The sequence below is a fragment of the Citrobacter sp. RHBSTW-00859 genome (assembly GCF_013729795.1).
GTDB lineage: Bacteria > Pseudomonadota > Gammaproteobacteria > Enterobacterales > Enterobacteriaceae > Citrobacter > Citrobacter braakii.
The window spans coordinates 1,722,482-1,837,824 of record NZ_CP056284.1 but is presented as its reverse complement, the minus strand read 5'-3'; the positions used below and the strand labels follow the sequence as shown (position 1 = coordinate 1,837,824).

At 50.8% G+C, this 115,343-nt stretch carries 106 protein-coding genes, 1 pseudogene and 2 riboswitches (1 of these 109 cut by a window edge); of the genes and pseudogenes, 50 read left to right on the top strand and 57 right to left on the bottom strand.

Translation table 11 applies throughout. The features are described from left to right. Nucleotides 1-201 precede the first annotated feature (201 nt). From HV302_RS09050 to artJ, 6 genes are all read left to right on the top strand, one after another. Nucleotides 202-717: a lipoprotein gene (locus tag HV302_RS09050; protein ID WP_016153666.1), complete on the top strand. Its 516-nt coding sequence runs from the start codon at nucleotides 202-204 to the stop codon at nucleotides 715-717. Between the two features lie 225 nt (nucleotides 718-942). Next, nucleotides 943-1,671, top strand: a complete 729-nt coding sequence (artP, locus tag HV302_RS09045; protein WP_016156950.1) for an arginine ABC transporter ATP-binding protein ArtP — start codon at nucleotides 943-945, stop codon at nucleotides 1,669-1,671. Nucleotides 1,672-1,687: 16 nt separating this feature from the next. Further along, complete coding sequence (artI, locus tag HV302_RS09040; protein WP_016156951.1) at nucleotides 1,688-2,419, top strand: arginine ABC transporter substrate-binding protein ArtI; 732 nt, start codon at nucleotides 1,688-1,690, stop codon at nucleotides 2,417-2,419. A gap of 6 nt (nucleotides 2,420-2,425) precedes the next feature. After that, the gene (artQ, locus tag HV302_RS09035) at nucleotides 2,426-3,142 is read left to right on the top strand and encodes an arginine ABC transporter permease ArtQ (protein WP_016153668.1); all 717 of its coding nucleotides are present in this window, start codon (nucleotides 2,426-2,428) and stop codon (nucleotides 3,140-3,142) included. After that, nucleotides 3,142-3,810 carry an arginine ABC transporter permease ArtM gene (artM, locus tag HV302_RS09030; RefSeq protein ID WP_016153669.1) on the top strand — a complete coding sequence of 223 codons (669 nt, stop codon included), beginning with the start codon at nucleotides 3,142-3,144 and terminating at the stop codon, nucleotides 3,808-3,810. The genes artQ and artM overlap by 1 nt, the downstream gene beginning before the upstream one ends. A 246-nt stretch (nucleotides 3,811-4,056) precedes the next feature. Beyond that, the gene (gene artJ, locus HV302_RS09025; protein ID WP_016153670.1) at nucleotides 4,057-4,788 is read left to right on the top strand and encodes an arginine ABC transporter substrate-binding protein ArtJ; all 732 of its coding nucleotides are present in this window, start codon (nucleotides 4,057-4,059) and stop codon (nucleotides 4,786-4,788) included. 356 nt (nucleotides 4,789-5,144) lie between these two features. Here the strand turns inward: artJ and HV302_RS09020 are convergent, their stop codons facing one another. Then, nucleotides 5,145-5,444 carry a hypothetical protein gene (locus tag HV302_RS09020; protein ID WP_191212344.1) on the bottom strand — a complete coding sequence of 100 codons (300 nt, stop codon included), beginning with the start codon at nucleotides 5,442-5,444 and terminating at the stop codon, nucleotides 5,145-5,147. Between the two features lie 205 nt (nucleotides 5,445-5,649). Between HV302_RS09020 and yegS the strand changes: the two genes are divergently transcribed. After that, on the top strand, nucleotides 5,650-6,549 hold the full coding sequence (yegS, locus tag HV302_RS09015) for a lipid kinase YegS (protein ID WP_016156953.1): 900 nt from the start codon (nucleotides 5,650-5,652) through the stop codon (nucleotides 6,547-6,549). Between the two features lie 22 nt (nucleotides 6,550-6,571). On the opposite strand, the gene fbaB is transcribed toward yegS, so the two are convergent. Further along, nucleotides 6,572-7,624, bottom strand: coding sequence for a class I fructose-bisphosphate aldolase (gene fbaB, locus HV302_RS09010; RefSeq protein ID WP_016153672.1), 1,053 nt, complete (start codon nucleotides 7,622-7,624; stop codon nucleotides 6,572-6,574). 252 nt (nucleotides 7,625-7,876) lie between these two features. Here fbaB and HV302_RS09005 point away from each other — a divergent pair, with 252 nt between their 5' ends. Genes HV302_RS09005 through HV302_RS08995 form a run of 3 tightly spaced genes read left to right on the top strand, consistent with a single transcriptional unit; the run spans nucleotide 7,877 to nucleotide 11,117 of the window. Next, a complete protein-coding gene (locus tag HV302_RS09005; protein WP_049269027.1) occupies nucleotides 7,877-9,154 on the top strand; it encodes a nucleoside permease in 1,278 nt (425 codons plus the stop codon). Continuing rightward, nucleotides 9,151-10,155 (top strand): ADP-ribosylglycohydrolase family protein, encoded by a 1,005-nt coding sequence (locus HV302_RS09000; RefSeq protein WP_019077202.1) that lies wholly within the window; start codon nucleotides 9,151-9,153, stop codon nucleotides 10,153-10,155. Before HV302_RS09005 ends, HV302_RS09000 begins: the two co-directional genes overlap by 4 nt. Continuing rightward, the gene (locus HV302_RS08995; protein ID WP_181627227.1) at nucleotides 10,152-11,117 is read left to right on the top strand and encodes a PfkB family carbohydrate kinase; all 966 of its coding nucleotides are present in this window, start codon (nucleotides 10,152-10,154) and stop codon (nucleotides 11,115-11,117) included. The genes HV302_RS09000 and HV302_RS08995 overlap by 4 nt, the downstream gene beginning before the upstream one ends. Here HV302_RS08995 and HV302_RS08990 read toward each other — a convergent pair. The 6 genes from HV302_RS08990 to HV302_RS08965 form a co-directional block, all read right to left on the bottom strand. Next, nucleotides 11,091-11,837 carry a GntR family transcriptional regulator gene (locus tag HV302_RS08990; RefSeq protein ID WP_101700055.1) on the bottom strand — a complete coding sequence of 249 codons (747 nt, stop codon included), beginning with the start codon at nucleotides 11,835-11,837 and terminating at the stop codon, nucleotides 11,091-11,093. The two genes, HV302_RS08995 and HV302_RS08990, sit on opposite strands and share 27 nt — an antisense overlap. A 41-nt stretch (nucleotides 11,838-11,878) precedes the next feature. Then, nucleotides 11,879-12,679: a bifunctional hydroxymethylpyrimidine kinase/phosphomethylpyrimidine kinase gene (thiD, locus tag HV302_RS08985; RefSeq protein ID WP_181627226.1), complete on the bottom strand. Its 801-nt coding sequence runs from the start codon at nucleotides 12,677-12,679 to the stop codon at nucleotides 11,879-11,881. Beyond that, a complete protein-coding gene (thiM, locus tag HV302_RS08980; RefSeq protein WP_181627225.1) occupies nucleotides 12,676-13,464 on the bottom strand; it encodes a hydroxyethylthiazole kinase in 789 nt (262 codons plus the stop codon). Before thiM ends, thiD begins: the two co-directional genes overlap by 4 nt. Nucleotides 13,465-13,495: 31 nt before the next feature. Continuing rightward, nucleotides 13,496-13,592, bottom strand: a riboswitch (TPP riboswitch). Between the two features lie 277 nt (nucleotides 13,593-13,869). Then, nucleotides 13,870-15,330, bottom strand: coding sequence for a DEAD/DEAH box helicase family protein (locus HV302_RS28220; protein WP_048221071.1), 1,461 nt, complete (start codon nucleotides 15,328-15,330; stop codon nucleotides 13,870-13,872). A gap of 81 nt (nucleotides 15,331-15,411) precedes the next feature. Next, nucleotides 15,412-16,580, bottom strand: a protein-coding gene (locus HV302_RS08970) for an IS3-like element IS911 family transposase (RefSeq protein ID WP_094461488.1) whose coding sequence is annotated in 2 segments (ribosomal slippage) — nucleotides 15,412-16,331 and nucleotides 16,331-16,580 — 1,170 coding nt in all. Because the reading frame shifts where the segments join, the coding sequence is not laid out codon by codon here. A 103-nt stretch (nucleotides 16,581-16,683) separates the two neighbouring features. Continuing rightward, nucleotides 16,684-16,890, bottom strand: coding sequence for a hypothetical protein (locus HV302_RS08965; RefSeq protein ID WP_008324553.1), 207 nt, complete (start codon nucleotides 16,888-16,890; stop codon nucleotides 16,684-16,686). 259 nt (nucleotides 16,891-17,149) lie between these two features. On the opposite strand from HV302_RS08965, the gene HV302_RS08960 reads away from it, so the two are divergent. Then, the gene (locus HV302_RS08960; RefSeq protein ID WP_008324552.1) at nucleotides 17,150-17,653 is read left to right on the top strand and encodes a hypothetical protein; all 504 of its coding nucleotides are present in this window, start codon (nucleotides 17,150-17,152) and stop codon (nucleotides 17,651-17,653) included. 764 nt (nucleotides 17,654-18,417) lie between these two features. Here HV302_RS08960 and HV302_RS08955 read toward each other — a convergent pair. Then, nucleotides 18,418-18,642: a hypothetical protein gene (locus HV302_RS08955; RefSeq protein WP_046275908.1), complete on the bottom strand. Its 225-nt coding sequence runs from the start codon at nucleotides 18,640-18,642 to the stop codon at nucleotides 18,418-18,420. 171 nt (nucleotides 18,643-18,813) lie between these two features. On the opposite strand from HV302_RS08955, the gene HV302_RS08950 reads away from it, so the two are divergent. The 3 genes from HV302_RS08950 to HV302_RS08940 all read left to right on the top strand — a co-directional run bounded on the left by HV302_RS08950 (nucleotide 18,814) and on the right by HV302_RS08940 (nucleotide 20,258). Then, a complete protein-coding gene (locus tag HV302_RS08950; RefSeq protein WP_088731940.1) occupies nucleotides 18,814-19,161 on the top strand; it encodes a hypothetical protein in 348 nt (115 codons plus the stop codon). Nucleotides 19,162-19,170: 9 nt separating this feature from the next. Then, nucleotides 19,171-19,485 carry a hypothetical protein gene (locus HV302_RS08945; protein WP_046275909.1) on the top strand — a complete coding sequence of 105 codons (315 nt, stop codon included), beginning with the start codon at nucleotides 19,171-19,173 and terminating at the stop codon, nucleotides 19,483-19,485. A gap of 215 nt (nucleotides 19,486-19,700) precedes the next feature. After that, the gene (locus HV302_RS08940; RefSeq protein ID WP_071701056.1) at nucleotides 19,701-20,258 is read left to right on the top strand and encodes a recombinase family protein; all 558 of its coding nucleotides are present in this window, start codon (nucleotides 19,701-19,703) and stop codon (nucleotides 20,256-20,258) included. Between the two features lie 513 nt (nucleotides 20,259-20,771). On the opposite strand, the gene HV302_RS08935 is transcribed toward HV302_RS08940, so the two are convergent. The 3 genes from HV302_RS08935 to HV302_RS08925 all read right to left on the bottom strand — a co-directional run bounded on the left by HV302_RS08935 (nucleotide 20,772) and on the right by HV302_RS08925 (nucleotide 25,600). Further along, complete coding sequence (locus HV302_RS08935) at nucleotides 20,772-23,381, bottom strand: TIR domain-containing protein (protein WP_071701057.1); 2,610 nt, start codon at nucleotides 23,379-23,381, stop codon at nucleotides 20,772-20,774. A 7-nt stretch (nucleotides 23,382-23,388) separates the two neighbouring features. After that, the gene (locus tag HV302_RS08930; protein WP_071701058.1) at nucleotides 23,389-23,964 is read right to left on the bottom strand and encodes a hypothetical protein; all 576 of its coding nucleotides are present in this window, start codon (nucleotides 23,962-23,964) and stop codon (nucleotides 23,389-23,391) included. Between the two features lie 331 nt (nucleotides 23,965-24,295). Then, nucleotides 24,296-25,600 carry a tyrosine-type recombinase/integrase gene (locus HV302_RS08925; protein WP_125112578.1) on the bottom strand — a complete coding sequence of 435 codons (1,305 nt, stop codon included), beginning with the start codon at nucleotides 25,598-25,600 and terminating at the stop codon, nucleotides 24,296-24,298. Nucleotides 25,601-25,667: 67 nt separating this feature from the next. Continuing rightward, nucleotides 25,668-25,763: riboswitch (TPP riboswitch) on the bottom strand. A 221-nt stretch (nucleotides 25,764-25,984) separates the two neighbouring features. Here HV302_RS08925 and HV302_RS08920 point away from each other — a divergent pair. After that, on the top strand, nucleotides 25,985-26,317 hold the full coding sequence (locus HV302_RS08920) for an RcnB family protein (protein ID WP_019077205.1): 333 nt from the start codon (nucleotides 25,985-25,987) through the stop codon (nucleotides 26,315-26,317). Between the two features lie 53 nt (nucleotides 26,318-26,370). Here the strand turns inward: HV302_RS08920 and HV302_RS08915 are convergent, their stop codons facing one another. The 6 genes from HV302_RS08915 to apbC all read right to left on the bottom strand — a co-directional run bounded on the left by HV302_RS08915 (nucleotide 26,371) and on the right by apbC (nucleotide 33,076). After that, nucleotides 26,371-27,354, bottom strand: a complete 984-nt coding sequence (locus HV302_RS08915; protein WP_181627224.1) for a fimbrial protein — start codon at nucleotides 27,352-27,354, stop codon at nucleotides 26,371-26,373. A gap of 11 nt (nucleotides 27,355-27,365) precedes the next feature. Beyond that, nucleotides 27,366-29,852 (bottom strand): fimbrial biogenesis outer membrane usher protein, encoded by a 2,487-nt coding sequence (locus HV302_RS08910; protein ID WP_181627223.1) that lies wholly within the window; start codon nucleotides 29,850-29,852, stop codon nucleotides 27,366-27,368. Nucleotides 29,853-29,865: 13 nt separating this feature from the next. Next, nucleotides 29,866-30,546, bottom strand: a complete 681-nt coding sequence (locus tag HV302_RS08905) for a fimbrial assembly chaperone (protein ID WP_181627222.1) — start codon at nucleotides 30,544-30,546, stop codon at nucleotides 29,866-29,868. A 63-nt stretch (nucleotides 30,547-30,609) separates the two neighbouring features. Continuing rightward, nucleotides 30,610-31,149, bottom strand: a complete 540-nt coding sequence (gene yehD / locus HV302_RS08900) for a fimbrial protein YehD (protein WP_181627221.1) — start codon at nucleotides 31,147-31,149, stop codon at nucleotides 30,610-30,612. A 272-nt stretch (nucleotides 31,150-31,421) separates the two neighbouring features. Continuing rightward, nucleotides 31,422-31,703 (bottom strand): DUF2574 family protein, encoded by a 282-nt coding sequence (locus tag HV302_RS08895; protein WP_016156962.1) that lies wholly within the window; start codon nucleotides 31,701-31,703, stop codon nucleotides 31,422-31,424. Nucleotides 31,704-31,966: 263 nt separating this feature from the next. After that, nucleotides 31,967-33,076, bottom strand: a complete 1,110-nt coding sequence (gene apbC, locus HV302_RS08890; RefSeq protein ID WP_016153686.1) for an iron-sulfur cluster carrier protein ApbC — start codon at nucleotides 33,074-33,076, stop codon at nucleotides 31,967-31,969. Nucleotides 33,077-33,240: 164 nt separating this feature from the next. Between apbC and metG the strand changes: the two genes are divergently transcribed. Continuing rightward, nucleotides 33,241-35,274: a methionine--tRNA ligase gene (gene metG / locus HV302_RS08885; RefSeq protein ID WP_181627220.1), complete on the top strand. Its 2,034-nt coding sequence runs from the start codon at nucleotides 33,241-33,243 to the stop codon at nucleotides 35,272-35,274. 207 nt (nucleotides 35,275-35,481) lie between these two features. After that, the gene (locus tag HV302_RS08880) at nucleotides 35,482-35,940 is read left to right on the top strand and encodes a YehR family lipoprotein (RefSeq protein WP_047416218.1); all 459 of its coding nucleotides are present in this window, start codon (nucleotides 35,482-35,484) and stop codon (nucleotides 35,938-35,940) included. A 42-nt stretch (nucleotides 35,941-35,982) separates the two neighbouring features. Here HV302_RS08880 and HV302_RS08875 read toward each other — a convergent pair whose 3' ends face one another. From HV302_RS08875 to HV302_RS08865, 3 genes are read right to left on the bottom strand one after another with little or no spacing between them, the layout of a single operon-like run. Then, nucleotides 35,983-36,453: a DUF1456 family protein gene (locus HV302_RS08875; protein ID WP_181627219.1), complete on the bottom strand. Its 471-nt coding sequence runs from the start codon at nucleotides 36,451-36,453 to the stop codon at nucleotides 35,983-35,985. A gap of 46 nt (nucleotides 36,454-36,499) precedes the next feature. Further along, on the bottom strand, nucleotides 36,500-37,219 hold the full coding sequence (btsR, locus tag HV302_RS08870) for a two-component system response regulator BtsR (protein ID WP_181627218.1): 720 nt from the start codon (nucleotides 37,217-37,219) through the stop codon (nucleotides 36,500-36,502). Then, nucleotides 37,216-38,901 carry a sensor histidine kinase gene (locus HV302_RS08865; RefSeq protein WP_181627217.1) on the bottom strand — a complete coding sequence of 562 codons (1,686 nt, stop codon included), beginning with the start codon at nucleotides 38,899-38,901 and terminating at the stop codon, nucleotides 37,216-37,218. Before HV302_RS08865 ends, btsR begins: the two co-directional genes overlap by 4 nt. A 225-nt stretch (nucleotides 38,902-39,126) precedes the next feature. Between HV302_RS08865 and mlrA the strand changes: the two genes are divergently transcribed. Continuing rightward, the gene (gene mlrA / locus HV302_RS08860; protein ID WP_016153692.1) at nucleotides 39,127-39,858 is read left to right on the top strand and encodes an HTH-type transcriptional regulator MlrA; all 732 of its coding nucleotides are present in this window, start codon (nucleotides 39,127-39,129) and stop codon (nucleotides 39,856-39,858) included. A 74-nt stretch (nucleotides 39,859-39,932) separates the two neighbouring features. After that, nucleotides 39,933-40,040: a protein YohO gene (locus tag HV302_RS08855; protein ID WP_181627216.1), complete on the top strand. Its 108-nt coding sequence runs from the start codon at nucleotides 39,933-39,935 to the stop codon at nucleotides 40,038-40,040. On the opposite strand, the gene HV302_RS08850 is transcribed toward HV302_RS08855, so the two are convergent. The 5 genes from HV302_RS08850 to bglX all read right to left on the bottom strand — a co-directional run bounded on the left by HV302_RS08850 (nucleotide 40,021) and on the right by bglX (nucleotide 46,291). After that, the gene (locus HV302_RS08850; RefSeq protein WP_016156966.1) at nucleotides 40,021-40,752 is read right to left on the bottom strand and encodes an ABC transporter permease; all 732 of its coding nucleotides are present in this window, start codon (nucleotides 40,750-40,752) and stop codon (nucleotides 40,021-40,023) included. The two genes, HV302_RS08855 and HV302_RS08850, sit on opposite strands and share 20 nt — an antisense overlap. Further along, nucleotides 40,736-41,683, bottom strand: coding sequence for an ABC transporter ATP-binding protein (locus HV302_RS08845; RefSeq protein WP_016153694.1), 948 nt, complete (start codon nucleotides 41,681-41,683; stop codon nucleotides 40,736-40,738). Before HV302_RS08845 ends, HV302_RS08850 begins: the two co-directional genes overlap by 17 nt. After that, nucleotides 41,676-42,842 (bottom strand): ABC transporter permease, encoded by a 1,167-nt coding sequence (locus tag HV302_RS08840; protein WP_326928771.1) that lies wholly within the window; start codon nucleotides 42,840-42,842, stop codon nucleotides 41,676-41,678. The genes HV302_RS08845 and HV302_RS08840 overlap by 8 nt, the downstream gene beginning before the upstream one ends. Nucleotides 42,843-42,857: 15 nt before the next feature. Beyond that, a complete protein-coding gene (gene osmF / locus HV302_RS08835) occupies nucleotides 42,858-43,775 on the bottom strand; it encodes a glycine betaine ABC transporter substrate-binding protein OsmF (RefSeq protein WP_065554087.1) in 918 nt (305 codons plus the stop codon). A gap of 218 nt (nucleotides 43,776-43,993) precedes the next feature. Next, complete coding sequence (gene bglX, locus HV302_RS08830; protein ID WP_049269040.1) at nucleotides 43,994-46,291, bottom strand: beta-glucosidase BglX; 2,298 nt, start codon at nucleotides 46,289-46,291, stop codon at nucleotides 43,994-43,996. 232 nt (nucleotides 46,292-46,523) lie between these two features. On the opposite strand from bglX, the gene dld reads away from it, so the two are divergent. Further along, the gene (gene dld / locus HV302_RS08825; RefSeq protein ID WP_016153698.1) at nucleotides 46,524-48,233 is read left to right on the top strand and encodes a D-lactate dehydrogenase; all 1,710 of its coding nucleotides are present in this window, start codon (nucleotides 46,524-46,526) and stop codon (nucleotides 48,231-48,233) included. Between the two features lie 100 nt (nucleotides 48,234-48,333). Here dld and pbpG read toward each other — a convergent pair whose 3' ends face one another. Continuing rightward, nucleotides 48,334-49,281 carry a D-alanyl-D-alanine endopeptidase gene (pbpG, locus tag HV302_RS08820; protein ID WP_016153699.1) on the bottom strand — a complete coding sequence of 316 codons (948 nt, stop codon included), beginning with the start codon at nucleotides 49,279-49,281 and terminating at the stop codon, nucleotides 48,334-48,336. A 180-nt stretch (nucleotides 49,282-49,461) separates the two neighbouring features. Next, nucleotides 49,462-50,049, bottom strand: coding sequence for a Yip1 family protein (locus tag HV302_RS08815; protein WP_016153700.1), 588 nt, complete (start codon nucleotides 50,047-50,049; stop codon nucleotides 49,462-49,464). A 164-nt stretch (nucleotides 50,050-50,213) separates the two neighbouring features. On the opposite strand from HV302_RS08815, the gene HV302_RS08810 reads away from it, so the two are divergent. Next, a complete protein-coding gene (locus HV302_RS08810) occupies nucleotides 50,214-50,786 on the top strand; it encodes a DedA family protein (protein ID WP_181627214.1) in 573 nt (190 codons plus the stop codon). A 24-nt stretch (nucleotides 50,787-50,810) separates the two neighbouring features. On the opposite strand, the gene mdtQ is transcribed toward HV302_RS08810, so the two are convergent. Next, a complete protein-coding gene (mdtQ, locus tag HV302_RS08805) occupies nucleotides 50,811-52,250 on the bottom strand; it encodes a multidrug resistance outer membrane protein MdtQ (protein ID WP_065554085.1) in 1,440 nt (479 codons plus the stop codon). A 169-nt stretch (nucleotides 52,251-52,419) separates the two neighbouring features. On the opposite strand from mdtQ, the gene HV302_RS08800 reads away from it, so the two are divergent. Continuing rightward, nucleotides 52,420-53,154, top strand: a complete 735-nt coding sequence (locus HV302_RS08800) for a class I SAM-dependent methyltransferase (protein WP_016153703.1) — start codon at nucleotides 52,420-52,422, stop codon at nucleotides 53,152-53,154. A gap of 68 nt (nucleotides 53,155-53,222) precedes the next feature. Continuing rightward, a complete protein-coding gene (locus HV302_RS28545; RefSeq protein WP_019077217.1) occupies nucleotides 53,223-53,306 on the top strand; it encodes a membrane protein in 84 nt (27 codons plus the stop codon). 32 nt (nucleotides 53,307-53,338) lie between these two features. On the opposite strand, the gene dusC is transcribed toward HV302_RS28545, so the two are convergent. The 6 genes and pseudogenes from dusC to mhbT all read right to left on the bottom strand — a co-directional run bounded on the left by dusC (nucleotide 53,339) and on the right by mhbT (nucleotide 59,336). Then, entirely contained in the window at nucleotides 53,339-54,289 is a 951-nt protein-coding gene (dusC, locus tag HV302_RS08795) for a tRNA dihydrouridine(16) synthase DusC (RefSeq protein ID WP_016153704.1), read from the bottom strand. A gap of 61 nt (nucleotides 54,290-54,350) precedes the next feature. Continuing rightward, a complete protein-coding gene (locus HV302_RS08790) occupies nucleotides 54,351-55,544 on the bottom strand; it encodes a 3-hydroxybenzoate 6-monooxygenase (RefSeq protein ID WP_181627213.1) in 1,194 nt (397 codons plus the stop codon). A gap of 14 nt (nucleotides 55,545-55,558) precedes the next feature. Further along, nucleotides 55,559-56,203: a maleylacetoacetate isomerase gene (gene maiA / locus HV302_RS08785; protein WP_019077220.1), complete on the bottom strand. Its 645-nt coding sequence runs from the start codon at nucleotides 56,201-56,203 to the stop codon at nucleotides 55,559-55,561. A gap of 8 nt (nucleotides 56,204-56,211) precedes the next feature. Next, entirely contained in the window at nucleotides 56,212-56,913 is a 702-nt protein-coding gene (locus tag HV302_RS08780) for a fumarylacetoacetate hydrolase family protein (protein ID WP_181627212.1), read from the bottom strand. A gap of 15 nt (nucleotides 56,914-56,928) precedes the next feature. Further along, nucleotides 56,929-57,966 (bottom strand): annotated as a pseudogene (gene gtdA, locus HV302_RS08775) (gentisate 1,2-dioxygenase). An 11-nt stretch (nucleotides 57,967-57,977) separates the two neighbouring features. After that, the gene (mhbT, locus tag HV302_RS08770; protein ID WP_080858904.1) at nucleotides 57,978-59,336 is read right to left on the bottom strand and encodes a 3-hydroxybenzoate transporter MhbT; all 1,359 of its coding nucleotides are present in this window, start codon (nucleotides 59,334-59,336) and stop codon (nucleotides 57,978-57,980) included. A 126-nt stretch (nucleotides 59,337-59,462) separates the two neighbouring features. On the opposite strand from mhbT, the gene HV302_RS08765 reads away from it, so the two are divergent. From HV302_RS08765 to cdd, 4 genes are all read left to right on the top strand, one after another. Next, complete coding sequence (locus HV302_RS08765) at nucleotides 59,463-60,371, top strand: LysR substrate-binding domain-containing protein (RefSeq protein ID WP_016153710.1); 909 nt, start codon at nucleotides 59,463-59,465, stop codon at nucleotides 60,369-60,371. A 131-nt stretch (nucleotides 60,372-60,502) separates the two neighbouring features. After that, nucleotides 60,503-60,901 carry a CidA/LrgA family protein gene (locus HV302_RS08760; protein WP_016153711.1) on the top strand — a complete coding sequence of 133 codons (399 nt, stop codon included), beginning with the start codon at nucleotides 60,503-60,505 and terminating at the stop codon, nucleotides 60,899-60,901. Further along, the gene (locus HV302_RS08755) at nucleotides 60,898-61,593 is read left to right on the top strand and encodes a CidB/LrgB family autolysis modulator (protein WP_016156974.1); all 696 of its coding nucleotides are present in this window, start codon (nucleotides 60,898-60,900) and stop codon (nucleotides 61,591-61,593) included. The genes HV302_RS08760 and HV302_RS08755 overlap by 4 nt, the downstream gene beginning before the upstream one ends. Before the next feature lie 148 nt (nucleotides 61,594-61,741). Continuing rightward, complete coding sequence (cdd, locus tag HV302_RS08750; protein ID WP_016153713.1) at nucleotides 61,742-62,626, top strand: cytidine deaminase; 885 nt, start codon at nucleotides 61,742-61,744, stop codon at nucleotides 62,624-62,626. Here the strand turns inward: cdd and HV302_RS08745 are convergent. Next, complete coding sequence (locus HV302_RS08745; RefSeq protein ID WP_181627211.1) at nucleotides 62,623-62,787, bottom strand: hypothetical protein; 165 nt, start codon at nucleotides 62,785-62,787, stop codon at nucleotides 62,623-62,625. The two genes, cdd and HV302_RS08745, sit on opposite strands and share 4 nt — an antisense overlap. A gap of 20 nt (nucleotides 62,788-62,807) precedes the next feature. Here HV302_RS08745 and sanA point away from each other — a divergent pair, with 20 nt between their 5' ends. From sanA to preA, 4 genes are all read left to right on the top strand, one after another. Then, the gene (sanA, locus tag HV302_RS08740; protein ID WP_016153714.1) at nucleotides 62,808-63,527 is read left to right on the top strand and encodes an outer membrane permeability protein SanA; all 720 of its coding nucleotides are present in this window, start codon (nucleotides 62,808-62,810) and stop codon (nucleotides 63,525-63,527) included. 2 nt (nucleotides 63,528-63,529) lie between these two features. Then, on the top strand, nucleotides 63,530-63,769 hold the full coding sequence (locus tag HV302_RS08735; RefSeq protein ID WP_016153715.1) for a DUF2542 family protein: 240 nt from the start codon (nucleotides 63,530-63,532) through the stop codon (nucleotides 63,767-63,769). Nucleotides 63,770-64,001: 232 nt separating this feature from the next. Continuing rightward, nucleotides 64,002-65,243 carry an NAD(P)-dependent oxidoreductase gene (locus tag HV302_RS08730; protein WP_181627210.1) on the top strand — a complete coding sequence of 414 codons (1,242 nt, stop codon included), beginning with the start codon at nucleotides 64,002-64,004 and terminating at the stop codon, nucleotides 65,241-65,243. After that, nucleotides 65,237-66,472, top strand: a complete 1,236-nt coding sequence (preA, locus tag HV302_RS08725) for an NAD-dependent dihydropyrimidine dehydrogenase subunit PreA (RefSeq protein ID WP_181627209.1) — start codon at nucleotides 65,237-65,239, stop codon at nucleotides 66,470-66,472. Before HV302_RS08730 ends, preA begins: the two co-directional genes overlap by 7 nt. Before the next feature lie 57 nt (nucleotides 66,473-66,529). Here preA and mglC read toward each other — a convergent pair whose 3' ends face one another. From mglC to folE, 6 genes are all read right to left on the bottom strand, one after another. After that, entirely contained in the window at nucleotides 66,530-67,540 is a 1,011-nt protein-coding gene (gene mglC, locus HV302_RS08720) for a galactose/methyl galactoside ABC transporter permease MglC (protein ID WP_003027393.1), read from the bottom strand. Between the two features lie 15 nt (nucleotides 67,541-67,555). Further along, complete coding sequence (gene mglA / locus HV302_RS08715; RefSeq protein WP_181627208.1) at nucleotides 67,556-69,076, bottom strand: galactose/methyl galactoside ABC transporter ATP-binding protein MglA; 1,521 nt, start codon at nucleotides 69,074-69,076, stop codon at nucleotides 67,556-67,558. A gap of 71 nt (nucleotides 69,077-69,147) precedes the next feature. Continuing rightward, nucleotides 69,148-70,146, bottom strand: coding sequence for a galactose/glucose ABC transporter substrate-binding protein MglB (gene mglB / locus HV302_RS08710; protein ID WP_016153719.1), 999 nt, complete (start codon nucleotides 70,144-70,146; stop codon nucleotides 69,148-69,150). 293 nt (nucleotides 70,147-70,439) lie between these two features. After that, nucleotides 70,440-71,465, bottom strand: coding sequence for an HTH-type transcriptional regulator GalS (galS, locus tag HV302_RS08705; protein WP_047359172.1), 1,026 nt, complete (start codon nucleotides 71,463-71,465; stop codon nucleotides 70,440-70,442). A 144-nt stretch (nucleotides 71,466-71,609) separates the two neighbouring features. Beyond that, nucleotides 71,610-72,767, bottom strand: coding sequence for a DUF418 domain-containing protein YeiB (gene yeiB / locus HV302_RS08700; protein WP_047500983.1), 1,158 nt, complete (start codon nucleotides 72,765-72,767; stop codon nucleotides 71,610-71,612). A 14-nt stretch (nucleotides 72,768-72,781) separates the two neighbouring features. Next, nucleotides 72,782-73,450, bottom strand: coding sequence for a GTP cyclohydrolase I FolE (gene folE, locus HV302_RS08695; RefSeq protein ID WP_003027410.1), 669 nt, complete (start codon nucleotides 73,448-73,450; stop codon nucleotides 72,782-72,784). 321 nt (nucleotides 73,451-73,771) lie between these two features. Here folE and fghA point away from each other — a divergent pair, with 321 nt between their 5' ends. Both fghA and HV302_RS08685 read left to right on the top strand, forming a co-directional pair. After that, nucleotides 73,772-74,608, top strand: coding sequence for an S-formylglutathione hydrolase (gene fghA / locus HV302_RS08690; protein ID WP_016153722.1), 837 nt, complete (start codon nucleotides 73,772-73,774; stop codon nucleotides 74,606-74,608). Between the two features lie 348 nt (nucleotides 74,609-74,956). Then, nucleotides 74,957-76,942: a ligand-gated channel protein gene (locus HV302_RS08685; RefSeq protein WP_016156980.1), complete on the top strand. Its 1,986-nt coding sequence runs from the start codon at nucleotides 74,957-74,959 to the stop codon at nucleotides 76,940-76,942. A gap of 65 nt (nucleotides 76,943-77,007) precedes the next feature. Here HV302_RS08685 and lysP read toward each other — a convergent pair whose 3' ends face one another. After that, nucleotides 77,008-78,477 (bottom strand): lysine-specific permease, encoded by a 1,470-nt coding sequence (gene lysP, locus HV302_RS08680; RefSeq protein WP_016153724.1) that lies wholly within the window; start codon nucleotides 78,475-78,477, stop codon nucleotides 77,008-77,010. Nucleotides 78,478-78,680: 203 nt separating this feature from the next. Next, entirely contained in the window at nucleotides 78,681-79,553 is an 873-nt protein-coding gene (yieE, locus tag HV302_RS08675; RefSeq protein WP_016153725.1) for a DNA-binding transcriptional regulator YeiE, read from the bottom strand. A gap of 244 nt (nucleotides 79,554-79,797) precedes the next feature. Between yieE and HV302_RS08670 the strand changes: the two genes are divergently transcribed. From HV302_RS08670 to HV302_RS08660, 3 genes are all read left to right on the top strand, one after another. Then, the gene (locus tag HV302_RS08670; protein WP_016153726.1) at nucleotides 79,798-80,847 is read left to right on the top strand and encodes a YeiH family protein; all 1,050 of its coding nucleotides are present in this window, start codon (nucleotides 79,798-79,800) and stop codon (nucleotides 80,845-80,847) included. 71 nt (nucleotides 80,848-80,918) lie between these two features. Beyond that, nucleotides 80,919-81,776, top strand: a complete 858-nt coding sequence (gene nfo, locus HV302_RS08665) for a deoxyribonuclease IV (RefSeq protein WP_046275457.1) — start codon at nucleotides 80,919-80,921, stop codon at nucleotides 81,774-81,776. Nucleotides 81,777-81,778: 2 nt separating this feature from the next. Further along, nucleotides 81,779-82,867 (top strand): sugar kinase, encoded by a 1,089-nt coding sequence (locus tag HV302_RS08660; protein WP_047359177.1) that lies wholly within the window; start codon nucleotides 81,779-81,781, stop codon nucleotides 82,865-82,867. Between the two features lie 43 nt (nucleotides 82,868-82,910). Here HV302_RS08660 and HV302_RS08655 read toward each other — a convergent pair whose 3' ends face one another. The 4 genes from HV302_RS08655 to hypT all read right to left on the bottom strand — a co-directional run bounded on the left by HV302_RS08655 (nucleotide 82,911) and on the right by hypT (nucleotide 87,337). After that, nucleotides 82,911-84,161, bottom strand: a complete 1,251-nt coding sequence (locus tag HV302_RS08655) for a NupC/NupG family nucleoside CNT transporter (protein WP_047359178.1) — start codon at nucleotides 84,159-84,161, stop codon at nucleotides 82,911-82,913. A 96-nt stretch (nucleotides 84,162-84,257) separates the two neighbouring features. After that, the gene (locus HV302_RS08650; RefSeq protein WP_053388822.1) at nucleotides 84,258-85,193 is read right to left on the bottom strand and encodes a pseudouridine-5'-phosphate glycosidase; all 936 of its coding nucleotides are present in this window, start codon (nucleotides 85,191-85,193) and stop codon (nucleotides 84,258-84,260) included. Continuing rightward, entirely contained in the window at nucleotides 85,181-86,122 is a 942-nt protein-coding gene (locus HV302_RS08645; RefSeq protein ID WP_016153731.1) for a pseudouridine kinase, read from the bottom strand. Before HV302_RS08645 ends, HV302_RS08650 begins: the two co-directional genes overlap by 13 nt. A 303-nt stretch (nucleotides 86,123-86,425) precedes the next feature. Continuing rightward, nucleotides 86,426-87,337 carry a hypochlorite stress DNA-binding transcriptional regulator HypT gene (gene hypT, locus HV302_RS08640; protein ID WP_019077233.1) on the bottom strand — a complete coding sequence of 304 codons (912 nt, stop codon included), beginning with the start codon at nucleotides 87,335-87,337 and terminating at the stop codon, nucleotides 86,426-86,428. A gap of 353 nt (nucleotides 87,338-87,690) precedes the next feature. On the opposite strand from hypT, the gene HV302_RS08635 reads away from it, so the two are divergent. Then, nucleotides 87,691-88,410, top strand: coding sequence for an aspartate/glutamate racemase family protein (locus tag HV302_RS08635; protein ID WP_016153734.1), 720 nt, complete (start codon nucleotides 87,691-87,693; stop codon nucleotides 88,408-88,410). Between the two features lie 76 nt (nucleotides 88,411-88,486). Then, nucleotides 88,487-89,785, top strand: coding sequence for an anaerobic C4-dicarboxylate transporter (locus HV302_RS08630; RefSeq protein WP_047500971.1), 1,299 nt, complete (start codon nucleotides 88,487-88,489; stop codon nucleotides 89,783-89,785). 78 nt (nucleotides 89,786-89,863) lie between these two features. Here the strand turns inward: HV302_RS08630 and fruA are convergent, their stop codons facing one another. From fruA to fruB, 3 genes are read right to left on the bottom strand one after another with little or no spacing between them, the layout of a single operon-like run. Beyond that, nucleotides 89,864-91,552 carry a PTS fructose transporter subunit IIBC gene (gene fruA / locus HV302_RS08625; RefSeq protein ID WP_181627207.1) on the bottom strand — a complete coding sequence of 563 codons (1,689 nt, stop codon included), beginning with the start codon at nucleotides 91,550-91,552 and terminating at the stop codon, nucleotides 89,864-89,866. A gap of 16 nt (nucleotides 91,553-91,568) precedes the next feature. Next, entirely contained in the window at nucleotides 91,569-92,507 is a 939-nt protein-coding gene (gene fruK / locus HV302_RS08620) for a 1-phosphofructokinase (protein ID WP_003834544.1), read from the bottom strand. Next, on the bottom strand, nucleotides 92,507-93,637 hold the full coding sequence (fruB, locus tag HV302_RS08615; protein ID WP_016156988.1) for a fused PTS fructose transporter subunit IIA/HPr protein: 1,131 nt from the start codon (nucleotides 93,635-93,637) through the stop codon (nucleotides 92,507-92,509). Before fruB ends, fruK begins: the two co-directional genes overlap by 1 nt. A gap of 368 nt (nucleotides 93,638-94,005) precedes the next feature. Between fruB and setB the strand changes: the two genes are divergently transcribed. Continuing rightward, a complete protein-coding gene (gene setB, locus HV302_RS08610) occupies nucleotides 94,006-95,187 on the top strand; it encodes a sugar efflux transporter SetB (RefSeq protein ID WP_181627206.1) in 1,182 nt (393 codons plus the stop codon). On the opposite strand, the gene HV302_RS08605 is transcribed toward setB, so the two are convergent. Further along, complete coding sequence (locus HV302_RS08605; protein ID WP_181627205.1) at nucleotides 95,184-95,438, bottom strand: YkgJ family cysteine cluster protein; 255 nt, start codon at nucleotides 95,436-95,438, stop codon at nucleotides 95,184-95,186. The genes setB and HV302_RS08605 overlap by 4 nt on opposite strands. A gap of 157 nt (nucleotides 95,439-95,595) precedes the next feature. On the opposite strand from HV302_RS08605, the gene yeiP reads away from it, so the two are divergent. After that, on the top strand, nucleotides 95,596-96,168 hold the full coding sequence (yeiP, locus tag HV302_RS08600; RefSeq protein ID WP_016153740.1) for an elongation factor P-like protein YeiP: 573 nt from the start codon (nucleotides 95,596-95,598) through the stop codon (nucleotides 96,166-96,168). 56 nt (nucleotides 96,169-96,224) lie between these two features. Here the strand turns inward: yeiP and torD are convergent, their stop codons facing one another. Genes torD through torC form a run of 3 tightly spaced genes read right to left on the bottom strand, consistent with a single transcriptional unit; the run spans nucleotide 96,225 to nucleotide 100,488 of the window. Then, a complete protein-coding gene (torD, locus tag HV302_RS08595) occupies nucleotides 96,225-96,857 on the bottom strand; it encodes a molecular chaperone TorD (protein WP_181627204.1) in 633 nt (210 codons plus the stop codon). Next, on the bottom strand, nucleotides 96,847-99,345 hold the full coding sequence (gene torA / locus HV302_RS08590; protein ID WP_181627203.1) for a trimethylamine-N-oxide reductase TorA: 2,499 nt from the start codon (nucleotides 99,343-99,345) through the stop codon (nucleotides 96,847-96,849). Before torA ends, torD begins: the two co-directional genes overlap by 11 nt. 3 nt (nucleotides 99,346-99,348) lie before the next feature. Further along, nucleotides 99,349-100,488 (bottom strand): pentaheme c-type cytochrome TorC, encoded by a 1,140-nt coding sequence (gene torC / locus HV302_RS08585; RefSeq protein ID WP_181627202.1) that lies wholly within the window; start codon nucleotides 100,486-100,488, stop codon nucleotides 99,349-99,351. A gap of 165 nt (nucleotides 100,489-100,653) precedes the next feature. Between torC and pdxR the strand changes: the two genes are divergently transcribed. Continuing rightward, nucleotides 100,654-102,126, top strand: a complete 1,473-nt coding sequence (pdxR, locus tag HV302_RS08580) for a MocR-like pyridoxine biosynthesis transcription factor PdxR (RefSeq protein ID WP_181627201.1) — start codon at nucleotides 100,654-100,656, stop codon at nucleotides 102,124-102,126. Nucleotides 102,127-102,171: 45 nt separating this feature from the next. Here the strand turns inward: pdxR and uxuA are convergent, their stop codons facing one another. Beyond that, nucleotides 102,172-103,362 carry a mannonate dehydratase gene (gene uxuA, locus HV302_RS08575; protein ID WP_181627200.1) on the bottom strand — a complete coding sequence of 397 codons (1,191 nt, stop codon included), beginning with the start codon at nucleotides 103,360-103,362 and terminating at the stop codon, nucleotides 102,172-102,174. A gap of 202 nt (nucleotides 103,363-103,564) precedes the next feature. On the opposite strand from uxuA, the gene HV302_RS08570 reads away from it, so the two are divergent. From HV302_RS08570 to yejF, 9 genes are all read left to right on the top strand, one after another. Next, entirely contained in the window at nucleotides 103,565-105,031 is a 1,467-nt protein-coding gene (locus tag HV302_RS08570) for a mannitol dehydrogenase family protein (RefSeq protein ID WP_181627199.1), read from the top strand. 119 nt (nucleotides 105,032-105,150) lie between these two features. Beyond that, on the top strand, nucleotides 105,151-106,137 hold the full coding sequence (locus tag HV302_RS08565; protein WP_181627198.1) for a CobW family GTP-binding protein: 987 nt from the start codon (nucleotides 105,151-105,153) through the stop codon (nucleotides 106,135-106,137). 35 nt (nucleotides 106,138-106,172) lie between these two features. Beyond that, the gene (locus tag HV302_RS08560) at nucleotides 106,173-106,886 is read left to right on the top strand and encodes a phosphatase PAP2 family protein (protein ID WP_181627451.1); all 714 of its coding nucleotides are present in this window, start codon (nucleotides 106,173-106,175) and stop codon (nucleotides 106,884-106,886) included. 413 nt (nucleotides 106,887-107,299) lie between these two features. After that, nucleotides 107,300-107,869, top strand: coding sequence for a bifunctional murein DD-endopeptidase/murein LD-carboxypeptidase (mepS, locus tag HV302_RS08555; RefSeq protein ID WP_003027474.1), 570 nt, complete (start codon nucleotides 107,300-107,302; stop codon nucleotides 107,867-107,869). A 172-nt stretch (nucleotides 107,870-108,041) separates the two neighbouring features. Next, entirely contained in the window at nucleotides 108,042-109,601 is a 1,560-nt protein-coding gene (locus HV302_RS08550) for a cyclic di-GMP phosphodiesterase (RefSeq protein WP_181627197.1), read from the top strand. Between the two features lie 99 nt (nucleotides 109,602-109,700). Continuing rightward, the gene (locus tag HV302_RS08545; RefSeq protein ID WP_181627196.1) at nucleotides 109,701-111,515 is read left to right on the top strand and encodes an extracellular solute-binding protein; all 1,815 of its coding nucleotides are present in this window, start codon (nucleotides 109,701-109,703) and stop codon (nucleotides 111,513-111,515) included. Then, nucleotides 111,516-112,610 (top strand): microcin C ABC transporter permease YejB, encoded by a 1,095-nt coding sequence (locus HV302_RS08540; RefSeq protein ID WP_016153751.1) that lies wholly within the window; start codon nucleotides 111,516-111,518, stop codon nucleotides 112,608-112,610. It begins immediately after the preceding gene. Continuing rightward, a complete protein-coding gene (locus HV302_RS08535; RefSeq protein WP_047359188.1) occupies nucleotides 112,610-113,635 on the top strand; it encodes an ABC transporter permease in 1,026 nt (341 codons plus the stop codon). Before HV302_RS08540 ends, HV302_RS08535 begins: the two co-directional genes overlap by 1 nt. A 1-nt stretch (nucleotide 113,636) precedes the next feature. Next, the gene (gene yejF / locus HV302_RS08530; protein ID WP_047500955.1) at nucleotides 113,637-115,226 is read left to right on the top strand and encodes a microcin C ABC transporter ATP-binding protein YejF; all 1,590 of its coding nucleotides are present in this window, start codon (nucleotides 113,637-113,639) and stop codon (nucleotides 115,224-115,226) included. 3 nt (nucleotides 115,227-115,229) lie between these two features. On the opposite strand, the gene HV302_RS08525 is transcribed toward yejF, so the two are convergent. After that, nucleotides 115,230-115,343, bottom strand: partial view of a YejG family protein gene (locus tag HV302_RS08525; protein ID WP_029139605.1) — the 3' end only. It continues 231 nt past the right edge of the window; the window shows 114 of its 345 coding nt (coding positions 232-345); the start codon falls outside the window, past its right edge — the gene reads right to left on this strand; it ends in the stop codon at nucleotides 115,230-115,232.

Genomic DNA, 115,343 nt, shown 5'->3' with positions numbered 1-115,343 from the left:
CCGATCCACTATCATTGAAAGGATATATTCTTTACACAAAATAATTCGAGTTGCAGGAAGGCGGCAAGAGTGTGAATCCCCAGGAGCATAGATAACTATGTGACTGGGGTGAACGCACGTAGCCAACGCACAAGCAACTTGAAGTATGACATGTAAATCAACGTAGAACACTAATAGTAGAAAGCTAATAAGGAAATCATTATGCGCTACTCGAAACTCTCTCTGCTGGTTCCATGTGCACTACTTCTCAGCGCCTGTACTACCGTAACGCCGGCCTACAAAGATAACGGCACGCGTAGCGGCTCATGCGTAGAAGGCGGGCCAGACAGCGTGGCTCAACAATTCTATGATTACCGTATTCAGCACCGAAACAATGACATTACCCCCCTTCGTCCGTACCTCAGCGACAACCTGGCGAAACTGCTGAACGATGCCAGCCGTGATAACGCGCATCGCGATCTGTTTAACAGCGATCCGTTCTCTAGTCGCGCTACGTTACCGGACAGTGCCAGCGTCGCCAGCGCATCGACCATTCCGAATAGTGATGCACGCAACATTCCGCTGCGCGTAGAGCTTAAACAGGGTGACCAAAGCTGGCGTGATGAAGTGCTGATGATCCGCGAAGGCCAGTGCTGGGTAGTTGACGATGTCCGCTATCTGGGCGGCAGCGTACACGCGCCAGCCGGGACGCTGCGCCAGTCTGTCGAAAACCGCTAACCGCCCCATTCACCCGCCGGAATCATAACCCCCATAAATTGTCTGGCATTCTGCATAGAATGCCGACAATTATTCTTGCCCGCTGGTGGCCCCGCTATTTTGTGCTATGTTTAGATAAGAATGCGGTTTGCATTTAACTTTTAACGCATAAATATTGCATAACTATTCTGTCAAAGGTAGTATCTGCGGCTTCAATAGCTATCAGACTGCCAGTATCGAGTGTCAATGAGTATTCAATTAAACGGCATTAACTGCTTCTACGGCGCACATCAGGCGCTGTTCGATATCACGCTGGATTGCCCTCAGGGTGAAACACTGGTGTTACTTGGCCCAAGTGGAGCCGGGAAAAGCTCGCTGCTGCGCGTACTCAACCTGCTTGAGATGCCGCGCTCGGGCACACTCTCTATTGCGGGTAACCGTTTCGACTTCACGAAGACCCCGTCAGACAAAGCCATTCGGGAGCTGCGTCAGAACGTGGGTATGGTCTTCCAGCAATACAACCTTTGGCCGCATCTCACGGTTGTGCAGAATCTGATTGAAGCGCCCTGCCGCGTACTGGGTCTGACAAAAGATCAAGCGCTGGCGCGTGCCGAAAAATTGCTGGAACGTCTGCGCCTGAAGCCGTACAGCGATCGCTACCCACTGCATCTCTCCGGCGGCCAGCAACAGCGTGTGGCCATTGCCCGCGCGTTGATGATGGAGCCGCAGGTGCTGCTGTTTGATGAACCTACCGCAGCGCTTGATCCGGAAATTACTGCCCAAATCGTCAGCATCATTCGTGAACTGGCGGAAACCAACATTACTCAGGTGATCGTCACCCACGAAGTGGAAGTTGCACGTAAAACGGCCAGCCGTGTGGTGTATATGGAAAACGGTCATATCGTCGAGTTTGGGGATGCGAGCTGCTTTGCCAACCCGCAAACCGAAGCGTTTAAAAACTATCTCTCTCACTAAGATTCGGGACAATACAATGAAAAAAGTTCTGATTGCCGCGCTAATCGCAGGTTTTAGCCTTTCCGCTACCGCAGCCCAAACCATTCGTTTCGCCACCGAAGCGTCTTATCCTCCGTTTGAATCTATTGATGCGAATAACAAAATCGTAGGGTTTGACGTTGATCTGGCGAATGCGCTGTGTAAAGAGATTGACGCGACCTGTACCTTCACCAATCAGGCCTTCGACAGCCTGATCCCGAGCCTGAAATTCCGTCGTTTTGACGCGGTGATGGCCGGTATGGACATCACGCCAGAGCGTGAAAAACAGGTTCTGTTCACCACCCCGTATTACGACAACTCTGCCCTGTTTGTTGGCCAACAGGGTAAATACACCGGCATTGACCAGTTGAAAGGCAAAAAAGTCGGTGTACAAAACGGTACTACGCACCAGAAATTCATCATGGATAAACATCCGGAAGTGACCACCGTACCGTATGACAGCTACCAGAATGCCAAACTCGATCTGCAAAATGGTCGTATTGACGGCGTATTTGGTGATACCGCAGTGGTGACCGAATGGCTGAAAGATAATCCAAAGCTGGCCGCAGTTGGCGATAAAGTGACGGATAAAGATTACTTCGGTACGGGTCTGGGCATCGCTGTGCGCCAGGGCAATACCGAACTGCAGCAGAAATTTAACGCTGCGCTGGAAAAAGTGAAGAAAGATGGGACTTACGAGACCATCTACAACAAATGGTTCCAGAAGTAATACTTGATGAATGAATTTTTTCCTTTAGCAAGCGCCGCCGGGATGACCGTCGGCCTTGCCGTTTGTGCGCTGATTATTGGCCTCGCGCTCGCCATGTTTTTTGCCGTCTGGGAGTCAGTAAAATGGCGTCCAGTGGCATGGACGGGTTCAGCTCTGGTCACCATCCTGCGTGGTCTGCCGGAAATTCTGGTGGTTCTGTTCATCTATTTCGGCTCTTCACAGCTGCTGCTGACGCTGGCCGATGGCTTTACGATCAATCTCGGGTTTGTACAAATCCCGGTTCAGATGCAGATCGAAAACTTTGACGTCAGCCCGTTCCTGTGCGGTGTGATTGCGCTGTCATTGCTGTATGCGGCTTACGCGTCGCAAACGCTGCGTGGCGCGCTGAAGGCCGTACCACTCGGACAATGGGAATCAGGTCAGGCGTTGGGTTTGTCTAAAGCCGCGATCTTCTTCCGCCTGGTGATGCCGCAGATGTGGCGCCACGCTCTGCCGGGACTGGGTAACCAGTGGCTGGTATTGCTGAAAGATACCGCGCTGGTCAGCCTTATCAGCGTGAACGATCTGATGCTGCAAACCAAGAGTATTGCCACCCGTACCCAGGAGCCGTTTACCTGGTACATTGTGGCGGCGGCTATTTACCTGGTGATTACGCTGGTGAGTCAGTACATTCTCAAACGCATTGACCTGCGCGCGACACGATTTGAGCGGAGACCAGGCTAATGCTTGAGTATTTACCTGAATTGTTAAAAGGGCTGCATACCAGCCTGACGCTGACGGTCGCCTCCATCGTGGTTGCTCTGGTGCTGGCGCTGGTTTTCACCGTCATCCTGACGCTAAAAACGCCGATTGTGGTCTGGTTGGTTCGCGCTTATATCACGTTGTTTACCGGTACTCCGCTGCTGGTGCAAATCTTCCTGATCTACTACGGGCCAGGGCAGTTCCCGACGCTACAGGAGTATCCGGTACTGTGGCACCTGCTCTCTGAACCGTGGCTGTGCGCCTTAATTGCGCTATCGTTAAACAGTGCGGCTTATACCACTCAACTGTTCTACGGTGCTATCCGCGCAATCCCGGAAGGCCAGTGGCAGTCCTGTGGAGCGTTGGGGATGAGTAAGAAGGATACGCTGGCGATTCTGTTGCCGTACGCCTTTAAACGCGCCCTCTCCTCGTATTCCAACGAAGTGGTGCTGGTGTTTAAAAGTACCTCACTGGCATACACCATCACGCTGATGGAAGTCATGGGCTATAGTCAGCTGCTATACGGTCGCACTTATGACGTCATGGTTTTCGGCGCGGCGGGTGTGATTTACCTGATCGTCAACGGTTTGCTGACGCTGATGATGCGCTTGATCGAACGTAAAGCTCTGGCGTTTGAACACCGGAATTAAATCGGTTTTTATGTCTGATGGCGCTACGCTTATCAGGCTACGATTCATCTTCCGTTGTACACTCTCCAGTGAATATGCATAAAGCCAAAATAAAAAAGACGGACAACAACCTAAATTGTCCGTCTTTTTTTATATCCATAAAAATAGTTAATCATTTTTATTGCATATAAATTCATTAAATGGCATTGTTAATTCACGCCGCAGACACGGTAAATAATCATAAGATTGACAGACGGGAGTTCCACCATGAAAAAGTTAGTACTGGCCGCATTACTTGCTACTTTCGCCGCAGGCGCCTCAGCTGCTGATAAAATTAGTTTCGGTGTATCAGCGACTTATCCGCCATTTGAGTCACTGGATGCAAGCAATAAAATTGTCGGTTTTGACATCGACCTGGCAACGGCACTGTGCAAACAAATGCAGGCTGACTGTACTTTCACCAATCATGCTTTTGATAGCTTGATTCCCGCGCTGAAATTCAAAAAATATGATGCGGTGATTTCCGGAATGGACATCACGCCTGAGCGTAGCAAGCAGGTGGCATTTACTCAGCCTTACTATGCAAACTCCGCGCTGGTGATTGCGAAAAAAGACACCTATAAAACCTTTGCCGACCTGAAAGGGAAACGCATTGGCATGGAAAACGGCACCACGCACCAGAAATACCTGCAGGACAAACACCCTGAAGTGAAAACCGTGGCCTACGACAGCTATCAGAATGCGATTATCGACCTGAAAAATGGTCGTATTGATGGCGTATTTGGCGATACCGCCGTGGTTAACGAGTGGCTGAAAACCAACCCGCAGTTAGGTGTAGCCACTGACAAAGTGACCGACCCACAATACTTCGGTACTGGTCTTGGCATTGCGGTTCGCCCGGATAACAAAGCCCTGCTGGAAAAACTGAATAGCGCGCTGGCCGCAATCAAAGCTGACGGCACGTACCAAAAAATCAGCGATCAGTGGTTCCCACAGTAACGTCCACCCAATCTGAAAAGCCGCATTCTGCGTAATGCGGTTCAGTTAACGCCTCAGTTTCAGAAAGCATCACCTGTGTTGGTAGAAGTTATGGATATGCTATCTCACGGTAAGGGTTCCGTTCACCTCATGTGCATCGTTTCTCTGAAACACCGATTCCTGTGAACGTGTAAAGGGCGTTCTCCGCCACGCCCTTTACAATCCCGGCTCCCGGCGGGAAAATTGCCACTTCGTGGTCCCCTCCGTTTATTCCTCCAGGCTACCGGGCCGGACGCGAGGCAGCGTCCCTGCAAAACGCGCCCTGAACCCGCATCCCTGCGGGTTCTCCCGGCCTTACGGAAACACGTCGGCAATTTTCAGCCGGACCAGCCCACACCTGACCCCCTGCGTTTTTTATCTGAACAGCAAAACAGATTTAACTGGAAGTCAGTGCGTTGCAGCGATGACCCCGGTCCGGCTGAAAATCGATGAGGCGTTGACGGCTGACCGGGTCTGCCCGCAGGGATGCGGGCAGAGGGGACGGCCTGCAGGAACGCAGGCCCGGCCCCGACCCGACAGGCAGACGGCATAAGACGAATGAATCGCGTAGCGACGATTTTCCCGCCGGGAGCCTGGGTTGCAAGGGAGGCGGCGGTGAGCCTCCCTTGCACGTTCACGGGTATCTGCGCTTCAGAGAATTGCTACCGCCGAGGTGAACGGAACCCTGAGCAAGAATCACATGTTCTCCATAATGCTTAACTGAACAGTATTGCGCATCCTGCGGCTTTTTTTATATCTTCGCCTTCGCTTTCAGTCAGTTCTTACGCCATAAACCCATTCCTGGCGTACACTTGTTAAAACGAAAAAAAGTGAGGCAAACGGATGATAGCGTTCCCTGCCAGTTTACTGATCCTCAACGGAAAAAGTGCTGATAATCTCCCCCTGCGTGATGTCATTGCAGAGCTACGCGATGAAGGCGTGGAAATCCATGTTCGCGTTACCTGGGAAAAAGGCGACGCCCAACGCTACGTTGATGAAGCTCGCCAGTTAGGCGTTGCAACGGTGATTGCCGGCGGCGGCGACGGCACAATTAACGAAGTCTCGACGGCGCTGATCCAGTCGCAGGGCGGCAATATCCCGGCGCTCGGTATTTTACCGTTGGGAACGGCGAATGATTTTGCAACCAGCGTAGGCATACCCGACGCCCTTGATAAGGCGTTAAAACTGGCTATCGCCGGAAATGCGACTGATATCGATATGGTTCAGGTCAATGATAAAACCTGTTTTATCAATATGGCGACCGGCGGCTTCGGCACACGCATCACCACCGAGACGCCAGAAAAACTCAAGGCCGCATTAGGTGGCGTATCGTACTTTATTCACGGATTAATGCGCATGGATACGCTCAAACCCGACATCTGCGACATTCGTGGGGAAGATTTTCACTGGCAGGGTAAGGCGCTGGTCATTGGTATCGGTAATGGTCGTCAGGCCGGTGGTGGGCAACAGCTTTGCCCGACAGCGCTGATCAACGATGGTCTGCTGCAACTGCGTATTTTTACCGGCGAAGAGCTGCTGCCAGGGCTACTTTCGGCGTTAACGCAATCCGAAGACAACCCTAACATCATCGAAGGCGCATCATCGTGGTTTGATATCCGCGCCCCGCATGAAATTACGTTTAATCTCGATGGCGAACCGCTTAGCGGACAAGAATTTCATATTGAAATCCTGCCCGCAGCGCTACGTTGCAGACTGCCGCCGGGTTGTCCGCTACTGCGTTAACACGACGACACCCCAACTGGAATCAGGCAATGGTGACTTTGCTGTCCAGATAAACATCCTGCACGGCGTTAATCAGCTTAACGCCGTCAGCCATGGTTTTCTTGAATGCTTTTCGTCCAAGAATCAGCCCCATGCCGCCAGCACGTTTGTTAATCACTGCCGTACGTACCGCATCGCTCAGATCGGTTTCGCCGCCAGCCGCACCGCCAGAGTTAATTAATCCGGCGCGCCCCATATAGCAGTTCGCCAGCTGATAACGCACCAGATCGATTGGGTTGTCGCTGGTCAGCTTGCTGTAAACGCGATCGTCGGTGTAGCCAAAGTTGACTGCTTTATACCCGCCGTTATTTTCCGCCATTTTCTGCTTAACGATATCCGCCCCGATAGTGGCTGCCAGATGGTTAGCCTGCCCGGTGAGATCGGCGGAAACATGGTAATCCACGCCATCTTTTTTAAACGCGGAGTTACGCAGATACGCCCACAGCACGGTGACCATCCCCAGTTCATGAGCACGCTCGAACGCCGCAGAAATCTCTTCAATCTGGCGACGGGACTCCTCTGAACCGAAATAAATGGTTGCCCCTACCGCAACCGCACCCATATTGAATGCCTGTTCTACGCTGGCATACAGCGTCTGATCAAACGTATTGGGGTAGCTCAGCGTTTCGTTGTGGTTAATTTTTACAAGAAACGGAATGCGGTGCGCGTAGCGACGGGAGACGGAAGCCAGCACGCCATAGGTCGATGCCACGCAGTTACACCCTGCTTCGATAGCCAGTTCCACAATATTCTTCGGATCAAAGTACAGCGGGTTAGCCGCGAACGATGCCCCCGCGGAGTGTTCCACGCCCTGATCCACCGGTAGAATCGACAGATAACCTGTCCCGGCCAGTCGGCCCGTGTTATACAGCGTTTGCATATTACGCAGCACCGCTGGCGGACGGTTGTTATCCACCATCACGCGATCGACGTAATCATGTCCAGGCAGGTAAAGTTGGTCAGAAGGAATGGTCATACAACGATGCTGTAAAAGGTTGTCGGCATCTTTGCCAAGCAACTGCGCAATATCAGTCATAGCTATGCTCCCGTAAGTTCCGATTTGAAACCGGAATGTGGATTGTCCTGACCCGCTTTGTTGCGGGCAGCAATAAGCCTGGTACCGACTGCGTTTTTTTTCCATCTTTAGCGCACTTTTCAGCAACTTCTGCTGGCTCGATTCAGGAAGAAATAATGTTAAGGCGGTCAAATTTAGACCTCAAAGGTATTTTAAAGGTATTATCGAATGGTACTATCAGTGCGTACCTTACCTGTCATGAAGGATTTAAAGATGAAAACTACAGTTAAGCTGTCGTTCATGATGTTTATAGAGTGGTTTATCTGGGGCGCCTGGTTTGTACCGCTGTGGCTGTGGCTGAGTAAAAGTGGCTTTAGCGCCGGGGAGATCGGCTGGTCCTACGCCTGTACCGCAATTGCCGCGATCCTGTCGCCCATCCTGGTCGGTTCTGTCACTGACCGTTTTTTCTCCGCGCAAAAAGTGCTGGCGGTGCTGATGTTCGTCGGCGCTATTTTAATGTACTTCGCCGCCCAGCAAACCACCTTCAGCGGATTTTTCCCGCTGTTACTGGCCTATTCGTTGACCTATATGCCGACGATTGCGCTGACCAACAGTATCGCTTTTGCCAACGTCAGTGACGTTGAGCGTGATTTCCCGCGCATCCGTGTGATGGGGACCATTGGCTGGATCGCCTCTGGTTTGGCCTGCGGTTTCTTACCGCAAATGCTTGGCTATAGTGACATCTCCCCTACCAATATTCCTCTGCTAATCACTGCCGGAAGCTCGGCTCTGTTGGGCGTCTTTGCGTTCTTTTTACCGGATACACCGCCGAAAAGTACCGGCAAAATGGATTTCAAGGTCATGCTGGGTCTGGATGCGCTGATCCTGCTGCGGGATAAGAACTTCCTCGTCTTTTTCTTTTGCTCTTTTCTGTTCGCGATGCCGCTGGCGTTCTATTACATCTTCGCCAACGGTTATCTGACAGAAGTCGGGATGAAAAACGCCACCGGCTGGATGACGCTGGGCCAGTTCTCTGAAATCTTCTTTATGCTAGCGCTACCGTTTTTCACCAAACGCTTTGGCATTAAAAAGGTATTGCTGCTTGGTCTTATTACTGCAGCTATCCGCTACGGATTTTTCGTTTACGGCGGCGCGGAAGAATATTTCACTTACGCTCTGCTGTTTCTCGGCATTCTGCTGCACGGCGTCAGTTACGACTTCTACTACGTCACAGCCTACATTTATGTCGATAAAAAAGCGCCCGTACATATGCGCACCGCGGCGCAAGGGCTTATCACCCTCTGCTGTCAGGGATTCGGTAGCCTGCTCGGTTATCGTCTGGGCGGCGTGATGATGGAAAAAATGTTTGCTTATCAGGAACCGGTGAATGGCCTTACCTTTAACTGGGCTGGCATGTGGGGATTTGGCGCGGTCATGATCGCCGTCATTGCCGTAATGTTTATGATTTTCTTTCGCGAGTCAGATAAAGAAATCACCGCCATTAAGGTGGACGATCGCGATGTAGCGTTGAAACAAGGGGAAGTAAAATGAAAGCAGAACGTATTCTCGGTGCTCTTTATGGGCAGGCGTTAGGGGATGCGATGGGTATGCCGTCGGAACTGTGGCCAAGAACCCGGGTTAAAGCCCATTTCGGTTGGATCGACCGTTTTTTACCCGGCCCTGCGGAGAATAATGCCGCCTGCTATTTTAACCAGGCGGAGTTCACTGATGACACCTCCATGGCGCTGTGTCTGGCTGATGCCCTGCTTGAGTGCGACGGAGAGATTGTACCCGACGTTATTGGCCGCAATATTCTGGCCTGGGCCGAACGTTTTGATGCTTTTAATAAAAACGTGCTCGGCCCGACCTCAAAAATTGCCCTAAAAGCCATTCGCGACGGCAAACCTGTCGCCGAACTGGAAAATAACGGCGTTACCAACGGAGCGGCAATGCGCGTTTCACCGCTGGGATGTCTGCTCCCCGCGCGCGATCTCGATGCCTTTATCGATGATGTGGCATTAGCCTCCAGCCCGACGCATAAATCGGATTTGGCTATCGCTGGCGCAGTGGTGGTCGCATGGGCGGTATCACGCGCTATCGACGGCGGAAAATGGTCAGAGATTGTCGACGCGCTGCCAGCCATTGCCCGGCATGCGCAGCAAAAAAGGATCACTACCTTTAGCGCATCGCTCTCTGCACGCCTTGAACTGGCGCTGAAAATTGTCCGTAACGCTGACGGCATTGAGTCTGCCTGCGAGCAGTTGTATCAGGTTGTAGGGGCCGGAACCAGTACCATTGAATCCGTGCCTTGCGCCATCGCTATGGTTGAGCTGGCGCAGACCGATCCTAACCGCTGCGCCATTCTGTGCGCGAACCTCGGGGGCGATACCGACACCATCGGGGCGATGGCAACTGCCATTTGTGGCGCGCTCCACGGCGTAAGTGCGATTAATCCGGCATTGAAACATGAGCTCGATGCGGTAAATCAGTTGGACTTTATCCGCTACGCCAGTGGATTGATGCGACTGCGCGAGCAGCGGGAGGCACTATGAGCACCACGCGTCTGCAACAACTTCTCCCGCAGTTACGCACACAGCGACCCGTTACGGTGGTGGGTGCGGCGGTGATTGATGTCATTGCCGATGCGTATGCCCTTCCCTGGCGCGGATGTGACATTGAACTCAAACAGCAAGGGGTAAACGTTGGCGGCTGTGCGCTCAATATTGCCGTAGCACTCAAGCGGTTAGGTATCGACGCCAGTAATGCTTTACCGCTGGGTCAGGGGGTGTGGGCCGATATTATCCGCAACCGGATGGCAAAAGAGGGACTGCACAGCCTGATCGATAACGCCGCAGGCGATAACGGCTGGTGTCTGGCTCTGGTCGAGCCGGATGGCGAACGTACCTTTATGTCCTTTAGTGGCGTCGAAAATCAGTGGAACGCTGACTGGCTGGCACAGCTGGAGATCCCACGTCACAGCCTGGTTTATCTCTCGGGCTATCAGTTAGCCTCTCCGTGTGGTGAGTTGCTGGTGCATTGGCTGGAAGGGCTGGAGGAAGTGACGCCGTTTATCGATTTTGGCCCACGCATCGGCGACATTCCCGAGCCCTTACTGGCAAGAATTATGGCCTGCCGTCCACTGGTATCGCTCAATCGGCAGGAGGCGGAAATTGCCGCCGAGCGGTTTGCATTAAGCCAGGATATAGAAGGTTTTGGCGCACAATGGGTGCAACGTTTTGCCACACCGGTGGTGATACGCCACGATAAAGACGGTGCGTGGTATTTCAGCACGCAAACTTCCGGTTGCATACCGGCATTTGCAACAGCAGTCGTTGATACCATTGGCGCTGGTGACAGCCACGCTGGCGGCATGCTGGCGGGACTGGCGTCTGGCTGGTCGCTGGCTGACGCTGTACTGCTTGGAAACGCCGTGGCGTCCTGGGTGGTAGGGCATCGCGGCGGCGATTGCGCCCCTACGCGCGAGGCGTTACTCCTCGCACACAAACACGTATAGATCGCTTCGACAATAGCTGATGCTGTATTCAATGGGCCGTTGCTGCTGGTCAAGCGCTACCTGCTTGATCACCAGCACCGGCACTTTGCTGTCCATTTGAATGTGCGCCTGGAACTCTGCGTCAGGCATTCGGGCACTGACACGTGAGCGGGTGCGCTGCGGGAAAATATGCTGGCTGCGAAAATAGTCATACAGTGAAACGCCGATGGCATCCACGTCATGAATTAGATGGGCAGGAACCCATGACTCTTCAATAGAAACCGCATCTTCATCTACGTAGCGAATGCGCTTGAGCAAGAAGACGTCACTCCCCATAGCAACAGCCAGCTGCTGCGCTACCTCTTCCGGGCAAGGCACAATCCGCTTGTTAACCCACAGCGTATCTGGTTTTTTACCGCGCAACACCACCTGCTGTGAAAAACCACGCGCTTCTTTTAGCGAATACTCGAAGATGTTGTTGATCTGCGTCCCGTAACCACGGGCGCGCGTCACGACGCCTTCTTCTTCCAAAGCCTGCATCGCCTTACGAACCGTAATTCGCGAAACGCCGGTCAACTGGCTGAGATCGCGCTCGCCGGGCAGGATGTTTCCATGCTCCAGAATCCCGCTGCGCACAGCGTTTTTCACCGTTTGCGCAAATTTCATATACAGCGGCGTGTTATCTGCCGCGGAAATACGTTCATTCAGTTGCGCGATAAGCTGGGTATGCGCTTGTTCCATTTATCTTTTTCCTGCAGCCGTTTCTGCAGCCAGTATACTCATTACCACCACGCGTGGAAATGATGCACCGGACCAATTCCCTCACCGACTTCCAGGGTGTCGGCCTGCGCCAATGCCGCTGAAAGCCACAACTTAGCTTCCTGCACTGTCTGTGCCCAGTTGTCATGGCGCGGACGCAGCGCCGCCAGCGCCGCCGATAGCGTACAGCCAGTACCGTGGGTATTTTTGGTCATCACCCTTGGCGCGGTAAAACGCTTTTCGCCATCACGGGTAAAGAGCCAGTCGGGGCTTTGCGCATCCTCCAGATGACCGCCTTTCATCAACACCGCCTCGCAACCCAGCGCCCGCAGCGCCCTTCCCTGCTCTAACATCTCCTGCTCAGTCTGCGCATGGGGAGCCCCGAGCAGCGCCGCAGCTTCGGGTAAATTTGGGGTGATAATCGAAACCTGCGGCAGCAAATGGGTACGCAGCGTTTCAACCGCCGAGGGAGACAGCAACGGATCGCCGCTTTTCGCCAGCATCACGGTATCCAGCACGACATTTTGCACCCGATGGCGACGCAAACGTTCGGCGACCGCTTCAACAATATCCGCTTCCGCCAGCATACCGATTTTAGTGGTGTCGATACGCACATCACTGAACACCGAATCCAACTGTGCGGCGACAAAGTCAGGTTCAATGCGATACACCGACTGCACCCCGCGCGTATTTTGCGCCACCAACGCCGTGATAACCGAGCAGCCGTAAGCGCCAAGCGCCGAGAACGTTTTTAAATCGGCCTGAATACCCGCACCACCGCTTGGATCGGTTCCGGCAATCGTTAATGCGTTAATCCGTTTCATAGTTGCTCCTGCGCGTTCAGGTTATAGAGGGCGTCGATAAATGCCGGGACAAAACTGCCCGGTCCGGTTGATTGTTGAGTGGCTATTTGTCCGGCCTGTTTCATCCAGCTACAGGCGGAGGCGACGTTATCAAGCCGGTCACCGTGCAGGGCGCAACTGGCCGCAACGACCGCCGACAGCGCGCATCCGGTGCCCACCACGCGCGTCATCAACGGGTCACCCCCGTTCACGCAGACGGTACGCTGACCATCGGTGACATAGTCAATTTCGCCGGTAACCACGACAATGGTCCCAACCTGACGAGCCAGTGCCTGCGCTGCGGGAAGCGCAGCGGCTGCCGTATCGGTCGTATCCACGCCGCGTCCCCCGCCGTTCATACCCGCCAGAGCCAGTATTTCCGAAGCGTTGCCGCGGATAGCTGCAGGCTGTAGCGCCAACAAATCCAGACAGAAGCGACGACGAAACTCCAGCGCCCCCACGGCAACGGGATCGAGCGACCACGGGGTTTTAGCAAGTTGTGCCCGCTCAACTGCGGCGCGCATCGCCGTAGCCCGTTCCCGGGTTAAGGTGCCGACGTTAATCAGTAATGCACTGGCAATAGACGCGAACTGACTGGCTTCCTCGGGCTCGATTACCATTGCAGGTGATGCGCCCAGCGCCAGCAGCGTATTGGCCGTAAAGCTTTGCACGACCTCGTTGGTCATGCAGTGTGTGAGAGGGGAAAGCGTTCTAAATTGGTGTAAGGTGTGAGCCGCGAGTGTGCGGCTGTGCAGGTCAGGCTGCATGGTTCAGCTCCTGCCCGCGCGAAGAAGGGACACGAGCAGTGTCAGACTTCCCTACGCTGGCATTATCCAGATCAGGTGGTACGGGTATTTCTCAGCCCATCAGCGATGGGGCACCCCGAGTCATGAAAATTGAATCTCTATACTTTTTGCCAGCTTAGGGGAAGTTGCTTGCTGAAGCAAGCCCGCCCTTCCGGTTAACGCTTCTTCACGCTGTACCCCAGCTTGTACCTCAGTTTGTACCCCACCACAGAAACAAAAAAAGGAGCCGTTAAGCTCCTTTGTGACATAACCCAAGATCTCATGGATTCCGAGATTCAGTTTTGCGTTCTGTTTTTCTACGTCGTTCAAAGGTGCGGATTACACCCCAGATAAACAGGAACAGCACATACCAGTAAAGCGCGGTGATCATACGCGAGTGTCCTGGTTCCAGTAGGTTGCTACCGTCCTCAGAGACACCGCCATTTCTTCCGCAGCCTTTTTCTGAGTTAGTCCTTGCGCCTTGTATTCCAGAACCTTCAAACGCGTTTCATGCTGCTTTCCAGCTTTCTTGATTCCAAGGCATTCGATGGTTGAGCCAGGGAAGTAATGGTTTTTGAGGTATTCCGCTGCCGCCATGTCGGGAACGACAAACACGAGAGGGTGATCGGTATCAGTGTTGCGAATGGATGTTCGGCTAAGAAACTGGTAGCACCGTTCAAAATACATTGCCTGCCGCTTCTTCTCCATCACCGTTTCAAAATCCCAACCGATACGTTCGCAATAGTCTGCCCATCGCTTACGGTCTTTATCGCCCAGATTTGCACATCCGAGGAACACGGCACAATGAATGCTCTGATAGCTGTTTATCCCGTAGCTGGACATTGAAACGTCAACACCACCCATGCGATCACCAAGTTCAGTGAGTCCAATGGTCTTAAAATCGCAGATAGCTTTGTCGTTGTTGGTTGCAAAGATAAAATCCTTTCCGACGATTTGGCGTATTTCCCTCAAGTGGTTGTTAAAGATATTAGCGAGTTCTGACTGCCCCGCTCTTTTGATATCTTCTGAGAGGACAGCAACGATTTTGATAGGCACGTTTTTATGTTTGCGTCTCTCGGGATCAGGCTGAAGGTGTTCACCCGCTTCCTGAACCGCCATCTGAGCGACGTTCTCTGCCATCCAGACAAACCCACTGCGATTCACGCCAGCGCCGAGCACAGTGAAGCTCTTCGCCCATGTTGCGGCCTTCAGTATCGGATTATAGGTGTAGGCAAAGAAGCTGTATGACGAATCACATTCGGTGTGCATCACACCACAACCGTCGAGCGCCACGTAAAGAACCTTCTTCAAGTTATCACTGTTAGCGTGCTTCTCGTGGTAATACTTGTACAGATTGTCGTAGTGCTCTTCGCGCAGGTACAGAAGCCCGTTTCGTTCTTCCAGCCATTCCAGGAATGGGAAGTTTTCTGCCGTCCTGTCAGCATGACGGATCGTTGCTTCTGCTCCAAACCAGCCATCAGGGATCTCGTCAATCACCACATTGTGTTCTGCCAGTAGAGAACGCATCTCAAGATTGAACGTAGCGAGGTGGCAGTAGTTGGTGAAACATTCATGGGTTGTTATCACAACATTTATCTGGAAGCTATCAGCCAAAGTACTTTTCAGGTTGAGAGTCGCCCCTTCAACGAAAATGTGATGGTTTGAGATTCTAAAATGATTCAGATCTTGCTTGAACTGATCGGCTAAAGCGTGGGTTGGTACTACGATTAAGAACTTTTCTGGGACAGCTTCGTTCTTGAAGCTCAGGATGTACTCTTTCAGACGGTGGCTCTTTCCTGAGCCGCAAATCGCATTAACGAAGTTTACTACTGGTTTCTTTTCGGTCATTCGGTTCCTCTCGGTTTAGGACTGCTGTTATTAATTCACTCACCAGCGCAGCGGCTGACTTGTCTTCACGGTTTGAAGTGGTCAACAAAAACTGGCCACCGAGTTAGAGTTTTTCCAGTATCGATTTTCCGATTCGTTTGGGGGTAACCCACCGTTATATTCGTGCGGTCTTAGTGCGCTGTAATATCCAACGATATAATCCGTTATGGCGTGAGCTGCCTCGCTGAAGCTTACGTAACCCACCACCGGTATCCATTCGTTCTTCAGACTTCTGAAGAAGCGTTCCATTGGGCTGTTATCCCAGCAATTTCCGCGCCGGCTCATACTCTGCCTGATCTGGTATCGCCACAATAACTGCCGGAACTGCCTGCTCGTATAATGACTGCCCTGATCGCTGTGGAACATCACCCCGCCGGGCTTACCACGGGTTTCCCATGCCATTTCCAGCGCTTTCATGGTGAGCCTGCTGTCCGGCGAGAACGACATGGCCCAGCCCACTGGTTTTCTTGCGAACAGGTCGAGAACAACGGCGAGGTACGCCCAGCGCTTACCCGTCCAGATATAGGTCACATCACCGCACCACACCTGATTTGGCTCGGTCACGGCGAACTGCCGTTCAAGGTAGTTAGGGATAGCAACATGTTCATGACCACCACGTTTATACCGGTGAGTCGGCTGCTGACAGCTGACCAGCCCCAGCTCTTTCATGAGCCTGCCAGCAAGCCAGCGTCCCATCTGGTAGCCTCTCCGGGTTGCCATTGTGGCGATGCTTCTTGCTCCGGCCGAACCGTGGCTGATGCCATGTAGCTCAAGTACCTGACTGCGTAATACAGCCCGTCTGCCGTCTGGTTTTTCAGGACGGTTTTTCCAGTATCTGTAGCTGCTGCGATGAACCCCGAACACATGGCAGAGTGTGACCACAGGATAATGCGCTCTGAGTTTCCCGATTATCGAGAACTGTTCAGGGAGTCTGACATCAAGAGCGCGGTAGCCTTTTTTAATATTTCATTCTCCATTTCAATGCGTTGTAGCTTTTTCCTCAGCTCACGTATTTCGATTTGTTCTGGTGTTATCGGAGAGGCTTTTGGTGTTTTGCCCTGACGCTCATCACGCAGTTGTTTGACCCATCTTGTCATTGTGGAAAGGCCAACATCCATAGCTTTGGCGGCATCTGCCACCGTGTAGTTCTGGTCAACAACCAGTTGAGCGGATTCGCGTTTAAACTCTGCGCTGAAATTTCTTTTTTTCATTGGAGCACCTGTGTTGTTCTGAGGTGAGCATATCACCTCTGTTCAGGTGGCCAAATTCAGTGTGCCACTTCAGTTGGCACGTTCAACAAGCGCCTTGTGGGTTTCATCGGTGAATCGGATGTTCATTCGGTTGTTCCTCGTTACGTAAACTCTCTTGAAGCTGCTCAATGCGGTAGCTGATCAAGGCCACCCTGAACATCTTGCGTCGTTCGTCGGAGAGATTTTTGTTGTGGGAGTATTGCTGGCAAATCTTGGGAAGGAGCTTTCCGCTACGCAGAGCTTCGAGCACATCAGTTTTCGTTTGGTACATGTACCTCCTTATTATTACGATTGTTAACTACCTACTATTCATTGTACATCAAATCGGTTGCAAAGTCAACTATTTTATGATCATTTTCAACACGTTAATAAAACAAGCACGATTTGAGATTGCATTTAACATAAATAAATGTTAGTTTCGCCAACCTTTATTTGAACGCTTCTTTTTAAAAAAACAAGCAAATAAAAAATGAACGTTAACAACTCAACTATGAGGATTTATTGACTACAAAACATACAGGAGGATTAATATGACAGATAACCAGGGACTTTCCCCAACCGAAGTTGAAGCACTCTTCACAGAGACATTTACCACCCACTCCAGCACTACCCCAACGCAAGTAACGAACACCATCGAACAGATGTTTGATAGTCTCGTGCCGTATTTCACCGAAGTAACGCATCCACAGAAACGCAGCAGACACCCCAAGGTGCTGACTTTCACCACCGATCATAAACAGATGTGGGCATACCTCAGAAGCCAACAGAGCGAGATAGCCGGATGTGTGATGTTCGACCTAAGTTGTGCGGCCCGTGACCTCGGTATGACGCAAAAACGAGTGATTACCGTCATTGGCGATCTGGAAAATGCGGGCTGGATAATCTGTCGGGACATTGGCAACCCCGGCACTGGAACCTATCAGATCACCATCCAGGACATTGAAACCATCGTTTCATTATGTAGCTCCATTACTTACGCCCAGCCGACTACCCTAACGATGGATGCGTTAAGAGGCGCTCGCCTGCTCCATTAAGTCGCTAACGCGGCGGCAGCTCCGATAATGTTAGCAATGAGATTTCCGGCTTATTATGCAAGTAAGCCGATCTTATGGCTATGCCATTTGCACAAGTAACCTGATACAGAGGGTGCAGAAAAGTCTAAAGTCTCTTTAGAGTTATTTGCATCTTCGGTAAAAGTGAAGGCTTACAATGGAACACTATCGGTGTGGAGTGGTTGCATAAACTCATTTTTTTAAGCGTATCTTGCACAGTTAACGCATGGGCGAGTTGTACGAGCACATAAAATGGAATCAATAACTGTTTATTATTTAAACAGTAGTTAGCGGTTTTGTTGGTTTTAATGTTCATTATGTGAGCAATGCGAGCATAGCAGATTACTTTTACAGGAGAATCACTCCTTAAAATCGCTTCTGGTGCAAAGGTTGCTCTCCTGTAATTGATATCTTTCATGCTCCGCATTACATGCTACTCATGCAGCATACTTTTCATGGTCGCAGTGCTCACCATGAAACAACTCTCCATAGAGCCGGAAAAGTTGACTAAATTACAAGCGATAATCAACTAATAAATGATGATTATTAATAGGTTTAATCTATGCTAATTCTACTCATATTAACCAGTCTATAACACTCTTACAGCGCTTTAACCTATTGATGAAAATCCCTCCTCCCCTTATTCTATAAGGGTTTCAGCACAATCGAAGAAAAAAACATGATTCTTTTGCTAAGCAACTCCACCTAACTTGGAAATTTAAACAAACCTATATTTTAAGCCCCCTTCACTCTGAATCTACAGTATCAAACGTCTTCGCATACGGGCATTTTCCTTTGGTAACGTAGGTGAACAGATAGATGCTGTTTTCGTAGGTGCAAAGCGTCTTACCATTCTCGGTCGTATCCTGCTGGGGATCGGTCATTGTGATCTGTCCTGCTGCTGCCATCTGTGAAACCAGTAACCCAAATATCACTATCAGTGCTCTTCTCACTGCATTTCTCCTGTGCATGCTCTTTCGTCTATCAAGACTCATCCATAGCGAAGAACTGTGCAAGACATTATAGTTTCAACATTGATCAATTTTATCGATCGATAAATGATAAACCGATCGTTTTTATCAATTGATGGTTTTATACTGATTCCCGATGAATGTCTAACACCAATCGAAAAAAGGAACGCTATGAAGGGGATAACTCTTGCTGCACTCTTACTGCTGCCTCTGTCAACTTATGCAAGCTCCTATCAATGTGAAGCTCTTCAGCAAGGGCAACTGGGTAGCAATGGGAAGACAGTCACAGCACAATCCAGCATTGAAATTGATGGTTCTCAGATGCACTTCAGTTTAAATAACGCAAGCTGGGATCTCTCGTACATCGGGGAGAAGCAAATTGCCAAGCTCTATAGCACCGACAACGGCAATGTCGCCGTGTCTTTCATTGACGGCAACCCGCTCATTTTTGTTCTGCATCTGGTTAATGATGACGGTAGAAAAGGCACTTACAACCTCAGCGAATGCTCCGAGCTATAAGGGGCGGTAATGAAAAAACTATTCGCAGCCGCCATATTTTTGTCAGTGATACCGAACGCTTATGCATTGAGTCATGGAGATACCGCCACCCTAAAAGAAGGAACATTTAACTGTAAGAAGCTGACCGACTTTTACGAGATGATCAGTTACATCCAGGACAAAGACCAACAGGGTATGATGGGCCTCATCACTTCCGGTAAATGCCGTCTCCTAAAAGAATCGATGACAGTTGAGATTCAGAACGTAGACGATAAGGGGTTTGTTTTCTTCATTACCCCAGGTGGTCATGGTGGATGGTCAGCCACACAGTTCTTCAAAGAATAATCATCTCATGCAACGACTGGCGTGTGTGATCACGCCATTTTCATCTTCGCTCGTCAAAACGAATTCAACTCCTCGTTTCAAGTCTCAAAACCATCTCCTTTTAAGACCACATCGACGCAATCACAAAATGCGGTTTCGCCTTGTCTCAAAAGATTGATCTTTTATTTTGAGACAGCTATTATTTTGATACCACCTTTTGAGACTTAGAGAACATCATGACTACTGTGATCGGATACGTGCGAGTTTCCACCAGCGACCAGAACGTTGAAAACCAGAAGCAGCAGATAACCGATGCTGGTTATAGCGTTACTCGCTGGTTCAGCGATGAAGCGGTGAGTGGTGCAATCAAGGCAGGAGAGCGTCCAGGGTTTGCTGAACTACTCAATTATGTGCGAGAAGGCGATACGCTGATCGTGATTGCTATAGACCGCTTGGGACGTAACACTATCGATGTACTATCTACTGTTGAAATGTTGCAAATGAAGGGTGTGAAGGTTGTCAGCTTGCGAGAGGGGTTTGATCTTTCAACACCAGTGGGTAAAGCCATGCTCACTATGATGGCAGGACTTGCCAGCCTGGAAAAAGACCTAATCGCAGAGCGTAGAGCCGCAGGTATCAAGCGTGCTCAGTCTGAAGGTAAGCATTGCGGCAGACCTATCAAAGCAACCGTTGAACAGGTACGAGAGCTGTTAGCACAGGGTTTACCACCAGCAGAGGTACAGGATAGATTAGCGATCAGCAAAGCAACCTTCTACCGCCTAAAAACTGATTAATCATCTGCCTTGCTGATATTTGAGAATTCTGATGCTCGAAGATGAGAAGCCGGAAAAATTGCACTAAGCAATTCACATACCACCGATGTAGGCTGCTAAATGAAATATTTTTTATGATATTCTATTTATTTTTATGAGTCTTCTTAAAAGAAATCCAACAATATTCTATTAAGGTTTTAAGTAAACCTATCCTTCTATAACATCAATGATGTAATAATGACTGATTGGCTATGCTGTTATCAAGGGTATATCTCTGCCAATCATATACCCCCCTCAAAAATCACTCCTCATTCGAGGAACCATCAGTAATATAACTTGTTAGATATAATTACAATGACATATATCAATTTCTAATTGAACCATTCGGATTATTATCACATAATATAAAAATACTTTAAAAGTAAAAATAGAATCACAACTTTCCCGATGGAAATTTAGACTCATAATTGATAAAACCTCGAAATTAATTTAACTTTAAAAAACAGGCACCCATATCGGGTGCCTTTAATTTTATTATAAGTCTTTTTTATCAATTTTCAATTGTGGTGTTTTTAATGCATTACGTTTTTGCATCGAAACCTGATCCTTTATAGGGATACTTAGCTTTTGTGCTATCCAAGCTTTATCCTCATGATTGGTATAATGCATATGTAGGTGCGTTATGATAATTTCTTGAAGCAATCTACGAGTCATCATATTATCTTTGACTAACAACCAAATTGACTCAATATCATTTCTATTAATTTTCTTAGTAAATTCTAACTGGATAGTTATCTCTACTAACTTACTTATCTCTGAACCAAAGTAACCTGATAGGCTTGTGTAATATGCTGTAAGATCTTTATGCCCAACCGAATACGCAATTTTCTTTATGACATTCAATGACATAACATAGCTATATGTCCAATAAAATAAACTTGCTTCTTTGGCGATTTTATCAGTAGTCCAATTTTTTTTCTCTGAAATAAGCCGGTGAACCTCGGCTATAATTTCATCTTTAAGTTCCTTAGTTATAGAATAATAAAATCCTAAAAAACGAAAACCTATAGCATAGGTTTCTCGACCCAACTTCTCAAGCTGTGGAATAGGAATAGAACCTTTTCTGTTTCTTATAATTTGGCCTAATACCTCAACAGCTTTGTATGACCGATTAACATCAAGAAGATCCTTATTAATTGACTCGACATCCTCTTCTTCATCTTCCAAATGCGCATCATAGATATCACGCTCCGAACTTTCTCTTTCTTTTAAGGCAGCAAGCCTTTCCTGTTCAACATCCTTTGTTTTATCGATAACAATTTGGGGTATTTCACACGCCATTTTATTTAAGAAATCGACATCATTTTGACCAAGGGTGGCCTTCTCATGTTCCTTAAATATATTACTTAGATTAAGAGTTATTCGTTCTATGATATTCTTATCTTTCGTGTGATGCGTTATAAATATAAGAATATTAGCATTTTTTTCGGTGTGAATCTTATCACATAACCGATCAATAATTATTACTGACTCATCACTTGCTAACTCTGTTATTTTTTTTGCTGTAAAAAAGTAATAAATATACTTGTATTGAAATTTAACTGTATCAGCCCACATATATATTATTTTTGAGCGCTTCAGTTTATCCAATATTTCCTCATGTGACATCAAATAATAGTTACTTGAATAATATTCTTTAAATTCTTCCAACTCAGAATAATTGATAGCATGATTACCCTTACCATATATAAAATATGATAACTCACTTAAATAATTAAAATAGTCATTCAACTCATCTGCTTTAACATTCGCTTTATTGAAAGCTTGTATAATTAAAGAATGATAACAATGACCATAAGATGTCAGTGAAAAATTGCTTTGTGTATTTGACTCTAAAATTTGCAAAATCATTAATATAAATATCGGCTTACTTGGCACGATGTTTTTCATAAGAATTGAATCTATATTACGCTTTAGATTATCATTTAAACTTTGAATATCTTCAATATCAGATGTTTCATCCAAGCCAATTTGATTCCATTTCTCAACAAGCTCAGTTTTTTGGATATGGCTAAATTCAGCAATCTCATAAGTTGTAAAACAATCGAAATCCTTAAGAAGTTGATCACTAAATCTAATTTTAGAGTCAGCAATAATAATAATACTTTTATACGTTTCCACGAGGTTATTCAGCAACGCCCTTTGGAATTTTTCATTCATAGGTGATTCTGTTATATCATCAACTATGACAATCAACTCATTGTAATTTATAATTCCTACATTATCGTATTGTTCATTTAGAAAATCATTAACTACATTTTCAATATCGGCTACTTTCTTGAAAGAATCGCCTTTAATAAGAACCGGTATTGAACCGTTCGAATGATACTGACGGAAAAGGGTTTTAGCTAAAGTTGACTTTCCTGACTGCTCACTACCAATAATTAGTGTTTTATTACCACTAATTTTTTCATGGCTTAAAACATTTTTTGAATTCACAAAGACATCATAATCATCGAATTCATATTTTGTTCTTTTTAAATCTGGATAAATAAACAAATCATCAAGATAAAGGATCTCCTTCCTTCTATGCTGAATAGTAAATCCAAGATCAAGTAAATGCAGCTTAAAATTAGTTCTCAGTGCATTTTTTTCAACTACCGTCTCTTCAGTTATCTCATATGAAGATTGCGTCTTTTTTTCCTTAAGATATTTAACCACATCTTCAATGGCTTCCGAAACTTCTAAATATGCTTGTTTTTGATTTTGATAGGAAGAAATAGGTTTTGCATCGCTCGGTGTTGCATTGTAGAGCGACAAACGAGAACGTTTGAATGTACAATAGTCAAGTACTACAGGGATAATACGAAGCTCATCGTCAGAAGCTTTTCTTTCTAATGCTTTACTTAACTCAATTTCATTACAGTATTTCGAAGTCAGAAAGTCTTGTGTTATGAGAAATACAAATACATCACTTTCTTCGATTTTAGCAGATATAACCTCATCAAACTCATCACCAGCGAGCATTTCTTTATCGTACCAAACTTCAATGTCTTCATTAGGTTGAAGATATTTTAATATTTGTTCTTTATGATGTTTATCTTCATGACAATAACTAATGAACAGTTTTAATTTATTATCCATGCCAAACTCACCTTTTGAAAAGATAAATAAACACATATATCAAGTAGGTAATAAAAACAACCCCATTGAGATAAAAATAAATATCAAAATGGGTTTTCCCATCTAATTCATACATCATTTTCACAATCAAGAAAAAAATCAAAATAACCGAAAAAGCTCGCTTATAGAAAAATGAAACAGCCTTTCTGTAAAAGCTGTTGCTATTTTTGTAAAATAGCCCTTCAAAAGTAAACAACTGTGTATCTGGAAATAACGAATTTAATTCTGATTCAATTGTGTGTAGATATTTATATTGCATATCTATAAAGAAACATGCTTGGGTATAGCGTATGAATAAAACAAATGAAGCCAGTGCAAAGGTAACCAACAGTAATGCATTTCCAGGAAGCCTTTTATCATCGAGCTTGCCTACACTGACTAATAGTCCATTAATGAATTCAGCATTCACACTTTGGATCGCTATAAGCATAATGGACAAAATTAGCATAAGGAACATTAAATCCCTTTTGTTAGCAGCTGCTTTAAGCGTTTCAACATTACATTTATAATGCTCATAGAGCATATTGATTTTGGTTTCGTCCATTTGTGTTCTTTGTTAGCCCAAGGGTTAAAGTTTTTTCTTTAGCTAAGTGTATCAATTTACGCACTTTCTTTAAAATATTATTACACCATTTGAATCAATAAGTTACAAGAAGAAGGTTTTTAAACTGGTTGAATTGAAAGGCTTTTCGCAGCCCCCCAAAATACCAACCAATGGACATTATTTCAAATGAATTAATTAGCATTAATATCATCCGGATAAATATTTTTTATCATTTGGCTCACCTGGGCCAATGCTGGCCCAAGAACCTTGTAAAACTACGACTACATCAACAAAAGTGCTATAAGCATGAATTACGTATAATTCTCGGCAGTTAGGACTCCCAACTAATTCCATCAATCACATATGAAACCGAGGAAAGCGGGAACGTATGCAGATAGCGTTTTGTGATTCCGCCGCTCTTCTCGTGGCCTACCGTCTGCTGTAGGTGCAGAATATTCGACACCCATCCAGCCATTGCAGCAGAGCATACTGAGTGACGTACCGAATGCAGTAAACGCCGTTGTCCATAATCATCAAGATAAGGGATACCAAGCTGATCACGCAGATCCGCAAACACTTTGCCGATCTTTGTCATGTTCGTGCCTGCCACTTCTGAGAAAATCCGCTCTTTCCACTGACGATTAACGTACTCCATGAAACCCCATTCGATTAACTTAGGGTGGATGACTACCTGTCTGGTAGCGTTCTCAGTTTTCCCCTGCCCGCCTTCGGCAATCAGGAAATAGTAACGCTGGCTATCTTCGTCGAATTTAATCTGTGACTTCTCCAGCTTTCCTATCTCGCCTCTTCTCGCTCCCGTGTATGCCAATAACAACGTGATCCATTTTTGCCAGTTGTCGGGCTGCTTAAGCGCCCACCCTACAAACTTTTTCATCTCCGCTGTGCTGTATGCACCAAATCTCGCTTTCGATGGTGCAGCCACTACGCCATCAGTTGGCGACTTAGATAAAATGTCTTTGCTTTCTGTGAGGAAGGTTTTGAAAAGTGATTTATACAGCTTAAGATGCTTATGGATCGCCTCAACGCCTAACAGTTGATCTGGTGGAACATCATCGCACTCAATCAGTTGCTGGATGGTCATTGAGCGGTAGGGCTGAACACCACGCTTAGGAAGGTTTTCAACGATTTCCATCACCTGTTTAATGTCCTGTTTGCTAATCGCCGCTACATCAGTTTCCCCTCCCAAGACCGTTAACAGCACTTCCATGTAGCGCTCATTTGCCATTGAGATCGATTTCGTCCAGTTACGCCCCTTTTCGTCTTTGTACATCGCCCACACATCCGAGAGGGTTGGCACTTTTTCCGGTTCGGCTGGCGGTTGAGATTCCACGATTTCAACAGGAACAGTTCTCTGATGGTGGGGAAAAAGTGGATTTCTCGCAGCCTTGCGTTCTGACGCAATCAGGTTTGACAAAAATGAATCGAACACAGAGATCGGCGTAGATAATGATTTCACAAAAGGAATATGCGGAGTAACGCCAATCATCAAAGCAGATGCTTCACGATAGCTGTCAGTGAGGAGGGATTTCTTATACATCCTGCCATTTGAAAGCCGGATTTGCAGGTAGTAGTTGCCGTTTCGCTGAAACGTGTATGGAAGAGTTCTGTACCCCATAAATACACCCTTTTTGTACATCAAGTGCATTACGCACCGACAAAAAGAGAGTCAATCTCATGATAAGTAGGCCGAATTTCGGCCCCCTACGCTGGCATTATCCAGATCAGGTGGTACGGGTATTTCTCAGCCTTCACCAGGAAGGGCACCCCGAGTCGTTGAAACACAAGTTTCGGTAACAGAATACTGCCTACGCTTGATGATGTAAATTAGCGCAGCACCATGGCCCTCCACGAAATTACGGGGTAAGGTTGCAGCTATTCTGTACATTCATTTACACTTTTTACGAAATGACTGGCGTGAACACAAAAAAGTTCTTGTCAGATGCCCTATAAGCCAGGAATGATACACGACTGATGTTGATGACCCGAACAGGTAAAGAGGATGGGTATGAAGAATAAAATGTTGCTGGGTGCACTCCTGCTTGCAAGCAGCGTCGTCTGGGCCGCGCCGGCCGCAACAGCTGCTCCCACCGGAATTGATAAGTATGAGTTGAGCGGTTTCATCGCCGACTTTACCCATTTTAAACCTGGTGACACGGTCCCACCTCTGTACCGTACTGACGAATATGCGATTAAGCAATGGAACCAACGCAACCTGCCAGCCCCTACCGCCGGTACCCACTGGACCTACATGGGTGGTGCGTACGTGCTGATCAACGATGCTGACGGTAAGATCATTAAAGCCTACGACGGCGAGATTTTTTATCATCGTTAATAGAAAAAACACGTACTTTCAGCAAGAAAGTACGTGAAATACCCGCAAATCAATTAGTCATAAGATACTGCAAATATTACTTTACTTTGTACTTCACCAGGCAGTAATGATTCCCCTGTCACGCGAACATATTTCGCAGTGATAGGGAAAGTGTACTGATTACTGATTGCTTCCAGTTTGGTCATTCTGTTCATCAGATTATCCCCCTGTTTTAGAGGAGAAGTCGCGGTGCCATTATATATCTGGAACCCCACCCCTTTGGCGCCATTCGCTATCGTGTTTTTTAGTATTTTCCCGCTTTCATCCCAGTCACCGCGCACCACCTTGAAAGTGACGGGATTGGTGGTAACGTTATATATACTTTCGCAATTCAATACCAGATTTGTGGAACCCGATTTGGTATTATTAACCGTGAGCATCTCATTTAATGTTGTATCTGGCATTTTAATTTCGTAGCGGGGTAATGAAAACTGACACGTGGTGGGTTGATGCGTTACTGTAAAGCTTAAATTCTGTGTAAAAGCTGAATTACTCGATAAACGTCCGGTAACCCAGCAATAAAGATAAGCTAACCAGTTTGAAGTACAAGAATTATCAGAGGTAATACTTACTGCCGGGTCGCTCAGACTAAACGCATCACCGGATACTGTCTGCTTAATAGTCCCTGAATTTACATATCTTGCTGAGATGGTGAAACTTTTGGTATCCAGTACTTCGCCGGCACTAACCGTTTTCTTACCAATACTTACTGGAAAATCATTGCTGGTCAGATTGATATTAATTAAAACCTTCTTGCCGCTGCTCCCCTGAATTGCAACAATGTAATCCTTGAGTGGTGTTGTATAATATAAGCTATCACTGTTGGCTGTACACACTATGTTGTCACTGGAACTGAGATTAATTTTATTTGTTGCTGTTCCAGATGTCATATCCAGATTAATTGTCGTTAACCCGCCATTTTTTGTCTGAAATGTACACCCGGCATCAGCACCAAAGGATGACAGCAGCAAAAATATCAAAAATACGTATCCTTTCATATCTTGCATCCTTATCGGCAAATATAGACTTTATTCTCATCAATCACCCTATCGAAGGTAATTGTACAGAACTGTCCCTGCTGTTTATTAACTGCAACACGTACCGACGCGGGAATGTCGCTGGTGCGAATAAATAACCGACTACCCTGCCCCACCAGACCAACATTATTACCGATATCATCTTCCACTTCATAACCGAAAGATAACGGAGAGCCGTCCGGACGCTCGGCAAGGAAGTACCAGGGTTTGCGCCGATCGGTTTCAAACTCCGTCATCACGACCGCACCGCGATAGGGTACTGTACCTTTTCGATTGCCCAGTAATGCCACATCGCTATTAGTGTCGGAAAGATCCAGCATCAGCATATTTTCACGGTACGGCGTCAGACTGTCGTAAACCGCGTAACCTTTACTGTTGGTTGTTAGGTAACGATGCCCTTGCACAGCCGCACCCTGTAACCCAGGCGCTTTAACAATGGCGAATGTATCTGAAAGCCGGGGAGTCAGAGCCACGCCCTCAGACCACACCACGATCCCCCCCTGAATATTGCCGCTGGCCTGTTGATACTTTTTCGATTGGCTGTAACTACTGCCTACAGTCGCTACTGGCGCGCGCCAGACCATGCTAACGCCCGCCGTTGTCTCGTTCCCCTGTCGTTGCTGACTGAGGTTGGCACCATAGCTGAATTGATCGCGATGACCCGTCACCCCGCTTAAGCTGGTGTTATTCGACTGAAAGCCGTCATTATCAAACGTCGTGGAATTAGAGACGAACAGATCGCGTCGAGGAGTGGAAATACCGTCCCCCCACGAGAACGGGATGGAGATATACAGGTTAAAACGCTTATCCTCGTGGTTGTCCTCATCGTACGTTTGACTCACGGCAACGGTATAGCTAACTCGCTGCCATGCGTTAGAGTAGCTAAGTTGATAATCTTTGCCATTTCCACTGCGTTGCCAATAGTCGCGCCACAGGCCACTGACCGCCAGGGATCCCCAGTTTTCGGGTAACGCTTGATTTATATTCAGTGAAAAACTGTTCTTGCGGCCAAAGTCGTTTTGATAGTAGTCCGCAATGTCATAAACATCGTTTTTATCGCGATTATAGTTATTTTTATTATTCGCCCACACGTAGTCATTAAAGGTGCGATAATCCCGCGAGGAGTAACGATAAGCTGCAAGTGCAAACTGCGTACCGGTCTGCGTGACATATTTGTTCCATGCAACCTGATAGCTCTGACCATCAAAAACATCACCATTATCCTGCTCGCTATGCGATCGCGTGGCGTCTACCGATACTGCGCCAATGGGGGTATTCCAGCCAGTCCCAAACACAAATGAAGAATAGTTTTGCGACAGCATTGTACCGCCATAGACCGTTAGCAGATTGTTCAGACCATACTGATAACTACCTTGCAGGAAATCATACTGATTGCCAGCCCCTTCAATATGGCTACGCCCTGCAGCGAAATCATATTTCGATACGCCAGACTGCAGCATATTTGGCACAGATGAAAAAGGCACCAGATAATGAGATATCGAACCGTTAGCCTCTTTCACACTGACATCTAAATCCGAACCGCCGCCAGCGAGTTGTAGATCATCAATAGCAAATGGGCCTGGTGGTACTTCTTTCTGGTAAATAACAAAACCATTTTGTTCGATGGTTACCAGGGCGTTGCTCTGGGCAATCCCACGAACTACAGGGGTAAAATTCTGTTTTGAGTTTGGTAACATTTGCATATCGCGCCAGATACGCACACCACGAAAACGTACGGCATCAAAAATATCAGCCCCGGTATACATGTCACCGGCGCGCAATGTACCAAGAATCGACGGAACACCACGTTCCACATATAACGTGTTGCTCTTCCATTTGCCGTTGCCCTCGTTACCTTTCGTATAGTTGTCACTTGAATGCAACTGCCACCCCAGCAGGTTCAACCCGCTATTCAGGTTCACATAGCTGCTTTTATCATCACCACCGTGTTTATTATTACTGTAATACTGGCTGGCGTAATAAGAGGTATAAAAAGCGTTCACCCCACGATCCCAGGTTTCAGGCGGCATATATCCTGGTTCATATTCAATCACATACGCCTGAGGTACGCTTAAATTTAGAATAAACTCCCCAATGTCATAACTAACACTGCCGCCCTGCACTGCTGCACGCAGCGGCACGCAGCCTTCTTGTTTATCCGTTTTAATGTTCCCGGTGCGAATACCAATTTGCTGCAATTGTGCCCAGGACAGACATGTCAGTTCGGGATCGTCTTTAATATCAATATCGTACCGACCACGCCACTTATTATTAAGATAAACATCCATTTCATATATACCGGGCATTGGCTTATCGCCATCAATTTGATAGCGAGAGATTTTCTCACCATTCAAACCACCGATCATAAAGTGGGTATCAAACGTGTCTTCTTCAGCCCATGCGGATGAAGCAGCCAACACCGACAGGATTGACAGTGTAATAGAATTTATCTTTGACATAATCAATCCTTGACTATCTTTCCGTTTTTATTTTTTCACTTAAGTAGTTTCCGTGATCATCAATAAGAGTAACCTTGTAATGATTAACGACAGCAGTGGTGACGACCTTTTTATCTGACCACGGAGCAAGTAACACTGTCTCGCTGTTTATTTTTGAATTACCCACTAGTTCAGGAATAGTAATCCAGTTGGCAGAATTATTTTTGATATTAATGCCACCGCTGATATCTCTGACGCTTAAGCGAGAAAAGCTTTGTTCATCTACACCGGCGATACCCTGCGGGCGATATATAAATTTTATGCGATTCTGCATAGCAAATTTAATCATGTTCTTGCCTTCTGATTCCGCAGAATTAGGAGGAATATCTAACACATTCAGGAAAAAAAGACTTTCACGATCTTCCGGTAGCGTATTTGCCAATTGCTTAATTTTCAGTTGTTGACCAGAGCCTCCGCTGACCTTTGCCACCGGAGGGCTCATTACAAATGGCACGTGGATTTTTTCGGGTGGCAGACTGGTATCTCCGTCATCTATCCAGGATTGAACCAGCGAGCTGCGACTGCCTTCATTCATTAATTGCACGGTAATTTCTTTTTTCTGTGCCGGATAAATGACACGGGTGCCGTAAATGTATATGCCGCCCCACGCAGGCATTACTGTACCGGCCAGTAAAAACACGAGTATTTTTTTCATTATAATTATCCTTACTGCGGAAATAATCGGCGGCCGGAGCCGCCGACAAACAGGATAGTCATCTTAATCAGTAACAACAGTCATCGTCAGCGAAGAGGCCACATCACCAGCGGAGACATCGGCAGAACCAATTTTTGCGTAGCGTGCGCTAAAGTTCAGAGTATATTTATTGTCCGCAGTTTTAGTTAACTCAATACCTGTATCGGGGTTAACCTGTTTAGTAAAATCATCACCATAGTAAACGGTGAAGCCAGCACCATTATTTGCTGCGGTATTTCGTGTAATATATTTATTATTGCTGTCAAATTGAGAACTGGAGAAAGTAATTTTTGGTGCTTTACTTCCTGTACATTCAACCGTCAATGGCACGGTGGTTTTATTTGAGTATCCTTCATAAACACCACCAGCACTTAAGGCATTTAATCTGTCAGCACCAATTTGGTTCATACCAATGGTCGCAGTGGTATCCCCTGTAAATTTACAGGTGGTCCCTACTACCTTACCAGTAATAATCAGTTCACCCTGATCAGAATCAGCAGCAAAAGCCCCAACGCTCATAACTACAGCGGACAGAACAGCAGCGGAAATAATTGAACGTTTCATCGTATATTCCTTAATGAATTAACTTCTATTGGTTAAGAGGACTTAACCCGTGAAATTAAATTCGCACACCAGAAACGTTACCGCAATGTAAACGCGTTGTTTTATTGATTTAAAACAAATTGCAAAGCGCAATATAATAGAAACAAATTAGTCGATTTTTTTATTCTTTTAAATTAATAAATTTACGAGATTAACTGTCGGAATGAAATTCTTCAGAGAAATGGTCAGCCACTTATTATTCACAATAATAATGCATGGCTGATAAAAGACGTTTAATCGTAACGCGTCATCACAATTTGTCGTGTAGCGTCACCGGTGATAGTAACAATTTCAGTTACCGCACCTTTTGTTGGATTGTAAACACCCGCTCTGACGTTTGAAAAGGAAATGGCATTGCCACAGCGTTGCTGCACTTCGTTATTTACAACATCAGCGCTACAGGTGGGTTCAGTTACCCGACCATTGATATTCAGGGTGGCAGTATCTGTGGCGAAAGCAGAAGCGCTCATTCCATAAGCCAAAGTAATAACTCCCAAGAATAAATTTTTTTTCATTACTTTCATTATTCCTGTATCGGTTGGGAAACAGCACACAAGCCGTCTTTCCATAGATTATGGATTAACTGCCTCGCTAAGACTAATTGATATTGTAGATTAATTCGACCAATTTGATCAATTTAAATGATGCATTGAGGGTGTTTATTCAGAAAAAGACATGAATTATACAGTCCGGATAAATAATTGAGTGAGATTTTTCATCCAATATATTCACTGCATCAATGCATTATTGATACAGTGAATATTTGTAACGCTATTAATTACACCGCGCGGAAGGCAATTTCACCCGGGATCACTTCCCCTTGCCAGTAGAGCTGGGCAGCGACACGTCCTGCAAGGTCGCGGTAAATGGCGGTAAATTCGCTGTCAGGGCGGCTGATGACCGTCGGCGTACCACGATCCAGGTCTTCACGCAGAGAAATATGCAGCGGCATCTGTCCCAGCAGTTGGGTGTGATACTGCTCAGCCAGTTTCTGCGCGCCACCGGTGCCGAAGATTGGCTCGTGATGACCGCAGTTGCTGCAAATATGCATACTCATATTCTCAACAATACCCAGCACTGGCACTTCGACTTTTTCGAACATCACGATGCCTTTTTTCGCATCAATCAGCGCGATGTCCTGCGGAGTGGTCACCACAACCGCACCCGTGACCGGAATGTTTTGCGCCAGCGTCAACTGGATATCACCCGTACCCGGCGGCATATCCAGTACCAGGTAATCAAGATCCGGCCATAAGGTTTCTTGCAGCATCTGCAGCAGGGCTTTGCTGGCCATCGGGCCACGCCACACCATCGCATTATCGTCAGTAACCAGATAACCAATAGAGTTTGTCGCCAGGCCGTGAGACATGATCGGCGCCATATGGGTACCGTCTGGAGAGGTTGGACGCTGGTTTTCCGCACCGAGCATCGTCGGGATTGACGGGCCATAAATATCGGCGTCCAGTATCCCTACCTTCGCCCCTTCCGCAGCCAGCGCCAGCGCCAGGTTCACGGCAGTAGAGGATTTACCCACGCCACCTTTACCCGAACTGACGGCGATGATGTTTTTTACACCATTAATGCCCGGCTGGTTTTTCACGCGTTTCAGCGTCGCAATGTTATGCGACAGTTTCCAGTCGATCGCTTTCGCACCAGTAATACGCAGCAGATCGGCGCTACATTGCTCTTTTAAGTCCTCAAACGCGCTCTGCCAGACAAACGGCATGACCAGCTCAACGTGCAACGTGTCATCCATCCAGGCGACGTGATGCAACGCTTTAAGCGTCGTCAGATTATGCTTCAGGGTTGAATGCTGAAAATTCGCCAGCGTCCCGGCAACCATCGCGCGCAGGGTCTCTGGTGATTTGGCCTGGGATTGTGCGTTCATCCCGACTCCTTTTTGTTGTTCTGAAAATACAATAGTCACCAGGTAGTTTACTCCAACCGCAACAATTATTCATTTACGGATAAATGCCCTTATCGCTTGGCGCAGTAATTACCATTTTGGTACTATCAAAGCCCTTTTCACTACAAAAGAAGTAATTGCCCACTATGACTCAAGTCGCGAAGAAAATTCTGGTAACGTGCGCGCTGCCGTACGCCAACGGCTCTATCCACCTCGGCCATATGCTGGAGCACATCCAGGCTGATGTCTGGGTCCGTTACCAGCGAATGCGCGGCCACCAGGTTAACTTCATCTGCGCGGACGACGCACACGGTACGCCAATCATGCTGAAAGCACAGCAGCTTGGGATCACGCCAGAGCAGATGATCGGTGAAATGAGTCAGGAGCATCAGACTGATTTTGCGGGTTTTGACATCAGCTATGACAACTACCACTCTACGCACAGCGAAGAGAACCGTGAGCTGTCTGAGCTGATTTATACGCGCCTGAAGGAGAACGGTTTTATTAAGAACCGTACTATCTCCCAGCTTTACGATCCGGAAAAAGGCATGTTCCTGCCGGACCGTTTCGTTAAAGGCACCTGCCCGAAATGTAAATCTCCGGATCAGTATGGCGATAACTGTGAAGTCTGCGGCGCAACCTACAGCCCGACCGAACTTATCGAGCCGAAATCCGTCGTTTCTGGCGCGACGCCGGTAATGCGCGACTCCGAACACTTCTTCTTTGACCTGCCGTCATTCAGCGAGATGCTGCAGGCCTGGACACGCAGCGGCGCGTTGCAGGAGCAGGTCGCCAACAAAATGCAGGAATGGTTCGAATCCGGCCTGCAGCAGTGGGATATTTCCCGCGATGCCCCATACTTCGGTTTTGAAATCCCGGATGCGCCAGGCAAGTACTTCTACGTCTGGCTGGACGCACCAATTGGCTATATGGGTTCGTTCAAAAACCTGTGCGATAAGCGCGGCGACACGACCAGTTTTGATGAGTATTGGAAGAAAGATTCCGACGCCGAGCTGTATCACTTCATCGGTAAAGACATCGTCTACTTCCATAGCCTGTTCTGGCCAGCGATGCTGGAAGGCAGCAACTTCCGTAAGCCGACCAACCTGTTTGTACACGGTTATGTGACGGTAAACGGTGCGAAGATGTCCAAATCTCGCGGTACCTTCATTAAGGCCAGCACCTGGCTGAAGCACTTTGACGCCGACAGCCTGCGCTACTACTACACGGCGAAGCTTTCTTCACGCATTGATGACATCGACCTGAACCTGGAAGACTTTGTCCAGCGTGTAAACGCCGATATCGTCAACAAAGTAGTCAACCTGGCATCACGTAACGCAGGCTTTATCAGCAAGCGTTTTGACGGCGTACTGGCGGCTGAACTGGCCGACCCGGCGTTGTATAAAACCTTCACTGACGCTGCTGCGGTGATTGGCGAAGCATGGGAAAGTCGTGAATTTGGTAAAGCTATCCGTGAAATCATGGCGCTGGCCGATGTGGCAAACCGCTACGTTGACGAACAGGCTCCGTGGGTCGTTGCTAAACAGGAAGGCCGCGATGCCGACCTGCAGGCGATCTGCTCCATGGGTATCAACCTGTTCCGCGTCCTGATGACTTACCTGAAACCGGTTCTGCCAACGCTTGCTGAACGTGTAGAAGCTTTCCTGAACAACGAGCTGAGCTGGGATGCCATTAATCAACCGCTGCTCGGTCACAAGGTCAACACCTTTAAGGCGCTCTACAATCGCATCGACATGAAACAAGTTGAAGCGCTGGTGGAAGCGTCGAAAGAAGAAGTGAAGGCCGCTGCCGCACCGGTAACCGGCCCGCTGGCGGATGACCCGATTCAGGAAACCATTACCTTTGACGATTTCGCCAAAGTTGACCTGCGCGTGGCATTGATTGAAAACGCCGAGTTTGTGGAAGGTTCTGATAAACTGCTGCGTCTGACGCTGGATCTCGGCGGCGAGAAGCGTAACGTCTTCTCTGGTATTCGTTCTGCCTATCCGGATCCGCAGACCCTGGTTGGACGTCAGACCATTATGGTTGCTAACCTGGCACCTCGTAAGATGCGCTTCGGCATTTCTGAAGGGATGGTCATGGCGGCAGGTCCTGGCGGGAAAGATATCTTCCTGTTAAGCCCGGACGAAGGCGCAAAACCTGGCCAACAGGTGAAATAAATCAGACATCTCGAGCGCTGCAACTGCAGCGCTTTTTTTGCTGAGTGATTTACCTTTAATCTTAAACACACTCCCCCACTCCATTTTCGGACTGCTTAGCCATCGCTATTAGATTTATTCTATACTGCTCTGCTATTAAGGCCGCCCGGCCCTCATATTCATTGGCGTTATTATTTAGCATTCGATATTCATAAAATGGAGTTTTACATGACAGCGTTACAAAAATTAGTTTCTCTCGCCGTGGCATCGGTTGTGGTTTTTTCTCTGGCGGGTTGTGGTGATAAAGAAGAGACGAAAACATTCAATGCCAATCTTAACGGTTCGGATATCACCGTCTCTTACACCTATAAAGGTGACAAAGTTCTGAAACAAAGCTCCGAAAGTAAAATCAGCTATGCCTCTATCGGTGCCAGCAATAAAGAGGAAGCCGCAAAAGTATTCGATGCGTTAAGCGCCAAATATCAAAATATTGCAGGCGTAGAAGAAAAGCTCACCTATACAGATACCTACGCGCAGGAAAATGTCACTATCGATATGGAAAAAGTCGATATAAAAGCGTTGCAGGCAATTTCCGGAATGAAGCTTTCTGAGAAAGCCGATAAAAATATCAGCATGAAGCAAATGCAAACGGTAATGGAATCGGCGGGTTTTAAAGAAGTGAAATAACATCCTGGCGACCCGAAATTCATCGCGGTCGCCAGCGTCGTTTTACGCTTTCGTTTTGTGCACTCGCGACGTCAAACCCCGCAGGAAGTAACGCAGAAACTGATCGCCGCATTCGCGATAGTTCTTATGATCCGGCGCGCGCATCATGGCGGTAATTTCAGGCATCGACACACGAAACTTCTGCTCGGTCATAATGACCAGAATATCATCGGTTTTCAGCGAAAAGGCGATACGCAGCTTTTTCAGCACCGTGTTGTTGTTAACACGACGCTCAAGCGCCAGTTCCGGCGCAGACTCGTCTTTACCACGCAGATGATAAATCAGACCGTTTAAAAATCCGGAGAGAATGATATCCGGGCAACGAATAAACCCGGCTTCATCTTCTTTTGTCATCCAGGTATCAAAACCTGCGGAGGTGGATTCCATGTCAGCAAGCGCAAGAATACGCACCATGTCGTTATTGTTCGCTTTCAGGGTGTAGCGCAGGCTACGAAGAATATCGTTACTTAGCATAGAGCCTTCAACTGTCGGTGATGCAATGGCGCGCAGTGTATCAGTTTTACAGTCCAATCGCCTCTTTTAGACTTTTAAGATAACGGCGACTTACCGGAACTGTCAGCCCGTTGCGTAAAATCAGTTCGGCCTGACCGTTTTCTTCCAGACGGATCTCCCGCAATTGCGCCATATTCACCAGATACTGCCGATGGCAGCGCAGCAAAGGTGTACGGTTTTCCAGCGTTCTGAGCGTCAGTTCGGTGAAACCTTCTTTACCATCGCTGCTGGTCACAAACACGCCGCTCATGCGGCTGCTGATAAACGCCACGTCATCCATTTGCAGCAGATAGATTCGGCTGTGGCCGCTGCACGGAATAAACTTCAGCGCCTGCTGATTCTCCGGCAGTAGCGATACATCCTGCTTCGTGCGCTCCTGACGCAAACGGCTCAGCGTTTTTTCCAGTCGCGCCTCTTCAATCGGTTTGAGAAGATAATCAAACGCGTGTTCTTCAAAAGCTTTCACCGCATATTCATCAAACGCAGTAAGGAAAACAATATACGGACGATGCTCAGGATCAAGCATGCCAACCATTTCCAGACCGCTGATACGCGGCATCTGAATATCAAGGAACAGGACATCCGGACGCAGTTTATGTACCGCGCCGATGGCTTCCACCGCATTCGAACATTCGCCGACGATCTCGATGTCGCTTTGCGCCTGCAACAGGATCCGCAGATTCTCCCGCGCTAACGGTTCGTCATCGACAATCAGCACTTTGATCATGCCAGTTCCTCCAGAGGAAGTCGTAAAGTGATTCGGGTAAAGCGGTCAGGTTCACACGCTACGCTGATGCCAAAATCGTCGCCAAACCGCTCGCGCAGTCGTTTATCAACCAGATTCATACCCAATCCGCTGGTCTCAGACGTTGGCTGATACAACCCGGCGTTATCTTCAATATCCAGCATCAGATACTGCCCTTCGCGGCGGGCGGTAATCGACACTTCGCCGGTATCCAGTAGCTGAGAGGTACCGTGCTTAATGGCATTCTCCACAATAGGTTGTAGGGTAAAGGCAGGTAATTGCTGATACGAAAGCGCATCTGGCACCGTTAAAGTCACCTGCAGGCGCGACTGAAATCGCGCCTTTTCAATTTGCAGATAGGCATTAACGTGCTCAATTTCATCAGCCAGCGTCACAATCTCCGACGGACGTTTTAAGTTTTTGCGAAAGAACGTCGACAGATACTGCACCAGTTGGCTGGCCTGCTCGCTATCACGTCGGATCACGGCTTTGATGGTGTTGAGCGCATTAAACAAAAAATGGGGGTTCACCTGTGCATGCAGGAGTTTGATTTCCGACTGCGTAAGCATCGCTTTTTGCCGCTCATACTGCCCGGCCAGAATCTGCGCAGAAAGCAGTTGAGCGATCCCTTCCCCCAGCGTGCGGTTGATCGAGCTAAAGAGGCGGTTTTTGGCTTCATACAGTTTGATGGTCCCCATCACCCGCTGGTTTTCCCCCCGCAAAGGGATCACCAGCGTCGAGCCTAATTTGCATTGCGGGTGCAAAGAACAGCGGTAAGGGACTTCATTCCCATCGGCATACACCACCTCTCCGGTTTCTATCGCCCGTTGGGTGTACGACGACGAAATAGGTTTTCCGGGTAGATGGTGATCGTCACCAATGCCGGTAAATGCCAGCAGCTTCTCGCGGTCGGTAATTGCCACAGCACCGATATCCAGCTCTTCATACAGCACCTGAGCGACCTTCATGCTGTTAACCTCGTTAAACCCCTGGCGCAAAATACCCTCCGTTGAGGCGGCAACTTTGAGCGCAGTGGCGGAAAAAGCAGAGGTATATTTTTCAAACATCGCCCGTTTATCGAGCAAAATACGCATAAATAAGGCTGCACCCACGGTATTCGTCACCATCATCGGCGCGGCGATATTACTGACCAGCCGAAACGCATCGTCAAACGGCCGGGCGATTAACAAGATGATCAGCATCTGCACCAGTTCGGCGACAAAAGTAATGGCACCCGCGGTCAGTGGGCTAAAGACTTTATCGGTACGGCCACGACGGGTGAGCACGCTGTGCACCAGCCCGCCGAGCAAACCTTCGACAATGGTCGAAATCATGCAACTGAGCGCCGTCATTCCGCCCATTGAATAGCGATGTAAGCCACCGGTTAGACCGACCAAACCGCCGACCACCGGGCCGCCAAGCAGCCCCCCCATCACCGCGCCGATAGCACGGGTATTAGCAATAGAATCATCAATGTGCAGCCCGAAATAGGTGCCCAAAATGCAGAAAATGGAAAAGGTAACGTAGCAAAGCAGCTTGTGCGGGAGCCGGATCGTGACCTGCATCAGCGGGATAAACAAACGCGTTTTGCTCATGAGCCACGCGATAACGAGAAACACACACATCTGCTGAAGCAGCAGCAACACCAGATTAAACTCGTACATACCTGCCAACCACACATCACTTAAAAGCGCGTAACATACATGGGCTGCGCGTAACTTTCTTTGAAGTGTTGCAAAAAAAAAGGAATTTGTGAGAACGATCACTCGAAAGCGCGAGCATGACTACAAATTCACCCATTTGTTGATCAAAAAACAGACAAAACTACCTGGTTCGCAAAAGAGCGTCTAAAGTAAAACTGGGACCTCGCGAGCATAAGTGAGACGACGATGGCGCTTTACACAATAGGTGAAGTGGCTTTGCTTTGTGATATCAACCCTGTCACTTTACGCGCGTGGCAGAGGCGTTACGGATTACTGAAACCGCAGCGAACAGACGGCGGGCATCGCCTGTTTAACGACGCGGATATCGACCGGATCCGTGAGATAAAACGCTGGATAAATAACGGCGTTCAGGTCAGTAAGGTAAAAATGTTGCTCAGCAATGAGAACATTGATGTGCATAACGGCTGGCGCGAACAGCAAGAAACGCTGTTGAGCTATTTGCAAAGTAATAATCTGCATAGCCTCAGGATGTGGATCAAAGAGCGCGGTCAGGATTATCCCGCACAAACGCTCAACACCCATTTGTTCATTCCGTTACGCCGCCGCCTGCAATGTCAGCAGCCGATCCTGCAGGCGTTACTGGGGATCCTCGACGGTGTCCTCATCAACTACATCGCGATTTGTCTGGCCTCTGCGCGCAAGAAACAGGGGAAAGATGCCCTGGTTGTCGGCTGGAACATTCATGATACCACCCGCTTATGGCTGGAGGGTTGGGTAGCCAGCCAGCAGGGATGGCGCGTTGACGTCCTCGCCCACTCGCTAAACCAATTGCGACCAGAGCTGTTTGAAGGGCGAACCTTACTGGTCTGGTGCGGCGAAAGCCAAACGCCTGCTCAGCAGCAACAACTGAACGAATGGCGCGCGTTAGGTCACGATATTTATCCGCTCGGTATTTAAAGCCAACCAGGATCGGCTCTTAATATTCTGTTAACAAACGTGTACAATCCTTAGATTCACATAAGGAGTGCATAATGAGCGCAGCTAAAATCGGTGTCATTACCCTCTTCCTGCTGATGGCCATCGGCGGTATCGGCGGCGTCATGCTGGCAGGCTACACATTCATTTTACGTGTCGGGTAAGGTGGCTCGCTAATCGCTCAAACCCGCGGTCAACTATCACCGCAGCCAGCGCGACCAGCAGCGCCCCCTGAATCACATAGGCGGTATTGAACCCGCTCAGGCCGATGATAATCGGCGTGCCCAACGTGTTCGCCCCGACGGTTGACGCTATCGTAGCGGTGCCGATATTAATAATCACCGACGTGCGAATTCCCGCCAGAATAACCGGTGCCGCCAGCGGCAACTCCACTTTCCGCAGCCGCTGGCCCTGACTCATGCCCATTCCGCTGGCAATATCCATCACGCTGGGAGAAATTCCACCGAGTCCCGCCAGAGTTGCCTGCAAGATTGGTAACACGCCATACAAAATCAGTGCGATAATCGCGGGTTCAAGCCCAAACCCCATCACCGGTACGGCGATCGCCAGCACGGCGACCGGAGGAAATGTCTGCCCCACGGCGGCAATCGTTTCCACCATCGGCCTGAATTCCGCGCCCCAGGGCCGGGTTACCGCTATTCCCGCTCCAGTGCCAATGATGACGGCAATAAGGCTTGAAATCCCAACCAACGCAAAATGACTCAACGCCAGCGCCGTAAAACTTTCCTGCTGATACACGGGACGCGGCAGCGCCGGAAATAGCGAACTAAACAGGGCCTGACTGTGAGGCAACCCAACCAACAGGATCAGAAACAGCGCAACAAGCCATAGCAATGGATCAGCAAGACGTTTCACGGGTCGGCGTCTCCGAAAGCAAATCGCGAAAATGAAGCGTCCCGCAGGGCAACCCCTGCGGCGTCACGACCGGCAAGACGTCGCAGCCACGCGCCACGAACACCGACAATGCATCACGTAGCGTCATCTCATCCACCAGCGGCTCGCCGTCTGAGTGTTCGCCGCGACGGATAAAATCCCCTACCGTACGCAGCGACAACAGCCTTACGCCCAGTTCACTGCGGCCAAAAAAAGTTTGCACGAAATCATTCGCTGGCGCAGTGAGCATCGACAGCGGCGTGCCTTGCTTCACAACTTTTCCCGCATCCATCAAAATCAGATGCTCCGCCAGTCTCAACGCCTCGTCGATATCATGTGTCACCAGCACAATGGTACGTCCTAATAAACGATGGATACGCGTCATCTCCTGCTGCAGCGCGCCGCGGGTGACCGGGTCCAGCGCGCCAAAAGGCTCATCCATCAGTAGCACCTGCGGATCTGCGGCCAACGCTCGCGCAACTCCAACCCGCTGCTGTTGTCCACCGGAAAGCTGATGCGGATAACGGTGGCGCAAACTCGCCTCAAGGCCCAGCAGCGCCATTAGTTCATCTGTTCGGTCATCAATACGTGAACGTGACCACTTTTGCAGCTGCGGTACGGTGGCAATATTCTGCGCGACGGTCCAGTGGGGAAACAAACCAATAGACTGAATCGCGTACCCCATGCGCCGTCGTAACTCCAGCACCGGCAGGCTGCGGATCTCCTCCCCGGCGAAACGGATCTGCCCGCTGTCATGTTCAACCAGCCGGTTGATCATCTTTAGCGTGGTAGACTTGCCCGAACCTGACGTGCCAATTAATACCGAAAAGCTGCCTTCTCCTAACTGCAGGTTAAGGTCGTCGACGGCTTTTTGCTGGCCATAGGTTTTACTGACATGGCGAAATTCAATCATTATTCGATACCTTTAGCAGCGCGATCCCTAAATCAAACAGCGCATCAATCAACACAGCCAGCACAACGACCGGGATCACGCCCAACAGCACTAAATCAACGGCGCTACTGAGCAATCCCTGAAAGACCAGCGCGCCAAATCCCCCTGCACCAATCAGCGCGGCTATCACCGCCATTCCCACCGTCTGGACCATCACCACTCGCAAACTGCGCAAGAAGACCGGCAGCGCCAGTGGAAACTGCACCGAGATAAACCGCTGACGCGCGCTCATCCCCATCGCCCGGGCGCTTTCAAGTACATCGCGTGGAACCTGATTCAATCCAGCCACTACGCCGCGAACCAGCGGTAAGAGCGCATACAGCACCAACGCAATAAGCGCAGGCGTCAGACCGGTTCCCGCTACGCCAAGCGAACCCAGCAAGGGAAAGTGCTTCACCAGTCCGGCAAGCGGCGCAATTAACAGGCCAAACAGCGCGACGGAGGGAATAGTCTGGATAATGTTCAGTACCGCGAATACCGGCCCCTGACGGGAGACAGAAAAAGTACACCAGACGCCCAGCAGCACGCCAATGAGCAGCGCGGGCACCACGGTAGCGAACAGAATCGTCAGATGCTGCGCCAGCGCGTCGTTAAAGACATCCTGGCGATTGGCATATTCTTTAAGCAGAGAAAGATCGTTAAACGTACCGGAGAGCAGTAACACCAGCGGCAAAATGAATATTTGTGCGTGCAATAACCAACGCCACGACGCCCGTTCGGTGATGCGACGAATGGCGTCACTGGCTGCCAGCAGCATCAGTCCCAGCCCTAACCAGAACCCGCTGCCCAGGCTGGTTCTGGCCAGCGGGCTACCCGTCTGAGCCAGATACGTTGCCGTTGTGCCGGCGATGACCAGTGCCGCAATCACCAACAGTTGGCTAATGATAAGCGTCAATATATTGCCGGATTTTCCCGGTACAAAGCACAGAAGAAACAGCAGCACACAGGCCGCCGCTAATCCCCATGCCATGTCGGGTTGGATATCCCAGAGTTGACGCCCTTCACCGGAAACCAGGCGATTGGGAGCATAGCTGATGAAAGGAAGCGCTGCCGCCGCGATGGTAAGAAACACCAGTAGCAACAGCACCCGATTTACTGAAATATTCGACAAAACACCCACCTGCTGCAAACTCCGTTACTTCACCCATCCTTTTTGCTTCAGGTAGTCTGCTGCGACTTTTTTCGCATCCAGCCCCTCCACGGCGATACTGGCATTCAGCCGTTGCAGCGTTTTTTCATCCAGGCTGGCAAATACCGGTTGTAGCCATTCTGCCATTTGCGGGTAGTCCTGCAGCACCGATTCACGCACAACGGGCGCTGGCGCATAAATGGGCTGTACGCCTTGCGGATCGCTTAATGTTTGCAGACCAAGCGCCGCAACCGGACCGTCGGTACCGTAGGCCATCGCTGCATTGACCCCTGAGGTCTGCTGCGCCGCCGCTTTAATCGTCACCGCGGTATCCCCCCCCGCCAGCGACAACAGCTGATTCTGATTCAGTTTGAAATCATAGGCTTTTTCAAAGGCAGGCAGCGCGTCAGCCCGTTCGATAAATTCCGCAGAGGCGGCAAGTTTGAACGTCCCCCCGTCTTTCAGGTAACGGCCTAAATCGGCAAGGGACTCAAGCTTATTCTTTTGTGCGATATCCTGGCGAACCGCAATGGTCCAGGTGTTGTTGGCGGGCGCAGGCGTTAGCCAGATCAGCTTATTTTGCTCTGCGTCCAGCTTTTTCACTTTGTCATAACCGGCCTGCGCATTTTTCCACGCAGGATCATTCTCATCTTTAAAAAAGAATGCGCCATTGCCGGTATATTCCGGATAAATATCCAGTTCACCAGAGGTGATTGCCCCACGCACCACCGGAGTGGTACCCAGCTGTACTTTATTAACGGTTTTCACGCCGTGACTTTCGAGCACCTGCAAAATAATGTTGCCGAGCAGCGCCCCTTCGGTATCTATTTTTGAACCGACCGTGACGGGTGACGCGGCCTGTAAGGGCAAGCTGATCGCGGCTAATAACGCCAGCGAACCCACCCAAACTTTTGAAATTATCATGCTGCACTCCTCATTCTTTTACGGCCCTTTTCAGAGACTTGAGGAAAAATCATAGTCGAAAAATCAAGCCTTAACCTGGCAATTGGGTAGTAACACTGCGAGTTACTCGCGGTAAGGCGATAACACAATAAAAAAAATCCGGCAAACCCAAAGTGAGTTTACCGGATGGTACGATTTCGCGGGCCTGATAAGCGTCACGCTATCAGGCATGATATCAATTACAGCAGTTCAAATTCGCCCTGCTTCACTCTGGCAGAATCCACGCCGATAAAGACGTTGAACTTGCCCGGTTCGGCATCGTATTGCATACGCTGGTTCCAGAATTTCAGCGCTTCAACATCAATTGGGAAGCTAACGGTTTGGGTTTCACCCGGCTTAAGATTCACCTTCTCAAAACCTTTCAGCTGTTTTACCGGACGACTCATTGAAGCGGTAACATCCTGCAAATACAGCTGAATCACCGTCGCACCTTCGCGTTTGCCGGTGTTGGTCACCTGCACGCTGGCCGTCACGGTCCCGTCACGCTTCATCGTCGGAGAAGAGAGTTTCACATCAGAAACCGTGAATGTGGTGTAGCTCAGGCCATAGCCAAAGGGATACAACGGACCGTTCGCTTCGTCAAAGTAGCGCGACGTGTACTTATTCGGCTTATCGGCATTATACGGGCGACCGGTATTAAGATGGCTGTAATAGACCGGGATCTGTCCGACAGAGCGCGGGAAAGACATCGGCAACTTGCCTGACGGGTTGTAATCGCCAAACAGCACATCGGCGATGGCGTTACCGCCTTCCGTCCCGGCAAACCAGGTTTCGAGGATCGCATCGGCCTGTTGATCTTCCTTAACCAGCGCCAGCGGACGACCGTTCATCAGTACCAGAACCAGCGGTTTACCCGTGGCTTTCAGCGCGGTAATCAGGTCACGCTGACTCTGCGGAATGGTGATATCGGTGCGGCTGGAGGCTTCATGCGCCATTCCCTGCGCTTCACCAACTACCGCGACGACTACGTCAGACTGCTTCGCGGCGTTAACGGCTTCATCAATCATCGCCTGCGGCGAACGCGGGTCAACCTTCACCGCCTCTTCATACTGGTTGAGGAAGTCGACAATGCCTTTGTCGTTGGTGATGTTCGCCCCTTTGGCGTATACCACTTTGCCCTGCTCGCCGATGGCATTTTTAATCCCCGTCAGCACCGTTACTGACTGATCGGCAACCCCGGCAGCAGACCAACTGCCCATCACATCACGCTTGCTGTCGGCCAGCGGACCGACAACCGCTACGGTGGCGGATTTTTTCAGCGGCAATGTTTCCAGACGGTTTTTCAGCAGCACCAGGCTTTCACGCGCCACTTCACGCGCCTCTTTGCGGTGCAAACGGCTTTCCGCGTTGGTGTCCTGCGGGTCAGATTCTTTGGCCCCCAGATGGCTGTACGGATCGTTAAACAGCCCCATATCATATTTCACGTTCAGCACATGACGCGCAGCGTCGTCCAGCTCCGCCATCGTCACCTTACCTGACTTAATCAACCCCGGCAGGTATTTGCTGTAATACTCATCGCTCATGCTCATGTTGATGCCGGACTTGATCGCCACACGCACCGCATCTTCAGGATCGGCGGCAGTGCCGTGCTTAATCAGTTCCTTAATCGCGCCATGATCGGAAACGGTAATGCCCTTAAAGCCCCACTCATCGCGCAGGACGTCTTTTAACAGCCATGCATCCGAAGTCGCCGGCGTGCCGTTCAGCGAATTAAGCCCCACCATCACCGCACCGCTACCGGCGTCCAGTCCGGCTTTGTAGGGTGGCATATAGTCGTTGAACAAACGCTGCGGGCTCATATCGACGGTGTTGTATTCCTTGCCGCCTTCAACCGCGCCATAGGCGGCATAGTGCTTGACGCTGGTCATCACCGAATAGCGATCGGCCGGGCTTTTACCCTGCATCGCTTCCACCATGGTTTTGCCCATCGTAGCGGTCAAATACGTATCTTCGCCAAACCCTTCCGAGGCGCGGCCCCAGCGCGGATCGCGCGAGACATCGACCATCGGCGCCCAGGTCATATTCAGACCATCATCGGCGGCTTCATACGCAGACACCCGACCAACGGTTCTGACCGCATCGAGATTAAAGGAGGATGCCAGACCGAGACTTATCGGGAATACGGTACGCTGACCGTGCAATACGTCGTAGGCAAAAAAGAGAGGGATTTTCAGGCGGCTGAGATCCATCACCTGATCCTGCATTTTGCGGATATCCTGGCGCGTGACGGTGTTAAAAATTGCCCCAACTTGCCCGTCTTTGATCATCTCGCGGATGGCTTCTTTCGGGTTATCAGGCCCGACGCTTATCAAACGGAGTTGCCCAATCTTCTCATCCACGGTCATCTGCTTGAGTAAATCGGTAACGAAGGCATCCCGCGCCTCTGGCGTCAGTGGATGGTTACCAAACAGAGTGTCCGCCAACGCTGGTTGCAATGCCAGACTCACCGCGACACCTACAGAACATAGCCATTTCATGTTGATTCTCTCTTTATTTTTTCCCGACGAGGCAGCGAAAATATAACAAAAACCGCAGTTTGCCGTAAGACTAAACGGGAGCGATAAAGAAAGCTAAGGTTATTCTCCTAATTTTCGAAACCAGCGCGAATCAGTAAAAGACGAACCAGAGACAATATGAATGAGAAAGCGTATTGTCATACAAAGCGCTATGCTTGTTCCTGATATTGAGTCCCACCACAAGGAGTGGAGAATGTCTTCCATTACAACAGATAATAAAGCTTTCCTGAATGAACTGACCCGTCTGGTGGGTCATTCACACCTGCTGACAGAACCTGCTAAAACCGCCCGCTATCGCAAGGGATTCCGCTCCGGCCAGGGCGATGCGCTTGCCGTCGTGTTCCCCGGGTCGCTTTTAGAACTGTGGCGCGTTTTGAGCGCCTGCGTCGCCGCGGATAAAATTATCCTGATGCAGGCCGCTAACACCGGCCTGACCGAAGGATCTACGCCGAGCGGTAATGATTACGACCGCGAGATTGTCATTATCAGCACCCTGCGTCTTGATAAGCTGCACGTCATCGGCAAAGGTGAACAGGTGCTGGCCTATCCAGGAACCACGCTCTATTCGCTGGAAAAAGCGCTCAAACCGTTTGGCCGTGAACCGCATTCGGTAATCGGATCTTCCTGTATTGGCGCTTCGGTTATCGGTGGCATTTGCAACAACTCCGGCGGCTCGCTGGTACAGCGCGGCCCGGCCTACACGGAGATGTCGCTGTTTGCGCGTATTGACGAACAGGGGAAATTACAGCTGGTTAACCATCTGGGTATTGAGCTGGGCCAGACCCCGGAGCAGATCCTGAGCAAACTGGATGACGAGCGTATTAGAGATGACGATGTTCGCCACGACGGGCGTCACGCGCACGATCACGACTACGTTACCCGTGTCAGAGATATCGACGCAGACACGCCCGCACGCTATAACGCCGACCCGGATCGCTTGTTTGAATCGTCCGGTTGTGCAGGCAAGCTCGCGGTCTTTGCCGTGCGTCTGGACACCTTCGAAGCCGAAAAAAACCAGCAGGTCTTTTACATCGGCACCAACCAGCCAGAGGTGCTGACGGAGATCCGCCGTCATATTCTGGCAAAATTCGAGCATCTGCCGGTCGCCGGTGAATATATGCACCGCGATATTTACGACATCGCTGAGCAATACGGCAAAGATACGTTTCTGATGATCGACAAGCTCGGCACCGACAAAATGCCGTTCTTCTTCACCCTGAAAGGCCGCACCGATGCGATGCTGGAAAAAGTGAAAATTTTCCGTCCTCACTTCACCGACCGGGCAATGCAGAAATTTGGTCATTTGTTCCCCAGCCACTTACCGGCGCGCATGAAAAGCTGGCGCGATAAGTACGAGCATCACCTGCTGTTAAAAATGGCCGGTGGCGGCGTGGCTGAAGCCCAAAACTGGCTAAGCGAGTATTTCAAAACCGCTGAAGGCGACTTCTTTGCCTGTACGGCGGAAGAAGGCAGCAAGGCGTTCTTGCACCGCTTCGCGGCGGCTGGCGCGGCTATTCGTTATCAGGCCGTACATGCGGATGAGGTGGAAGATATTCTGGCGCTGGATATCGCGCTGCGTCGTAACGACACCGAATGGTACGAGCATCTGCCTCCAGAGATCGACAGTCAACTGGTGCACAAACTCTATTACGGTCACTTTATGTGTTACGTTTTCCATCAGGATTACATCGTGAAAAAGGGCGTGGATGCGCATGCGCTAAAAGAGCAGATGCTGGAACTCCTGCGCGAGCGTGGGGCGCAGTATCCGGCAGAGCATAACGTCGGGCATCTGTATCAGGCGCCGGAAACCTTGACCCGTTTTTACCGTGAGAATGACCCCACTAACAGTATGAATCCGGGTATTGGGAAAACGAGTAAGCAGAAGTTCTGGAAAGAATCGTAAATCTGAAAAAGATAAGCGCTACCGGGCATGTTGCCGGGGCGCTTCGCTTGCCCGGCCTACTGCTATATTCGCTATGCGTAGGCCGGATAAGACATCTTATTTAATCGTTCTGTGCGGTTTGCTCGCCCTTCGCCGAACCTGCCGCCGCCATCTGCGCAGCTTTTTGCTTTTTATAGCTCAGCGCCGCCGCCGGAACCGGCATCACCTTGCCCGTTTCAATCCAGGTACGTAAACGGCTGGCATCGGCAAAGTGAGTATATTTACCAAAGGCATCCATCACCACCAGCGCCACCGGTTTGTTGTTAATCACCGTGCGCATCACCAGACAGTGGCCTGCCGCATTGGTAAACCCGGTTTTCGTTAACTGAATATTCCAGTTATCGCGGTATACCAGATGGTTGGTGTTACGAAACGGCAGCGTATACGCAGGGTTGGCAAACGTCGCCATATCTTCACGCGTGGTACTTAGCTGGCCGATCAGCGGATACTGTTTGCTGGCGATCAGCAGCTTGGTTAAGTCACGGGCGGTCGAGACGTTATGAATCGACAAACCAGTGGGTTCCACAAAGCGTGTCTGAGTCATGCCGAGCGCTTTCGCTTTGGCATTCATGGCTTTGATAAACGCGTTGTATCCGCCCGGGTAATGATGCGCCAGACTCGCCGCCGCACGGTTTTCTGATGACATCAGCGCCAGCAGTAACATGTCTTTACGGCTGATTTCGCTGTTCAGTCGTACGCGAGAGTAAATGCCTTTCATCTCCGGCGTCTGGCTAATATCGACTTTCAGCTTTTCATTCAGCGGCAGTCGTGCATCAAGCACCACCATCGCCGTCATTAATTTGGTAATCGACGCAATCGGACGCACAAGGTCCGGGTGGTTCGAATAGATAACTTTGTTGGTATTCAGATCAACGATCATCGCGCTACCGGACGCTATCTCAGGTTGAGAAGCCGCTGCGGTAGTTGCCGTTTTCGCCACGGCTTGGGGTGCAAAAGGAACGGCCAGCACCAGGGCAAGGCTTAATAATGAAACTCGGAATTTCAGCATGATGAGATTTCTGATAATGGTTCACGCACGTCACAACGCACACCGCCAGAGATTAAGTATTATCTCAAGCTAGCTCAGGCATCATAGCGATCCGGCAGGTTTGCTGCCACAGGAGAATCGTCTCGAAATGCTGCGTTGCTGACTTTTACGTCAACAACGCAGCGTAGACAGGTTTATCCGTCAGAATAACCGATAGCCGTAACCCCACAGGATTACCGTAATAGCCAGCAGAACCTCCAGTACCAGCACACCGATCGCCAGCGTCGAACTGGAAAAACTCAACCCTTCCTCACGAGTGATATTCAGGAACGTTGGAATGCCGAGATAAAGTAAATAGCCGGTGTAAAACAGCGCGAGAGTCCCGACTAATGCGCACAGCCAGACCAGCGGATAAAGTGCGACCAGCCCGCTTAAAAAAAGCGGCGTCGCGACATATCCGGCAAAGACCATACAATGCGCCAGCGACGGACGCTGCGGGTAGTTACGCGCCATCCACCAGATAACCCGGCCCATGACGGCAACGCCCGCCAGCATCACCCCGTAAAACAGAATCGCCATTGCAAATCCAGTCAACAGGGATAATTTCAGGATATTGCCATCGCCAAAATCCCAGCCGATTTGTGTGGTACCGATGAACGCACAAACAACCGGGATTGCCGCCATCAGAAGTACATGGTGGGTGTAGTGATGCGAAACGCTTTCGTTTTCGCTGTTGATCACATGCATTTCACGATCGGGATGGGAAAACAGCCCCCAGACATGGTTCATACCGCCCCCTTCTTGTCAGCTCCGGACCTCAACAGTTCAAGTATAATTCAGCTTTGGATTAATTTTTGTACAACAACAAAAATGACGAACCGCTAATTCAGCGCTTTTAAACCCCACGATGATTCACAGGGTGTATGCTTAACGTCGGGAGGTCATCCAGACATATGGATATAAACAGTCTTATTGCACATTACGGTTACGCCGCATTGATCATTGGCAGTTTGGCCGAAGGTGAAACCATTACCCTGCTGGGCGGCGTGGCGGCACATCAGGGATTACTTAAATTTCCTCTGGTGGTTATCTCTGTGGCCCTGGGCGGGATGATTGGCGATCAATTGCTGTATCTGCTTGGGCGTCGTTACGGTGGAAAAATTTTGCGTCGTTTTTCAAAACATCGCGACAAAATCCGCCGGGCGCAGAAAATGATCCAGCGCCGTCCTTATCTGTTCGTGATTGGCACCCGTTTTATGTATGGTTTTCGCGTGATCGGCCCGTTGCTGATTGGCGCAAGCCATTTGCCACCTAAAATTTTCCTGCCGTTGAATATCCTGGGGGCGCTGGCGTGGGCGCTGATATTTACCACTCTGGGTTACGTGGGGGGAGAAGTCATTGCGCCGTGGCTACACAATCTCGACCAGCATATTAAGCACTGGATATGGCTGGCTCTGGTGATTGTGCTGGTGCCTGGCGTTCGGTGGTGGTTAAAAAAACGCAGCAGCAAAAGTACAGCCCGGTAGCGCGATGTCTACCGGGTGGGTGCGTTACGAAGCGTGGTAGCCGCCCCCCAGCGCACGGTTCAACTGGATTGAGGCATCCAGCCATTGCCCTTGTAAAAGCAGAGCGTTGCACTGTTCACGTAATGCCGGGATCTTTGCCTCACTGACCCGGGAGCCCGCAATAATTCCGGCATTGAAGCGCGCCTGCGCCAGACCCACTACGCGCAGTGCATCATGCTCAATCTGCTGCTGATGCTGATTCTTCTGCGCCAGTGTTTCTACCTGCGATGCTGCACGCGCCACGTCATTCACCGCATCCACCACGGCTTTGTTGTAATTCGCCACCGTCAGGTTGCTTTGCGCTTGAGTAATGTCGAGATTCGCGTTCAGCCTGCCGCTATCAAAGATAGGTAGCGTCAGCCCGGCCGTTACGCCCATTTGCTGCGCGGAATGGCGAAACAAGTCGCTCAGATGTAACGCATCCTGTTGTAAAAATGCCATCAGATTTACATCGGGATAAAACGCCGCTTTCGCCGCATCAATGCTGCTCAGCGATGACTCAATGTACCAGTGCGCCGCCTGCAAATCCGGTCGGCGGGCCAGCAGCGAATAACCTAGCTGGGACGGGAGCTGGCTTTCCACCGCGGGCAGCGGGGTCGAATGGAGTTTCAGGGCTGTGGACTGCGAGTTGGTCAGCGCGCTCAACCGCGCTTCAATTACCTTCATTTTACCGCTGACATCGTTCAACTGCTGCTCTGTTTTGCTGGAATCGATATCGGTTTCAACGCCTTCCACCGAAGAAGTAAGACCATTTTGATACAGTTGACGATCAACGTTAATGACGTTCTGCTGCTCGGTTTCGATTTGCGTCAACACGGTTTTCAGCCCGGCCTGCGTTTGCCATTCCCAGTATAGACGAGCCACACCGCTCGCCAGCACCTGTCGCGTTTGCTCGCGCTCGGCTTCACGCGCCTTAACGGCCCCAATACGTGCCGTCACTTCGGCCCGATTTTTACCCCACAGATCCAGATTCCAGCCAGCAGTTAAACCAAAGGTGCCGTTGGTGTACCACGGCCCGGTCGTCCCGGCGGCCGGATCGGTAATGGCAAACGGTCCCATCAGCCCTTCGGCTGACATTCTCTGACGCTCCACATCTGCTGAGAAATCGATCTCCGGGCCATCCTGCGCCTCCACAGCCTTAGCCTGCGCCTCCGCCAGTTGAATGCGCTGTTCCGCGACCTGCATATCAGGGGAGTTTCGTAACGTGCTGTCAATCAGCGCATTAAGCTGGGGGTCATGGTATGCCTTCCACCATTGGCTGTCCGGCCAGCCATTTTTTAACGCCGCAGGCAATGTGGTATCGACATTCGCAGCGGGGGTCTGCTGTGACAGAGACTGGCGGTCATCATGCATCGGCGCGCAACCTGACATCAAAATAAAAAGCGGCAACAATGCCGTCGTGACAAAAGCAGAATTACGATTCATGGAGAGACACAGGTAAGAAAAGATGTGCTGAGATTACGACTTGTCGCGTTTCCTTTTTTAGTTACGCGTGGCAATACACCTTTGGCAATAAGAATATATAATCGGAAAAATATACACACAACAAATAATTTAGATTAATTAATTTTAATAATTTATGGATGGAGACATTATGTCACAGAATATCTATGACGATCCCGAGTTCTTTGCCGGATATGCCACACTGGACCGTTCAGTAAAAGGGCTCGACGGTGCGCCAGAATGGCCGACAATACAAGCGATGCTCCCCGCTCTGCAGGGAAAAAATATCCTCGATTTGGGTTGCGGATATGGCTGGTTTTGCCGCTACGCGCGCGATAACCAGGCGGCCAGCGTAGTGGGACTGGATATTTCACAAAAGATGTTAACCCAAGCGCACAGCATGACGCAGGGTAATGGCATCGTTTATCGCCGTGAAGATCTCGAGACGCTTTCCCTGTCGCCAAATTCCTTTGACCTGGTTTATAGCTCACTTGCCCTGCACTATTTGCGCGATATCGCGCGATTATTCGTAACGATTTACCAGTCGTTAACACCGGGAGGCATGTTGGTATTCTCTGCCGAGCATCCCATTTATACTGCACCGCTTAACCAGGGTTGGATAAAAGATAAAACCGGGCAACAGTCCTGGCCGGTCAATCATTATCAGCAGGAAGGCACACGCATCAGTAACTGGTTCGCGGAGGGCGTCAAAAAACAGCACCGTAAGCTGGCGACCTGGATTAATGCGCTGATAGCCGCCGGATTCGAAATCGTTTGTGTCGATGAATGGGGACCGTCCGCTGAACAGATTGCTGAAAACCCGGCGCTGGATGAAGAAAAAGAGCGGCCAATGGTGTTTCTGCTCAGCGCACGTAAACCGGAGTAAGGTCATTACAGGAAGATTTTCAGAGGCGTTCCTATACTTAACCTGAACTCACCAAAAAAGGAACGCTGATGAAAATCTTACTGTGGATTATTTTAGTTATTTTTCTGATTGGGTTATTGGTGGTGACTGGCGTGTTTAAGATGATTTTTTGAAAAAAAGGCCACTCCGGTGGCCGATTAATGTGTTAATGCAATTTAGCGATATCAATGGCCTGAATCGCGCGCGCGATATCCGGTGAATTGTTTAATGCGCGGATTTCCTGAAACAGCGCGGTTGCTTCTGAGTATTCTTTACGCAAATACCCTAACCATTGTTTAATCCGCGCCACGTGATACAGCCCGGTATCACCCTGCTTTTCAAGACGAGTATATTTTTGCAACAGCATCACGACATCAGGCCACGGCATACGCGGCTCGTTGTACTTCACCACACGGCTCAGGTTCGGAATATTTAATGCCCCACGGCCAATCATCACCGCATCGCATCCGCTGATAGCCATACAGTCCTGGGCGCTTTGCCAGTCCCAGATTTCGCCATTCGCGATAACCGGAATGGTAAGCCGCTGGCGGATCTCACCGATCGCCTGCCAGTTGATATGCTCGGCCTTATAGCCCTGTTCCTTGGTTCGGCCATGCACCGCCAGCTCGCTGGCGCCAGCCTGCTGAACGGCATCAGCAATTTCAAACTGCCTGTCGCTGTTGTCCCAACCCAGACGCACTTTCACCGTCACGGGGAGATGATCCGGAACCGCCTCGCGCATGGCTTTTGCGCCCCGGTAGATGAGTTCAGGATCTTTTAATAACGTTGCGCCACCGCCGCTGCCGTTGACCAGCTTCGACGGGCAGCCACAGTTCAGATCGACACCAAACGAGCCCAGTTCTACCGCGCGCGCCGCGTTCTCCGCCAGCCACTGCGGATACTGCCCCAGCAACTGTATGCGCACCCGCGTGCCGGATGGCGTCCGGCTATTGTTATGCAGTTCCGGGCAGAGCCGATGGAATACTTTTGCCGGCAGGAGCTGATCCACCACGCGCACAAACTCGGTGATGCACAGATCGTAATCATTCACTTCAGTCAGCAGCTCGCGCACCAGTGAGTCGAGCACGCCTTCCATCGGCGCCAGTAAAACACGCATATCGTCACCCGCAAAAAAAGAGGCGCTATGGTAGCGCCTCCGTTCGGGAGATTAAAGAGGCTCAGCGCGGCAACAGGCAGTTATCTTCTTTCCAGCCGTACAGCCATTCCATACCACGATAAAATTCCGCCTGAGATTTGCCTTTCCACAGCAGATTACGCACCTGGCGCTCGACGCCTGCGGCGTGGTACACACGTCCCATTTCGCGCGTCGACCAGACGATGCGCGCAGTACGCGGAATACGCACCGACTCATACAAAGCAAAGGCATCAGCCGCATCGCAGTCACACTGCTGTAACGCCTTACCGAGAGTGACAGCATCTTCAAGCGCCATACAGGCACCCTGCGCCATATATTGTGCCACCGGATGCGCAGCATCACCCACCAGCGTAATGCGGTCGGTCCCCCATTTCTCTACCGGTTCGCGGTCAGCGGTGGACCAGCGACGCCATGACGTCGGCTTATCCAGCATCTGACGCGGACGCGCATGAATACCGGCAAAATAGGAGAGCACTTCCTCTTTACTGCCATCCTTTACCCCCCACTCCTCCTGCTGACGACTGTGGAAGGTCACCACCAGGTTATACTGCTTGCCGCCGCGCAGTGGATAGTGCACCAGGTGGCAGTGCGGTCCGGCCCACAGCACCGGCGCGTTAATGCGCAAATCTTCCGGCATATCATCGCAATCAATCACCGCGCGATAGACCACGTGCCCGGTCACGCGTGGCGCATCGCCAATCAGAGACTGCCGCACAACCGACTTCACACCGTCACAGCCCACCAAAATATCCGCTGTCCAGCTGTTACCGTGCTCATCAAAGACCGTCACATCATCTTCTGTCTGGCGAATATCAACCACGTTAGTTGAAGTGCGATACTCAACGTTGGGATGAACCAGTGCCGCTTCCCAAACAGAAGCATGAATATCAACCCGATGGATAACCGCATAAGGACCGCCAAAGTGATCGCGGAACGCCTGCCCGGTTTCAATGCGTATAACCTCTTTCGCGTTTACCGCATCCATCATGGTGATGTGATCGGTAAAAACGGCGCGCTTGCGAGCGACGTCACCCACGCCAAGGCTGTCCAGAGCAGAAAACGCGTTCGGCCCGAGCTGAATGCCCGCACCAATCTCACCAATCTCGTGCGCTTTCTCCAGCAACATCACTTTAATGCCTTGACGGGCCAGCGATAGCGCGGTCGCCGCGCCGCCAATCCCGCCACCCACGATAATTGCGCGTGTCACTTTAGCCATTGTCGTTCTCCTTATCAGGCTGGAATTTTGTCTTGTTGATTCTCGGGCGCGGCGGCGATAAACGCCGGAAGCTGGGTACAGGCATCGTATACCGCCTTACAGCGCGGATACCCGCTCAGATCACAGCCCATACGTAACGCGTTCGCCCACTGCGGGATCAGACAGCAATCCGCCAGCGTCGGCGCATCCCCCACGCAGAATGTCCCCGAGTGACTCTGGCGCAGCATCTGTTCAACCGCGCTTAACCCTTGCTGGATCCAGTGCGCATACCAGCGTTTTTTATCCTCTTCACTGACCTTTAGCTCTTCGCTCAGGTAGCGCAGTACCCGCATGTTATTCACGGGATGGATATCACAAGCGATGGCATAAACAATTTCCAGCACCCGGCTGCGCGTCGGGAAGTCGGCTGGCAGCAGCGGCGACTGCGGAAAGTGACCATCCAGCCAGTCGGTTATCGCCAGCGACTGCCCGAGTGATTCTCCCTCATCAGTGACCAGCGTCGGTACAAGCCCTACCGGGTTCATCCGCCGGTAGGCCAGCTCGTTCTGCTGACCGATGCGAATGTTGACACCCACCGTCTGGTAATCAAGCCCCTTCAGCGCCAGCGCAATGCGTACGCGATATGACGCGGAGCTGTTAAAGAAACTGTACAGCTTCATCATCCACCTCAGACAATCTTCACAGCGATGGGGGTTAAACCGTCTACATTGCCGGTGATCACATCTCCTTTCACCACTGCGCCCACGCCCTCTGGCGTGCCTGTGTAGATCAAATCACCCGGCTGTAGTTCGAAAAAGCCGGACAGATAGCTAATCGTTTCATTAACGGACCAGATGAGGTGGCGAATATCGCTACGCTGATGATCGTCGCCGTTGACCTGCAACCAGATAGGCGCGTTGTTAACATCCGCACTTTCGCTGGCTTTATGCAGTGGCGCGATGGGGGCAGAGAGATTAAATGCTTTGCCGATTTCCCACGGACGCCCCATCTGGCGCATCTCCATCTGCCTGTCGCGGCGGGTCATATCCAGACCAGTGGCATAGCCCCAGATATATTCGTGCGCTTTTTCCAGGGGTATATCGCTGCCCTTTTTACCGATCGCCACCACCAGCTCTATCTCATAGTGATAGTTATCGGTCTGCGACGGGTATGGCAGCTCGAGGGTTTGACCGGCCGCCACCGGGACCACCGCATCGGCAGGTTTACAGAAGAAGAACGGCGGTTCGCGATCCGGATCAAAACCCATTTCACGCGCATGAGCGGCATAGTTGCGGCCCACGCAGTAAACGCGACGCACGGGAAACTGTTCATTACTGCCAACGACCGGAACGGTAACAGGCGCTTGTGGTTCGAATACGTATTGCGTCATTTTCTCTCTCCCAAATTAATAACGTGCTTCACGGAACAACCCCAGCGCTTCCTGAACCGGTCTGTCCGAAAAACTAAATAAGACGGCATCTTCGTGGGCCTGGAATGACACGCCGTGCCAGGTTGGCACCACGAAGATATCTTTTGGCGAAAAATTGAAGATCTCGGTGCCGATGGTGACCTGCCCGCTTCCTTCCACCACGTGATAGATAGTGCTGTCGGTGGTACGTGCCATCCGCGAGGAAAAGCCCTTCGGCAACAGTTGTAAAAAGGTCCCCATTGAAGGCATGGGATAACCACCGGTTACCGGGTTGACGTAACGCATCTTGTAACCGTCCCACTCATCGGCGTCGCCCATGCGGGTCAGGTCATGCAGCGCTTCACGGCTGCGATCGTAGCGATAGTTGAAAATTGGCGATGAGTTACCCTTCTGATGACGCAGCGGCAGCATATTGGCCGCGTAGCGTGGTAAGTAATCCCCTTCCTTGCGCGTGACTGGTTGCTGATCCTCCGGGTAATCTTCCGCAAAGCCGCAACCCAGCAGATTCACCAGTGGCAGATCCAGACCGTCCAGCCACACCACCGGTTCACTGCCTGGGTTGCCGTGGTCGTGCCAGCGCCACTGTGGCGTCAGAATAAAATCCCCTTCATGCATTTTGGTGCGCTCGCCATCCACCGCGGTAAATGCCCCTTACCCTTCGACAATAAAGCGCAGCGCAGACTGATTATGCCGGTGACTCGGGGCAACCTCGCCCGGCATGATTAACTGCAATCCGGCGTACAGCGTTGGGGTGATTGAGGACTGTCCGCGCAGCATGGGGTTTTCCAGCACCAGTACGCGACGAATCGCCTCTTTCGCGCCAATCAGATCGCCGCTTTCCAGCAGCAACGGGCGGATCTCCTGGTAGTTCCAGTACCCAGGAGCACAATGTGCGTTCGGCGTTGGCGGTACCAGGCGGTGCAGCGACTCCCACAGCGGGGTCAGATTCTGCCCGGAAATATGCTGGTAAAACTGCTGACGGCTGTTCTTAACATCCTGATTAAGTTCTGACATAGAGATTCTCCTTATTTGTTCACGATGCCTACGCGTGACAACGCGTCAGGGACAGAGGCCGACTGGCGGATAACAACCGTCAGCAGCATAAGCATCACCGCGCTGATGGCCGCCGGAACGGCAATAATGAAAAACAGGTTATCGAATGAGAAATTCATCGCCATCATCACGCCGCCGGAGAGCGAGCCGACAATCGCGCCGCAGCGGCCAATCGCATTAGACCAGCTGACGCCCGTGGCCCGGCTCTGCGTCGGATAAAGCGTGGCGGTTAAGGCATTCAGGCCCACCTGCGAACCGCTGATGCCGATGCCGGTGCCAAAAATGGCCAGCGCCATCAGCCACAGGCCGTTCTCGCTCAGGCCAATCATGACAATACACACCGCACCCAACGCATAGCTCACTGCCAGCACGCGGAAAGGGTTGTATTTATCCATCAGCACTCCCAGCACCAGCGCACCGAGCGTACCGCCAATCTGAAAGGCAGCGGTCACCCATGAGGCATGCTGCAGGTCAATTCCACGATGGTTAAGCAGCGTTGGCATCCAGCTGGAGAGCAGATAAATAATCAGCAGGCTCATAAAGAACACCACCCATAACATCAGGGTAATGGGCAACTGTTGCCCGACGAACAGCTGGCGAATGCTGCCTTTGGCAATCGCGGCGCCTTCGTTGAGATAAAATTGGGTATTGTCATAACGTTCCCGGGTGATGGCGCTGACGGTTCTGGCAATCACGTTTTGCGGCAACTGACGACGAACCTGCCAGCGCGGGGATTCCGGCAGCGCAAACAGCAGAGCCACAAACAGCATCAGCGGTAGCACGCCTCCCAGCACCAGGATGCCGTGCCAGCCAATAACCGGCACCAGCTGTGCGCTGACAATCCCGCCCATCGCCGAGCCCAGGGTAAAACCGCAGAACATCATTGTGACCAGTGCACCACGCCGACGCGCTGGCAGGTATTCTGAGGTCATAGTGATAGTATTTGGCATCGCGCCGCCCAGGCCTAACCCGGTAAGGAAGCGCAAAAAAACCAGCGTTTGCAGATCGGGGGAAAAAGCCGAAATCAGGCTCAGTGCGCCGAACAGCGCCACGCAGAATTCAATCACCCGTTTGCGGCCAAAACGATCCGATAGCGGACCGCAGAGCAGTGCGCCAGCGGTCAGACCCAGCAGGCCTGCGCCAAACAACGGCGCCAGATCTCCGGCCGTCAGTTGCCAGTGGGTGCGAATATCAGGCGCGATAAAACCAATAGCTGCGGTATCAAAACCGTCGAGCATGACGACCAAAAAACAGCAAATGATAACGCGCCACTGGGTCTTACCGACGGGGGCGGAATCGATCAGTGCTTGTAGATCACGTTGTTGAGTCATAGTGAATGCCTCAGTGCAGGTAGAGTAGATGTCTGTTTTGTTTTAGGTATGTTGCGACTTTGTATGTTTGGAGATGAAATGTACAATGGCTTTTCATGCAGAGGCATAACCTGGAGGTTATAGCAAATGGCTAACTGGGCGCAGAAACTTAAGTTACACCACCTGCAAACGCTTATTGCGCTGGGCGAACAGGGGAATTTGACTCACGTCGCCCGAATGATGAATATCACCCAGCCAGCGTTGTCAAAATGGTTATCACAGCTCGAAGATGAGATGGGTATCACACTCTTTGAACGTCATAGCAAAGGCTTACGCCCTTCAGAAGGCGGCAAGCTGCTACTGCAGCATGCCCAACGCCTGATCAATGATATGGAACGTTCACAGTATGAAATCGCCCGTTTTAAGCAGGGAGGCCTGGTAGGGAGTCTGAAGATTGGCTGCTCGCCGGTGGCGACGGACTGCGTTTCACAGGCGATACTGGGTTTGCTCACAGAGCTGCCGACCTTGCATCTTAATATTGAAGAGAAGGTGATGACCCCGCTGCTGCACGATCTGCTCGCGGGTTCGGTGGATGTGGTGGTCGGACGCGTCGGTGGCCGGGCGCTTCAGCTGCCGCTCAATTACCAGGTGCTGTATACCGAGCCGGTCTGTTTCGTCGCGCGCCCCGACCATCCGCTGGCAAAATATCCCCTGCTCACCTGGCATGATCTGGCTAACTGGCGCTGGATTGTCTGGCCGACGGGAACGCCCATCCGGATAAGCATTGACAACGCGCTGGTAGATAACGGCGTCATGCTACCGGAAAACATCATTGAGTCGGCATCGATAAACGTCAGCACCAACCTGCTGCAAAGTAGCGACATGATCTCTATTCTTTCTCTACGCCTGGCGCAGCGTTATGCCGCCCAGGGACAGCTGGCTATCCTGAATCTGCCGAAGATTGAACAAAAAGGCAGCGTAGGCGTGTTCTGGCGCAACAATGAAACACCCACGACCGCCCTGAATCGTTTTCTGTATTACCTGGCACAGGTTTAACGTGAACAGTTAGAGCCATCGCCCGATGTTCCAGATATCTATTTCTTCTATGCTTAGAATTCATGATGTGATCGGTAGCACGTTTTGAAGTTTAATTGTATGATGAATCAGTCTCGTCAAGGGTTTCAACTATGAGCAAAGCACTGAACATTATCTGGCAATATTTGCGCGCATTCGTCCTGATTTATGCCTGCCTCTATGCAGGTATTTTTCTTGCATCGCTACTCCCCATCACCATTCCGGGCAGCATTATCGGCATGCTGATTCTGTTTGTCTTACTGGCTTTGCAGGTGCTACCGGCAAAATGGGTTAACCCCGGCTGCTATGTGCTGATTCGCTATATGGCCCTGTTGTTTGTCCCGATTGGCGTGGGGATCATGCAGTACTTTGATCTGCTCCGTGCGCAATTTGGTCCGGTGGTGGTGTCCTGTACCATCAGTACGCTGGTCGTTTTCCTGGTGGTGAGCTGGAGTTCTCACATTGTGCACGGTGAGCGCAAAATCGTTGGGCAAAAAGGGTCTAAAGAATGATGTCGTATATCTGGTGGTCGTTACCCCTTACGCTGGCGGTATTTTTTGGCGCACGTAAGCTGGCTGCACGATTTAAAATGCCGCTATTGAACCCGCTACTGGTCGCCATGGTGGTGATCATTCCCATTCTGATGCTGACCGGAATTCCCTACGATCACTATTTCAAAGGCAGTGAGGTGCTGAACGATTTACTGCAACCTGCCGTGGTCGCGCTGGCCTATCCGTTATACGAACAGCTGCACCAGATTCGCGCTCGCTGGAAATCAATTATTGCCATCTGCTTTGCGGGGAGCCTTGTGGCGATGGTCACAGGTACAACAATCGCCTTGTTGATGGGCGCATCGCCGCAAATTGCTGCGTCAATCATGCCGAAATCGGTAACCACGCCTATCGCTATGGCAGTGGGAGGCAGTATTGGTGGTATTCCGGCCATCAGCGCCGTGTGCGTCATTTTTGTTGGTATCCTCGGGGCTGTGTTTGGTCATACTTTGCTCAATGCGATGCGTATTCGCACCAAAGCCGCACGTGGACTGGCTATGGGTACCGCGTCGCACGCCCTGGGTACCGCACGCTGTGCAGAGCTGGACTATCAGGAAGGCGCGTTTAGCTCTCTGGCGCTGGTTATTTGCGGCATTATCACCTCGTTGGTCGCCCCATTCCTGTTCCCGATTATTCTGGCCCTGGTCGGTTAACCTTCAATTTTTGGCTAATTATTTGCGATGCGTTGCACATTTTTAATTTAAGTTTCATAAGTTGCATACACAATGAGATTTGGATCACATATAAAGCCGTAACAGGCCCGTAAACTACGATTCCATTACATTGTTATGAGGCATCGCCATGCATCCACGTTTTCAAACTGCTTTTGCCCAACTCGCGGATAACTTGCAATCAGCCCTGGCGCCTGTTCTGGCGGATGCGCATTTCCCCGCCATGCTGACTGCTGAGCAGGTCTCTTTGCTGAAACGCGAATCGGGACTGGACGAAGACGCGCTGGCATTCGCTCTACTGCCGCTGGCTGCGGCCTGCGCGCGTACTCCGCTGTCCAACTTCAACGTTGGGGCAATTTCTCGCGGCATCAGCGGCACCTGGTACTTCGGTGGGAACATGGAGTTCCTGGGGGCGACCATGCAGCAAACCGTTCATGCCGAGCAAAGCGCCATTAGCCATGCCTGGCTGCGCGGTGAAAAAGGGCTCGCCGCCATCACCGTCAACTACACGCCGTGCGGCCACTGTCGCCAGTTTATGAACGAACTGAACAGCGGACTGGATTTACGTATTCATCTGCCGGGACGTGCGCCACACGTGCTGCGCGATTACCTGCCAGATGCCTTCGGACCGAAAGATCTGGAGATTAAAACGCTGCTGATGGACGATCAGGATCACGGCTTCGCGCTGCAGGGCGATGCGTTGACCCAAGCGGCTATCACCGCCGCCAACAGATGTCATATGCCGTACAGCAACTCCCCAAGCGGCGTGGCGCTGGAATGTAAAGATGGTCGAATTTTTAGCGGTAGCTATGCGGAAAATGCCGCCTTCAACCCGACCCTGCCGCCGCTGCAAGGCGCGTTAAACCTGTTGAACCTTAACGGTTATGACTACCCGGATATCCAGCGTGCTGTGCTGGCTGAAAAAGCCGATGCGCCGTTGATTCAGTGGGATGCGACCTCCGCTACCCTGAAAGCGCTGGGCTGCAATAATATTGAGCGCGTGCTGCTCGGTTAATTGCCTGGCGCTACGCTTATCTGGCCTGCAATCGCTCCAGGTTGTCGGCCAGATTTGCTGTTGCTACCATCCAACAGGGCCGTTTTGCTGAAAATCCCCTCAATCAGATTGCTGTTTCTTGCGCTACGTCTTCCGGTACAGTAGCCTGATTGAAATTCCATCCAAATAACGAGTTTTCTGCATGTTAAAGCGCGTGTTTTACAGCCTGTTAGTCCTGGTAGGCTTGCTGCTTTTGACTGTGCTTGGGCTCGACAGGTGGATGAGCTGGAAGACGGCTCCCTACATCTACGACGAATTGCAGGATTTACCCTATCGCCAGGTCGGTGTGGTCCTGGGCACGGCGAAATACTACCGCACCGGCGTCATCAACCAGTATTACCGCTACCGCATTCAGGGCGCATTGAACGCCTATAACAGTGGAAAGGTAAACTATCTGCTGCTGAGCGGCGACAACGCGCAGCAAAGCTACAACGAACCCATGACGATGCGTAAAGATCTGATTGCCGCAGGTGTCGATCCCGCTGACATCGTGCTTGATTACGCCGGGTTCCGGACGCTCGATTCAATTGTACGAACCCGCAAGGTGTTCGATACCAACGATTTCATCATTATTACTCAGCGATTCCACTGTGAGCGCGCCTTGTTTATTGCGCTGCATATGGGCATCCAGGCCCAGTGCTATGCGGTGCCCTCACCAAAAGATATGCTCACCGTGCGGGTACGTGAATTTGGCGCCCGCTTTGGCGCACTGGCCGATCTCTATATTTTCAAACGTGAACCCCGATTTTTAGGCCCGCTGGTGCCCATCCCTACCATGCATCAGGTACCGGACGATGCACAGGGATATCCGGCGGTCACGCCTGAACAACTACTCGAATTACAAAAGAAACAAGGAAAATAAGCATGGATGTACAAACCCTTTTCGTCGTGTTGGCCTTTCTGCTCATTCCCGTATTTTGTTTTCGCGAAGCATGGAAAGGCTGGCGCTCTGGGGCAGTAGATAAAATTAAAAAGAATGCGCGCGAACCGGTTTACGCTTATCGCAATCAAGAGCCCCTGCAATTTTGGTCTTATGTGCTGGTTTATGCCGGGTGCGGATGTTTATCCTTCGGGATGGTTATTTACTTAGTCTTTTATCGCTAAAGAATTTTCCTTTATATTAGCATTTGAGAATAGCTAATATTTTGATAATAGTTACCATTTCAATGTAAGGGATTAATGCTGCCCGCCAGCATTTCCCTCAGACTATCTTCTATTTGTGAATCCTTTCACAGAATACTCTTCCTGCAGTGCTTAGCCTTAAGAATAGCCTTCACTTTTTATATTTTGTTATTAACGGTTTGCCTTAATTTACTCAAGCATTAAGGAAGAAAATATGCCACAACAAAATTATCTGGATGAGCTCACGCCTGCTTTTACCCCATTATTAGCAATAAAAGAGGCTTCCCGCTGTTTATTATGTCACGACGCCCCTTGTAGTCAGGATTGCCCGGCGCAAACAGACCCAGGGAAATTTATTCGCTCTATTTATTTTCGTAATTTTAAAGGCGCTGCCGAAACTATCCGCGAAAATAATGCGCTCGGTGCGGTGTGCGCCCGGGTTTGCCCAACCGAAAAATTATGCCAGCGCGGATGTACGCGCTCAGGAATTGATAAACCTATCGATATTGCACGTCTGCAACGCTTTATTACCGATTTTGAACAGCAGACCGCAATGAAAATCTATCAGCCGGCAACAAAAACGCTCGGCAAGGTAGCTATCATCGGGGCGGGTCCGGCAGGGTTACAGGCCAGCGTAACGCTAAGTAATCTTGGTTATGATGTCACAATCTTCGAAAAACAGGCCCAGCCAGGTGGCTGGTTGCGTTATGGCATTCCTGAGTTTCGTCTGCCGCAAGCAGTTTTGGATCTTGAAATTGCCCGTATCGTTGAAATGGGCGTGACCATCGAGTGCAATTGTGAAGTCGGCAATGCCCTTTCCGTTGAGCAACTCAAAGCAGAATACCGCGCCGTACTGGTTACCGTTGGGATGTCTTACGGTTCAACATTACCTCTGTTTGAGAGGGCGAATCACGTCGAAATCGCCGTCGATTTTCTGCAACGAGCCCGGCAATCCAACGGCGATATTACCGTCGCACAAAGTGCATTAATCATCGGCGGTGGCGACGTGGCGATGGATGTCGCCAGTACGTTAAAACTGCTGGGCTGCCCGTCAGTCACCTGTGTCGCGCGTGAAGAACTCGCCGACTTCCCGGCCAGCGACAAAGAATTCAGCAGCACACAGGCTTTAGGGGTGTCGATAATTGACGGCTTCACGCCCGTGGCGGTTAGCGGAAATCGAGTCACCTTTAAGCACGTACGCCTGCCAGGAGAACTCACGCTTGAAGCCGAACAGATTATTCTCGCCGTCGGCCAACATGCTCAGCTTGATAATTTCGCCGCGTTAAAACCACAGCGCAATCTTATCGATACGCACAATTATCAAACCGCCGATCCGGCTCTGTTTGCTGCAGGCGATATTGTTAAAGGCGATAAAACCGTTGTTTACGCCGTGAAAACGGGAAAAGAAGCCGCTCAGGCCATTCATCACTATTTAGAGGGAGCTTGCTCATGTTAACGAAAGATCTTTCTATTACTTTTTGCGGCGTCAAATTCCCCAACCCGTTCTGCCTCTCTTCCTCTCCGGTGGGCAACTGTTATGAAATGTGCGCCAAAGCCTATGATAGCGGCTGGGGTGGCATTGTTTTTAAAACGATCGGGTTCTTTATTGCTAATGAAGTCTCCCCACGCTTTGACCATCTCACCAAAGAAGATACCGGCTTTATTGGCTTCAAAAATATGGAACAAATTGCCGAGCATCCGCTGGAGGAGAATCTGGCCGCAATTCGTCGACTGAAACAGGACTACCCGGACAAAGTCCTGATTGCGTCGATTATGGGGGAAAATGAGCAGCAATGGCAGGAACTGGCCCGCCTGGTTGAAGACGCGGGTGCCGACATGATCGAGTGTAACTTCTCGTGCCCGCAAATGACCTCACATGCCATGGGTAGCGATGTCGGGCAAAGCCCTGAGCTGGTTGAAAAGTATTGTCGGGCCGTTAAACGCGGCTCGTCCCTGCCGATGCTGGCGAAAATGACACCGAACATTGGTGATATGTGTGAGGTGGCTCTGGCAGCAAAACACGGAGGTGCCGACGGTATCGCGACAATCAATACGGTTAAATCCATCACGAATATCGATCTGAACCGAAAAATCGGGATGCCGATCGTCAACGGTAAATCCAGTATTTCCGGCTACTCCGGCAAGGCCGTTAAACCTATTGCTTTGCGATTTATCCAACAACTGCGCATGCACCCTGAACTGCGCGATTTCCCGATTAGCGGCATCGGGGGAATTGAGACCTGGGAAGATGCCGCCGAGTTTTTACTGTTAGGCGCGGCCACGCTGCAGGTGACCACCGGGATCATGCAGTATGGCTACCGGATTGTGGAGGACATGGCCAGCGGGCTGTCACATTACCTCGCCGATCAAGGGTTTGACTCACTGGAGGAGATGGTTGGTCTTGCCAATGCCAATATCATCCCCGCGGAGGATCTTGACCGAAGCTACATCGTCTACCCGAACATCCATATTGATAAATGCGTTGGCTGTGGCCGCTGCTACATCTCCTGTTATGACGGTGGACATCAGGCGATGGAATGGAATGAGGAAACCCGCACACCGCACTGCAACACAGAAAAATGTGTGGGATGCCTGCTGTGTGGTCACGTTTGCCCGGTAGCCTGTATTGAGCTGGGTGAGGTGAAATTTAAACCCGGTCAGAAAGAGCATGCGTTAACGTTGTAACGCTGACAAAAAAGCCCGGTACAGATTACGCTGCACCGGGCTTTTTGCGGTATACGATTACTTCTTACGCGCGTACTTCAGTGAGTCCAGCGCGACCGCGAAGATGATAATGCCGCCCTTGATAATGTACTGCCAGTAAGGGTTCACGCCAATGTAGGTCAGACCGTAGTTGATGACGGTGAAGATAATCACACCGGTCACCACGCCAAACACGGTCCCTACCCCGCCGCTGAACGACACGCCGCCAACCACGCACGCCGCAATCGCATCCAGCTCATACATAAAGCCGAGGTTGTTAGTCGCCGAGCCGATACGCCCGGCTTCGAGCAAACCACCGAAGGCATAAAACACGCCAGACAACGCATAGATGATCAGCAGGTTCAGCGCAACGTTGACCCCGGACACTTTCGCGGCTTCAGGGTTTCCGCCGATGGCGAAAATGTTTTTACCGAAGCGGGTCTTGTTCCACAGCACCCAGACAAACGCCACCGCAATCAGCGCATAGAAGGTGATGTAGGAGAGGCGGAAACTACCCAGCGCAATAAAGCCCTGCGCGAAGGTGGAGAATCCGCTGTCAAAGCCAGAAATTGGCGATGCGCCGACAAAGTCGTAGTACAGGGAGTTGATCCCGTAAACGATGATCATCGTACCCAGGGTGGTAATAAACGGCGTCACATTCAGATAAGCAATGATAATACCGTTCACCAGACCGATAATGGCGCCAATCACGCAAACAATCAGCACCACCACGATGATTGGCATTGTAGCCATTTCCGGGAACACCTTGTTGGCGTTCTCCATTGACTGTAGCAAGGTTGCCGCCACGACTGCCGCCAGGCCAACCTGACGTCCCGCCGACAGGTCTGTCCCTTGGGTAACAATCAGCCCGGCCACACCCAATGCGATAATAATACGCACCGAGGATTGCGTCAGAATATTACTCAGGTTCAGTAAGCTTAAGAAAGTGGGATCCTGGAAAATAATAATCGCCAGCAAAACCAAAAGAACAACGTAAATTCCGCCTTCTTTCAGATAAGTAAGAAAACTTTTCTTATTTAACGCACTCATGAGGAGCCCCTAATCTTAAAGGTGCAAAGACGCAAGACGGAGGATTTCGTTTTGCGTTGTTGTTTTAGTGTCAACAATTCCGGCAACGAGACCATTGCTCATCACCAGAATACGATCGGTAATACCTAGCAGCTCCGGCATTTCAGAGGAAATAATAATAATCCCCTTATCCTTTTTCGCGAGTTCGGCAATCAGCTGATAAATTTCAAATTTCGCGCCAACATCGATACCACGCGTGGGTTCATCTAACATCAGGATTTCTGGCTGCGTTAATAACCAGCGACCAATAACCACCTTTTGCTGATTACCACCGGACAGTGAACCGATTTGTGTACGATGGCCCGGCGTTTTCACCCTCATTGAGTCAATTACCCACTGGGTATCACTCTTCATGCGGGAATTATCCAGCAGACCAACTTTATTTTTATAGTTTTGGATATTGGAGATTAACGAGTTAAAACCAATATCCAGATACGCGTAAATACCGGTTGAGCGGCGCTCTTCCGTGACCAGCGCAAAACCATGATTAATGGCCTCATTTGCGCTGTGGTTATTAATCTTTTTGCCGTGTAGCGTAATCGTACCCGATGATTTCTCACGAATACCAAAAAGCGTTTCAACGATATCAGTACGTTTTGCGCCGACCAGCCCGGCAATCCCGAGAATTTCCCCTTTGTGCAAATCAAACGAGATATCACGAATCGACGGCTGACGCAGCGAGGTCAGGTTACGTACTTGCAGAATGACTTCACCGGGTTTGTTTTCTTTATTCGGAAAACGTTGGTTCAGTGAACGGCCGACCATCATGGAGATGATCTTATCCATATCCAGCCCTTCCAGCGGCTGGGTCGCAATCCACTGGCCATCGCGCAGCACGGTAATTTCATCGCATAGCTGGAAGATTTCTTCCATCTTGTGAGAAATATAAACAATACCGCATCCACGCTCTTTCAGCTTACGGATAATGGTAAACAGATGATTAACTTCTTTCTCGGTTAACGATGACGTTGGCTCATCCATAATGACGATTTTTGCGTCATAGGAGAACGCTTTCGCAATTTCAATCATCTGCATTTGAGAAACGGATAATGTACCAACGCGCGCACGCGGATCGATATCAATATCCAGCTCATCAAATATCGCTTTGGTATCGCGGTACATTTTGTCCTGATCGACAAACATGCCTTTGGTGGGATAGCGTCCCAGCCACATGTTATCCATCACAGAACGTTGTAATACCAGGTTTAATTCCTGGTGTACCATCGAAATACCATTTTCAAGCGCTTCTTTAGCAGAATGAAAATCGATTTCTTTACCCTGAAATAAAATACTACCGGAATCTTTTTGATAGATGCCGAAAAGACATTTCAATAATGTTGATTTCCCCGCGCCATTCTCCCCCATTAAGGCATGAATGGAATGTGGGCGGACTTTTAAATTGACATTATCAAGAGCCTTAACGCCGGGGAAGGACTTGTTGATGCCGGTCATTTCCAACAAGTATTCGCCTGACGACTGAGTATGTGTGCTGACCATAATTATACCTTGTTGGCCTTGCAGAGTGCGTTATTAAGGGCGCAATGACATTGCGCCCAAAGACGGAATATTTACTTATTGGTAAACTCTGCCAGATTATCTTTATCGACACCTACGTACGGAACGCGAACAATTTTGTTCTCAATTTTCCAGTTAGTGCCATCTGCCGCACCTTTACCGTCAGCCAGGTTTTTCGCCAGATCGAAGGTGGCTTTCGCCTGGTTGTTGGCGTCGTTCAGCACGGTACCAGCCATTGCGCCAGATTTCACCAGAGCCAGCGCTTCAGGCAGCGCATCCACACCAAATACCGGTACGCTGGTTTTGTTGTGCGCTTTCAGTGCTTCAACTGCGCCCATTGCCATCGCATCGTTGTTTGCGATAACCACTTCGATTTTGTTGGCGTTCGGACCGGACATCCACGCATCCATTTTATCTTTTGCCTGAGCGGTATCCCACATTGCAGTATCTAACTGCAGTTGCTCAGTTTTAATGCCTTTATCGTTCAGCTCTTTAATCACGTAAGTGGTACGTGCTTCAGCGTCCGGGTGTCCCGGTTCGCCTTTCAGCAGAACAAACTGAATTTTGCCGTCTTTGTTCAGGTCCCAGTTCGGGTTCGCTGCCCAGTGTTTGGCGATCAAATCACCCTGAATAATACCGGACTCTTTAGAGTCGGTACCGACGTAAAACGCTTTGTCATAGCTGTCCAGCGCCTTACGAGAAGGTTCTTTGTTAAAGAACACGATCGGTACGTTCTGCCCGCGTGCTTTTTCAATGACCGTGCCTGCCGCTGCCGGGTCAACCAGGTTAATCGCCAGTGCTTTAACGCCTTTTGCCAGCAGCACGTCGATCTGGTCGTTTTGTTTGGACTGGTCGTTTTGCGAGTCATTCATTAGCAGCTGTACATCTGGCGCCGCTTTGGCATCTTTTTCAATAGCCTTACGTACTACAGACATAAAGTTATCGTCATACTTATAGATAGTCACACCAATGCGGGTATCAGCAGCGTGCGCAGCCGCGCCGAATAACATGCTTGCCATTACAGCAGACAGGGTCAACACCTTCTTATTCATGGTATCTCCGGTTTTATTATGCAGGGTAGTACTTGAGATAAATGCTCGGCAGGCAGAACGTTACTGAAGTGTTACTGAACGCCGAAGCTCACTTTTAAAAAATATTTCTTCCGTGTCTGGCAACGCTCCAAAAACAGGCTTTAATTTTTGTTTAAGGCACCTTTACCTCGGTGAAAGTGATTATTCACCGTTACATAGTAGTTACAGCGCAACAAACAGTGTCATCATAGCTATCGCATTGTTAATATACTGTGAATTTACTCACATATTGAAAGCGGTTACATCGCGCAACGTTATGAGTTAGTGATCGGTGCCGCATTCTGCCGAAGCGCCACAGAATGGCGACGCACCAGCGTCGGCATAAAGCAGTGCGTCGCCTCCAGGTCTAACGTGCCTGCAGCCCCCTGTAGCGCAAGCTCCGTCGCCATTTTTGCCATGGAGGCAATGGGATAGCGTACGGTGGTCAGTTGCGGATCGGTGTAACGCGCGATAGGAATATCATCAAAGCCAATGATAGAAAGGTGTAATGGAATAGCGATGCCGTTGTCTTTTAGCGCGGTCAGCGCGCCGGCAGCCATATTGTCGTTATAGGCGAAAACCGCCGTCAGTTGTAAGTTACGTCCCAGCAGTTCTACCATCGCAGACTCTCCGCCCTGCATATCGGGCGAACCGGTGCCGACCCAACTTTCTGCCGCAACAATCCCCTGCTCTTTCAGGGCTGTTAACCACCCTTCTTTGCGCATGGTGTCATCTTCAATGCGATGGCTTGACGCCAGATAACCGATGCGTTGATGACCATTATTTAGCAGCATTCGGGTCGCCATTTTGGCACCGCTGATGTTATCCAGGCAGACGCAGCGGTGGGCGTAACCCGGCACCAGACGGTTGATCAGCACCATGCCGGGGATCTGATCCATAAACTCGGCCAGTTCCCGATCGCTCAGTGCTTTAGAGTGTACAATCAGTGCGTTACAGCGCTGACGAATCAACACCTCAATGGCATGACGTTCTTTTTCAGCCTCATGGTAGCTGTTGCCAATCAGGACATACTTCTGATGCTGCTGGGCAACCATATCCACGGCTTTTACCAGCGCGCCAAAAAAGGCGTCTGATACATCCATGACCACAACACCAATCGTGTCGCTCACCTGCGTCGCCAGCGCTTGCGCGTTGGCATTAGGTCGATAGCCCAGCAGAGTAACTGCCTTCATTACCGCTTCACGCGTATCGGGACTCACCAGCGCACTGTTGTTCAGTACGCGGGAAACGGTCGCTACAGAAACGCCAGACTGTCGTGCCACATCACGTATGGTGATCATATTCACTGCCCTGTTTTAGATTGCGGTTGCCCGCAGACACCCCAGGCTGGGTATTTTGTCAGCACAATGAAACGCACTGCGTGAGAGATGTCACAGGAATGAAAGCGCTTACATCCGTTTTGTTAATGAATGTGATCCAGATCGTTATCTGGATGTACGCGGCAATGATGTCCCCGCAGCACGCAGGGTTAATTGACGCCACAGCCATTCCACCGGGCCCTGGCGGTAAAAACGTAGCCATATGACGGAGAAAAGTAGGTTAACGGCCCAAACCGGAATGACGAAATACAGCAGCTCCAGTCGGTCAAATTTCATAAATAAGCCGACCTGGTAAAACAGCGTGGTGCAGATTAAGGTTTGTAACAGATAGTTAGTTAATGCCATGCGCCCCACACAGGCGATGGCAATGACCCATTTTAAGCGGCTAAGCTGCGGCCAGAAGCCGAACATCAGCGCGGCGTAACCAATGGTTTGCAACGGCGCGCCCAGCTCTCGCGGGGCTTGTAGCAAGAAGGCACACCAGCGATATGCCCAGTCCAGATGCCACTGAGCGACGATAGCAGGCAGGTTAATCGCCATCCCGAGAATGACCAGCAGTACACCGGTGCGTCGGTAATGCTGTAAGCTGTACTGCCCTTTTAACCAACCGCTGCGCATCAATGCCGCGCCGAGCAGCATCATCCCCGCCAGTTGCCAGCCGTACTGTGCGCCCAGCGCCAGCAAGCTATTGGACATCATATCCACGCGATTGCTGACGGCTTCCATTCCACCGTTTATTTTCCAGTATTTTTCATACAGCAACGCTGAGGCATCCGGCGTCCAGGCACGACTGGTCTCACTCCCGGAGATTACCCCCAGCAGCAGCAATACGCCAACGCCCACCAGATAAAGCAGTACGCCGGTGTTAAATAAGCTTTTTACCGACGGCGCATCACGGATCAACCGCCAACAAATCAGGCCGATTAAGCCATATGCCAGCAGGATATCGCCATCCCAGAAGAGTAAACCGTGAATAAAACCCAATAGAACCAGCAGCGTAAGCCGCGACTGGATCCAGCGTTTACCGCGCGGGAGCAGCATTTGCAGACCGGCACCGAACAGCAGCGCAAACAGCGTGAGGAATTTTACCTGCGCAAAGAGATCGAGCAGCGCCCAGGTCCAGGCGTCGGATAAGGTGATGTTGCCATACCACGCGGGATTGAGGTATGCCGCCTTTGGCAAGCCAAAGGCGCTAATATTGAGAAGCAGGATACCAAGAATGGCGACGCCACGAATAAAATCCAGCGTGACATTACGCTCCATGGTCCCTGCCCTAATCAGTTGTGATGACGTACTGCGCGCAGGAATTCCTGACGCGTATTCTGGCTGGACTTAAACAATCCGCCAAGAGAAGTGGTCGTGGTCGCACTGGTCGCATCGCGAATGCCGCGCGCTTTCACACAGTAATGTACCGCATCAATCGACACAGCCACATTATTCGTCCCGAGCAGAGTTTGCAGCGCGGTGAGAATTTGCTGGGTGAGACGTTCCTGAACCTGCGGACGCTGTGCGAAAAACTGCACAATGCGGTTAATCTTCGACAGACCAATGACCGAATCTTTTGGGATATACGCCACCGTCGCTTTGCCATCGATAGTAACAAAGTGGTGTTCGCAGGTGCTGGTCAGCGTGATATCGCGAACCGTGACCATCTCGTCCACCTTCATTTTGTTTTCAATGACGGTAATTTTCGGGAAGTTGGCGTAGTCGAGGCCGGAGAAAATCTCATCGACATACATTTTCGCAATGCGATGCGGAGTTTCCATCAAACTGTCATCGCTCAAATCGAGATTGAGCAACTGCATAATCTCGGTCATATGGCCCGAGATAAGACGTTTGCGCGTTTCGTTATCCATCTCTTGCACGGGCGGGCGTAGTGGCGTTTCAAGACCACGCGCGACCAGCGCTTCATGAACCAGGGCCGCTTCTTTACTGAGTGATGACATTTCTTCTTCTCCTGCAGGTGGGGCGCCTCTGCCCTGCATGGGGCAAAGTTTTTAGGCGGTGTCACAGCCAGAACATTGTGCGTGAGGCGGCGCACATAATCCAGTATTCACCGCGATAATTATTGAAATTGGCACAGCCTTTCAGCGTAGCGATTTCACTTGTCGTTCTACCCGGCGACGTCGAGTGTTAATGTAAAGTTATATAGATGATGAAGTATGTTTGCTCAATGCGGAAGTGAAAGTTGCTCACAGTGCCATGAATAATCTGTATTATGGTGAGTTCGCAAACATATTCAGGTTCAACACAACAAGGAGCCCCGCATGGAAATGCTTGAAGAGCACCGCTGTTTTGAAGGCTGGCAGCAACGCTGGCGTCACGACTCCGCCACGTTAAATTGCACCATGACCTTCAGTATTTTTCTTCCTCCCCCGCGCGATAACACCCCGCCTCCGGTGCTGTACTGGCTGTCGGGTCTGACATGCAATGATGAAAACTTCACGACTAAAGCCGGCGCACAACGCATTGCGGCTGAGCTGGGCATTGTACTGGTGATGCCGGACACCAGTCCGCGCGGCGAACAGGTTGCCAATGATGATGGCTACGATTTAGGCCAGGGGGCGGGATTTTACCTCAATGCCACCCAACAGCCGTGGGCAACGCATTTTCGCATGTATGACTATCTGCGTGATGAGCTGCCGGCACTGATTCAATCGCAGTTTAACGTCAGCGATCGCTGCGCCATCAGTGGACACTCCATGGGCGGTCACGGCGCATTGATTATGGCGCTGAAAAATCCCGGGAAATACACCAGCATTTCCGCCTTTGCGCCGATCGTAAATCCTTGCCGCGTTCCGTGGGGGGAGAAGGCTTTTAGCGCGTATCTGGGTGAAGATAAATCACAGTGGGCCGCGTGGGACAGCTGCGAGTTAATGTTGGCCAGCAAGCCCGCAGACGCGATTCCGACGCTTATTGATCAGGGAGACAGCGATCAGTTTCTCGCCGATCAGCTGCAACCCGCGGTACTAGCCGAAACGGCCCGTCAAACCGCATGGCCAATGACGCTACGCATCCAGCCAGGTTACGACCATAGCTATTACTTTATTGCGTCGTTTATTGAGGATCACCTGCGCTTCCACGCCCAGTATTTGTTGAAGTAACGCCTGAGTGAGGGCGCCAGCCCTCTTCATTTCTCCATCATTCCTTCACTTTTTCTCCTTTTTTCTTTCTCCACTATCCTATTGATTTAAAAAGCATTACCCTCAAAACAAGATCAAACACAAATGATTTCGATTATCATTTGTGTTTACAAACATTCATACTTTTGTACAATCCATTCGCTTCTTTACTGAAAAGAGTCCTTAAAAGACAAATACATACAATTGTCATGGCCTTTCACATGACGCGCTGATCGTTACCCTAAATAATTCGAGTTGTATGAACGCGCGTAGCCACGCATCTGCAACTTGAAGTATGCCGGGTAAATTCATTTAAATGGAATGATACAAATGACTATACCTCACGTTAAGGCTGTAGCTGCCGCAGTATGCGTCGCCAGTCTCCCATCACTCGGGCATGCCGCTGAACAAGACACCGTGGTGGTTACCGCCACCGGCTTCGAGCAGAAAATTCAGGACGCTCCCGCTTCGATATCTGTTATTACCAAGCAGCAGATTGAGGACAAAGCCTATCGCGATGTTACCGATGCGCTAAAAGATGTCCCTGGCGTCGTCGTCACCGGCGGGGGTAGCAGCAGCGATATCAGTATTCGTGGTATGGCTTCGCAATACACGCTCTTCCTGGTCAACGGTAAACGCATCAGCACACGCGGCACACGTCCTAACAGCGACAACTCAGGTATTGAGCAAGGTTGGCTGCCGCCGCTGGAATCCATCGAGCGTATCGAGGTAATCCGTGGCCCAATGTCATCTCTGTACGGCTCCGATGCGATGGGCGGCGTCATCAACGTCATCACCAAGAAAGTGTCGAATACCAAAGCCTGGACCGGCTCTCTGCACGGCGATGCCACTTTCCAGGAAGACAGAGACTCCGGCGATATTTATCAGACCAACGCCTATGCGTCTGGGCCACTGATTGACGGATTACTCGGCGCAAAAGTGACCGGATTATTCTCTCATCGGGCGGAGGACAAAATCCTCAATGGCTACAATGAACAGCGTATGCGTAACGGGGGCTTAACCCTGAACTTTACGCCAGATGATAAAAATGACATCGACTTCGATTACGCACGTGAACTGCAGGATCGCGACAGTACGCCAGGCAAATCCATGGCCGAGGAAAGCTGCCGCAACGGAAGCTGCAAGCCCAACAGTAAAAGCGAAAACAAGTATGTGCACACAACGTATTCACTAACCCACAGCGGTTATTACGACGACTTCAACTCCACCAGCTATGTCCAGCAGGAAGAGACCGAAAACCCAGGTCGCCAGATGAAGTCCTACAACACGATTTTCAATAACCAGAACCAGGTCTTCCTTGGGGCGCACACCCTGACGTTGGGCGGGCAATACCGTTATGAAAAACTGAGTGATAACGGCAACCAGCTGCAAGCTGCTGATGGACTGAACAAACTGACCCGCTGGAGCTGGGCGCTGTTTGCTGAAGATGAGTGGGCCGTTACCGATACCTTCACGCTGACTGGCGGTCTGCGTATGGATAAAGATGAAAACTACGGCGACAACTGGACGCCGCGCGGTTATGGCGTATGGCATCTGAGCGATCAATGGACCTTAAAAGGCGGCGTTTCAGCGGGCTATCGCGCACCGGATCTGCGCCAGTCGTCTGCCAGTTGGGGACAGGTCACCGGCGGCGGTAGACTAAACGGAATCATTGTCGGCAACCCGGACCTGAAGCCGGAGAAAAGCCTCAGCGAAGAGATCGGTTTACTGTGGGATAACGGCAACGATCTCAACGCGGGCGTGACGCTGTTCAATACTGACTTCAAAGACAAAATCACCGAAGTGCGCCGCTGTAACAGCAGCTCCGATCCGGCCTGTACCATCGGCAATACCCACTATGACTTCGTCAGCGATCGCGTTAACGTCGATAAAGCCAATATGCGCGGCGTAGAATCCACTTTCGGCTGGAAGATGACTTCCGACATCAACTGGACGGCGAACTACACTTACACGGAATCTGAACAGAAAAGCGGTCAGTTCTCCGGTCAGCCATTGAACAAAATGCCAAAGCATATGTTCAACACCACGCTGGACTGGCAGGCCACGCAGGATCTCGGTTTCTGGAGCCGTCTGAATCTGCGCGGGAAAACGTCTGAATACCTGAGCCGTACCTCCATGGCGCAGGGCACCCCGTCCTATACTCAGGTCGATGTTGGTTTGCGCTATTATGCAAACAAAGATCTGCTGATGACCGCTGGCGTGTATAACGTGCTGGATAAGCAAATCGATTACGATACCTACGACACTGTTCTCGATGGTCGTCGTTACACGGTTGGCCTGACTTACAGCTTCTAAGTCTGGCGCAGTAAAAAAACCCCGGCACTCATCATGCCGGGGTTTTTGTTATGCTTTTTATACTGTTATTTCTTCACGCGATCCGGGAATTTCATTTCGCTGTAGCGAACAAAATGAGTTCCTTTCGCCAGCTTATAGCCAAACCAGATAATCAGGAACAGCGGGATACCGATATAGGTTGCCATCACGCCGCCCCAGTCAATGCTATCTTTCAGGAACGCTTCGTAGTTCTGGCCCAGAGTGATAATCAGGCACAGCACAAAGGCGAAGATCGGACCCAGCGGGAAGAAGCCAGAACGGTACGGCAGATCCTTCACATCGTGACCCTGCAGCACATAACCGCGACGGAAGCGATAGTGGCTAATAGCAATCCCCAGCCAGGCGATAAAACCCGTCATCCCGGAGGTGTTCAGCAGCCAGAGGTACACGGTCTGGTTACCAAACATCGAGGTCAGGAAACACAGCCCCGCCACCACAGTCGTCGCATACAGCGCGTTACGCGGAACACCGCCACGAGACAGTTTGCCGAAAATACGCGGCGCTTTACCGTCGCATGCCAGGGTGTAAAGCATACGCGTGGAGGCATACATCCCGGAGTTACCCGCTGACAGTACCGCCGTCAGGATAACCGCGTTCATTACTGCTGCGGCTGACAGCAGACCCGCATGCTGGAATACCAACGTGAACGGGCTAACGCTGATGTCTTTCACATCGTTGCGCAGCAGGCTCGGATCGGTGTACGGGATAATCAGGCTGATAATCAAAATCGCGAACACATAGAACAGCAGGATTCGCCAAAACACCTGACGCACCGCACGTGGAATGTTCTTTTCAGGATCTTCAGATTCGCCTGCCGCGATACCGATCAGCTCTGTTCCCTGGAAGGAGAAGCCGACGATCATCGCCACGCCAATCATAGCGGCAAAACCCCCGGCAAACGGAGCATCACCGGTCGTCCAGTTGCTCCAGCCCACCGGCTGAGTGCCTTTGAAGATACCGAAAATCATCATCACGCCAACCACGATGAAGATAATTACAGTGGTAACTTTGATCAGCGAGAACCAGTATTCCGCTTCACCAAATCCGCGAACGGAAATGTAGTTCAGCAGGAAGATAACGCCGAGGAACAGTGCGCTCCAGATCCAGCCCGGCGTGTCCGGGAACCACCAGCTCATCACCAGTTGTGCGGCCACCAGGTCAACGGCAATCGTTACCGCCCAGTTGTACCAGTAGTTCCAGCCCAGCGCGAAGCCAAAGCCTTCTTCTACGTAGTTTTGACCGTAAGTGGAGAACGAGCCGGAAACCGGCATATAGGCAGCCAGTTCACCGAGGCTGGTCATCAGGAAGTACACCATCAGACCGATCAGGATATAAGAGAACAACGCGCCGCCAGGACCCGCCGCAGAAATAGTTGCACCAGATGCAACGAAAAGACCTGTACCGATGGAGCCTCCAATGGCAATCATCGTCAGGTGACGCGCCTTCAGTTCACGACGTAGCGTGGGCGCTTCTGTGGTTTTAGTTTCGGAAACCATGTGAAAATGCTATCCATCCAAAAAATGAGGCGCGATTGTAGCAGACGAAATGGCATTCTTCCGGCACAAATGCGCTGTTATAAGAGACCTTCATGACTGGCCGCGGATTATAAGTAAAGCAGAAAACGGGCGGCACAAGGCGGTTAAGACGTAACAGCCATTATGGATAGAGTGACCTGACGAGAGTTAGCGCGCTATTCGCCCTACTCAACCTGGTCGCTGTAATATAAAAAACGCGTAATGGCATTGGAGATATGTTTTTGCCGGTGATGAACGCGCCAGAGAGTGCGCACTAAACGCGGCAGTGGCACGGTAACTTCGCTCAGCGTCCCTGCCTGTAACTGCTCCGCAATGACCCGACGCGACAAACAGCTGATCCCGAGACCATGGCGCACCGCATGCTTAATGGCCTCGGAGTTCCCCAACTCCATCGCCATCTGAAATCTTGGCAGATGAGACAACAGCAGGTAATCCACCAGTTCACGCGTACCCGATCCTCGCTCACGCAGGATCCACGGCGAAGCAGCCAGCTGTTCAAGCGTAACGGGCCCCTTTGTGAGCGGTGACGACGGTGCGGCAAACACCACCAGTTCGTCCTCCAGCCACGGTTCAGAGATGATTTCCGTACTGTGACACGGCCCTTCAATCAGCCCGATGTCTACCCGAAAATCCAGCACCGCATTGATCACGTCCTGGCTGTTGCCCACGCTAAGTTCCAGCGGCAAATCAGGGAAGTCCTGGCGATAACGGGCGATCATGGCGGGCAGAATATAATTACCGATGGTGCTACTGGCATAGACCCGAATGGCGCCATTATCTTTGCGAAAAAGCTGTTCGATTTCGGTCGTTTGCTCAAGTAACGCCAGCGCGCGCGGATAAAGCAAGCGTCCGTGTTCGTTAACCACCAGCCGTTTGCCGACACGGTCAAACAGTTGCACGCCAAGTTGCCCTTCCAGATCGGTAAGCGCCGCACTCACCGCCGACTGCGACAATGCCAGCATGACAGATGCCTGGGTCGTTGAGCCGCTTTTTAGTACCTCAGCAAACACTTCAAGTTGTCGCAGGGTGATATGCATAGTCGTTTTCCACCGGATAGCCGTTACTTATACCCTAAATAATTCGAGTTGCAGGAAGGCGGCAAGAGAGAGCATCCCCCGGAGCGTACTTAAGTACGTGACTGGGGTGAACGAGCGCAGCCAACGCACATGCAACTTGAAGTATGACGGGTATACCACTTATATAGATTAATTATAAATATATAATCAATTTTATTTTTAAACCACTTCGCCTTACTCTTTTACCCAGATAAAGGAGAAGGATATGACAGAACTCACCTTACAGACTCATCGTCGTACAGCGTGGCATTTTATTCCGGGGCTTGCCCTGAGTGCAGTTATCACTGGGGTCGCCTTATGGGGAGGATCCATTCCCGCCGTCGCAGGTGCCGGGTTCAGCGCCCTCACCTTAGCCATCTTATTGGGGATGATTCTCGGCAACACCGTCTATCCGCACATCTGGAAAAGCTGTGACGGCGGCGTGCTGTTCGCGAAACAACATTTATTACGTCTGGGGATTATCCTCTACGGTTTCCGCCTCACCTTCGCGCAAATTGCTGACGTCGGCGTCAGCGGTATCGTGATTGATGTGTTAACGCTAAGCAGTACCTTTATGATTGCCTGTTTCCTGGGGCAGAAAGTATTTGGTCTGGACCGTCACACCAGCTGGCTGATTGGCGCGGGTAGCAGCATTTGTGGTGCCGCCGCCGTGCTGGCAACCGAACCAGTGGTGAAAGCAGAAGCCAGTAAAGTGACCGTCGCTGTCGCCACCGTGGTTATCTTCGGTACTATCGCTATCTTCCTGTATCCGGCGATGTATCCGTTGCTTTCACACTGGTTTAGCCCAGAAACCTACGGCATTTACATTGGCTCCACCATGCATGAAGTTGCACAGGTTGTGGCTGCCGGGCACGCCATTAGCCCGGATGCGGAAAACGCCGCGGTTATTGCCAAAATGCTGCGCGTCATGATGCTGGCACCGTTCCTTATCCTCCTGGCCGCACGCGTTAAACAACTGTCTCCGGCCACGGGCGGTGAGAAGAGCAAAATAACCATTCCATGGTTTGCCATCCTGTTCATTGTGGTCGCAATTTTTAACTCGTTCCACCTGCTGCCACAGTCAGTAGTGAACATGCTGGTAACGCTGGACACCATTTTGCTGGCAATGGCGATGGCGGCCCTGGGGTTGACCACGCACGTTAGCGCGCTGAAAAAAGCCGGTGCCAAACCGTTACTGATGGCCCTGCTGCTGTTTGTCTGGCTGATTGTGGGTGGCGGTGCGATTAACGTCGCTATCCACGCGCTGATGGCATAAACGATCACGACTCACCTCTATTAACCCGCTATACTCTCCCTTTTTGTATTTGAGTATGGCGGGTTAAATTTATGAAATATATCGGAGCGCACGTAAGCGCCGCTGGCGGTCTGGCTAACGCCGCTATTCGAGCCGCAGAAATCGAAGCGACCGCATTCGCCCTGTTCACCAAAAATCAGCGCCAGTGGCGTGCCGCGCCGCTGACCACCGAAATCATTGATGATTTTAAATCTGCCTGCGAGAAGTATCATTATACTGCCGCCCAAATCCTGCCTCACGACAGTTACCTGATTAACCTCGGTCATCCGGTTAGCGATGCGCTGGAAAAATCACGTGATGCGTTTATAGATGAAATGCAGCGCTGTGAACTGCTGGGCTTATCCTTGCTGAACTTTCACCCGGGCAGCCATTTGATGCAGATCCCGGAAGATGAGTGTCTGGCGCGCATTGCCGAATCCATCAACATCGCCCTTGCTCAGACCCAGGGCGTTACGGCAGTTATCGAAAATACCGCCGGACAAGGCAGCAACCTTGGATTTAAGTTTGAGCACCTTGCCGCCATTATCGACGGCGTCGAAGATAAGTCCCGCGTCGGCGTCTGTATTGATACCTGCCATGCCTTCGCGGCCGGTTATGATTTGCGCTCCGTCGAGGAATGCGAAAAGACGTTTGCGGAATTTGAGCGTATTGTCGGCTTCAGGTACCTACGCGGTATGCACCTGAACGACGCCAAGAGCGCATTTGGCAGTCGCGTTGACCGTCACCACAGCTTAGGTGAAGGCAATATTGGCCACGATGCCTTCCGTTGGATCATGCAGGACAATCGTTTTGACGGCATTCCGCTGGTGCTCGAAACGATTAATCCGGATATCTGGGCAGAAGAGATTGCCTGGCTGAAAGCCCAGCAAACAGAAAAAGCGGTGGCATAATCATGAACGACAGGGAAAAGCAGATCCTTAAGATCCTGCGTCGCAATCCGTTGATTCAGCAGAATGAAATCGCCGATATTTTGCAGATCAGCCGTTCACGCGTTGCTGCGCATATTATGGATTTGATGCGTAAAGGCATGATCAAAGGTAAAGGTTATATCCTTACCGAACAGGATTATTGCGTGGTTGTTGGGGCGATCAATATGGATATTCGTGGTGTTGCTGACATCCACTATCCTCAGGCTGCCTCTAACCCTGGTAACATTCACTGCTCGGCAGGCGGCGTGGGACGCAACATCGCCCACAACCTGGCGCTGCTGGGCCGTGACGTCCACTTAATTTCCGCTGTTGGCAGTGATTTCTATGGCGAAACATTGCTGGAACAAACGCGTCAGGCCGGTGTTAACGTTTCCAGTTGCATACGCCTGCATGGACATAACACCTCAACTTACCTGTCGATCGCTAATCAGCAGGAAGAGACCGTACTGGCAATAAACGATACCCATATCCTGCAACAATTGACGCCGCAGTTACTGAACAGTTCGCGAGATTTGATCCGCCATTCCGGTGTCGTACTGGCAGATTGCAATCTGACTGCCGAAGCCATTGAGTGGGTCTTTACTATTGCTGATGATATTCCAGTATTCATTGACACCGTTTCAGAGTTTAAAGCGGCAAAAATGAAGACCTGGTTTACGCGTATTCATACGCTAAAACCAACGCAGAAAGAACTGGCGATTTTGTGGGGTCAACCTATTCATTCAGATGCCGATCGCGTACTGGCCGTTAATAGTCTCCATCAGCAAGGGGTAAAACGAATCTTTGTTTGCCTGGAAGATGAATCCGTTTTTTGCAGCGAAAAGGACGGAGAACAGTTTTTACTGACGCCTCCTGAGCATACGGTTGTAGACAGTTTTGGCGCCGACGATGCTTTTATGGCGGGATTGCTGTACAGCTTTCTGGAAGGTAGTGAATTTCGTGAAAGCGCTCACTTTGCCATGGCCTGCGCGGCATTATCGCGAGCCAGCGTCAGCATCAACAACCCAACCCTCTCAGCAGATAACGCCTTGTATTTGCTGCAAACTGCTTAAATGTAATGCCGGATGGCGCTACGCGTATCCGGCATTATTTTCGCTATGCCAGCCCGATAAAGAAACCGGCTATAGTGGCGCTCATCAGGTTTGACAGCGTTGCTGCTGCCAGCGCGCGCATGCCAAGCTGCGCGATTTCCGGGGCACGCTGTGGCGCTATCGCCGAAAATGCCCCGACGACAACGCCAATCGAACCAAAGTTAGCGAAACCGCACAGCGCAAACGAGATAATCGCAATGGTCTTCACATCCAGCGTTCCACCCGTTTGCAGATACGGCGAGAAGTTGAGATAAGCGACAAACTCATTAATCGCCAGCTTCTGTCCGATCAGGCTGCCTGCCAGCGTCGCATCGCCCCAGTCCACACCCATAATCCACGCCAGCGGGGCTAGCGCATAGCCAAAGATCCCTTCCAGAGTGGCGTGACCAAAGCCAAACCACCCACCAATTCCACCAATAATGCCGTTAATCAGCGCGATAATGGCGACAAATGCCATTACGACCGTCGCCACGCCAGCGGCAATTTTCAGCCCGGTCATCGCTCCGCTCGCCGCTGCTTCGATGATGCTTTTCGGTGGCGTTTCAGTAAATGACAGGTTCTCAAAGGTGACGCGAGATTCTTCAGTTGCCGGACTCAGCATACGCGCGAACAAAATACCGCCAGGAATTGCCATCAACGATGCCGCCAGCAAATAGTCAATCGGAACGCCCATTCCGGCGTAACCAATCATCATTGAGCCAGCAATCGAGGCCATCCCACTACAAATAGCGGTAAACAGCTCATTGCGATTCAGGCGGTCAATAAACGGCTTCACGATCGCCGGGATCTCGTTTTGCCCGAGAAAAATCGTCGTTACGGCGACAAATGACTCGATCTTACTGATGTTCAGCGCTTTCTGGAAAATACCGCCGAGGATGCGGATCAACAGCCCCATCACGCCAATGTAGTAGAGAAGACTGATCAGTGCGGTCACAAAAATGATGGCCGGAAGCACCCGAAAAGCGAAGATAAACCCGGCTCCGTCAAAAAGCACATCCATTTTTGGCCCTACCAGGGAGCCAAAGATAAATGCGCTTCCCGCGTCACTGTATGACATTACCTTGTGGACACCGAGCGCAGCCTGTTCAACCAGCCATTTTCCTGGCGGGAAGTACAGCATAATGCCGCCGATTGCGATTTGCAGTACCAGTGCAGCCCCGACCGTACGCAGACTTATACGTTTTTTATTTACTGACAGCAGAAACGCGATGGCCAGTAATACCACCATACCCACAACACTTCTCATTATATCCATAATGAAATTCCCTTCATGCCAGGAAACCCGGCGTTATCGCCAGGTTTTGGTAGGTTTGATATTCGCGGGCGACCGCATTCTGCCCGGGAAATTCTGTCAGACGAGGCGCTGATACTCCTTCGCAATTTCACAGGCCAGTACCGCATTGTTGAACACCAGCTGAATATTTGATTTCAGGCTGTCACCACCGGTCAGCTCTGCAACCCGCGCTAACAGGAACGGCGTACTCTCTTTGCCCACAATGCCCTGATCTTCCGCTTCTTTTACCGCCCGATCGATTGCCGCATTAATTTTCTCTTCAGCCATCGCAAACTGCTCTGGGATGGGGTTCGCAACAACCAGACCGCCGTCGAGACCCGTTTGCCATTTCACCGCCATGGCACGGGCAATCTCTTTCGCACTGTCCAGACGGATGCTGACCTCAAACGGACTGGTACGGCAGAAAAATGCTGGCAACGCGTTGGTTTGATAACCAATTAACGGCACCCCAAAGGTTTCTAAATATTCAGTAGTTAAGCCGAGATCAAGAATAGATTTCGCCCCGGCACAAATTACCGTGACATTGGTATGCGCCAGTTCTTGCAGATCCGCGGAAATATCAAAGGTATGTTCAGCACCACGATGAACTCCACCGATTCCCCCTGTCGCAAATACTTTAATTCCCGCCAGGGCGGCAATAATCATGGTTGAGGCAACCGTCGTTGCACCATTTTTTCCTGCCGCGACCACAAACGGCAAATCACGACGACTTACTTTCGTAACGCTATGACCTTCTCGCCCAAGCAGCTCAATTTCATCTTTGCTTAAACCAACTTTCATTATTCCGCCAATAATGGCAATGGTCGCAGGAACAGCACCGTGTTTACGAATAGTTTCTTCTACTTCAATCGCTGTCTGGGCATTCTGCGGAAATGGCATACCATGAGAAATAATGGTTGATTCAAGTGCAACAATCGGCTTCTTACTGTTTAATGCTTCCTGTACTTCTGGAGATATTTGTAATAATTCAGAGGAAAGAGTTAATTCAGACATTCTGTGTTCTCCACTAATGAGCTTACATTCGCAACAGACAAATCAGGGTTATTGGTATATTCACAGGCTAACGCCATTGATGAACAACCCTGCGCAAATCGAACCGAATCAATAAAGGGCATGCCGTCTACCCAGCAGGAAGCCAGTCCAGCCATCATCGCATCGCCAGCCCCGGTAACATTAATGACGTGAGTTTTAATCGGCAGCGACCAACCACGACTCCCCGCAATATCACTGTAATAAACACCGTCGCCGCCCATGCTGAGCACCAGCCTATTTAAGCCGCGATCATGAAACCAGGCGGCAACTTTACCCACGTCATCACGCCCGGATAGCGCAATACCGCTTAGCGTTTCGGCTTCAAGCCGGTTGGGTTTAAGAGTGTGAATTTGTCCAAGCCGCTCGCGAATTTTGACGCATTTCCATGCCGATACCGGGTCAACAAACACCGGAACCTCTCCGGCATTTTCCAGCACCCATGCCAGGGCATCTTCGCTGATATTGCAATCGGCGACGATGACTTTCGCCTGCCGAATAAAATCATGATGCTGTGATAAAAAATCTGCTGAAATATGTTCGGTAATACTCATATCATTAATGGCAACCAACATTTCACCGGTGTTATCAAGCAATGATAAATAACTGGACGTATTCTCTCCGGGAACGATAAGACACTTATCAACATGAACTCCGGATTGATTGGTTTGCGCCAATAACGATTGTCCATAAAAATCATTACCAACCGCCGTCAGTAACCATGAATTTTTCCCCAGCAGCGCGAGATTATGTGCAATGTTACGTCCAACTCCGCCGGGGGTGAATTTTATCTTTCCTGGATTCGAATCCGCATAATTTAGAGAAGCATGCGAATACCCAGCAACATCCATATTGGCCGAGCCAATAGTTACTATGTATTCCTTTTCACGCATAGCACGTCCCCTGGCAATTAACTTGCCACAAATGAGTTCGTTAAAAATAACCAACGCCACACATCAGGTTATTAGAGCACATGTTCACTATCAAACATATGTTCATAGTAAGCGTGTTTTTGACAAAGTAAATCCATATTCAAGATCTAAACTCAATAGATATGAACAGAATCACAATTTTTTATAGATACAGTCTGTAAAGGAAAGAGAAAATGAGAGGTAGTACACAATTCAAGCAGTCTAAAGAGTTTAACTCCGGCATAACCGGAGATTTTTCAGATGCGCCAGACGATCCGGTTCGTATCAACTGAGCGAAACAAGGTCCTCTGGCATATGGTTGTACAAAATCCGCCAGAAGTGCTCAGCCGTTTTATTCAACCGGGTATCCATTCGGTAAATATAAGCCTGAATAGGCACCATCAGTTCCGGCGTCTGCAGACAAACCAGCCGCTTTTCGCGCAGTTCGTTTACGATTGTCCACGCCGGCAGCCAGGCGATACCATGCCCATCCAATGCCATATTTTTTAATAACTCACTCATCGAAGACATAAACAGCGTACGGGCTGAAATGCCGCCTACTTCCGCCAGATGACGGTTTACCAATCTTCCCATGTAGGATGTGCTGGTATAGTTCAGAATTGGTGCCTGCGACTGATAGATATCAAACAACGCCTTACCCTGCGCATCAGCAGCACACACGGGGTACAGTTCAGACTCAAAAACCTTCAAGCCGCAGAAAGGTGACTGCATTAAATCTTCATCCCGAAAGGAGATAATAAAATCGCTTTTCCCCTCGCGCAGAGTATTCACCGCCTGAACAACATCAATAGCTTCAACGTGATAGACAAACTCCTCACCCCAGGCCGCCATTGAGTGCACCAATCTGGGCAACATCGTCAGCGACAGAGAATGTGCCGCCGCTATTTTGATATTGGGTACACCCAGTAAATTGTGGCCGCTTAGCTCATCCAGATTGCATTCCAGCTGTTGCAACAAACTACGGGTTTGCGAATGAAATAGTTTGCCCTCCTCCGTGAGTTGCAGTGGGCTCGTTGTGCGATCAAAAAGCAGCACACCCACGGCTGATTCGAGCGCCTTGATCCGTCGACTAAATGCTGGTTGGGATATGTTACGCTCCTCAGCCGCCTGGGAAAAATGACGGCATGCCTCCAACGTCAGAAAGTCATATAACCATTTTGTCTCAATATTTTTCATGCTTATCACGCGGATATTTAAATATGCCTATTAGCCTTAAAGCATCATGCCTGAATAGTTCCGGAGATGACATTCATCATTAGCGCCTGGTGATTCGTTTTTTGCATCAAGGCTTCATTTTTAACATTAATATACTTCTCTCCCTATCGGTTACGACCGGTTGTCCGCCGCGTAACGCGGAGCCTCTGGCCGAATACCGGCCTGCTGAGGTTACACAATAAACCACAGTCATGCGGTTTTTGCATTGAACCATACATTATTGCATTTCTCCTCACGTCTCACTGCTGTTAAACATTATCAGCAGACACAACCCAGCTCTGAATATTAATCATCGGTGAATTGAGGTATATATCGTGAAAGGTTTAATTGGCGTGCTTGGTGGTATGGGACCTGCTGCAACGGTCGATCTGTTTAATAAATTCGTCACTTTTACCGCTGCGCAACGTGACCAGGAACATATCCCCTTAATTATTTCATCTATTCCTGACATTCCTGACCGAACCGACGCGTTAATGCATCATGGTCATTCCCCACTTCCGGCAATGCGCGATTATATGCATAAACTCGAAGATGCTGGCGCCGAGTGTATTGTGATCCCCTGTAACACCGCCCACTTTTGGTTTAATGAATTAAAAGCGTGCTGCCATACAGAGCTGCTCAGTATCGTTGAAACGACCATCAATGAGGTTAAAAACTGCGGGAAATCGCAAATCGGATTACTCGCCACCAACGCCACTTTATACATGGGCCTCTATCAAAAAGGCATAGAATCTCTTGGGTTAACCTGCATCAGCCCTGACTCATCCAGTCAGGAAAAAGTGATGGAAAGTATCTATTGCTTAAAAGCTGGTGATGCTAAGCGGGCGCAAACGCTGATGAATGAACAGGCTGAAGCACTCTTCTCACGCGGGGCACAAGTCATCGTGCTCGGATGTACTGAAGTTCCTGTCATTCTTGCCGAAGCAGTCAACAAGTCACCTGAGAAATATATTGATTCAACCGGTTCGTTGGTTCGTGCCGGTATTAAATGGTACGAGAAACGCGTTGGTAAAAATCACCTTTTGGCACAATGAATGTCCATACCTGTTTAATTGTTGCATTAAATAAAAATCCATTTTAATTACAAATTACTCTCTGGCGGAGGCCATTATGATTTGGCTAGAAATTATCGTAGTGTTGGGCGCAATATTTTTCGGTATCCGTCTTGGCGGAATTGGTATTGGTTTATGCGGCGGGCTGGGGCTGGCTATTTTAACGCTGGGATTTGGGCTGCAAATTGGTTCCCCCCCCGTTGACGTTATTCTTATTATTATGACGGTGGTGGTGGCGGCATCGGCGCTACAGGCCGCCGGAGGCATGGATTATCTGGTTCGCATTGCCGGGAATTTTATGCGCCGTAACCCTAAATATATCAATATTATTGCGCCGATTATCACCTGGTCGATGACGATTATGGCGGGAACAGGGTTCATCGTCTTTTCTACTCTGCCAGTGATTGCCGAAGTTGCCAAAGAGTCAGGTATTCGCCCTTCCCGTACGCTCGCAGGCTCCGTAGTCGCTTCTCAGGTGGCGATATCCGGTTCGCCGATCAGTGCCGCAATGGCCGCTATGCTGACTATTATGGAAGGCAACGGTATCAGCTTTATTCAGGTCATGGCGGTTTGTCTGCCTGCCTCATTTGTCGCCGCGATGGTCGCCGCTTTTATCGCCTCACGTCAGGGATGTGAGCTACAGGATGATGAAGTCTATCTGGAACGCCTGCAAAAAGGACTGGTGCGTAAATATGCAGGGCAAAACAGCACAACGCCAGGTGCCAGACTGTCAGTCGCCCTGTTTATGCTGGCAACGGTGGTCATCGTTATTCTTGCCGCATGCCCTCAATTGCGCCCTGGATTCGATGCAGGTAACCCCATGAATACCCGGGATATTATCATTATCTGCATGCTAGCTGCCGCGTGTCTGATGGTGGTGCTATGCAAAACATCAACAGACGCGATTGTCCTGACATCCACGTTTCGGGCGGGTATGAGTTCGTTGGCAGTAATTCTGGGTATTGTTACGCTGGGCACAACTTTCATTGATGCCCACTTAACGGGGATAAAGGATATCGCGGGCGATATTCTACGGGCTTATCCGATGCTGTTGGCGCTGGTGCTGTTTGGTACCTGCGCGCTTCTCTATTCGCAGGGAGCCACCACGCCGCTGATTATCCCTCTTGCCGTCGCGCTCGGCGTACCCACATGGGCCATTCTGGCTTCCTATGTCGCAGTGACCGGCGTGTTTGTTCTGCCAACTTATCCGACTTCGCTGGCGGCAATGGAGTTCGACACCACCGGGACAACGCGCGTGGGTAAGTATGTCTTAAACCATCCGTTTATGTTGCCAGGGCTTGGCGGGATCATTGCTGGCGTTGCCTTTGGTTTTATCATCGCGCCAATGATTGCCTGAACCGGTTAACACTACCGGGCAGATTTAATGGATAAAAAAAGGGGCAGAGAAATCTCTGCCCCGGATGTCAGCGTTAAATCAGGCCGCCTTTGCCACAACCTCTGCTTCCGGGCGTTTCAGCACCGCGTAGGAGAGACCGGCTACCAGCGTACCGGCAATAATGGCCAGCAGGTATCCAACCACCGGAGTGATTGCGCCAGGGATTAACAGCACGAACAGACCGCCGTGCGGCGCCATCAGCTTAGCCCCCACCGCCATCGAGATAGCTCCGGTAATCGCGCCGCCAACGATACAGCAAGGCAGAACGCGCATCGGGTCACGGGCAGCAAATGGGATAGCCCCTTCGGTAATAAAGCACAGGCCCAGTACCAGCGCAGCTTTACCGCCTTCCTGCTGCGCTTTGTCGAACTTACGACGCGCCACCAGCGTTGCCAGGCCCAGGGCCAGCGGAGGCACCATACCCGCCGCCATAATCGCCGCCATCGGCGCATAGGTTTGCGTACTAAGCAGCCCCACACCGAAAGCATACGCCGCTTTGTTAACCGGACCGCCCATATCGGTACACATCATGCCGCCCAGAATCGCTCCAAGCAGCACCGCATTCGCGGTTCCCATGGTTTGCAGCCAGTGGGTCAGACCTTCCAGAATGCCCGCCACTGGTTTACCGATCAGGTAGATCATGGCCAGACCAACCACCAGGCTTGAGAGCAGCGGAATGATCAGGATCGGTTTCAGCGCTTCCATACTCTGCGGAAGTTTCAGCTTCGTGCTGATGAGCTTCGCCACATAACCGGCAAGGAAACCGGCAATAATCCCGCCAATAAAGCCGGAACCGGTGCTCACCGCCAGCATACCGCCGATAAGACCTGGCGTCAGACCCGGACGGTCAGCGATGGAAAACGCGATGTAGCCCGCCAGAACCGGCACCATCAGCGCGAAAGCTGAACCACCGCCAATCTGCATCAGCGCCGCCGCCAGCGTACCCTGCTCCTTGAACGCTTCGATACCAAAAGCGAATGAGAGTGCAATACACAGACCGCCAGCAACCACCATCGGCAGCATGTAGGATACGCCCGTCAGCAGGTGACGATACGCGCCAGCGCTCTCTTTCTTACCCTCAGTGGTTGCAGACTGCGCTTTGCCGGCAGGCTGGTACGGCGTTGCTTCTTCCAGCGCTTTGTCCAGCTCCTGCTTCGTTTTCTTCAGCGCAAGGCCAGTTGAAGTACGGTACATTGGTTTTCCGGCAAACTTCGCCAGATCAACTTCAATGTCAGCCGCCACAATCACCAGATCCGCCTGAGCCACCTCTTTCGGCGTAATGGCATTGCCTGCGCCAACAGAACCACGGGTTTCAACCTTCACCCACCAGCCACGTTTTTTCGCTTCCGTTTCAATAGCTTCAGCGGCCATAAACGTATGGGCAACGCCAGTTGGACAAGCCGTCACCGCCACCACGCGTTTTGGACCACTACTGGCCACGGACGCTGTCGCAACCGGAGCGCTATAAGGTTTTGCGTGGCCTTTCGCTTCACTGAGGAAAAGTTCAGGATGCGCAACCGCACGACCAATATCGCCCAGCCAGACTTTTTTGCCGTTCAGCGAACTGTCGGCAGGAAGCGTGTCGCCCAGAACAATTGCCAGTTCGGCATCATTAGGATTATCAATAATTTCCAGATGCGCTTTCTGCGCCGCCGCTCCAAGCAGGGTTTTCGCCATATAAGCACGAGCCTGGCCGAGATTAGCGTCAATAATCAGCAGCGTTTTCATTATGCCTCTCCTGCTGTCAGTTAAACGGTTTTAAGTCGACACGCGCCATCATTGCGGCCAACTGAGGACGATCGGTAATGCCCACATTGCTTTGGCTTACCGCCAGGGCGGCAACAGCGGTTGCCAGACGCAGGGTGTGTTCACTGGATTCACGCATCAGCAGGCCGTAAATCAGGCCGCCAACCATTGAATCACCCGCGCCTACGGTGCTTACCACCTCGACTGACGGCGGTTTAGCAATCCACTCACCCGAAGCGTTAACCCACAGCGCACCTTCCGCGCCAAGTGAAATCACCACGTGAGCAATACCCTGCTCGCGCAACGCATGTGCAGCTTCAATCACATCTTTCATTTCTGGCAGCTTACGGCCTGCCCAGATTTCCAGTTCACGACGGTTTGGTTTCACCAGCCATGGTGCCGCTTTCAGACCGGCGACCAGTGCTTCACGACTACTATCAAAGATAATGCAAGGACACTGACTGCGCAGGCGCGTCATCCAGTCGGTGAATGCTTCCGGGCTAACGCCGGTCGGCAAACTGCCGCTGACGCACACCATGTCGAACTGGCCCAACCAGCTCAGCGAGTCATTCACAAAGCGTTCCCAGTCAGCCGGGGTGACTTCAAAGCCGGAGAAATTGAAATCGGACACTTCGCCGTCTTTTTCGGTCAGCTTGACGTTGATACGGGTACGCCCCTGTACAACCTGAAAACGGTTGGCGATACCCAGCTCGCTGAACAACTGCTGAAAACCATCCTGGTTGTCTTTACCGAGGAAACCACCCACCGTTACATCGATACCTAAATCTTTCAAAACCTTAGCGACGTTAATCCCTTTCCCTGCCGCGTGCAGACCGGTCGTTTTAACCAGGTTCACTTCACCGCGTTCAATTTCCGGGCAGAAACCCACCAGATCGTAGGCTGGGTTAAGGGTGATAGTAGCAACACGTCTGCTCATTACGCGCCCTCCCCAAGACCCGCCGCGATGGCTTCGCCAATCGCTTTCAGCGCCTGTTCAGCATCTTCACCCTGGGCGGTAAAGCGCAGGTGATGTCCTTTCTTCACGCCTAATGCCACAACTTTCATCAGACTGCGTCCATTCGCCGGCTTGCCGGTTCCATCAAGATTTGTCACGGTAATTTCACTGTTAAATTGTTTAATCGTATTCACCAGCATGGTGCCCGGGCGGGCGTGTAAACCATGCTCATTGCGCACAATAAATTCGGCGCTCAGTACATCATCAGTTAAGGCATCATCGCTGGTCAGCAGCGCCAGCACCGTTGCCGCATCGGCTTTCAACAAACGGTCAGCTTTATTATTCAGCAGCAGATCGCCAAGGCGCTTCAGCACCGCAACCGGTTGTTCGTCATTCATGGCGACGGTCACCAGCAGGGCTGCCGCTTCACCTTGTACATCGAACGCTGTTGCTGCGCGGCTGACCGCAACGGCGCTGCGCACATTGCCTTCAGCACAGTCATTCAGCCAGATCCCCTGACCGAGATTCATCGGTTGCTCATTAATGGCTCTGGCCACAAAGGTGGCGTCAACCGCGCCGACCTCTTTCAGCCGTGCGGCGTTGAGAGCCTGCAGCGTGACCAACGAGTTGGCAACGACGTCCAGCGACAGCGTTTCGTTATCAAGCTTCAGCTGTTCGCTTTGCTTTTCCCCCATCAGCAACGCGCGCAACTCTTCCGCCGTGGTCGCAGATTTCAGCTGTTCAGCGACGGAGTCATCGCTCAGCACATGCGTCAGCTGACGCAGTAAACCGAGGTGCTCATCAGAGCTGGCGGCGATGCCGATTGCCACATAAGCAACCTGCCCTTCACCCCAGATCACGCCCTGCGGAAACTGAAACACCTGCACGCCGGTTTTCAGCACCCGATCGCGCGTGTCCGTCGTACCGTGAGGAATAGCAATACCGTTGCCGAGGAACGTGGACGTCTGTTGTTCACGCGCCAGCATGCCATCGACGTAGCCTTCCGCTACGTTACCTGCCAGCACTAAGGCAGCGGCAACCTGGCGAATAGCCTCTTCTTTATTCCCGGCCTGTTCGCCCGGGTGAATATCCTGAACAGATAACTGGAACATGGTTCTCCTCTCCCGCTGATTTGAAACGATTCAGCTAACATGAGAAAAAAGGCGTCACCTGACTCCATCAGTTATGGCGAGATGACGCTGAAACGTTTCAAGAAGTCTTGCTCTTTTTTCTTCAGCACACAAGTAAAGTTGACAAATTACTTGCTGAATTTAGAGATAACGCACATTTTCTCCGCGGAGGAGAAAAAATTGCTGACGCAAAAACGGCGTCAGCTTGTCAGATTCAGCAGCGTCAGCAAACTGCTTTCTCTGACTGAAATGCTATTTTGATTTTTGATGCCGATTTTGATTTGGCTCCCTGTTTATTTTCTGACAAGCAGCGTAAACTCCGCGTCTCTTCACATTATTGATATCAAAACATGCACAACACCCCCGTAGCCGCCACACCCAAGGCGTTTGATTTAACGTCTTCGGCGTTCCTGCTTGTCGCATTTCTGACGGGTATCGCCGGTGCGTTGCAGACGCCAACGCTCAGCCTTTTTCTGACGGATGAAGTCCATGCCCGTCCCGGCATGGTCGGGTTCTTTTTTACCGGTAGCGCCGTAATCGGCATTTTGGTGAGTCAGTTTCTGGCCGGACGTTCAGATAAAAAAGGCGATCGCAAAAACCTGATTGTGTTTTGCTGCGTGCTGGGGATGTTGGCCTGCGTGCTGTTCGCCTGGAACCGTAACTATTTTATTATGCTGTTTGTCGGGGTATTCCTCAGCAGCTTCGGTTCGACCGCCAACCCGCAAATGTTTGCTCTCGCCCGCGAGCACGCCGACCGTACGGGTCGGGAAGCCGTCATGTTCAGTTCAATATTACGTGCGCAGGTTTCGCTGGCCTGGGTGATTGGCCCGCCGCTGGCCTACGCGCTCGCCATGGGGTTTAGCTTTACGGTGATGTACCTCAGCGCGGCGGTGGCGTTTGTTGTCTGCGGCGTAATGGTCTGGCTGTTCTTACCCTCGATGAGTAAAAACGTGCCTCTCGCGACAGGCGCGGTAGAAGCCCCGCGCCGCAATCGACGCGACACGCTGCTACTGTTTGTTATCTGCACGTTAATGTGGGGGACTAACAGTCTCTATATCATTAATATGCCGTTGTTTATTATCAACGAACTGCATCTGCCGGAAAAGCTGGCGGGCATCATGATGGGAACTGCCGCGGGGTTGGAAATCCCAACCATGTTGATTGCCGGATACTTCGCGAAGCGTCTGGGCAAACGCCTGTTGATGAGAATCGCCGTTGTCGCCGGATTTTTCTTTTATGCCGGCATGCTGTTGGCCCACTCTCCGGCGATATTGCTTGGCTTACAACTGCTGAACGCGATTTACATCGGCATCCTCGGCGGGATTGGCATGCTTTATTTCCAGGATCTGATGCCGGGACAAGCGGGTTCAGCCACAACTCTCTATACAAATACCATTCGCGTGGGCTGGATTATTGCCGGATCGTTGGCGGGTCTTGCCGCTGAAATCTGGAACTATCACGCGGTATTCTGGTTTGCGTTGGTGATGATCGTCGCCACCGTCGCGTGTCTGACGCGCATCAAGGACGTTTAAGGTGCGGTCAGCGCCTCGAGCTCGATGAGATAGACCATGGCCTGGTGCGTCGTCTGTCCGCACATTTCCGCACTGGGCTGTAAACTGGCGCACACTTTTGGCCGCAGAGGCGAAGCAAAAATTTTACAGCGCAGGGATTCATCCAGCTGAACGCATGGTGTATTAGCGGGCTTGCCATCAGGCATGCCGGGGATGGCACTGGAAATTGAAGGCGCAGTGCAACATGCACCACAATCCGGACGGCATTCCATACAGTACTCTCTTTATCGTAAACCATCGGATTGTGCAGGAAGCGCACAGTAACACCTTTTTTGCACCAGCAAAAGCATCAATTCCGCTTGCCTGAATGCCCCGGCGCGAGTAGTTTTACGCGATATTTTAGACACTCCTCATTACAGGATTTTTTCGATGCCAAGAGCGAACGAAATTAAAAAAGGTATGGTACTGAATTACAACGGCAAACTGCTGATTGTAAAAGATATTGATATTCAATCACCAACCGCACGTGGCGCCGCCACGCTGTACAAAATGCGTTTTTCTGATGTTCGTACCGGTCTGAAAGTTGAAGAGCGCTTCAAAGGTGATGACATCGTTGATACCGTCACCCTGAGCCGTCGTGGCGTTGATTTCTCCTATGTCGATGGCAACGAATACGTCTTCATGGATAAAGAAGACTATACCCCGTATACCTTCACCAAAGATCAGATTGAAGAAGAATTGCTGTTCATCCCGGAAGGCGGAATGCCGGATATGCAGGTACTGACCTGGGACGGCCAGCTGCTGGCGCTTGAACTGCCGCAAACGGTAGACCTGGAAATCGTTGAAACGGCACCGGGCATTAAAGGCGCGTCAGCAAGTGCGCGTAACAAACCAGCGACCATGAGCACCGGTCTGGTTATCCTGGTTCCTGAATATCTGAGTGCAGGTGAAAAAATCCGTATTCATATCGAAGAACGTCGCTACATGGGCCGCGCAGACTAACTTTTCTGCTGCGACAGCGGTGAAAAGGGACAGCATTTGCTGTCCCTTTGTTCTTTTCAGCCCTGGCTGCTGAGGTAAAAATCATCCACCAACAGAGATTCCAGATACAGCTCATCCTCACGCATAAAATGCGTTATGACGTTAACCGCCTGAGGATAAACCCCCTCTTCGTCCCGGTGTAAACAACTTTCCCGTAGCAGGGGTGCCCAGCACATAATGTGATGATGCAAAAAGTAATATTGCGCCGATAACGTCTCCTTTTTGGTAACCATTCTCGCCATCAGTGCCAGCTGTACAGCAATATGGTCGGCAGGCTCGTTGTCCTGCGGTGTCAGCCCATGCTCGACTAACAGCACATTCATTTCCTTGCGTTCTTCAGGCACGGTCGTATGCGGATAATGCCCCGCATAAGGAGAAACACCGCCAGGAGGTGCCAGCAAAAACAACGAGGCATAGTCCGCCGCCAGCTCCAGCTGTCGGCTTTCCCGGCGCAGCGTCCGAACGAGACTACGTTCCAGGTTTTTGACATCAACGGATAACCCAGGGATAGCCGTCAACGACGCCAGCCACTTTCGGCTTTCCCCGCTTTCCAGGCGGATGAGTTGCTCCTCGTCCAGCTCGCGGAACAGCAGTTGCGAAAACCACTGGTACACCGCCGCCCGCTGTTGATGAATGTGATTATGCTGCACTTGCCCCCTCCTCTTTCACAACCTCCGGCCCGCCAAAGCCCGTGACCTGCGGGGCATTCTCCTGGTATCGCTCCACCTCGACCAGCACCGTATGCGCCGAAGGCCCCTGCGCCAGTTGTGATGTACCGATATCCGCACTCAGCACATTCGGATCGCCATAAGTGCATAATGTGCCCGCTTTCCCGCCTTCCTGCGGCGAATACCACGCGCCTTCATGAATCCGGACGACGCCAGGCGCGTAATCCGGGCTGATCACCACCCCGGCCAGCACCTGGCCTCTGGCGTTAAACACGCGCGCAATATCCCCGGCTTTCAGGCCACGTGCGCGGGCATCCGACTGGCTCATGTACAGCGGCTCTCTTCCTGCCACCGCATAGGTGTTACGAAACGCCTCGCTTGAGCACAACTGGGAGTGCAGACGTTTATCCGGATGGCAGGACTGCAGATGCAGCGGATATTTATCTGTTTTGCTGCCATGGATACGCTCAAAAGGTTCCATCCACACCGGATGCCCCGGGCAGTCCTCGTAGGCAAAGCCCGCGATGGTTTTGCTGTAAATTTCAATCAGACCAGAGGGTGTTCCTAACGGGTTGATATCCGGCTGTTCGCGAAATTCTCCGTGACGCACCCACGGCTTCCCGGCAGGATATTCAATGTATCCTTCGCCCTGCCAGAAGCTCCCGAAGTTCGGCATACTCACGCCAAGGGACGCTCCCGTTTTCGCGCCCTCATCATAAATGGCTTTTATCCACTGCATTTCATCCCGCTTTTCGCGGTATGTCTCTTCCTGACCAAAGCGTTTGCACAGACCGGCAAAGACATCAAAGTCATTTCGCGCTTCAAACTGCGGTTTAACCACCTGATGTATCGCCATCAGCCCTTTATTCGAGTGTGTACCGAACTGCTCAATGTCATTACGCTCAAAGCGCGTGGTCACAGGCAGGACGATATCGGCAAAACGACAGGATGCTGTCCACTGATGATCCAGAACGACCACGGTTTCCAGCTTCTTCCACGCCTCGATCATGCGGTTACGATCCTGCTGCGCATGGAACGGATTGGCGGCGCTGAAAATCGCCATTTTGATATCAGGGAAAGTTAATGTTTCACCGTTGAAAGCGATCTTTTTGCCTGGCGCCAGCAGACAATCGATCATTCGCGAGGTAGGAATATGCTCTGAAGCGCCGCGGAAATCCGCTTTGTATTTCGCGGCCGGGGGATTGTTGATGCTCCCGAGGCCGGACAGGACGGGACCGGCAGAAGTGACCGTCCCGCCGCCGTTATAGTGCCAGCCAAACCCTACTCCGCCGCCCGGCAAGCCAATTTGGCCAACCATGCTGGCCAGCACCACCAGCATCCACGGATACTGCTCGCCATGGTGCATACGCTGCACGCACCAGCCGCCCATAAACTGTGTCCGGCCTTTGACCAGCAGGCGGGCGAAGTCGCGGATCTGCTCCGCCGTCAGACCGCAGATTTCCGCCGCCCATTCGGCATTTTTCGGCTGCTTGTCGCTTTCCCCAAGCAGATACGGCAAGAACTGTTCAAAGCCCACGGTATAATCGTTAATGAACGCCACGTCATACAGTTTTTCTTCGTACAGGGTATGCGCCAGCGCCAGCAATAACGCGACATCCGTTTGCGGTCGTAGCGCCAACTGCTCACAGCCAAGATAGTTTTGCGACTTGCTACGCACCGGATCAACGCTGATAACGCGCATCTTACCCTGCGCAACCGCTTCTTTAATCTGCTGCCAATAACCAAACGCATCGTGATCGGGAACCAGGAACTCGATCTGCAGATTCTTGATCGGATCGCAGCCCCACAGCACGATGGTTTGGGTATTTTCGATAACCAGCGGGAGTGACGTTTGCTGCTCATAAACTTCCAGCGAACCAATCACATGCGGTAAAATCACCTGCGCTGCGGCTGCCGAGTAGTCGCCGACGGTCGTTACATAGCTACCGTGCAAGCCGAGTCCCCGATCCATCGCGCCGCCGGCCTTATGATATTTGCCAACAATTTGCCAGTCCGCCAGCCCGGTAAAGACGCCAGAAGATCCGTAGGTCTTTTGTACTCGTTCAAGCTCCTCATAGAACAGATCCAACGCCTGATCCCAGCTCACACGGACAAAGCGATTATCGCCGCGCTGGTTGCGATCTGACTTTTCACGCTTGCGCAGCCAGTCCAGCCGCACCATCGGGTAGCGCACACGCGATGGGTTGTAGACCACCTCCCGAACGGCATTGAGCATATCGCAGGGGTATTTGTCATGTTTGAAGGGGCGGGTATCGACCCATTCACCGTTCACGACTTTGGCTTCAAAAGCGCCAAAGTGCGAGCCAGACTGGATCCATTGCTCCGGGTTTTCACCCGCTGCCCAGACTTTTGAGATCAGTGGATTTGGCCCTAAAGCGCTGACGGCACCGACTGCCAGCATTCCGCTTAAAAACCGTCGACGTGACGGATTAAAATCATGAATATCCATAAATTATCCTTTTGAATTGTTAGGTTGAGGTATATCGCTGGCGTGAGTCTGGAGATATTTCAACAACGTACGGTCTTCCACCGGATTAAGCCGGTAGTAGGTGGACATGGATTTCAGTCCGGCGATCCAGCCATTCGCGGAATAACGGGTCGGCGGCGGCGTGCTGTGGCAAGCGCTACAGGTGGATTGCAACATCTGATCGGCGTATTGCCAGAGGGGGTCAATATTGTCGGTAAACCCCTCCGCCGAACTCCAGGCTGTCACGCTGACCTGCTGCCACTCCTGATGCGACTCCGGATCAACCTGAGTTTGCTCAACCTTCACGTTGCTCATCAGCGAGGCATCTAATACGGCAGCAAAAACGCGTTTACCCATATACTGGGTAATCACCCGTCCCCGTCCTTTGCTTTCCCGCCAGCCGGTCAGCTCTATCTGAAGGTTTTTTCCTTCTCTTTTCAGCACACGCACTTGCGTTGCCGGGTACAGCATGGCTTTACCTGCCGGACTCTCTGCTGTCGCAGTCAGTGATTTTTCGCCTAACGAATACAGCGTCGTCGCCGTGGGTAACTGCTCTCCCTGACGCTGCAGCTGCTGGTAACGATCGCGAAAACCGCTGCTCATATCGGGTTTGTGATGGGCAATGCCTTTGTGACAATCGATACAGTTACTGTCTTTTGCCGCCGCCGTGGTCATTTGCGCCGCTGCATTTGCCGATTGCTTGCCGTGATCCATCGCCTCGTAGCTATGGCAGGATTTACACGCCGCTGAATTATTCGCGCTCATGCGCGCCCATTCTCGCTGGGCCAACTCCGCCCGCTTTGCGGCAAATTTTTCCGGGGTATCGATCGAAGGAGAGATAAAGGTGTGGTAGAGGTCGTTTAAGGCTTGCGTTTTACGAACCAGCGTTGGGACGATGCCTGGCGGAATATGACAATCCTTACACTCCGCACGCACACCAGAAGCATTACGAAAATGCACGCTGGTTTTATACTCCTCGCCAGATGTGCGCATCGAGTGACACGATAAACAAAACTCGGTAGAACTGGTGTAATGAACGCCTTGCCACGTTCCCCAAATAGCCAGGGCCATTGCTACCGCCCCGGCGAATGCGCACCATAGTGCGTTTTTTCTTATCCACGACATGCTTGCCTCCATTTTTTTAATAGCGACACGCTAAGGGATAATAAAAATCAAAAATAGAGACAGCGAAGGCAGATTATAGGAACAGCATCCACTCTATGAGGTTCGTCAAATAGTAAAGAGCAGAAGTCCGTAATATAATTACCATCTATAAATAAGGAATTTATCATGCTCAAACTGACTCTCGATAGAGAAAGCCGGACTCCGCTGCAGTTGCAGATATTTCAATTTTATTTACAGGCCATTCAGCGGGGGGATTTGCTGTGTGGAGATAAACTCCCCTCTATTCGCGAGCAGGCTCAGGCATTGAACATTGCCAAAATAACGGTGGTGATGGCCTATGATAAGCTGGTGGCGGCTGGATTAATTAAGAGCCGACACGGCATTGGCTATGAGGTGATATTCACCACGCCTGTACGTGTAACCCCAGCGCATGTGTCCGTACCCCAGGGCTCTCCGCCAGTAACACCAAAAGCGGCCGGGGTCTCTACCGATGTTTACGCAGAGCCTGGGCGGGAGTGCTACTGCCGGATGGGCGTCCCCGATCCCAATGCTTTTCCCTGGGCAAGCTGGCGAAAATGGAATAACGCGCCAAGCGTACTTAAAGAGCAATTGTTTACCCGATATCATTCATCAAATGGATTATTTTCACTGCGTGAGCAACTAGCCAGGTACCTTAATTTATCTCGCGGCATTAATACCCGGGCGGAGAACATCATCATTACCAATGGGATTCAGGAAGGATTGTCGCTGCTCAGTCAAATATTTATTGTTCATCATGCCGTCAGTCAGCAAAAAAAGTGCCACGTTGTAGCCGAATCCCCTTGCTATTCTGGCGCATGGCATCTGTTTAATTATTACGGTGCAGACATTACGTCAATTGCTGTAGATAACCACGGGCTGCAAACAGATAAATTACCCGCATATGAAACCCAGCTTTGCTATGTGACTCCGGCTCATCAGTATCCAATGGGAAGCGTCCTTTCGCTGGAGCGCCGTCAGTCATTATTGACGTGGGCGCAGCGCGTCGGCGCTTATATCCTTGAAGACGACTACGATGCTGTTTTTACCTATGGCGAGAACCCCCTTCCTGCCCTGAAAGCTATGGATTATCACAACCGGGTTATCTACATGGGGACATTTTCCAAAACGCTGGGGCCGGGAACGCGTCTTGGCTATCTCATTTGTCCTGATGAACTGCTCCCGGCAGTAAAGAATATGAAAGCGCTCAACAACAACGGCAGTCAGTGGCTATTGCAGCAATTTTTAGCCGAATTAATGCAAAATCAGGTGTTTTACTCGCACATCAGCAAGCTGGCCTGCAACTATGCGGCGCGCCTCAATCTGTTACGCGATGGCCTTTCTGTTCTGTTTCCGTCAGGGAAAATCGCTGGCGCAACGGCGGGTCTGCACCTCTCGTTACGCGTTGACAGACACCCAGATATGATAGCCAGGCTGCAACAGCGCTGCCTGCTGGCAGGGATCCGCTTTGACACTCTGCCAGATATAGAAAATGGCTCAGGAGCCGCATGGCGTAGGGAGAATAGCGATGCTGTTATGTTTTTCGGGTTTGGCGGATTGCAGATACAGCAGATCAAAAAGGTGCTGTCGGTACTGGAGCAGGCGCTAGCGCAGCCTTGATGAATTTCAGGGATCGCGCCTGCGGCACAATCCCTGTTGTTACCCTTACAGCAGATCGCGGAACTGCGTTTGTTTTAACGCCAGTTCAACGCCGCGAACTTCCGCCAGCCCTTTCAGACGACCAATCGCGGAGTAGCCTGGGTTGGTTTTCTTGTGCAGGTCGTCAAGCATCTGGTGTCCGTGATCCGGACGCATCGGGATAGGACGCAAATCGCCCGCCTTTTTACGGCGCTGTTCTTCGCTCAGGATGGCAGCAACCACCGATACCATATCCACATCGCCTTGCAGGTGCGCACCTTCGTGGAAGGTTTTCGGGTTATCTTCACGGCAGGTGGAGCGCAGATGCGTGAAGTGGATTCGATCGCCAAAGGTTTCGATCATTTTCACCAGATCGTTATCGGCGCGCACGCCGTAGGAACCGGTGCACATGGTGAAGCCGTTATTGATGCTGTCGACGGTTTCTTTCAGCCACTGCATATCTTCGATAGTCGAAACAATGCGCGGCAGGCCGAGGATCGGACGCGGCGGATCGTCAGGGTGGACAGCCAGACGCACGCCGACTTCTTCCGCCACAGGCACAATCGTCCGCAGGAATACCGCCATATTATCGCGCAGATCGTCTTTGCTGATGCCGTCATATTCAGCGAGGCGCGCACGGAACTGATCCAGCGTATAGCCCTCTTCCGCACCGGGCAGGCCGGCAATGATATTGCGGGTCAGCTTTTCGATATCGGCATCGCTCATAGCATTGAAGTAATTCAGCGCCTGGCGTTGTTCTTCTACGGTGTAATCCGCTGCGGCGCCTGGGCGCTGAAGAATATGCAGTTCGAAGGCCGCAAAAGCAATCTGGTCAAAACGTAGCGCTTTGGAGCCGTCCGGCAGCTGATATTCGAGATCGGTACGTGTCCAGTCGAGGATCGGCATGAAGTTATAGCACACGGTATCGATGCCGCAGGTCGCCAGATTACGGATACTCTGCTGATAATTGGCAATCCACGTTTGGTACTGGCCTGAACGCGTTTTGATATCTTCGTGGACAGGAATACTTTCCACCACCGACCAGGTCAGCCCTTTTTCAGCCAGAATAGCCTGACGCTGTTGAATCTCTTCTACCGGCCACACTTCACCGTTGGGAATGTGGTGCAAGGCGGTCACAACACCCGTTGCGCCAGCCTGACGCACATCATCAAGCGATACCGGATCGTTAGGCCCGTACCAACGCCAGGTTTGTTCCATTGTTTCACCCCACAAGTTGTTATACCAAATTAAACTACCCGAATGACGACTACCATACAGCCATCCCGAAGATGTTCAACAGATGGCCTATCATTGATTGATCCAGCTCACATTCCCCGGATAAATAAGGCACACCAATTCAATTTGCTGTCATATAACTTTATACTGCCATTGTTAATTAATGGTTAATCAGGTGTATTTAATGAAAACTATTGCCTCAGCGCCACTGGCGGAAAATGTCATGATGCCGCGGTACGACCGCCAACAATTAAAAACGCGGATTGTACATTTTGGTTTCGGTGCTTTTCATCGCGCCCATCAGGCGTTATTAACCGACAGGGTGCTGAATGCGCAGGGCGGAGACTGGGGGATTTGCGAGATTAGCCTGTTCAGTGGCGATCGGCTGATGCATCAGCTTCGCGAACAGGATCATTTATTTACCGTGTTAGAAAAAGGGGCTAACGGCAACCAGCCTATTGTTATCGGTGCCGTTAACGAATGCCTGAACGCCACGCTGGATTCGCTGGCGGCCATTATTGAAAAATTCTGCGAGCCTCAGGTCGCGATTGTCTCGTTAACCATCACGGAAAAAGGCTACTGCATCGATCCGGCGACGGGTTCGTTAGATCTCTCTAATGCGCGTATTATTCACGATCTACAGACACCGGCTGAACCGCACTCCGCCCCCGGTATAATCGTAGAAGCGCTGCACCGCCGACGTGAACGTGGACTTCAGCCGTTTACCGTCCTCCCCTGCGATAACATCCCGGACAATGGTCATGTGGTAAAAAATGCCGTACTGGGGATGGCGGAAAAACGCTCTCCTGAGCTGGCGCACTGGATCCAGGAGCACGTCAGTTTCCCGGGTACTATGGTGGATCGCATTGTTCCCGCCGCCACCGAAGAGTCGCTGGCTGAAATCGCCCACGAGCTTGGCGTTGCCGATCCTTGCGCAATCAGCTGCGAGCCGTTTATTCAGTGGGTGATTGAAGACAACTTTGTCTGTGGTCGTCCGCAATGGGAAACCGCGGGTGTCCAGATGGTTGAAAACGTCTTGCCGTGGGAACAAATGAAACTGCGGATGCTGAACGGCAGCCATTCGTTTCTCGCTTATCTCGGCTATCTGGCCGGATTCCAGCACATCAGCGACTGTATGCAGGATAGCGCATTTCGTGAAGCCGCTTACCGGCTGATGCTCACCGAACAGGCCCCCACGCTGCAAATTACCGATGTTGATTTAAACCAGTATGCCTTAAGCCTGCTGGACCGCTTTGCCAACCCGGCGCTGAAACACAAAACCTGGCAAATCGCGATGGATGGTAGCCAGAAATTACCCCAGCGAATGCTGGAAGGGATACGCGTTCATTTATCACGTCAAAGCGAGTGGCCGCTGTTGGCGCTCGGCATCGCAGGCTGGATGCGCTACGTGAGCGGTGTGGATGATTCAGGCGCTACGATTGATATTCGTGACCCGCTCAGTGAGAAAATTGCCGCTCTGGTGGCACAGAGCACTGAATCAGAACGCGTCAGCGCCCTGCTTTCGCTGCATGAGATTTTCTCCGCCGATCTCGTACAGAATCCGCAGTTTGTCGCGGTCATTCAGCAGGCCTGGCAACGTATTGCCCAATACGGTGCACATCAGGCTGTCATTGAAACGTTAAAAAATTAACGATTTCTGCCATTAAACAGGACGAAGCACGTCTTCGTCCCCTCACCCCTTCTCTTTTTCCCCATTTTTCGCCAGGATTGTTAAATGCCATTACGGTAATTTATGATTCTGGAGTAATTGTGACTAAAACCAATCTCATCACTGGTTTTCTCGGCAGTGGCAAAACCACCTCTATTCTTCATCTATTGGCGAACAAGGATCCCGCAGAGAAGTGGGCCGTGCTGGTCAATGAGTTTGGTGAAGTAGGTATTGATGGCGCCCTGTTAGCCGACAGCGGCGCATTGCTAAAAGAGATCCCCGGCGGCTGTATGTGCTGCGTTAACGGTCTACCGATGCAGGTTGGCCTCAATACGCTGCTGCGTCAGGGAAAACCCGATCGATTGCTGATTGAACCCACTGGCCTCGGACACCCTAAACAAATTCTGGATTTACTCACCGCACCAGTTTACGAACCGTGGATCGATCTGCGCGCGACCCTCTGTATTCTAGACCCCCGGCTGTTAATGGATGAAAAAAGCGTCGCCAATGACAATTTCCGCGATCAGCTGGCCGCCGCAGATATCATTGTTGCCAATAAAGCCGACCGCACCACAGCGGAAAGCGAAAACGCCTTACAAACCTGGTGGCAACACTACGGCGGTAATCGCCAGTTGGTTCATGCCGACCATGGGCAAATTGACGGGCAGTTACTGGATTTACCCCGACTAAACCTGGCAGAGCTTCCTGCAAGCGCAGAGCACGCCCATAGCCATGCAGACAAAAAGGGACTGGCGGCATTGAGTCTGCCGTCACAGCAGCGCTGGCGGCGCAGCCTGAACAGCGGCCAGGGCCATCAGGCCTGCGGTTGGATTTTTGACGCCGATACGGTGTTCGATACCATCGGTCTGCTGGAATGGTCCCGTCTTGCCCCCGTGGGGCGCGTGAAAGGTGTCATGCGTATAAAGGAAGGGCTGGTGCGCATTAACCGCCAGGGAGACGACTGGCATATTGAGACGCAAAACGTCGCGCCACCGGATAGCCGTATTGAACTCATCGCCGATACTGAGACCGACTGGAATACGCTACAGAGTGCATTGTTGAGACTTCGTTTAGACGCTAACGCGTAAGGTTGCCTTCGTTTTTATAGCAATGGTAAACGATGATGAAAACCCGATACCCTCTTATTCTCCTACTCAATATTGCGGGGCTGACGCTGTTTCTGTCCTGGTATCTTCCTGCCGGACATGGGATCTGGTCTTCATTGGATACGGGCGTTTTCCGCTTCTTTAACCAGAAACTGGTGGAAAGCCCGCAGTTCTTGTGGATTGTTGCTATTACCAATAACCGGGCATTTGATGGTTGCTCATTGCTGGCAATGGGCGCCTTGATGCTGCATTTTTGGCTGAAAGAAACGTCGGAAGGTCGCCGACGCATTGTCGCTATTGGCCTGGTTATGCTGCTCACCGCAGTGGTATTAAATCAGTTAGGCCAGGCGCTTATTCCCGTTAAACGCGCCAGCCCTACTCTGATGCTGGATAATATTTATCGCGTCAGCGAACTGCTGCATATTCCGACTAAAGATGCGTCCAGAGACAGTTTCCCCGGCGATCACGGTATGATGCTGCTTATTTTTTCCGCATTTATGCTGCGTTATTTCGGAAAAGTCGCCGGAATAATCGGCCTTATTATCGCTGTGGTTTTTGCCTTTCCACGCATAATGATTGGCGCTCACTGGCTCACCGATATCGTGATCGGTTCCATGACTGTCGTCTTGATTGGTCTGCCCTGGTGGCTAATGACACCGTTAAGCGACCGATTAGTCACTCTGTTTGCGAATTATCTGCCCGGTAAAAACAAACATTTTTTAAACAAATAACGCAGAGTAATTAACATCATCAGGGAAAACTCTGATTCCCTGATGATGCTTGTCGATATTTCATCATTCTGGCTGTCATTCTCCTGTCATTTTATTCATCTTTAAAATGATTGGGTTGCGTCTTTTTTATCCCGATTGTTCTTAATTTAGGCAATGCCGGTTATTCACTTTCTGTATCAATTTTTCTTATAAGAAATCACGTAAATTCACTCGCAATGACCGGACCGATCGGGTAATCTCGAACTCGTTTTGCCTCGCGGGATAATTATTCTCTTCAGGAATAAATTTGTGCGTTCTGCCACAGATTTGACCTTAAAGAATTGTCTCATCGTGCGATGGTAATTAGTCTCGTCACGTTTGGCATTTTTTATAACGATATTTATCGTTAAGGACTTCAAGGGAAAACAAACAAAATGGTCAAATCTCAACCGATTTTGAGATATATCTTGCGGGGCATACCCGCGATAGCAGTTGCGGTTCTGCTTTCTGCATGTAGCACAACGAACACCGCCAGGAATATGCATTCTGAGACGCATGCTGTGGGCAATGGAGATAACTCTTCACTGCAAGCCTCTCAGGATGAATTTGAAAATATGGTCCGTAATATCGATGTTAAATCACGTATTATGGACCAGTATGCTGACTGGAAAGGCGTGCGTTACCGCCTTGGCGGCAGCACCAAAAAAGGTATTGATTGTTCAAGCTTCGTACAACGTACGTTCCGCGAGCAATTTGGTTTAGAGCTTCCTCGCTCAACCTACGAACAACAGGAAACGGGTAAATCCGTTTCGCGCACTAACCTGCGCACAGGCGATCTGGTTCTGTTCCGTGCTGGCTCCACTGGCCGTCACGTCGGTATTTATATCGGCAACAACCAGTTCGTACACGCCTCGACCAGCAGCGGCGTTATCATTTCCAGCATGAACGAACCTTACTGGAAAAAACGTTACAACGAAGCTCGCCGGGTCCTGAGCCGCAGTTAATTTCGTTTGGCAGCTATCCCTTGGCTATCCTGATGAGACATTTTGAAAAGCACTGCTTCGGCGGTGCTTTTTTTTTGCTTTGTCTTGTGACTAAGAAAAATCTCACAAGGTGAGTCATTTCAGGTTATATTCATACAGAATAAGCGGTTAACTCAGGTAAACATAAGGAACTATGTTTAAACGCTCCTCTTCATCCAATCAGAAAATCCTGCTTTCCTGTATGTTAACGGGGCTTATCGTCGCGCTCCTGGTGAGTACCCTGCAATTTTTCGTGACCTGGCATAAACGAGACATTAAGTACGACACGCTCCTTTCCGATATCCAGAATTATGTCAGCAGCTACTTCGCCGATCTCAAATCCACCACAGATGACCTTCAGCCACTGGTCGCCAACAGTTGCCAACAAGTCGCTGCTCAACTGACCTCCAGCGCAGCCTTTAGCCTCAACGTTCGCGCATTTTTACTGGTCAAAAACGGCATTGCTTTCTGCTCCTCCGCAACGGGCGCAATGTTCACCCCGATTTTAGATCTGGTCCCAAGCCTCGATATCAGCAGAAATATTGATGTGGAATTACTCCCCGGTACGCCCATGATGCCGAACAAGCCGGCGATAATGATTTGGCACCGGAACCCATCGTTCACTGATAGCGGCGTGTTTACCTCACTGAATATTAATCTGGCCCCTTATCTGCTTTATACCGCCCGACAGGATGATTTTAACGGTATTGCCATAGTCGTCGGTGATAACGCGATTTCAACATTTTCATCACGGATTATTGATGCCTCCGCTCTGCCCCACTCTCACTGGCGGCAGGCGACCGTGGAAGGTATTCCGCTACAGATTCGTTTATATGCCGATGAGTGGACCTATACCGATGTCTGGTATTCGATTATGTTGGGATGCATGGCGGGGATTATTGCTGCGCTTCTTCTCTGGTACTACATCTACACCATCCGTTTACGTCCGGGCAAAGATATCCTCAACGCTATCAAACATAACCAGTTTTATGTGGTGTACCAGCCCGTGGTAGAGGTGCAGACACTGGAGGTGAAAGGTGTAGAGGTGTTATTACGCTGGAATCATCCGACAACGGGTGAGATCCCACCGGATGCTTTTATTCACTACGCCGAATCCCAGAAAATGATTGTCCCGCTGACCCAGCATCTCTTTATGTTGATAGCCCAGGACGCACCGATGCTGCAAAAAGTGTTACCCGCTGGTGCAAAATTGGGGATCAATATCGCGCCAACGCATCTGCACGGCGAGACGTTTAAAGACGACATTCATCACCTGCAGACCTCGCTTCCCGCAAACCATTTCCAGATGGTGCTGGAAATCACCGAACGGGATATGCTTAATCAACACGAAGCCACAAAGCTTTTTGAATGGCTTCATTCCGCAGGTTTTGAAATTGCCATTGATGATTTTGGCACCGGTCATAGCGCGCTGATTTATCTGGAACGCTTTACCGTTGACTACCTGAAAATCGATCGCGGCTTTATTAACGCCATTGGAACAGAGACCCTGACCTCTCCGGTTCTGGACGCCGTGTTGACACTCTCTAAGCGTCTTAATATGCTGACGGTGGCTGAAGGGGTTGAAACGCCTGAGCAAGCCCGTTGGCTGCGCGATCGTGGGGTGCATTTTTTCCAGGGATACTGGATTAGCCGACCATTAAAACTTGCTGATTTCGTGCGTTGGATGGCGCAGCCCAATAAGCCGACGTGGTGATCGCAGTATGCGAATCATATACTCTCACTCGCCGCCACATCCCTTATCTTTCAGGCATGATGCCCGTCGGGTTGTGGCAGGAAAAGGAAATCGCATTTAATGATCCCTCGCGTATTGCTGCTGTTTATCACCCTCATCGGGTTTAGCGCCGAGGCGCAGTCCATCAAAGAAAGCTATGCTTTTGCCGTACTGGGCGAACCGAAGTACGCGTTTAACTTTAATCACTTTGATTACGTCAACCCTGCGGCCCCCAAAGGCGGGCAAATCACCCTCTCCGCCATCGGCACGTTCGATAACTTCAACCGCTATGCGATGCGCGGTAATCCCGGAGCACGTACCGAAACGCTTTACGATACGCTGTTTACTACCTCTGACGATGAACCTGGCAGCTATTATCCGCTCATCGCCGACAGCGCACGCTATGCTGATGACTATTCCTGGGTAGAAATCGCCATCAATCCGCGAGCGCGTTTTCACGATGGCTCACCCATTACTGCCAGCGATGTCGCATTCACCTTCCACAAATTTATGACTGAAGGCGTGCCGCAATTTCGCCTGGTCTACAAGGGAACAACGGTAAAAGCGATCGCGCCATTAACCGTACGTATTGAATTAGCCAAACCGGGTAAAGAGGACATGCTCAGCCTGTTTTCATTACCCGTGATGCCAGAGAAGTACTGGAAAGATCATAAGCTCAGCGATCCCTTATCATCGCCTCCGCTCGCCAGCGGTCCTTATCGCATCACGAAATGGAAGATGGGTCAGTACATTGTCTATTCGCGCGTCAACGATTATTGGGCCGCTAATCTGCCCATCAACCGTGGCCGCTGGAACTTTGATACCATCCGCTACGACTACTATCTGGATGACAACGTCGCCTTTGAAGCGTTTAAGGCCGGGGCGTTTGACCTGCGTCTTGAAAACGATGCTAAAAACTGGGCGACACGTTATACCGGTAAAAATTTCTCGAATCATTACATCATCAAAGATGAGCAAAAAAACGAATCCGCCCAGGATACGCGTTGGCTGGCGTTTAATATTCAGCGCCCGGTGTTCAGCGACCGACGGGTGCGAGAAGCCATCACCCTGGCATTTGATTTTGAATGGATGAATAAAGCTCTGTTCTATAACGCCTGGAGTCGGACCAACAGCTATTTTCAGAATACCGAGTATGCCGCTAAAAATTACCCCGATGCGGATGAACTGGTGATACTTGCGCCCTTGAAAAAAGATCTCCCTCCTGAGGTCTTCAGCCAAATTTATCAGCCGCCGAAATCAAAAGGCGATGGCTACGATCGTGACAACCTGTTGAAAGCCGATGCCTTACTGGAGCAGGCCGGATGGGTACTTAAGGGACAACAGCGCGTAAACAGCGCCAACGGTAAACCCCTGAGCTTTGAACTGTTGCTCCCGGCGGGCAGTAACAGTCAGTGGGTGCTGCCGTTCCAGCACAACCTGCAGCGCTTAGGCATTACAATGAACATCCGCCAGGTTGATAACTCACAAATCACAAACCGGCTGCGCAGTCGTGACTATGACATGATGCCGAGATTGTATCGCGCAATGCCGTGGCCAAGTTCGGACCTGCAAATTCTCTGGGCCTCTGAATATATTGACTCCAGCTATAACGCCCCGGGCGTGCAAAGCCCGGTGATTGATAAACTGATCAACCAAATCATCGCGGCGCAGGGTGATAAAGCCAAACTAATCCCACTCGGTCGGGCACTGGACAGGGTATTAACCTGGAACTACTACATGTTGCCGATGTGGTTTATGGCAGAGGATCGCATCGCCTGGTGGGATAAGTTTTCGCATCCAGCTATTCGCCCCATTTATACCATTGGTCTCGACAACTGGTGGTACGACGTTAACAAAGCGGCGAAACTGCCAGCAGCCAGACGGCAGGGAGAATAAATGGGTGCTTATCTGATTCGACGTCTGCTACTGGTGATCCCAACGCTTTGGGCCATCATCACCATCAACTTTTTTATCGTGCAGATTGCCCCCGGTGGTCCGGTTGAGCAGGCCGTCGCCGCTATTGAGTTCGGACAAAGCGGGGCATTACCCGGCGCGGGTAGTGAAGGCATTCGCGCCAGCCACGCGCAAACCGGCGTCGGCAATATCAGCGACAGTAATTACCGAGGTGGCCGTGGTCTTGACCCGGAAGTGATCGCCGAAATCACTCGCCGTTACGGGTTCGATAAGCCTATTCATGAGCGTTATTTCAAAATGCTCTGGGACTATATTCGTTTCGATTTCGGCGACAGCCTGTTTCGTAGCGCCTCAGTGCTGACGCTTATCAAAGACAGCCTGCCTGTTTCCGTCACGCTGGGGCTATGGAGTACGCTCATTATCTATCTGGTGTCGATACCGCTTGGGATCCGCAAAGCCGTTCACAACGGCAGCCGATTTGATGTCTGGAGCAGCGCATTCATTATTATTGGCTATGCCATACCGGCCTTTTTGTTTGCGATTTTACTGATCGTCTTTTTTGCCGGGGGCAGCTATTACGACCTGTTCCCGCTTCGCGGACTGGTTTCCGCCAATTTTGATTCCCTGCCCTGGTATCAGAAAGTGACCGACTACCTTTGGCATATTACCCTGCCAGTGCTGGCGACGGTGGTTGGGGGGTTTGCCGCGCTAACCATGCTGACCAAAAACTCATTTCTGGATGAGGTACGCAAACAGTATGTCGTCACCGCGCGCGCCAAAGGGGTCAGCGAGAAAAACATTCTGTGGAAACATGTGTTTCGCAATGCCATGTTGCTGGTAATCGCTGGCTTCCCGGCAACGTTTATCAGCATGTTTTTTACCGGTTCGCTGCTGATTGAAGTGATGTTTTCGCTTAACGGTCTGGGACTACTGGGTTATGAATCCACCGTATCACGTGACTACCCGGTAATGTTTGGCACGCTCTATATCTTCACCCTGATCGGTCTGCTGCTGAATATCCTCAGCGACATCAGCTACACGCTGGTCGATCCCCGTATTGATTTTGAGGGACGCTAATGTTGCGATTAAGCCCCGTCAATCAGGCCCGCTGGGCGCGTTTTCGCCATAACCGTCGCGGCTATTGGTCGCTGTGGATTTTTCTACTACTCTTCGGCCTTAGCCTGTGTTCAGAACTGATTGCCAATGATAAGCCGCTACTGGTGCGCTACGACAGTAGCTGGTATTTCCCCCTGTTCAAAAACTACAGTGAAAGCGACTTCGGCGGACCATTGGCGACCCAGGCTGATTATCAGGATCCGTGGTTACAGCAGCGCCTGGAAAACCGGGGCTGGATCCTGTGGGCGCCGATACGCTTTGGAGCCACCAGCATTAACTTTGCCACTGATAAGCCCTTCCCTTCCCCGCCTTCTGCACAAAACTGGCTGGGAACGGACGCCAACGGTGGTGATGTGCTGGCACGGATCCTCTATGGCACACGTATTTCTGTCCTGTTTGGATTAATGCTAACCCTGTGCTCCAGCGTGATGGGGATCATGGCTGGCGCAATCCAGGGCTATTATGGTGGCAAGGTGGATCTGTGGGGGCAACGATTCATTGAGGTTTGGTCAGGTATGCCAACGCTGTTTTTGATCATACTGCTGTCGAGCGTGGTCCAGCCAAACTTCTGGTGGCTACTGGGCATTACCGTGCTGTTTGGCTGGATGAGCCTGGTTGGCGTGGTACGCGCGGAATTTTTACGTACCCGAAACTTTGATTACATTCGTGCTGCCCAGGCGCTCGGCGTGAGCGATCGCAGTATTATTCTGCGCCATATGCTGCCCAATGCGATGGTCGCCGCCCTGACCTTTTTACCGTTTATATTATGCGCCTCGATCACCACTCTGACCTCGCTGGATTTTCTTGGCTTCGGCTTACCGCTTGGCTCGCCATCGCTGGGAGAACTCCTGCTACAGGGTAAAAACAACCTGCAGGCACCGTGGCTTGGCATCACCGCGTTCATCTCCGTTGCCCTGCTATTATCGCTACTGATATTTATTGGTGAAGCGGTACGCGACGCGTTCGATCCCAACAAGGCGATTTAAGATGACACAACCGCTGTTAGCTATTGAAAATTTATCGGTAGGTTTTCGCCAACAGGAGACCGTGCGCACCGTGGTCAATACCCTCTCACTGAGGGTTGAAGCCGGGCAAACTCTGGCGCTGGTGGGCGAGTCCGGTTCGGGTAAAAGCGTGACCGCGCTTTCTATTCTACGGTTATTACCGACCCCTCCCGCAGTCTACCTTTCCGGCGACATCCGTTTTCATGGCGAATCATTGCTTCATGCCGATGAGCAGACGCTTCGCGGCGTTCGTGGGAATAAAATCGCCATGATTTTCCAGGAGCCAATGGTGTCGCTAAACCCGCTTCACAACCTGGAAAAACAGCTGTATGAAGTGCTGTCGCTGCATCGGGGAATGCGTCGGGAGGCCGCGCGGGCAGAAATACTGACCTGTCTGGATCGGGTCGGCATCCGTCAGGCGGCCAAACGTCTCGCAGACTATCCGCACCAACTGTCCGGCGGCGAACGCCAGCGCGTGATGATCGCCATGGCGCTGCTTACGCGACCGGAGCTGCTTATTGCCGATGAACCGACCACCGCGCTGGATGTCTCCGTACAGGCGCAAATCCTGCAGCTGCTGCGGGAGTTACAGCGCGAGCTGAACATGGGATTACTGTTTATCACCCACAACCTCAGCATTGTGAAAAAACTGGCCGATACTGTTGCGGTGATGCAAAACGGCCAGTGCGTTGAGCAAAATCGAGCAGCGCAGCTGCTCACTGCGCCAACGCATCCCTACACGCAGAAATTGTTAAACAGCGAACCTTCCGGCGATCCGGTGCCTGTACCTGCCGGGCAAGCTCCATTGCTGGAAGTGGAAAAACTCTGCGTTGCCTTCCCCATCCGTAAAGGTATCCTGAAGCGCGTGGTGGACCATAACGTTGTGGTTAACAACGTCAGTTTTTCCCTCCGGCCCGGTGAAACGCTGGGGCTGGTCGGGGAGTCAGGATCGGGGAAAAGCACTACCGGGCTGGCGCTACTGAGGTTAATCACCTCACAGGGAAGCATTGTGTTCGATGGCCTGGCGCTGCATACCTTAAATCGCCGCCAGCTGTTACCGGTACGTCACCGCATTCAGGTTGTTTTTCAGGATCCCAACTCCTCGCTGAACCCGCGCCTGAGCGTGCTACAGATTATTGAGGAGGGACTGCGCGTTCATCAGCCAACCCTGTCAGCCGAACAGCGCGAAGCGCAGGTGAAAGCGGTAATGGCGGAAGTGGGACTGGATAGCGAAACGCGGCATCGTTACCCGGCGGAGTTTTCCGGCGGTCAACGTCAACGCATAGCCATTGCCAGAGCCTTGATTCTCAAGCCTTCCCTGATCATTCTGGATGAACCAACATCGTCGCTCGACAGAACCGTACAGGCGCAAATCCTGACGTTATTAAAGTCTTTACAGGAAAAGCATCGCCTGGCTTATATCTTTATCAGCCATGATTTGCACGTAGTACGCGCGTTATGCCATCAGGTTATTGTGCTAAGGCAGGGAGAGGTCGTGGAGCAAGGACAATGCGAGCACGTATTTAACGCGCCACAGCAGGCATATACGCGTCAGCTGCTCGCGCTAAGCTGACGCTCAAAACGGATTGTTATTTGAAAACGGCTCTGCGATGGCCACGCCGAAATTTTTCAGTCTGCAGGTCGCGGCAAATTCATCCTGGCGATTAACAAACAGGCACGGCTCTCCTTC

Excerpts from the sequence above, each read along its gene's own strand:
- HV302_RS09050 (WP_016153666.1), top strand. The coding sequence starts at position 202 with ATGCGCTACTCGAAACTCTCTCTGCTGGTTCCATGTGCACTACTTCTC.
- artP (WP_016156950.1), top strand. The coding sequence starts at position 943 with ATGAGTATTCAATTAAACGGCATTAACTGCTTCTACGGCGCACATCAG.
- artI (WP_016156951.1), top strand. The coding sequence starts at position 1,688 with ATGAAAAAAGTTCTGATTGCCGCGCTAATCGCAGGTTTTAGCCTTTCC.
- artQ (WP_016153668.1), top strand. The coding sequence starts at position 2,426 with ATGAATGAATTTTTTCCTTTAGCAAGCGCCGCCGGGATGACCGTCGGC.
- artM (WP_016153669.1), top strand. The coding sequence starts at position 3,142 with ATGCTTGAGTATTTACCTGAATTGTTAAAAGGGCTGCATACCAGCCTG.
- artJ (WP_016153670.1), top strand. The coding sequence starts at position 4,057 with ATGAAAAAGTTAGTACTGGCCGCATTACTTGCTACTTTCGCCGCAGGC.
- yegS (WP_016156953.1), top strand. The coding sequence starts at position 5,650 with ATGATAGCGTTCCCTGCCAGTTTACTGATCCTCAACGGAAAAAGTGCT.
- fbaB (WP_016153672.1), bottom strand. The coding sequence starts at position 7,624 with ATGACTGATATTGCGCAGTTGCTTGGCAAAGATGCCGACAACCTTTTA.
- HV302_RS09005 (WP_049269027.1), top strand. The coding sequence starts at position 7,877 with ATGAAAACTACAGTTAAGCTGTCGTTCATGATGTTTATAGAGTGGTTT.
- HV302_RS09000 (WP_019077202.1), top strand. The coding sequence starts at position 9,151 with ATGAAAGCAGAACGTATTCTCGGTGCTCTTTATGGGCAGGCGTTAGGG.
- HV302_RS08995 (WP_181627227.1), top strand. The coding sequence starts at position 10,152 with ATGAGCACCACGCGTCTGCAACAACTTCTCCCGCAGTTACGCACACAG.
- HV302_RS08990 (WP_101700055.1), bottom strand. The coding sequence starts at position 11,837 with ATGGAACAAGCGCATACCCAGCTTATCGCGCAACTGAATGAACGTATT.
- thiD (WP_181627226.1), bottom strand. The coding sequence starts at position 12,679 with ATGAAACGGATTAACGCATTAACGATTGCCGGAACCGATCCAAGCGGT.
- thiM (WP_181627225.1), bottom strand. The coding sequence starts at position 13,464 with ATGCAGCCTGACCTGCACAGCCGCACACTCGCGGCTCACACCTTACAC.
- HV302_RS28220 (WP_048221071.1), bottom strand. The coding sequence starts at position 15,330 with ATGACCGAAAAGAAACCAGTAGTAAACTTCGTTAATGCGATTTGCGGC.
- HV302_RS08965 (WP_008324553.1), bottom strand. The coding sequence starts at position 16,890 with ATGTACCAAACGAAAACTGATGTGCTCGAAGCTCTGCGTAGCGGAAAG.
- HV302_RS08960 (WP_008324552.1), top strand. The coding sequence starts at position 17,150 with ATGACAGATAACCAGGGACTTTCCCCAACCGAAGTTGAAGCACTCTTC.
- HV302_RS08955 (WP_046275908.1), bottom strand. The coding sequence starts at position 18,642 with ATGCACAGGAGAAATGCAGTGAGAAGAGCACTGATAGTGATATTTGGG.
- HV302_RS08950 (WP_088731940.1), top strand. The coding sequence starts at position 18,814 with ATGAAGGGGATAACTCTTGCTGCACTCTTACTGCTGCCTCTGTCAACT.
- HV302_RS08945 (WP_046275909.1), top strand. The coding sequence starts at position 19,171 with ATGAAAAAACTATTCGCAGCCGCCATATTTTTGTCAGTGATACCGAAC.
- HV302_RS08940 (WP_071701056.1), top strand. The coding sequence starts at position 19,701 with ATGACTACTGTGATCGGATACGTGCGAGTTTCCACCAGCGACCAGAAC.
- HV302_RS08935 (WP_071701057.1), bottom strand. The coding sequence starts at position 23,381 with ATGGATAATAAATTAAAACTGTTCATTAGTTATTGTCATGAAGATAAA.
- HV302_RS08930 (WP_071701058.1), bottom strand. The coding sequence starts at position 23,964 with ATGGACGAAACCAAAATCAATATGCTCTATGAGCATTATAAATGTAAT.
- HV302_RS08925 (WP_125112578.1), bottom strand. The coding sequence starts at position 25,600 with ATGGGGTACAGAACTCTTCCATACACGTTTCAGCGAAACGGCAACTAC.
- HV302_RS08920 (WP_019077205.1), top strand. The coding sequence starts at position 25,985 with ATGGGTATGAAGAATAAAATGTTGCTGGGTGCACTCCTGCTTGCAAGC.
- HV302_RS08915 (WP_181627224.1), bottom strand. The coding sequence starts at position 27,354 with ATGAAAGGATACGTATTTTTGATATTTTTGCTGCTGTCATCCTTTGGT.
- HV302_RS08910 (WP_181627223.1), bottom strand. The coding sequence starts at position 29,852 with ATGTCAAAGATAAATTCTATTACACTGTCAATCCTGTCGGTGTTGGCT.
- HV302_RS08905 (WP_181627222.1), bottom strand. The coding sequence starts at position 30,546 with ATGAAAAAAATACTCGTGTTTTTACTGGCCGGTACAGTAATGCCTGCG.
- yehD (WP_181627221.1), bottom strand. The coding sequence starts at position 31,149 with ATGAAACGTTCAATTATTTCCGCTGCTGTTCTGTCCGCTGTAGTTATG.
- HV302_RS08895 (WP_016156962.1), bottom strand. The coding sequence starts at position 31,703 with ATGAAAAAAAATTTATTCTTGGGAGTTATTACTTTGGCTTATGGAATG.
- apbC (WP_016153686.1), bottom strand. The coding sequence starts at position 33,076 with ATGAACGCACAATCCCAGGCCAAATCACCAGAGACCCTGCGCGCGATG.
- metG (WP_181627220.1), top strand. The coding sequence starts at position 33,241 with ATGACTCAAGTCGCGAAGAAAATTCTGGTAACGTGCGCGCTGCCGTAC.
- HV302_RS08880 (WP_047416218.1), top strand. The coding sequence starts at position 35,482 with ATGACAGCGTTACAAAAATTAGTTTCTCTCGCCGTGGCATCGGTTGTG.
- HV302_RS08875 (WP_181627219.1), bottom strand. The coding sequence starts at position 36,453 with ATGCTAAGTAACGATATTCTTCGTAGCCTGCGCTACACCCTGAAAGCG.
- btsR (WP_181627218.1), bottom strand. The coding sequence starts at position 37,219 with ATGATCAAAGTGCTGATTGTCGATGACGAACCGTTAGCGCGGGAGAAT.
- HV302_RS08865 (WP_181627217.1), bottom strand. The coding sequence starts at position 38,901 with ATGTACGAGTTTAATCTGGTGTTGCTGCTGCTTCAGCAGATGTGTGTG.
- mlrA (WP_016153692.1), top strand. The coding sequence starts at position 39,127 with ATGGCGCTTTACACAATAGGTGAAGTGGCTTTGCTTTGTGATATCAAC.
- HV302_RS08855 (WP_181627216.1), top strand. The coding sequence starts at position 39,933 with ATGAGCGCAGCTAAAATCGGTGTCATTACCCTCTTCCTGCTGATGGCC.
- HV302_RS08845 (WP_016153694.1), bottom strand. The coding sequence starts at position 41,683 with ATGATTGAATTTCGCCATGTCAGTAAAACCTATGGCCAGCAAAAAGCC.
- osmF (WP_065554087.1), bottom strand. The coding sequence starts at position 43,775 with ATGATAATTTCAAAAGTTTGGGTGGGTTCGCTGGCGTTATTAGCCGCG.
- bglX (WP_049269040.1), bottom strand. The coding sequence starts at position 46,291 with ATGAAATGGCTATGTTCTGTAGGTGTCGCGGTGAGTCTGGCATTGCAA.
- dld (WP_016153698.1), top strand. The coding sequence starts at position 46,524 with ATGTCTTCCATTACAACAGATAATAAAGCTTTCCTGAATGAACTGACC.
- pbpG (WP_016153699.1), bottom strand. The coding sequence starts at position 49,281 with ATGCTGAAATTCCGAGTTTCATTATTAAGCCTTGCCCTGGTGCTGGCC.
- HV302_RS08815 (WP_016153700.1), bottom strand. The coding sequence starts at position 50,049 with ATGAACCATGTCTGGGGGCTGTTTTCCCATCCCGATCGTGAAATGCAT.
- HV302_RS08810 (WP_181627214.1), top strand. The coding sequence starts at position 50,214 with ATGGATATAAACAGTCTTATTGCACATTACGGTTACGCCGCATTGATC.
- mdtQ (WP_065554085.1), bottom strand. The coding sequence starts at position 52,250 with ATGAATCGTAATTCTGCTTTTGTCACGACGGCATTGTTGCCGCTTTTT.
- HV302_RS08800 (WP_016153703.1), top strand. The coding sequence starts at position 52,420 with ATGTCACAGAATATCTATGACGATCCCGAGTTCTTTGCCGGATATGCC.
- HV302_RS28545 (WP_019077217.1), top strand. The coding sequence starts at position 53,223 with ATGAAAATCTTACTGTGGATTATTTTAGTTATTTTTCTGATTGGGTTA.
- dusC (WP_016153704.1), bottom strand. The coding sequence starts at position 54,289 with ATGCGTGTTTTACTGGCGCCGATGGAAGGCGTGCTCGACTCACTGGTG.
- HV302_RS08790 (WP_181627213.1), bottom strand. The coding sequence starts at position 55,544 with ATGGCTAAAGTGACACGCGCAATTATCGTGGGTGGCGGGATTGGCGGC.
- maiA (WP_019077220.1), bottom strand. The coding sequence starts at position 56,203 with ATGAAGCTGTACAGTTTCTTTAACAGCTCCGCGTCATATCGCGTACGC.
- HV302_RS08780 (WP_181627212.1), bottom strand. The coding sequence starts at position 56,913 with ATGACGCAATACGTATTCGAACCACAAGCGCCTGTTACCGTTCCGGTC.
- mhbT (WP_080858904.1), bottom strand. The coding sequence starts at position 59,336 with ATGACTCAACAACGTGATCTACAAGCACTGATCGATTCCGCCCCCGTC.
- HV302_RS08765 (WP_016153710.1), top strand. The coding sequence starts at position 59,463 with ATGGCTAACTGGGCGCAGAAACTTAAGTTACACCACCTGCAAACGCTT.
- HV302_RS08760 (WP_016153711.1), top strand. The coding sequence starts at position 60,503 with ATGAGCAAAGCACTGAACATTATCTGGCAATATTTGCGCGCATTCGTC.
- HV302_RS08755 (WP_016156974.1), top strand. The coding sequence starts at position 60,898 with ATGATGTCGTATATCTGGTGGTCGTTACCCCTTACGCTGGCGGTATTT.
- cdd (WP_016153713.1), top strand. The coding sequence starts at position 61,742 with ATGCATCCACGTTTTCAAACTGCTTTTGCCCAACTCGCGGATAACTTG.
- HV302_RS08745 (WP_181627211.1), bottom strand. The coding sequence starts at position 62,787 with ATGGAATTTCAATCAGGCTACTGTACCGGAAGACGTAGCGCAAGAAAC.
- sanA (WP_016153714.1), top strand. The coding sequence starts at position 62,808 with ATGTTAAAGCGCGTGTTTTACAGCCTGTTAGTCCTGGTAGGCTTGCTG.
- HV302_RS08735 (WP_016153715.1), top strand. The coding sequence starts at position 63,530 with ATGGATGTACAAACCCTTTTCGTCGTGTTGGCCTTTCTGCTCATTCCC.
- HV302_RS08730 (WP_181627210.1), top strand. The coding sequence starts at position 64,002 with ATGCCACAACAAAATTATCTGGATGAGCTCACGCCTGCTTTTACCCCA.
- preA (WP_181627209.1), top strand. The coding sequence starts at position 65,237 with ATGTTAACGAAAGATCTTTCTATTACTTTTTGCGGCGTCAAATTCCCC.
- mglC (WP_003027393.1), bottom strand. The coding sequence starts at position 67,540 with ATGAGTGCGTTAAATAAGAAAAGTTTTCTTACTTATCTGAAAGAAGGC.
- mglA (WP_181627208.1), bottom strand. The coding sequence starts at position 69,076 with ATGGTCAGCACACATACTCAGTCGTCAGGCGAATACTTGTTGGAAATG.
- mglB (WP_016153719.1), bottom strand. The coding sequence starts at position 70,146 with ATGAATAAGAAGGTGTTGACCCTGTCTGCTGTAATGGCAAGCATGTTA.
- galS (WP_047359172.1), bottom strand. The coding sequence starts at position 71,465 with ATGATCACCATACGTGATGTGGCACGACAGTCTGGCGTTTCTGTAGCG.
- yeiB (WP_047500983.1), bottom strand. The coding sequence starts at position 72,767 with ATGGAGCGTAATGTCACGCTGGATTTTATTCGTGGCGTCGCCATTCTT.
- folE (WP_003027410.1), bottom strand. The coding sequence starts at position 73,450 with ATGTCATCACTCAGTAAAGAAGCGGCCCTGGTTCATGAAGCGCTGGTC.
- fghA (WP_016153722.1), top strand. The coding sequence starts at position 73,772 with ATGGAAATGCTTGAAGAGCACCGCTGTTTTGAAGGCTGGCAGCAACGC.
- HV302_RS08685 (WP_016156980.1), top strand. The coding sequence starts at position 74,957 with ATGACTATACCTCACGTTAAGGCTGTAGCTGCCGCAGTATGCGTCGCC.
- lysP (WP_016153724.1), bottom strand. The coding sequence starts at position 78,477 with ATGGTTTCCGAAACTAAAACCACAGAAGCGCCCACGCTACGTCGTGAA.
- yieE (WP_016153725.1), bottom strand. The coding sequence starts at position 79,553 with ATGCATATCACCCTGCGACAACTTGAAGTGTTTGCTGAGGTACTAAAA.
- HV302_RS08670 (WP_016153726.1), top strand. The coding sequence starts at position 79,798 with ATGACAGAACTCACCTTACAGACTCATCGTCGTACAGCGTGGCATTTT.
- nfo (WP_046275457.1), top strand. The coding sequence starts at position 80,919 with ATGAAATATATCGGAGCGCACGTAAGCGCCGCTGGCGGTCTGGCTAAC.
- HV302_RS08660 (WP_047359177.1), top strand. The coding sequence starts at position 81,779 with ATGAACGACAGGGAAAAGCAGATCCTTAAGATCCTGCGTCGCAATCCG.
- HV302_RS08655 (WP_047359178.1), bottom strand. The coding sequence starts at position 84,161 with ATGGATATAATGAGAAGTGTTGTGGGTATGGTGGTATTACTGGCCATC.
- HV302_RS08650 (WP_053388822.1), bottom strand. The coding sequence starts at position 85,193 with ATGTCTGAATTAACTCTTTCCTCTGAATTATTACAAATATCTCCAGAA.
- HV302_RS08645 (WP_016153731.1), bottom strand. The coding sequence starts at position 86,122 with ATGCGTGAAAAGGAATACATAGTAACTATTGGCTCGGCCAATATGGAT.
- hypT (WP_019077233.1), bottom strand. The coding sequence starts at position 87,337 with ATGAAAAATATTGAGACAAAATGGTTATATGACTTTCTGACGTTGGAG.
- HV302_RS08630 (WP_047500971.1), top strand. The coding sequence starts at position 88,487 with ATGATTTGGCTAGAAATTATCGTAGTGTTGGGCGCAATATTTTTCGGT.
- fruA (WP_181627207.1), bottom strand. The coding sequence starts at position 91,552 with ATGAAAACGCTGCTGATTATTGACGCTAATCTCGGCCAGGCTCGTGCT.
- fruK (WP_003834544.1), bottom strand. The coding sequence starts at position 92,507 with ATGAGCAGACGTGTTGCTACTATCACCCTTAACCCAGCCTACGATCTG.
- fruB (WP_016156988.1), bottom strand. The coding sequence starts at position 93,637 with ATGTTCCAGTTATCTGTTCAGGATATTCACCCGGGCGAACAGGCCGGG.
- setB (WP_181627206.1), top strand. The coding sequence starts at position 94,006 with ATGCACAACACCCCCGTAGCCGCCACACCCAAGGCGTTTGATTTAACG.
- HV302_RS08605 (WP_181627205.1), bottom strand. The coding sequence starts at position 95,438 with ATGGAATGCCGTCCGGATTGTGGTGCATGTTGCACTGCGCCTTCAATT.
- yeiP (WP_016153740.1), top strand. The coding sequence starts at position 95,596 with ATGCCAAGAGCGAACGAAATTAAAAAAGGTATGGTACTGAATTACAAC.
- torA (WP_181627203.1), bottom strand. The coding sequence starts at position 99,345 with ATGGATATTCATGATTTTAATCCGTCACGTCGACGGTTTTTAAGCGGA.
- torC (WP_181627202.1), bottom strand. The coding sequence starts at position 100,488 with ATGTCGTGGATAAGAAAAAACGCACTATGGTGCGCATTCGCCGGGGCG.
- pdxR (WP_181627201.1), top strand. The coding sequence starts at position 100,654 with ATGCTCAAACTGACTCTCGATAGAGAAAGCCGGACTCCGCTGCAGTTG.
- uxuA (WP_181627200.1), bottom strand. The coding sequence starts at position 103,362 with ATGGAACAAACCTGGCGTTGGTACGGGCCTAACGATCCGGTATCGCTT.
- HV302_RS08570 (WP_181627199.1), top strand. The coding sequence starts at position 103,565 with ATGAAAACTATTGCCTCAGCGCCACTGGCGGAAAATGTCATGATGCCG.
- HV302_RS08560 (WP_181627451.1), top strand. The coding sequence starts at position 106,173 with ATGAAAACCCGATACCCTCTTATTCTCCTACTCAATATTGCGGGGCTG.
- mepS (WP_003027474.1), top strand. The coding sequence starts at position 107,300 with ATGGTCAAATCTCAACCGATTTTGAGATATATCTTGCGGGGCATACCC.
- HV302_RS08550 (WP_181627197.1), top strand. The coding sequence starts at position 108,042 with ATGTTTAAACGCTCCTCTTCATCCAATCAGAAAATCCTGCTTTCCTGT.
- HV302_RS08545 (WP_181627196.1), top strand. The coding sequence starts at position 109,701 with ATGATCCCTCGCGTATTGCTGCTGTTTATCACCCTCATCGGGTTTAGC.
- HV302_RS08540 (WP_016153751.1), top strand. The coding sequence starts at position 111,516 with ATGGGTGCTTATCTGATTCGACGTCTGCTACTGGTGATCCCAACGCTT.
- HV302_RS08535 (WP_047359188.1), top strand. The coding sequence starts at position 112,610 with ATGTTGCGATTAAGCCCCGTCAATCAGGCCCGCTGGGCGCGTTTTCGC.
- yejF (WP_047500955.1), top strand. The coding sequence starts at position 113,637 with ATGACACAACCGCTGTTAGCTATTGAAAATTTATCGGTAGGTTTTCGC.